112 protein-coding genes, 2 tRNA genes, 1 other RNA gene, 1 pseudogene and 1 other annotated feature (2 of these 117 cut by a window edge) are annotated in these 115343 nt (G+C 55.8%); of the genes and pseudogenes, 56 read left to right on the forward strand and 60 right to left on the reverse strand.

What is annotated here, in order from left to right:
- From FND52_RS17265 to pntA, 12 genes are all read right to left on the reverse strand, one after another.
- Positions 1-478, reverse strand: partial view of an ABC transporter ATP-binding protein gene (locus tag FND52_RS17265; protein WP_144132119.1) — the 5' portion only. Its footprint begins 605 nt before the window's first position; only the first 478 of its 1083 coding nucleotides appear in the window; the start codon lies at positions 476-478; its stop codon lies off the left edge, out of view.
- A 9-nt stretch (positions 479-487) separates the two neighbouring features.
- Positions 488-1168, reverse strand: a complete 681-nt coding sequence (gene pgmB / locus FND52_RS17270) for a beta-phosphoglucomutase (protein WP_425277914.1) — start codon at positions 1166-1168, stop codon at positions 488-490.
- 31 nt (positions 1169-1199) lie between these two features.
- Complete coding sequence (locus tag FND52_RS17275) at positions 1200-3419, reverse strand: glycoside hydrolase family 65 protein (RefSeq protein ID WP_144132121.1); 2220 nt, start codon at positions 3417-3419, stop codon at positions 1200-1202.
- The gene (gene ycjS / locus FND52_RS17280; RefSeq protein WP_144132123.1) at positions 3416-4462 is read right to left on the reverse strand and encodes a D-glucoside 3-dehydrogenase; all 1047 of its coding nucleotides are present in this window, start codon (positions 4460-4462) and stop codon (positions 3416-3418) included. Before ycjS ends, FND52_RS17275 begins: the two co-directional genes overlap by 4 nt.
- Before the next feature lie 13 nt (positions 4463-4475).
- A complete protein-coding gene (locus FND52_RS17285) occupies positions 4476-5264 on the reverse strand; it encodes a sugar phosphate isomerase/epimerase family protein (protein WP_144132125.1) in 789 nt (262 codons plus the stop codon).
- A gap of 18 nt (positions 5265-5282) precedes the next feature.
- Positions 5283-6335: a D-guloside 3-dehydrogenase gene (ycjQ, locus tag FND52_RS17290; RefSeq protein WP_144132127.1), complete on the reverse strand. Its 1053-nt coding sequence runs from the start codon at positions 6333-6335 to the stop codon at positions 5283-5285.
- 26 nt (positions 6336-6361) lie between these two features.
- Positions 6362-7204: a carbohydrate ABC transporter permease gene (locus tag FND52_RS17295; protein ID WP_125293393.1), complete on the reverse strand. Its 843-nt coding sequence runs from the start codon at positions 7202-7204 to the stop codon at positions 6362-6364.
- Positions 7191-8069 carry a carbohydrate ABC transporter permease gene (locus FND52_RS17300; RefSeq protein WP_125293394.1) on the reverse strand — a complete coding sequence of 293 codons (879 nt, stop codon included), beginning with the start codon at positions 8067-8069 and terminating at the stop codon, positions 7191-7193. The genes FND52_RS17295 and FND52_RS17300 overlap by 14 nt, the downstream gene beginning before the upstream one ends.
- A gap of 22 nt (positions 8070-8091) precedes the next feature.
- Positions 8092-9381 (reverse strand): ABC transporter substrate-binding protein, encoded by a 1290-nt coding sequence (locus tag FND52_RS17305; RefSeq protein WP_144132129.1) that lies wholly within the window; start codon positions 9379-9381, stop codon positions 8092-8094.
- Between the two features lie 18 nt (positions 9382-9399).
- A complete protein-coding gene (locus tag FND52_RS17310; protein ID WP_144132131.1) occupies positions 9400-11079 on the reverse strand; it encodes a sugar phosphorylase in 1680 nt (559 codons plus the stop codon).
- Positions 11080-11325: 246 nt separating this feature from the next.
- Positions 11326-12714 (reverse strand): Re/Si-specific NAD(P)(+) transhydrogenase subunit beta, encoded by a 1389-nt coding sequence (pntB, locus tag FND52_RS17315; protein ID WP_125293397.1) that lies wholly within the window; start codon positions 12712-12714, stop codon positions 11326-11328.
- A 10-nt stretch (positions 12715-12724) separates the two neighbouring features.
- A complete protein-coding gene (gene pntA, locus FND52_RS17320; RefSeq protein WP_144132133.1) occupies positions 12725-14254 on the reverse strand; it encodes a Re/Si-specific NAD(P)(+) transhydrogenase subunit alpha in 1530 nt (509 codons plus the stop codon).
- A gap of 522 nt (positions 14255-14776) precedes the next feature.
- Here pntA and ydgH point away from each other — a divergent pair.
- From ydgH to rstB, 5 genes are all read left to right on the forward strand, one after another.
- Positions 14777-15721, forward strand: coding sequence for a DUF1471 family protein YdgH (gene ydgH / locus FND52_RS17325; protein ID WP_125293399.1), 945 nt, complete (start codon positions 14777-14779; stop codon positions 15719-15721).
- Positions 15722-15911: 190 nt separating this feature from the next.
- Positions 15912-17294 carry an amino acid permease gene (locus FND52_RS17330; RefSeq protein WP_144132136.1) on the forward strand — a complete coding sequence of 461 codons (1383 nt, stop codon included), beginning with the start codon at positions 15912-15914 and terminating at the stop codon, positions 17292-17294.
- A gap of 41 nt (positions 17295-17335) precedes the next feature.
- Positions 17336-18058, forward strand: a complete 723-nt coding sequence (gene folM, locus FND52_RS17335; protein WP_144132139.1) for a dihydromonapterin reductase — start codon at positions 17336-17338, stop codon at positions 18056-18058.
- 75 nt (positions 18059-18133) lie between these two features.
- On the forward strand, positions 18134-18856 hold the full coding sequence (gene rstA, locus FND52_RS17340) for a two-component system response regulator RstA (protein WP_125293402.1): 723 nt from the start codon (positions 18134-18136) through the stop codon (positions 18854-18856).
- Positions 18857-18870: 14 nt separating this feature from the next.
- Positions 18871-20148 carry a two-component system sensor histidine kinase RstB gene (gene rstB, locus FND52_RS17345; protein WP_125293403.1) on the forward strand — a complete coding sequence of 426 codons (1278 nt, stop codon included), beginning with the start codon at positions 18871-18873 and terminating at the stop codon, positions 20146-20148.
- On the opposite strand, the gene pdxR is transcribed toward rstB, so the two are convergent.
- Positions 20142-21551: a MocR-like pyridoxine biosynthesis transcription factor PdxR gene (pdxR, locus tag FND52_RS17350; protein WP_144132143.1), complete on the reverse strand. Its 1410-nt coding sequence runs from the start codon at positions 21549-21551 to the stop codon at positions 20142-20144. The two genes, rstB and pdxR, sit on opposite strands and share 7 nt — an antisense overlap.
- Before the next feature lie 146 nt (positions 21552-21697).
- On the opposite strand from pdxR, the gene FND52_RS17355 reads away from it, so the two are divergent.
- Positions 21698-22153, forward strand: a complete 456-nt coding sequence (locus FND52_RS17355; protein WP_125293405.1) for a carboxymuconolactone decarboxylase family protein — start codon at positions 21698-21700, stop codon at positions 22151-22153.
- Between the two features lie 132 nt (positions 22154-22285).
- On the forward strand, positions 22286-23212 hold the full coding sequence (gene tus / locus FND52_RS17360) for a DNA replication terminus site-binding protein (protein ID WP_125293406.1): 927 nt from the start codon (positions 22286-22288) through the stop codon (positions 23210-23212).
- Here the strand turns inward: tus and fumC are convergent.
- Together fumC and fumA are read right to left on the reverse strand one after the other, a co-directional pair.
- Positions 23209-24606, reverse strand: a complete 1398-nt coding sequence (gene fumC / locus FND52_RS17365) for a class II fumarate hydratase (RefSeq protein ID WP_125293407.1) — start codon at positions 24604-24606, stop codon at positions 23209-23211. The two genes, tus and fumC, sit on opposite strands and share 4 nt — an antisense overlap.
- Positions 24607-24759: 153 nt before the next feature.
- Positions 24760-26406: a class I fumarate hydratase FumA gene (gene fumA / locus FND52_RS17370; protein WP_125293408.1), complete on the reverse strand. Its 1647-nt coding sequence runs from the start codon at positions 26404-26406 to the stop codon at positions 24760-24762.
- 203 nt (positions 26407-26609) lie between these two features.
- Between fumA and manA the strand changes: the two genes are divergently transcribed.
- Together manA and FND52_RS17380 are read left to right on the forward strand one after the other, a co-directional pair.
- Positions 26610-27788: a mannose-6-phosphate isomerase gene (gene manA, locus FND52_RS17375; RefSeq protein ID WP_125293409.1), complete on the forward strand. Its 1179-nt coding sequence runs from the start codon at positions 26610-26612 to the stop codon at positions 27786-27788.
- A 105-nt stretch (positions 27789-27893) separates the two neighbouring features.
- A complete protein-coding gene (locus FND52_RS17380) occupies positions 27894-29450 on the forward strand; it encodes a YdgA family protein (RefSeq protein WP_125293410.1) in 1557 nt (518 codons plus the stop codon).
- A 28-nt stretch (positions 29451-29478) separates the two neighbouring features.
- On the opposite strand, the gene FND52_RS17385 is transcribed toward FND52_RS17380, so the two are convergent.
- The gene (locus FND52_RS17385) at positions 29479-30507 is read right to left on the reverse strand and encodes a Mal regulon transcriptional regulator MalI (protein WP_144132146.1); all 1029 of its coding nucleotides are present in this window, start codon (positions 30505-30507) and stop codon (positions 29479-29481) included.
- A 159-nt stretch (positions 30508-30666) separates the two neighbouring features.
- On the opposite strand from FND52_RS17385, the gene malX reads away from it, so the two are divergent.
- The 4 genes from malX to add all read left to right on the forward strand — a co-directional run bounded on the left by malX (position 30667) and on the right by add (position 34783).
- The gene (gene malX / locus FND52_RS17390) at positions 30667-32259 is read left to right on the forward strand and encodes a maltose/glucose-specific PTS transporter subunit IIBC (RefSeq protein ID WP_144132150.1); all 1593 of its coding nucleotides are present in this window, start codon (positions 30667-30669) and stop codon (positions 32257-32259) included.
- Between the two features lie 48 nt (positions 32260-32307).
- Positions 32308-33483, forward strand: a complete 1176-nt coding sequence (locus FND52_RS17395; RefSeq protein WP_144132156.1) for a MalY/PatB family protein — start codon at positions 32308-32310, stop codon at positions 33481-33483.
- On the forward strand, positions 33458-33601 hold the full coding sequence (locus tag FND52_RS21835) for a hypothetical protein (RefSeq protein ID WP_167509375.1): 144 nt from the start codon (positions 33458-33460) through the stop codon (positions 33599-33601). The genes FND52_RS17395 and FND52_RS21835 overlap by 26 nt, the downstream gene beginning before the upstream one ends.
- A gap of 180 nt (positions 33602-33781) precedes the next feature.
- Positions 33782-34783: an adenosine deaminase gene (gene add / locus FND52_RS17400; protein WP_125293414.1), complete on the forward strand. Its 1002-nt coding sequence runs from the start codon at positions 33782-33784 to the stop codon at positions 34781-34783.
- A 42-nt stretch (positions 34784-34825) separates the two neighbouring features.
- Here add and FND52_RS17405 read toward each other — a convergent pair whose 3' ends face one another.
- Positions 34826-35866: an oxidoreductase gene (locus FND52_RS17405; RefSeq protein ID WP_144132162.1), complete on the reverse strand. Its 1041-nt coding sequence runs from the start codon at positions 35864-35866 to the stop codon at positions 34826-34828.
- 570 nt (positions 35867-36436) lie between these two features.
- Between FND52_RS17405 and ydgT the strand changes: the two genes are divergently transcribed.
- The 11 genes from ydgT to gstA all read left to right on the forward strand — a co-directional run bounded on the left by ydgT (position 36437) and on the right by gstA (position 46304).
- Positions 36437-36652 carry a transcription modulator YdgT gene (ydgT, locus tag FND52_RS17410; RefSeq protein WP_125293416.1) on the forward strand — a complete coding sequence of 72 codons (216 nt, stop codon included), beginning with the start codon at positions 36437-36439 and terminating at the stop codon, positions 36650-36652.
- 93 nt (positions 36653-36745) lie between these two features.
- Positions 36746-37186 carry a DUF2569 domain-containing protein gene (locus FND52_RS17415; protein ID WP_125293417.1) on the forward strand — a complete coding sequence of 147 codons (441 nt, stop codon included), beginning with the start codon at positions 36746-36748 and terminating at the stop codon, positions 37184-37186.
- A gap of 77 nt (positions 37187-37263) precedes the next feature.
- Complete coding sequence (gene rsxA, locus FND52_RS17420; protein WP_125293418.1) at positions 37264-37848, forward strand: electron transport complex subunit RsxA; 585 nt, start codon at positions 37264-37266, stop codon at positions 37846-37848.
- Positions 37845-38423: an electron transport complex subunit RsxB gene (rsxB, locus tag FND52_RS17425; RefSeq protein WP_125293419.1), complete on the forward strand. Its 579-nt coding sequence runs from the start codon at positions 37845-37847 to the stop codon at positions 38421-38423. The genes rsxA and rsxB overlap by 4 nt, the downstream gene beginning before the upstream one ends.
- On the forward strand, positions 38416-40458 hold the full coding sequence (rsxC, locus tag FND52_RS17430; protein ID WP_144132167.1) for an electron transport complex subunit RsxC: 2043 nt from the start codon (positions 38416-38418) through the stop codon (positions 40456-40458). The genes rsxB and rsxC overlap by 8 nt, the downstream gene beginning before the upstream one ends.
- Positions 40459-41511: an electron transport complex subunit RsxD gene (gene rsxD / locus FND52_RS17435; RefSeq protein ID WP_144132174.1), complete on the forward strand. Its 1053-nt coding sequence runs from the start codon at positions 40459-40461 to the stop codon at positions 41509-41511.
- A 9-nt stretch (positions 41512-41520) separates the two neighbouring features.
- A complete protein-coding gene (gene rsxG, locus FND52_RS17440; RefSeq protein ID WP_144132181.1) occupies positions 41521-42144 on the forward strand; it encodes an electron transport complex subunit RsxG in 624 nt (207 codons plus the stop codon).
- Positions 42144-42842, forward strand: coding sequence for an electron transport complex subunit E (locus FND52_RS17445; protein ID WP_144132185.1), 699 nt, complete (start codon positions 42144-42146; stop codon positions 42840-42842). The genes rsxG and FND52_RS17445 overlap by 1 nt, the downstream gene beginning before the upstream one ends.
- Positions 42839-43474, forward strand: a complete 636-nt coding sequence (gene nth, locus FND52_RS17450) for an endonuclease III (RefSeq protein ID WP_125293424.1) — start codon at positions 42839-42841, stop codon at positions 43472-43474. Before FND52_RS17445 ends, nth begins: the two co-directional genes overlap by 4 nt.
- 572 nt (positions 43475-44046) lie before the next feature.
- Positions 44047-45552, forward strand: a complete 1506-nt coding sequence (gene dtpA / locus FND52_RS17460; RefSeq protein ID WP_125293426.1) for a dipeptide/tripeptide permease DtpA — start codon at positions 44047-44049, stop codon at positions 45550-45552.
- A 146-nt stretch (positions 45553-45698) separates the two neighbouring features.
- Complete coding sequence (gstA, locus tag FND52_RS17465) at positions 45699-46304, forward strand: glutathione transferase GstA (protein ID WP_125293427.1); 606 nt, start codon at positions 45699-45701, stop codon at positions 46302-46304.
- Between the two features lie 42 nt (positions 46305-46346).
- Here the strand turns inward: gstA and pdxY are convergent, their stop codons facing one another.
- The 5 genes from pdxY to anmK all read right to left on the reverse strand — a co-directional run bounded on the left by pdxY (position 46347) and on the right by anmK (position 51081).
- Entirely contained in the window at positions 46347-47207 is an 861-nt protein-coding gene (pdxY, locus tag FND52_RS17470) for a pyridoxal kinase PdxY (protein ID WP_144132190.1), read from the reverse strand.
- 90 nt (positions 47208-47297) lie between these two features.
- Complete coding sequence (gene tyrS, locus FND52_RS17475) at positions 47298-48572, reverse strand: tyrosine--tRNA ligase (protein ID WP_144132196.1); 1275 nt, start codon at positions 48570-48572, stop codon at positions 47298-47300.
- Between the two features lie 256 nt (positions 48573-48828).
- Complete coding sequence (pdxH, locus tag FND52_RS17480) at positions 48829-49485, reverse strand: pyridoxamine 5'-phosphate oxidase (protein ID WP_125293430.1); 657 nt, start codon at positions 49483-49485, stop codon at positions 48829-48831.
- A 57-nt stretch (positions 49486-49542) separates the two neighbouring features.
- Entirely contained in the window at positions 49543-49866 is a 324-nt protein-coding gene (gene mliC / locus FND52_RS17485; RefSeq protein WP_125293431.1) for a C-type lysozyme inhibitor, read from the reverse strand.
- Between the two features lie 90 nt (positions 49867-49956).
- A complete protein-coding gene (gene anmK / locus FND52_RS17490; RefSeq protein WP_144132202.1) occupies positions 49957-51081 on the reverse strand; it encodes an anhydro-N-acetylmuramic acid kinase in 1125 nt (374 codons plus the stop codon).
- A gap of 277 nt (positions 51082-51358) precedes the next feature.
- On the opposite strand from anmK, the gene slyB reads away from it, so the two are divergent.
- Together slyB and FND52_RS17500 are read left to right on the forward strand one after the other, a co-directional pair.
- Entirely contained in the window at positions 51359-51826 is a 468-nt protein-coding gene (gene slyB, locus FND52_RS17495; protein WP_125293433.1) for an outer membrane lipoprotein SlyB, read from the forward strand.
- 304 nt (positions 51827-52130) lie between these two features.
- Positions 52131-53492, forward strand: coding sequence for a sensor domain-containing diguanylate cyclase (locus FND52_RS17500; protein WP_144132207.1), 1362 nt, complete (start codon positions 52131-52133; stop codon positions 53490-53492).
- A gap of 32 nt (positions 53493-53524) precedes the next feature.
- On the opposite strand, the gene slyA is transcribed toward FND52_RS17500, so the two are convergent.
- Entirely contained in the window at positions 53525-53965 is a 441-nt protein-coding gene (slyA, locus tag FND52_RS17505) for a transcriptional regulator SlyA (RefSeq protein ID WP_125293435.1), read from the reverse strand.
- 191 nt (positions 53966-54156) lie between these two features.
- Between slyA and FND52_RS17510 the strand changes: the two genes are divergently transcribed.
- From FND52_RS17510 to FND52_RS17520, 3 genes are read left to right on the forward strand one after another with little or no spacing between them, the layout of a single operon-like run.
- Positions 54157-54384, forward strand: a complete 228-nt coding sequence (locus tag FND52_RS17510) for a DUF1656 domain-containing protein (protein ID WP_125293574.1) — start codon at positions 54157-54159, stop codon at positions 54382-54384.
- A gap of 2 nt (positions 54385-54386) precedes the next feature.
- Entirely contained in the window at positions 54387-55238 is an 852-nt protein-coding gene (locus tag FND52_RS17515; protein WP_376753061.1) for an efflux RND transporter periplasmic adaptor subunit, read from the forward strand.
- Between the two features lie 3 nt (positions 55239-55241).
- On the forward strand, positions 55242-57278 hold the full coding sequence (locus tag FND52_RS17520) for an FUSC family protein (RefSeq protein WP_144132217.1): 2037 nt from the start codon (positions 55242-55244) through the stop codon (positions 57276-57278).
- On the opposite strand, the gene sodC is transcribed toward FND52_RS17520, so the two are convergent.
- From sodC to FND52_RS17535, 3 genes are all read right to left on the reverse strand, one after another.
- The gene (sodC, locus tag FND52_RS17525; RefSeq protein ID WP_125293438.1) at positions 57268-57789 is read right to left on the reverse strand and encodes a superoxide dismutase [Cu-Zn] SodC; all 522 of its coding nucleotides are present in this window, start codon (positions 57787-57789) and stop codon (positions 57268-57270) included. The two genes, FND52_RS17520 and sodC, sit on opposite strands and share 11 nt — an antisense overlap.
- An 80-nt stretch (positions 57790-57869) precedes the next feature.
- A complete protein-coding gene (locus FND52_RS17530) occupies positions 57870-58766 on the reverse strand; it encodes an aldo/keto reductase (protein WP_144132222.1) in 897 nt (298 codons plus the stop codon).
- A 51-nt stretch (positions 58767-58817) separates the two neighbouring features.
- Positions 58818-59057 (reverse strand): DUF1289 domain-containing protein, encoded by a 240-nt coding sequence (locus tag FND52_RS17535; protein WP_144132228.1) that lies wholly within the window; start codon positions 59055-59057, stop codon positions 58818-58820.
- A 143-nt stretch (positions 59058-59200) separates the two neighbouring features.
- Between FND52_RS17535 and FND52_RS17540 the strand changes: the two genes are divergently transcribed.
- From FND52_RS17540 to rnt, 4 genes are all read left to right on the forward strand, one after another.
- Complete coding sequence (locus FND52_RS17540) at positions 59201-59797, forward strand: TetR/AcrR family transcriptional regulator (RefSeq protein ID WP_144132235.1); 597 nt, start codon at positions 59201-59203, stop codon at positions 59795-59797.
- A 54-nt stretch (positions 59798-59851) separates the two neighbouring features.
- Positions 59852-60949 (forward strand): alkene reductase, encoded by a 1098-nt coding sequence (nemA, locus tag FND52_RS17545; RefSeq protein ID WP_144132239.1) that lies wholly within the window; start codon positions 59852-59854, stop codon positions 60947-60949.
- A gap of 80 nt (positions 60950-61029) precedes the next feature.
- Positions 61030-61437, forward strand: coding sequence for a lactoylglutathione lyase (gene gloA, locus FND52_RS17550; protein ID WP_125293443.1), 408 nt, complete (start codon positions 61030-61032; stop codon positions 61435-61437).
- Positions 61438-61534: 97 nt separating this feature from the next.
- On the forward strand, positions 61535-62185 hold the full coding sequence (gene rnt / locus FND52_RS17555; RefSeq protein WP_125293444.1) for a ribonuclease T: 651 nt from the start codon (positions 61535-61537) through the stop codon (positions 62183-62185).
- A gap of 45 nt (positions 62186-62230) precedes the next feature.
- Here rnt and FND52_RS17560 read toward each other — a convergent pair whose 3' ends face one another.
- The gene (locus FND52_RS17560) at positions 62231-62572 is read right to left on the reverse strand and encodes a Grx4 family monothiol glutaredoxin (RefSeq protein ID WP_125293445.1); all 342 of its coding nucleotides are present in this window, start codon (positions 62570-62572) and stop codon (positions 62231-62233) included.
- Positions 62573-62903: 331 nt separating this feature from the next.
- Here FND52_RS17560 and FND52_RS17565 point away from each other — a divergent pair, with 331 nt between their 5' ends.
- Together FND52_RS17565 and sodB are read left to right on the forward strand one after the other, a co-directional pair.
- Positions 62904-63734, forward strand: coding sequence for a C40 family peptidase (locus tag FND52_RS17565; RefSeq protein ID WP_144132244.1), 831 nt, complete (start codon positions 62904-62906; stop codon positions 63732-63734).
- 119 nt (positions 63735-63853) lie between these two features.
- A complete protein-coding gene (gene sodB, locus FND52_RS17570) occupies positions 63854-64435 on the forward strand; it encodes a superoxide dismutase [Fe] (protein ID WP_144132246.1) in 582 nt (193 codons plus the stop codon).
- A 36-nt stretch (positions 64436-64471) separates the two neighbouring features.
- Here sodB and FND52_RS17575 read toward each other — a convergent pair whose 3' ends face one another.
- Both FND52_RS17575 and cydH read right to left on the reverse strand, forming a co-directional pair.
- Complete coding sequence (locus FND52_RS17575; protein WP_144132249.1) at positions 64472-65638, reverse strand: MFS transporter; 1167 nt, start codon at positions 65636-65638, stop codon at positions 64472-64474.
- Positions 65639-65871: 233 nt separating this feature from the next.
- Positions 65872-65961, reverse strand: a complete 90-nt coding sequence (gene cydH, locus FND52_RS17580; RefSeq protein ID WP_125293449.1) for a cytochrome bd-I oxidase subunit CydH — start codon at positions 65959-65961, stop codon at positions 65872-65874.
- 287 nt (positions 65962-66248) lie between these two features.
- Here cydH and purR point away from each other — a divergent pair, with 287 nt between their 5' ends.
- On the forward strand, positions 66249-67274 hold the full coding sequence (gene purR / locus FND52_RS17585; RefSeq protein ID WP_125293450.1) for an HTH-type transcriptional repressor PurR: 1026 nt from the start codon (positions 66249-66251) through the stop codon (positions 67272-67274).
- 15 nt (positions 67275-67289) lie between these two features.
- On the opposite strand, the gene punR is transcribed toward purR, so the two are convergent.
- The gene (punR, locus tag FND52_RS17590; protein ID WP_144132251.1) at positions 67290-68201 is read right to left on the reverse strand and encodes a DNA-binding transcriptional activator PunR; all 912 of its coding nucleotides are present in this window, start codon (positions 68199-68201) and stop codon (positions 67290-67292) included.
- A gap of 123 nt (positions 68202-68324) precedes the next feature.
- On the opposite strand from punR, the gene punC reads away from it, so the two are divergent.
- Together punC and cfa are read left to right on the forward strand one after the other, a co-directional pair.
- Positions 68325-69527 (forward strand): purine nucleoside transporter PunC, encoded by a 1203-nt coding sequence (punC, locus tag FND52_RS17595; protein ID WP_125293452.1) that lies wholly within the window; start codon positions 68325-68327, stop codon positions 69525-69527.
- 253 nt (positions 69528-69780) lie between these two features.
- A complete protein-coding gene (gene cfa / locus FND52_RS17600; protein ID WP_144132255.1) occupies positions 69781-70929 on the forward strand; it encodes a cyclopropane fatty acyl phospholipid synthase in 1149 nt (382 codons plus the stop codon).
- A gap of 34 nt (positions 70930-70963) precedes the next feature.
- Here the strand turns inward: cfa and FND52_RS17605 are convergent, their stop codons facing one another.
- Positions 70964-71599, reverse strand: coding sequence for a riboflavin synthase subunit alpha (locus FND52_RS17605; RefSeq protein WP_125293454.1), 636 nt, complete (start codon positions 71597-71599; stop codon positions 70964-70966).
- A 219-nt stretch (positions 71600-71818) separates the two neighbouring features.
- Here FND52_RS17605 and mdtK point away from each other — a divergent pair, with 219 nt between their 5' ends.
- The 3 genes from mdtK to FND52_RS17620 all read left to right on the forward strand — a co-directional run bounded on the left by mdtK (position 71819) and on the right by FND52_RS17620 (position 73531).
- Positions 71819-73192, forward strand: coding sequence for an MdtK family multidrug efflux MATE transporter (gene mdtK, locus FND52_RS17610; protein ID WP_144132259.1), 1374 nt, complete (start codon positions 71819-71821; stop codon positions 73190-73192).
- Between the two features lie 174 nt (positions 73193-73366).
- Positions 73367-73443 (forward strand) — tRNA-Val (locus FND52_RS17615).
- Between the two features lie 11 nt (positions 73444-73454).
- Positions 73455-73531: transfer RNA gene (locus FND52_RS17620), tRNA-Val, on the forward strand.
- Positions 73532-73771: 240 nt separating this feature from the next.
- On the opposite strand, the gene fumD is transcribed toward FND52_RS17620, so the two are convergent.
- Positions 73772-73987 (reverse strand): fumarate hydratase FumD, encoded by a 216-nt coding sequence (gene fumD, locus FND52_RS17625; protein ID WP_144132263.1) that lies wholly within the window; start codon positions 73985-73987, stop codon positions 73772-73774.
- An 81-nt stretch (positions 73988-74068) separates the two neighbouring features.
- Positions 74069-74500 carry an OsmC family protein gene (locus FND52_RS17630; protein WP_125293457.1) on the reverse strand — a complete coding sequence of 144 codons (432 nt, stop codon included), beginning with the start codon at positions 74498-74500 and terminating at the stop codon, positions 74069-74071.
- A 174-nt stretch (positions 74501-74674) separates the two neighbouring features.
- On the opposite strand from FND52_RS17630, the gene FND52_RS21840 reads away from it, so the two are divergent.
- From FND52_RS21840 to lpp, 4 genes are all read left to right on the forward strand, one after another.
- Complete coding sequence (locus FND52_RS21840; RefSeq protein WP_167509376.1) at positions 74675-74821, forward strand: hypothetical protein; 147 nt, start codon at positions 74675-74677, stop codon at positions 74819-74821.
- A 249-nt stretch (positions 74822-75070) separates the two neighbouring features.
- Entirely contained in the window at positions 75071-75259 is a 189-nt protein-coding gene (gene ynhH / locus FND52_RS22135; protein WP_419901059.1) for a protein YnhH, read from the forward strand.
- Between the two features lie 13 nt (positions 75260-75272).
- Positions 75273-76685: a pyruvate kinase PykF gene (gene pykF, locus FND52_RS17635; RefSeq protein ID WP_125293458.1), complete on the forward strand. Its 1413-nt coding sequence runs from the start codon at positions 75273-75275 to the stop codon at positions 76683-76685.
- Between the two features lie 307 nt (positions 76686-76992).
- Positions 76993-77229, forward strand: coding sequence for a murein lipoprotein Lpp (gene lpp, locus FND52_RS17640; protein ID WP_001082307.1), 237 nt, complete (start codon positions 76993-76995; stop codon positions 77227-77229).
- Between the two features lie 64 nt (positions 77230-77293).
- Here the strand turns inward: lpp and ldtE are convergent, their stop codons facing one another.
- From ldtE to sufA, 7 genes are all read right to left on the reverse strand, one after another.
- On the reverse strand, positions 77294-78343 hold the full coding sequence (gene ldtE / locus FND52_RS17645; protein WP_144132266.1) for a L,D-transpeptidase LdtE: 1050 nt from the start codon (positions 78341-78343) through the stop codon (positions 77294-77296).
- Positions 78344-78443: 100 nt separating this feature from the next.
- Complete coding sequence (gene sufE / locus FND52_RS17650) at positions 78444-78860, reverse strand: cysteine desulfuration protein SufE (protein WP_144132268.1); 417 nt, start codon at positions 78858-78860, stop codon at positions 78444-78446.
- A gap of 13 nt (positions 78861-78873) precedes the next feature.
- Entirely contained in the window at positions 78874-80094 is a 1221-nt protein-coding gene (gene sufS / locus FND52_RS17655) for a cysteine desulfurase SufS (protein WP_144132273.1), read from the reverse strand.
- Positions 80091-81362: a Fe-S cluster assembly protein SufD gene (gene sufD, locus FND52_RS17660; protein ID WP_125293462.1), complete on the reverse strand. Its 1272-nt coding sequence runs from the start codon at positions 81360-81362 to the stop codon at positions 80091-80093. Before sufD ends, sufS begins: the two co-directional genes overlap by 4 nt.
- Positions 81337-82083, reverse strand: coding sequence for a Fe-S cluster assembly ATPase SufC (sufC, locus tag FND52_RS17665; RefSeq protein WP_125293463.1), 747 nt, complete (start codon positions 82081-82083; stop codon positions 81337-81339). Before sufC ends, sufD begins: the two co-directional genes overlap by 26 nt.
- A gap of 16 nt (positions 82084-82099) precedes the next feature.
- Positions 82100-83584, reverse strand: a complete 1485-nt coding sequence (sufB, locus tag FND52_RS17670; RefSeq protein ID WP_125293464.1) for a Fe-S cluster assembly protein SufB — start codon at positions 83582-83584, stop codon at positions 82100-82102.
- A 2-nt stretch (positions 83585-83586) separates the two neighbouring features.
- Positions 83587-83964, reverse strand: coding sequence for a Fe-S cluster assembly scaffold SufA (gene sufA, locus FND52_RS17675; protein ID WP_144132278.1), 378 nt, complete (start codon positions 83962-83964; stop codon positions 83587-83589).
- A 518-nt stretch (positions 83965-84482) separates the two neighbouring features.
- Here sufA and FND52_RS17680 point away from each other — a divergent pair.
- Positions 84483-84689: a glycogen synthesis protein GlgS gene (locus FND52_RS17680; protein ID WP_144132285.1), complete on the forward strand. Its 207-nt coding sequence runs from the start codon at positions 84483-84485 to the stop codon at positions 84687-84689.
- A 75-nt stretch (positions 84690-84764) separates the two neighbouring features.
- On the opposite strand, the gene FND52_RS17685 is transcribed toward FND52_RS17680, so the two are convergent.
- From FND52_RS17685 to ydiJ, 3 genes are all read right to left on the reverse strand, one after another.
- Entirely contained in the window at positions 84765-84965 is a 201-nt protein-coding gene (locus FND52_RS17685; RefSeq protein ID WP_125293467.1) for a hypothetical protein, read from the reverse strand.
- Between the two features lie 261 nt (positions 84966-85226).
- Positions 85227-85637, reverse strand: coding sequence for a 1,4-dihydroxy-2-naphthoyl-CoA hydrolase (gene menI, locus FND52_RS17690; protein ID WP_125293468.1), 411 nt, complete (start codon positions 85635-85637; stop codon positions 85227-85229).
- A complete protein-coding gene (ydiJ, locus tag FND52_RS17695; RefSeq protein WP_144132291.1) occupies positions 85634-88690 on the reverse strand; it encodes a D-2-hydroxyglutarate dehydrogenase YdiJ in 3057 nt (1018 codons plus the stop codon). The genes menI and ydiJ overlap by 4 nt, the downstream gene beginning before the upstream one ends.
- Before the next feature lie 250 nt (positions 88691-88940).
- Here ydiJ and ydiK point away from each other — a divergent pair, with 250 nt between their 5' ends.
- Together ydiK and rprA are read left to right on the forward strand one after the other, a co-directional pair.
- Complete coding sequence (gene ydiK, locus FND52_RS17700) at positions 88941-90056, forward strand: AI-2E family transporter YdiK (protein WP_144132295.1); 1116 nt, start codon at positions 88941-88943, stop codon at positions 90054-90056.
- A 185-nt stretch (positions 90057-90241) separates the two neighbouring features.
- An RNA gene (gene rprA, locus FND52_RS17705) (antisense sRNA RprA) lies at positions 90242-90349 on the forward strand.
- 121 nt (positions 90350-90470) lie between these two features.
- Here rprA and ppsA read toward each other — a convergent pair.
- Complete coding sequence (ppsA, locus tag FND52_RS17710; protein ID WP_125293471.1) at positions 90471-92849, reverse strand: phosphoenolpyruvate synthase; 2379 nt, start codon at positions 92847-92849, stop codon at positions 90471-90473.
- A gap of 336 nt (positions 92850-93185) precedes the next feature.
- Here ppsA and ppsR point away from each other — a divergent pair, with 336 nt between their 5' ends.
- The 8 genes from ppsR (at position 93186) to FND52_RS17750 (ending at position 101320) form a co-directional block, all read left to right on the forward strand.
- Complete coding sequence (gene ppsR, locus FND52_RS17715) at positions 93186-94019, forward strand: posphoenolpyruvate synthetase regulatory kinase/phosphorylase PpsR (RefSeq protein ID WP_125293472.1); 834 nt, start codon at positions 93186-93188, stop codon at positions 94017-94019.
- Between the two features lie 154 nt (positions 94020-94173).
- Positions 94174-95220: a 3-deoxy-7-phosphoheptulonate synthase gene (locus FND52_RS17720; RefSeq protein WP_125293473.1), complete on the forward strand. Its 1047-nt coding sequence runs from the start codon at positions 94174-94176 to the stop codon at positions 95218-95220.
- A 225-nt stretch (positions 95221-95445) separates the two neighbouring features.
- The gene (gene hemP, locus FND52_RS17725) at positions 95446-95634 is read left to right on the forward strand and encodes a hemin uptake protein HemP (RefSeq protein WP_144132299.1); all 189 of its coding nucleotides are present in this window, start codon (positions 95446-95448) and stop codon (positions 95632-95634) included.
- Between the two features lie 70 nt (positions 95635-95704).
- Positions 95705-97693, forward strand: coding sequence for a TonB-dependent hemoglobin/transferrin/lactoferrin family receptor (locus FND52_RS17730; RefSeq protein ID WP_144132303.1), 1989 nt, complete (start codon positions 95705-95707; stop codon positions 97691-97693).
- 22 nt (positions 97694-97715) lie between these two features.
- Positions 97716-98747, forward strand: coding sequence for a hemin-degrading factor (locus FND52_RS17735; protein ID WP_144132307.1), 1032 nt, complete (start codon positions 97716-97718; stop codon positions 98745-98747).
- Complete coding sequence (locus FND52_RS17740; protein ID WP_144132310.1) at positions 98744-99562, forward strand: heme/hemin ABC transporter substrate-binding protein; 819 nt, start codon at positions 98744-98746, stop codon at positions 99560-99562. The genes FND52_RS17735 and FND52_RS17740 overlap by 4 nt, the downstream gene beginning before the upstream one ends.
- A gap of 14 nt (positions 99563-99576) precedes the next feature.
- Positions 99577-100548 (forward strand): FecCD family ABC transporter permease, encoded by a 972-nt coding sequence (locus FND52_RS17745; protein ID WP_144132686.1) that lies wholly within the window; start codon positions 99577-99579, stop codon positions 100546-100548.
- Positions 100541-101320, forward strand: a complete 780-nt coding sequence (locus tag FND52_RS17750; protein ID WP_144132314.1) for a heme ABC transporter ATP-binding protein — start codon at positions 100541-100543, stop codon at positions 101318-101320. Before FND52_RS17745 ends, FND52_RS17750 begins: the two co-directional genes overlap by 8 nt.
- Here FND52_RS17750 and selO read toward each other — a convergent pair whose 3' ends face one another.
- From selO to FND52_RS17830, 16 genes and pseudogenes are all read right to left on the reverse strand, one after another.
- On the reverse strand, positions 101321-102766 hold the full coding sequence (selO, locus tag FND52_RS17755; RefSeq protein WP_144132319.1) for a protein adenylyltransferase SelO: 1446 nt from the start codon (positions 102764-102766) through the stop codon (positions 101321-101323).
- A 64-nt stretch (positions 102767-102830) separates the two neighbouring features.
- Positions 102831-103547 (reverse strand): EAL domain-containing protein, encoded by a 717-nt coding sequence (locus tag FND52_RS17760; RefSeq protein ID WP_144132325.1) that lies wholly within the window; start codon positions 103545-103547, stop codon positions 102831-102833.
- 347 nt (positions 103548-103894) lie between these two features.
- Entirely contained in the window at positions 103895-104359 is a 465-nt protein-coding gene (locus FND52_RS17765; protein WP_125293481.1) for an NlpC/P60 family protein, read from the reverse strand.
- Positions 104360-104442: 83 nt separating this feature from the next.
- Positions 104443-105189 (reverse strand): vitamin B12 ABC transporter ATP-binding protein BtuD, encoded by a 747-nt coding sequence (btuD, locus tag FND52_RS17770; protein WP_144132330.1) that lies wholly within the window; start codon positions 105187-105189, stop codon positions 104443-104445.
- Positions 105189-105740, reverse strand: a complete 552-nt coding sequence (locus FND52_RS17775; protein WP_144132333.1) for a glutathione peroxidase — start codon at positions 105738-105740, stop codon at positions 105189-105191. The genes btuD and FND52_RS17775 overlap by 1 nt, the downstream gene beginning before the upstream one ends.
- A 30-nt stretch (positions 105741-105770) precedes the next feature.
- Positions 105771-106748: a vitamin B12 ABC transporter permease BtuC gene (gene btuC, locus FND52_RS17780; RefSeq protein WP_125293484.1), complete on the reverse strand. Its 978-nt coding sequence runs from the start codon at positions 106746-106748 to the stop codon at positions 105771-105773.
- A 101-nt stretch (positions 106749-106849) separates the two neighbouring features.
- Positions 106850-107149, reverse strand: a complete 300-nt coding sequence (gene ihfA, locus FND52_RS17785) for an integration host factor subunit alpha (protein ID WP_001229266.1) — start codon at positions 107147-107149, stop codon at positions 106850-106852.
- 4 nt (positions 107150-107153) lie between these two features.
- Complete coding sequence (pheT, locus tag FND52_RS17790; RefSeq protein ID WP_144132336.1) at positions 107154-109541, reverse strand: phenylalanine--tRNA ligase subunit beta; 2388 nt, start codon at positions 109539-109541, stop codon at positions 107154-107156.
- A 15-nt stretch (positions 109542-109556) separates the two neighbouring features.
- Positions 109557-110540, reverse strand: a complete 984-nt coding sequence (gene pheS, locus FND52_RS17795) for a phenylalanine--tRNA ligase subunit alpha (RefSeq protein WP_125293486.1) — start codon at positions 110538-110540, stop codon at positions 109557-109559.
- A gap of 55 nt (positions 110541-110595) precedes the next feature.
- Positions 110596-110719: a sequence feature (Phe leader region), on the reverse strand.
- Positions 110670-110714 carry a pheST operon leader peptide PheM gene (pheM, locus tag FND52_RS17800; protein WP_001386830.1) on the reverse strand — a complete coding sequence of 15 codons (45 nt, stop codon included), beginning with the start codon at positions 110712-110714 and terminating at the stop codon, positions 110670-110672. Its footprint overlaps the feature before it by 45 nt.
- Before the next feature lie 114 nt (positions 110720-110833).
- Positions 110834-111190 carry a 50S ribosomal protein L20 gene (gene rplT, locus FND52_RS17805; RefSeq protein ID WP_000124849.1) on the reverse strand — a complete coding sequence of 119 codons (357 nt, stop codon included), beginning with the start codon at positions 111188-111190 and terminating at the stop codon, positions 110834-110836.
- Positions 111191-111237: 47 nt separating this feature from the next.
- On the reverse strand, positions 111238-111435 hold the full coding sequence (rpmI, locus tag FND52_RS17810) for a 50S ribosomal protein L35 (protein ID WP_001124225.1): 198 nt from the start codon (positions 111433-111435) through the stop codon (positions 111238-111240).
- Positions 111436-111533: 98 nt separating this feature from the next.
- Complete coding sequence (gene infC / locus FND52_RS17815; protein ID WP_125293487.1) at positions 111534-112076, reverse strand: translation initiation factor IF-3; 543 nt, start codon at positions 112074-112076, stop codon at positions 111534-111536.
- 3 nt (positions 112077-112079) lie between these two features.
- Positions 112080-114008 carry a threonine--tRNA ligase gene (thrS, locus tag FND52_RS17820; RefSeq protein ID WP_144132342.1) on the reverse strand — a complete coding sequence of 643 codons (1929 nt, stop codon included), beginning with the start codon at positions 114006-114008 and terminating at the stop codon, positions 112080-112082.
- Between the two features lie 273 nt (positions 114009-114281).
- Positions 114282-114412: pseudogene (locus FND52_RS17825) on the reverse strand (DUF4113 domain-containing protein); the annotation flags it as partial.
- A 192-nt stretch (positions 114413-114604) separates the two neighbouring features.
- Positions 114605-115343 carry the 3' portion of a phage tail fiber protein gene (locus tag FND52_RS17830; protein WP_208737517.1) on the reverse strand. It continues 578 nt past the right edge of the window, so only the last 739 of its 1317 coding nucleotides appear in the window; the start codon falls outside the window, past its right edge — the gene reads right to left on this strand; the stop codon is at positions 114605-114607.

The following is a 115343-nucleotide window of genomic DNA, read 5'->3' on the forward strand; positions in this document are numbered from 1 at the left end:
CGTCCATCAAAAATACCCCTGCTTCCCGGACAATCGCCCTGCCGAGCGCCACCCGCTGGCGCTGCCCGCCGGACAGCGCGCCCGGCTTGCGCTTGAGGTACTCTTTCAGGCCGAGGATCTGCGCCGCCCATTCCACCCTTTCACTAATCACCGCCGGGGCGATTTTCTGCATTTTCAGCCCAAACGCCATATTGTCGTACACGCTCATATGGGGATAGAGCGCGTAGTTCTGGAACACCATGGCGATATCGCGCGATTTAGCAGGAACGTCGTTCATTCTTACCCCGCCGATATAGAGTTCGCCGTGGGTGATCTCCTCCAGCCCGGCGATCATGCGCAGCGTGGTGGATTTACCGCAGCCTGACGGGCCGACGAAGACAATAAATTCCTTGTCGGCAATCTCGAGGGTGAAATCCTTGACGACGTGAACGTTATCGTCATAAACCTTCTGAAGGTGTTGTAAGGAGAGTTGTGCCATATCAATCCCTTAGCGGCGAACAGACGTCGCCGTATCTGTGAGGTCCATAAGCCCGGCAATCCGCCGCCAGGTGAGTTCTTCCGTGCTGTTAAGCCGTAAATTCGCATCGGTGAGCGTGGCCCCGATACCAATCGACACCATGCCGCTGGCGTTAATCGCCGCGATCCCGGCCTGAGCGTCCTCCACCCCGATGCAGCGTTGCGGCGTAGCGCCCAGTCCGGCGCAGGCTGCGAGAAAAATTTCCGGATCGGGTTTGGAGTGGGCAATGCAGCTGGCATCGGCGCAGTAGTCAAACAATGCCGCCAGCCCCAGTGCCTGAAGAATGCCCGGCGCGTTTAAGGATGCAGACGCCAGACCAATTCCAATGCCCCGCGATTTGAGTTCGTCAAGTAAGGGCGCAATGCCGGGCAGTATCGACTCGGGCCCCAGCGAACTGAGCAATTCGACATAGCGCTCGTTTTTGCGCGCCGCTATTGCCAGTTTCTCCGTTTCGCTGAATAACTCTGTTTTACCGCCCACCTGTAAAATACGCTCCAGCGACGCCATCCGGCTGATGCCTTTTAGCGACTGATTCACCTCTTCATCTATCTGGATGCCCAACTCCGCTGCTACCGACCGCCACGCGATAAAGTGCAAATGCGCGGTATCCGTGATAACGCCGTCTAAATCAAATATCAGTGCCTGTAACATGATCCCTTCCCGGGAGCGCTCCCATCCTGAGTTAAATAAAATCCTGATACGCCCAGCTTCCCTGGCCGCTAAAGGATACGCAACGTCCATACAGCCTGAAGGTTAACGGCGCGGAGGTGGTCATCGTCAGATGCGTCGGCGTGAGTTCCAGCGTCAGGCGGATGCCCTGATAGCACAGCGGGAAACGCAGCCGCCGCCAGCCCTCCGGCAGGCGCGGTGCCACGCACAGCCCTTGCTCGACGCTTACCCCGGCGAAGCCCTCAATCACACCGAGCCAGATTGCGCCCGTTGCGGCAGCATGCAAACCGTCATCACTGCTGTGCGGATCGTCACCCAGATCGATCTGGCTCCCTTCTCGCCAGAAGCGGTACGCGGTCTGCGGATCGTGACAGCGCGCCGCCACGATGCCGTGGATTGTCTTGCTGAGCGAAGAGTCATGAATAGTGCGCGGCAGATACCACGCCAGGCTGGCCTGCTGGGTTTCCGGCGTAAACAGCCCCGGCTGGAGATAGAACAGCATCACCACGTCGGCTTGCTTGAGGATCTGCATCTCGTTAACTTCAGCGCGCGAGTAATCCAGTAGAATCGTTTGCTTGCCTGCGTGCGCCTGATAGCGGCTTAAGTCGATAAAAGGCTTGCTAAAAAAGCTGTCATCCTGTGGCAGCACGTGGCGCATATCGGGCACTGGCAGCCGCAAGCGGGCGATAAAATCCTCCGCGTTAGCCTTAAAATCCGCCGCCAGCAGCGCTGTCGGGCAATGCTTTAGCGCACTTGCCACATTGTAGAGCGCCATATAATTAGTGAAGGCGTTGTTGTTGACGTGCTCGGTATATTCATCAGGACCGATGACATCGTGGATTTCCAGATGCCCCTCCACCTCGGTAGTCCGGCTAATCCAGAAGCAGGCCGTTTGATATAACAGTTCGCCGCCCTCCTCCTGCAAAAACGCATCGTCGCCGGTAATATCCACATAGCGCATAACGGCCCAGCCGATGTCTGCCACCAGATGATGCTCTGCCAGGGCTGACGCGACGCGCTGGCGCTGGCCGGTACGAATGTTGATGGCGGCGAACTCCGGCGTCTCTTCTTCACCCGTGCGGGCGCTTTCCCACGGAAACAGCGCGCCCTGATAGCCATTACGCCGGGCTTTTTGCTGCGCGCCGGGCAGATTATGCCAGCGATAGCGCAGCAGCTGACGCGCGGTTTCAGGATGGGTATAGAGATAAAAAGGCAGTAAAAATACCTCGGTATCCCAGAACACGTGCCCCTTGTACCCCTCGCCGGTGAGCCCCTTCGCCGCGATGCTGGCGCGGTCGTCATGCTCCGGCGTCATGGCATGCAGGTGATAAAGGGCAAAGTCCAGCGCCTGCTGGTCCTGCACATTATCGCAATCCAGCTCCACCCGGCTTTGCCGCCACCACTGCACCATGGCCTGGCGCGATGCAGTCAGCAGCGCCTCATAGCCCATGTCCGCCGCCGCTTTAAGCGCCGCCAGGCTCTGCGCCTCAAGGCCGTCCGGGGTGGCGTCGGGGTTGCCTGCAATCCAGCAGACTTTTTCACAACACAGCGTAGCGCCCTGGGCGACAAGCGCTGTGGAATGCTGCATCAACTTGCGGTTTACGGCGCTGAGGCGATTAACCGCATGGGTCACCGCGCAGTGGCAACCGATACTCACATCAATCTGGCTACCCTGCACGCGATAAATCCCCTGCAGGAAGCGCTCGTCATAGACCCGCAGTGAAATATCATCCAGATGCTGCCGCCCGCTGTTGGTCTGGGTCGCGTCAATGCCGGTGGTCAGTTTTACCTGCGCCGCGCCGTCCAGCGGGGTGATTGAAAGGCGCATCGCAAACAGCGATTTTTGAGCCGCGGAAAGAAAGCGGCGGCTTTCGATGCGGTAGCGCCGCCCGTTCGGGGCGCGCCACAGCACATCGCGCGCCACTTCGCCGCTGGAAAATGACAGTTCGCGCCGCCAGTCGAGGATTTCCCCGGAGAGCAGGCTAAAAATAGCCCCGTCGATTTCAATTTCCATGCCCACCACGTCGGGCAAATTAATCAGTTCGGTTACGTCCCGCTCCCCCGCGCGGTGGTACAAGCCCGCGAGGTACATACCGCGGTTTTGTTGGCTGTAACTCTCTTCATGGGTGGCGCGGATGCCCAGGTAGCCATTGCCCGCCGCCATCAGCGTGGCATATTTGTTCAGGCAATGCGGGTCGAAGCGCGGTTCATTCAGCGTGGTCATGGGTTTCATAAGGCGACGGTGACTCCCTGCTCGGCGGCGTCATAAATCGCCTGCACCAGCCGCTGGATCTGATAGCCCTGTTCGGCATCGGCCAGCGCTACCGGGCTGCCTTTCACCGCATCAACAAACGCGGTCATTGAACGAAAATGTCGCAGATCATCCGCCGCGTCTCGCTGCATCAGGGTAACCAGCTCTCCGGCTTCATCGTGGTAAATATGCGCCGGGAACAGCGTGCCGCCGGCTTTATCCCCGCAGAACTGGACGTTCATGATGCTCTGTTCAGGGATATTCAGCGCGAACGAGGTTTCGAGGCGCAGAATGCCGCCGTTGTGGAATTCGAGCGTGGCGAACAGCGCGTCCTCAACGGTATAACTCGCCGGATCCCACGCGCCGAACTGACCACTGTTTTTGGTGGTGCCCAGTTTCTGGAAACTGTGGGCGGTCACGCACTTCACCGCCGGGAATCCCAGCACAAACAGGGCGGCATCCAGCATATGAATACCGATGTCGATCAGCGGCCCGCCGCCCTGGAGCGCTTTATTGGTGAACACGCCCCAGCCAGGGACGCCGCAGCGGCGCAGCGCCCGGGCGTTGGTGACGTACACCTCGCCCAGCGTGCCCGCCGCGACCTGCTCGCGCAGCAACTGGACGTCGAGGGCGAAACGATGGTGGAAATCGTAAGCCAGCAGCCGACCGGCTTTGCGCGCCGCCTGCCGCATGTCGTCCGCCTCCTGCGGCGTCATCGCCGGTGGTTTCTCGCACATCACATGGCAGCCCGCCGCCAGCGCGGCCAGCACATGCTGATAATGAAACCGGTTGGGCGAACAGACGCTGACCACATCCGGACGCAGCGTCGACAGCATGGTGTCCACATCATCAAACGCCGCACAGCCGTACTTATTGGCAAACGTCTGCGCCTGTTCTGGCCGGTTATCGCACACGCCCACCAGCTCGGTATCCGGGCTGGCGTGATAAAACGATGCGTGAACCCTTTCGGCAATATTACCCGCGCCGATAATGGCAACGCGCAATGTCGTCTCGCTACCGCTCATAGTGCTACGCCCCTTAGCATGACCGTAAGAAAGCGAGTGACTGGCGGTAGGCGGCGGCAGGATCGTCGGCGCGGACGCGGCACTCGTATACGACCCACCCGTCATAATCGTTGGCGCGCAACGTATCAAAATGCTTCTTGAAATCGATGCAGCCGCTACCCGGCTGGTAGCGATGATTATCAGCAAGGTGTACGTGCCCGAGCAGGTCGCGGTGGGAAGTCAGCGCCGCGCTCAGGTCGTCCTCTTCAATATTCATATGGTAGAAGTCGCCGATAATCTGCACGTTGCGATACCCGCCTTCGTCGATATAGCGACGCGCCTCGGCGAGGGTATTGATCATGTGATCCTGATAGCGATTCAGCGGCTCAAGGAAAATTATAGTGCCTGTGCGGCGCGCCACCGCATCGAGCTGGCGCAGCGAGTCGCTGACCGCTTTGCGATCGCCCTCGACGCTGCGCGGCGAAGTCATCGGCGGGAGACGGTAAGTAAACATGCCCCAGGCGGCGGGAACGATAATCCCCTTGCCACCCACTTCCGCCAGCGCCTCGAGAATACGGGCGATCTGTGCGATGCCGTTCAGGCGGCGCTCTTCGATGAAGTCACCAATCCAGCCGTCATAGCCGCCGCAGGCGGTGACCACCGGTAGCCCGGTCTCATGGATAGCCGCTTTTACCTGTGCCAGGTTATCTACCAGCAGCTTGCCGTCGATTTCAAAGCCGTCAAAACCCATTGCCTTGATATAGCGGAATTTTTCCATGATATCCTGCGGGAAAAAAGCCTGATTCTGCGTTGCGATTTTCATTTCTTACCTCCGTGTAATTTAAAACGTGACGCCCATTTTGATGCTCAGTTCCGGCTGGCGGTCGACGTACTTCATATAGCCTTCGGCGCTGCTGGAGAACGTCACCACCGGGTCGATTAGGTCTTCACAGTTGAGATAACCGTTCATCAGTAATTCCCAGCAGGTCTCTTCGATGCGTTTACGATTCCAGCGCGGATAGTCCGGGTTAGGTTCACTGGACGCACGGGAGAAGACGATTTTGGCATTGTTGAAATGCGCCTCGCGGCCCAGGTTGAACCCTGCCGGGAAGGGTTTGGCGAATGCGATATAAGAGATAGTGCCGCCGTAAGCCAGGCCGCGCAGCGCGCTTTGCAAGGCATCCGCATAGCCGCTGGATTCAATAATGCTGTCCACGCCCTGCTTGCCCGTCAGCCGTTTTAGCTCCAGACCCACGTCGCATTCCAGCGGGTTGAGACAAAAATCCGCGCCGTGACGGCGGGCAATATCACAACGATGCGCGATAGGATCGATGCCAATGACAATCGCCGCGCCCGCTTTTTTAGCGAGTTGCAGCGCAATTTGCCCCACCGCCCCCAGGCCAACCACAACGACATAATCCCCAACCCGCACGTTGGCGTCGCGCACGCCGCTCATGGCGAACTGCGCCGGATCGTAGCAGACCGCGTTTTTCCAGCTTGCGCCTTTCGGCATTTTGCGCAGTTTATAGTTGTTCACCGCATTAACGATGACGGTTTCCTGGAGCGGCCCATAGGTGCAGACGCGATCGCCCAGCTTCACTGCGCTGACGTCGGAACCGATCTCAATAATGTCGCCCACCACCATATTGCCGAGCTGAAACTGACCGAACTGGATCCCGCGCGGGGCACCTTCCGGGCGCGGCATAAACATCTGCCATTCCGGATTGAAGTCTTCATCAATAAACGGGCTGGCGGCGCGGAAGTCCACCACTTCGGTGCCGTGCTTCGGCGCACCGAACAGCACCTTGATTTTGACTTCATTGGCCGCCACAGGACGATCCTGATACTCCACAAGCGCCGCCACGCGCGGCTCAGATGCGATAAGCTTTTTCATTAAAAATCCCTGTATATAAATTGCGGTTAGCCTTTAACGCCGCCCGCGGTTAACCCACTTTTAATAAAACGTTCGGAAAGCGCGTACATCACCACCACCGGCAGTGCGGTCACCAGCGATGCCGCCATCATGCGGCCCCAGATATAGTCAGGGGTGCTGAACAGCGCGTTCAGCCCAACGGGAAGCGTGAAGTTGCTGGCGCTGGAGAGAAAAATCGAGGCGAACAGAAAGTCGTTCCACGCCACCATAAAGCAGTAGACAAACACCGAGATCAGCCCGGAAATCGCCAGCGGAACGGTGATATAGAAGATGATTTGCAGCCGGTTCAGACCATCCATCATGGCCGCCTCTTCAATCTCGTCCGGCAGCGTGTCGAAGTAGCTTTTCAGCATAAACACCGCCGTCGGCAGGGTTTGCGTCACCATCGTGATAATCAGCGCCATCTCCGTGTCGTAAACCCCGAGAGCGGTGATGATTTTGAACAGCGGTACCACCAGTAAAATCCCGGAAAACATATACACGGTGTAAAAGCTGGCATTGACCGCCATCCGCCCTTTAAAGCGCAGTTTGGACAGGGCGTAGGCACCGAGGATGCCAATCACCACCGCCAGCCCGGACGACACCAGCGACACCACCAGGCTGTTCTGGAAATAGGTGACGAACGGAAAAATGGTCGGATTAAAAATGTCGAGGTAGTGCTGAAGCGTCCAGTGCTGCGGCAGCAGCGTCGGATGCAGCGAAATCGCCTCTTTTGAGCTTTTGAACGAGGTCATCAGCATCACAAAAAAGGGAAACAGCGTGATGCCAAGAAACAGCACCAGCCCGATATAAAACCCGATGCGCGGCGCAAGGCGTTTATTTGTTGCCATGGAGATTCACCCGTTTTCTGGAAATCAGGATCACGGCGAACACAATGGCGAACAGCACCACGGAAATCGCCGATGCTTTGCCTAAGTCGTTAAATGCAAACGCCGTTTTGTAGAGATAGACGCCGAGGATGTCGACTTTGGTGGTCAGCAGCCAGACGTCGGCGAACATGTAAAACATCCAGATCGTGCGCAGCGTGATCACCGTCGCCAGCACCGGCATAATCGCCGGCAGCGTGACGATGCGAAACCGCTGCCAGGCGTTCGCACCATCCATTTCCGCCGCTTCGTACAGCGATTTGTCGATAGTCTGCAAAATCGCCAGAAACGAAATAAACGCATAAGGGAAATAGCGCCAGATGGCGAACAGCACCACCAGCACAAAGCTGCTGCCGGGGTTGTCGAACCACAGCGGGGCTTTGTCATACAGATGCAGAACATCCACACCGAGGTAGTTCACCAACCCGTAGCCGTTGTTGAACATGTACTTCCAGGCGAATACCAGCGAGATCGACGGCGTGACGTAAGAGAGGATCACCAGCGAACGCGCGGTTTTGCGAAAGCGAAATTCGCGGTTGAAAAACAGCGCTACCGCCAGCCCTAAGCCAGAACTCCCAATCACCACCAGCGCGGTGTACCAGAAGGTGGTCCACAATGCGTGCCAGAAACCGGGATCGCCAAGGATGCCCGCATAGTTCGCCAGCCCGACAAAATGCGCGGCAATGCGCGGATTCAGCGGCAGGCGCAAAAAACTGATTTCGACGTTCGAGAGCATCGGCCACGCTACCAGGCCCCCCAGCAACACCAGGCTGGGGGCCAGCAGCATCAGGGCAAATGGCAAATCTGAACGACCAGAAAATACCTTCATAACACCCTTCCCTGCGTTGACATTACTGCGCAGCCAGCTCGGCGATGCGCGTTTGGCTCTGGGCCAGCGTGGCGTTAACGTCCTTGTTGCCGACCGTCACGTTATTCACCATGGCATTCAGCGCGCCGGAGCCAGTGATATCGCCCATGCGGGTAAAGTTTTTATCGCCGACCGAACCAAAAACCTGCACGTTGGGATACTGGGCGATAAGCTGGGCGGGCAACTCGCCAAAGGCTTTGATCACCGGATTGTCTTTATAGGAGGGGGTATCCGATACGGCGCGGATCACCGGCAGCGCCGCGCCTGGCGACATCAGCACCCAGTCCGCCGCGTTTTGTGCCTGCTCCATAAACACCACGAACTTTTTCGCTGCATCGGTTTCGGCTTCGGTCTGACCTGCCGTCAGGGTTAATGAGGTGATCATCCCGTACACCGCTGGCGACTTCTGATTTGGCACCACAAATCCCAGATCCTGCGGGTCGCCTTCGCTGTAAACGGCGGGCAGGATATACGTTGAGTAGATCGCCATCGGCGCTGCGCCGTTCATAAAGGCATCTTTGATTTCCATAACGTTGTTGGAACCCGGCATGGTGTCTTTAGCCAGCGCCTGATAGAACGTCAGCGCCTGGGCCATTTGTGGCGTATCGATGGTCACCGCGCCGCTGGCGTCAAACACATTGGCGTTATTCGACAGCGCAAACTGGGAAAACGCCTGTTCGGTCATGACGCTTTCCGCCGTCGGCAGTGCGATACCGTATTTTTTATGCGCCGGATCGTTTAACGCGCCCGCGGCAGCCAGCAGCGAATCCCAGTCGCGCGGCGGCTGGAGCCCAGCGTTGGCTAAGGCCGATTTTTTGTACCAGATACCCTGAATCCAGGCGCTGATCGGAACCCCGGTCCAGGCTTTGGCGTCCTCGGTACGCACAATACGCAGCACGCCATCGTAAAAAGCGCTATCGCCCAGGGTAGTAATCACCCCCTGAATCGCCTCCCGATCGAGCAGTTGCTCTTTATCCATGACTTTGGCGTAGTCGTGACTGATCTCGATGATTTCCGGCAAGGCCCCGGAGCGCGCCAGGGTGGTCACCTTGGTGTTGTAGGCGTCTTCTTCTACGGGGACTTGTTTAACCGTAATGCCCGGATTCTCCTGTTCGAAGCGTTCGATCAGTTTGCCAATCACGGCCTGGCGCTCCTGCTCAACGGAGGAGTGCATAAATTCGATGGTGACTGAATCCTTTTTTTCATCATTACAGCCTGCCAACAAGGCGCAGGCGACCAGTGCTGATAACAGCACGATTTTATTTTTCCGCATGGTCATTTCCTTTTTGTATTAGCTAAGCCACAGACATTGCCAGGGACCTAACGTTATTGCTTTACCATTAATAAACTCCCCGCGGATTAATTCATTATATTGCCCCTGCTCTAATGATAATGACTGAGGCCGATCGGTGAAATTAAATAGCGCGGTGATTTTTCCTTCTTGCGCGTTGCCTCGAATAATTTCCAGCACGCCGTGACATTTTTCATTAATACTGAATTCGCTGTCGGGATGAAAGGCGCGATGACGCTGGCGAACCGCAATAAGTTGCGTTAATGTTTCCAGCGTGCGCGCGCGTAAATTTTCAGGTTGCGCAATTAACCGTTCGATTTCCGCCTCGCGGTATTTTTGACGATTAATTGCCCGGTTATAGCCCAGGCGCTCCACGCCCTGATAATCATTACGTGAACCCAGCACGCTTTGAATGTAAATTGCCGGAACGCCAGGAAAGGTTAATAACAAAGCATGAGCCAGGACAAACCGCGCCAGTCGTTCATTGTCATCGCAGTCGGGCGGCGTCAGGGCATCCATATAGGTCACGTTTAATTCATAAGGGCTACGTGTGCCGTCGGGATTATTTTTCCAGTTAACCTTCGCGCCATCCGTTTCCAGCATCTCAACCAGGGCTAAGATGTCCTGTTCGCCAATGATTCCGCGTAGCGGATTCAAGCCAATGCCGTCATGGGAGGCGAGAAAATTAAACCAGGTGGTCCGTCCGTCGCCCTTCGATGGCAGCACGCTGGCCCATTTTTTCAGGACGCTCACTGACTGGGTGCGAATGGCATGCAGCACCAGCGGCGGCAGCGGGAACTGATACACCATATGCGCTTCATCGTCGCCGTTGCCCAGGTAAGAGACGTTGTCTTTATGGGGCACGTTGGTTTCAGTCACAATAATCGTACCCGGTGCGACCTTATCGGCAATGGCGCGGAATAACTTCACCAGCAGGTGGGTGTTTTCCAGATGGATACAGGAGGTGCCGGGGGTTTTCCACATAAAGCCTACGGCGTCCAGGCGAATATAATCGGCTCCCTGCTCAAGGTAGTGGATCAGCACGTCCACCATGGCCAGCATAACGTTAGGGTTGGCGAAATTGAGGTCAACCTGGTCTGCGCTAAAGGTAGTCCAGACAAGTTTTGTCTCGCCATTCGCAAAGGTGAATGGCGTTAATAGCGGCAGTGCCCGGGGACGCGTGACGGCGGATAAATCCACGTCGGGATCGACAGCAATAAAAAAGTCCTGATATTCAGGGTCGTGATTAAGATAGCCTTTAAACCATTCGCTTTCGGCTGACATATGATTGCAAACAAAATCAAACATCAGGCGCGTGGAATGTTTGAGAATATTGATATCGCACCAGTCGCCATAGTCAGGAGAAACCTGGTGATAATCTTTTACGGAAAATCCATCATCGGATGTCCAGGGATAAAACGGCAAGAAATGCACCAGGGGAAAAGCGCTGGCGAGATAATCATTATAAAACCGCCCGAATGTTTTTAGCGTTTTTTCATTTGATGCAGAAAATTGATCCGCATAGGTAATAAGGACCACATCTGATTCATCCCATCCCTGCTTACGAGGAGCTTTAATTCTCTGACATCCATTAACAACTCGCGCCGTTAATTTATCGCGCAACGCCTGATTAAAAGAATTAGCATAAATGCGATCGGCAATCTGAATTATTTTGTCCATTATTTGTTTTCCATGGTAGCGGTCCCACGGAAAAGAAATCTACTCCTGAGTATTATTTATGTCAATGCAACCTGCATCACAGAAATTGTTTCCACTGAATAGCTCGATGTATAAAAAAGGACATTATGGCGATTTATTTTCAGGAAAGTTCCCTGTTAGCCGCTCAAAAGAAATGTATTTATCAAAACCATTGAAAAAAGATATAAAAAAACCGCTCCGAAGAGCGGTTAGTGATTGCGCTGATAATTACAGTGCCTTAAGGATCGCATCCACGCTGGCTTTGGCATCGCCAAACAGCATATGGGTGTTTTCTTTAAAGAACAGCGGGTTCTGAACGCCAGCGTAGCCGGTATTCATCGAACGTTTAAACACGATAACGTTTTGCGCTTTCCACACTTCCAGCACCGGCATACCGGCGATAGGGCTACGCGGATCGTCCTGCGCCGCCGGGTTGACGGTGTCGTTAGCGCCGATAACCAGAACGGTATCGGTATCGGCGAAGTCGTCGTTGATTTCGTCCATTTCCAGCACGATGTCATACGGCACTTTAGCTTCCGCCAGCAGCACGTTCATATGGCCCGGCAAACGGCCCGCAACCGGGTGAATGCCAAAACGTACCTTGATGCCGCGCGCGCGCAGTCGTTCGGTTATTTCCGCAACCGGATACTGCGCCTGCGCCACCGCCATGCCATAGCCGGGGGTGATGATCACCGAGTGGGAGTTTTTCAGCATATCCGCAGTATCTTCCGCGCTGATTTCACGGTGCTCGCCCACTTCGTCGCTTTCGCCAGTGGAAGAACCGTCGGTGCCGAAGCCGCCCGCAATCACGCTGATAAACGAGCGGTTCATCGCCTTACACATAATGTAAGACAGGATCGCACCCGAAGAGCCCACCAGCGCGCCGGTGACGATCAGCAGGTCGTTGCTGAGCATAAAGCCCGCCGCCGCTGCCGCCCAACCGGAATAAGAGTTAAGCATCGACACCACCACCGGCATATCCGCCCCGCCGATAGACGCCACCAGGTGCCAGCCAAAAGCCAGCGCGATCAGGGTCATAATCAGCAGCGCCAGTACCTGCAGGCCCACGCTTTCGGTGCGCACAAACACGATCAGCAGCAGGAACGAGACCACCAGCGCCGCCAGATTCAGCTTGTGACGGTTCGGCAGCATCAGCGGTTTAGACGAAATCTTGCCGCGCAGTTTGCCAAACGCCACGATAGAACCGGTAAAGGTCACCGCGCCGATAAACACGCCCAGGAACACTTCGGTCAAATGGATGTTGACCAGAATCGGCTCCAGGCCCGCGTCGTGATACAGATAGCTGTTGAAACCTACCAGCACCGCCGCCAGACCGACGAAGCTGTGCAGGATGGCCACCAGCTCCGGCATTTCGGTCATTTCGACTTTCTTCGCCAGGTGAATACCGATCGCGCCGCCAATCACCATGGCGACGATGATCCACACCACGTTGCCGGTATCCGGTCCGAAAATGGTGGCAACCAGCGCAATCGCCATACCGGCGATACCAAACATGTTGCCCTGACGGGACGTCTCATGTTTGGACAGCCCGGCCAGGCTGAAAATAAACAGAATCGCGGCAACAATGTATGCAGCTGTGACTAATCCTCCAGACATGTGTTACCCCTTAGTTCTTCCGGAACATTTTCAGCATGCGCTGAGTGACGGTGAATCCACCAAAAATATTGATACTGGCGATCAGCACGGCGATGAAGCTTAAGAAACTCACCCAGCCGCCATGGCCAATTTGCAGTAGCGCGCCCACCACGATAATTCCCGAGATGGCGTTGGTCACCGACATCAATGGCGTATGCAGCGCATGGGAGACGTTCCACACCACGTAGTAACCCACCACACAGGCCAGGGCGAACACGGTGAAGTGGCCGAGGAAGGCTTTCGGGGCGACATCCGCCAGCCAGCCGAACAGAATAATCGCCAGCGCCATCAGGGCGTATTTACGCCACGGCGAGGCCGGTTTCGGCGGCTCAACGGGAGCCGCGTCGACTTTTTTAGCCGCCTGCGGCTGGGCGGAAACCTGAATCGGCGGCGCCGGCCAGGTGACTGCGCCGTCGCGGATCACGGTTACGCCGCGCACCACGACGTCGTCGAAATCGATGACCACATTGCCGTCTTTTTCTTTGCACAGCAGTTTCAGCAGGTTAACCAGGTTGGTGCCGTAGAGCTGGGATGACTGGGTCGGCAGACGGCCCGGCAGGTCGGTATAGCCGATCACTTTGACGCCGTTGGCGGTTTCGAATATCTGGTTTGGCACAGTGTATTCGCAGTTGCCACCGTTTTGCGCCGCCAGATCGACCACCACGCTGCCCGGCTTCATGGAATCAACCATTTCCCGGGTGATCAGTTTCGGCGCGGGTTTGCCGGGGATCAGCGCCGTGGTAACGATAATGTCGACGTCTTTCGCCTGAGCGGCAAACAGCGCCATTTCAGCCTTGATGAACGCTTCAGACATGACTTTGGCATAGCCATCGCCGCTGCCCGCTTCTTCCTTGAAATCCAGCTCAAGGAATTCCGCGCCCATACTCTGCACCTGCTCTTTGACTTCCGGGCGGGTGTCGAAGGCGCGCACGATAGCGCCGAGGCTGTTGGCCGCGCCAATCGCCGCCAGACCGGCAACGCCTGCGCCAATCACCATCACTTTTGCTGGCGGGACTTTGCCTGCCGCCGTGATCTGCCCGGTGAAGAAGCGGCCAAACTGATGCGCGGCTTCAACAATCGCGCGATAACCCGCGATATTTGCCATCGAGCTCAGGGCGTCGAGAGACTGGGCGCGCGATATACGCGGCACGGAGTCCATCGCCATCACGGTGACGTTGCGCGCCGCCAGCTGCTCCAGCAATGCGGGGTTTTGCGCGGGCCAGATAAAACTCACTAGCGTGGTCCCCGGATTCAGCAGCGGGATTTCCTGTTCGGTGGGGGCGTTAACTTTTAATATAACGTCCGATGCCCAGATCTCATCGGAACCCACCACTTCCGCGCCTGCCTGTACAAACGCGTCGTCATCAAAGCTTGCCAGTTTGCCCGCGTCGCGCTCAATGGCGACGGTGAAACCCAGTTTCAGCAGCTGTTCCACCGTTTTCGGCGTTGCTGCGACGCGGGTTTCATTGGCCAACCGCTCTTTTGGTACACCAATACGCATAGTATTCCCTTCCATCGGTTTTTTAATGATGGTTTGCCCATTTAACTTTGGCGCAAGCAGCCGTTTTTAGCGCCGCTTAAACCACAGAAAAATATCTTTGTAACAAACTTTCTATAACCTACTGAAAATAACGACTGTGATCCAGATTCGATCTACTGAATTTATGGGTTAATCGGTAAAACGGAAGTGAATACCGGTGCTGATAGCTTTTTTTATCTGGTTTTCCTTCCGGAAGGCCGATTTTACGCTTTATTGCAGCGACAAAACATGATTCTACGCCGCGCCAAATCGCTGTTTTAACATCAATTTAACGCTAAAAGTCATAAGCTTTATCATTTATTCCGGTCAGGCGGCTATTTTTGCATCCATAACGGCAGGTTATTACCCGAAATATTGCCTGGCGCACCAGATGACAAAAATGGCGCAGACAATAACGTCCTTTCAATGCAATAATCAGCGGCTGACGGTTTTTAGCATGCAATATCAGTTTTCATTTTTGCGCAAGGCAAAGGATTAATGTTTATGAAGCTCAAGAATTCCCTTCTGGTGTCTGCTGTGTTGTCGCTCTGCGCGTTGTCCGCACAGGCTGCCACCGAGTTAACGCCCGAGCAGGCAGCCGCGCTGAAACCCTTTGACCGTATCACCATCACGGGAAGGTTCAACGCAATCAACGAGGCGGCGACAGCCATCTCGCGTAAAGCCGATAGCGTTGGCGCCGCCTCCTTTTATATCGTTGATACGAATGACACTGGCAACAGCGGCAACTGGCGCGTCATTGCAGACGTTTACCATGAAAATGCACCAAAAGCAGAAGCACCTAAAAACCGTGTGATCGCGGGCGTAATGGAGCTGCCGAAGGATGAGGCGATTGCTCTGGAACCTTTCGATACCGTGACCGTTCAGGGCTTCTATCGTAGCCAGCCAGAAGTCAATGAAGCCATCGCCAAAGCCGCGAAAGCCAAAGACGCCGCGTCGTTCTATATCGTTCGCCAGGTCGATGCTAACCAGGGCGGCAACCAGCGCATTACGGCCTTTGTCTATAAAGCAGATGCCAAAAAACGCGTATTGCAAAGCCCGGATGCCATCCCTGCGGATTCCGATGCCGGTCGCGCAGCCATTGCCGCAGGCGGTGAAGCTGCTAAACAGGTTGAAATCCCGGGCGTGGCAACCAGCGCTTCGCCAAGCAGCGACGTGGGCCGCTTCTTTGAAACCCAGTCGTCCAAAGGTGGCCGTTACACTGTCACTCTGCCGGATGGCACAAAAATCGAAGAAGTGAACAAAATCACCGCAGCACAAATGGTGCCGTTTGATAGCGTGAAGTTCACGGGCAACTACGGCAACATGACCGAAATTTCCTACCAGGTGGCGAAACGCGCCGCGAAAAAAGGCGCGAAGTATTATCACATTACGCGTCAGTGGCAGGAGCGCGGCGGCAACATTACCATCAGCGCCGACCTCTTCAAATAAGCGTCTCGACTACGCTTTCAAAGGCAGCCCATGGCTGCCTTTTTTAATACGCGTAATTTTTTGTGTGATACATCATTGAAAGCTGACTTCGCACTCCGTAGAATCGCGCGCCTCAGAGCGATCCTCCATGGTTATGCGCCCAGGCGGTATAATTATTCTGGATCGGCCTTATTTTTCAAACAGGACTCCTATGGATAAAAAACTGGGCCTTACCGCATTAACCGCGCTGGTTTTAAGCTCGATGCTGGGCGCGGGCGTTTTCAGTTTGCCGCAGAATATGGCGCAGGTCGCCAGCCCCGCCGCGCTGTTGATTGGCTGGGCGATTACCGGCGTCGGGATCCTGATGCTGGCGATGGCGATGTTGCTTTTGACCCGTATCCGTCCCGACCTCGACGGCGGCATTTTTACCTACGCCCGTGAAGGCTTTGGCGAGTTAATCGGTTTTTGCTCGGCATGGGGATACTGGCTGTGTGCGGTGATCGCCAACGTCTCTTATCTGGTGATCGTATTTTCGGCACTCAGTTTCTTTACCGATACGCCGGAACTGCGGCTGTTCGGCGATGGTAATACCTGGCAATCTATCGTCGGCGCGTCGGTATTGCTGTGGTTTGTCCACTGGCTGGTACTGCGTGGCGTACAAACTGCCGCCAGCATTAACCTGGCCGCTACCCTGGCGAAGCTGCTGCCGCTGGGGCTGTTTATTTTCCTGGCGGTTATCGCCTTCCGGCTGCCGACCTTTAGCCTCGACTTTACCGGCGTGGCGTTAGGCGTCCCGGTATGGGAACAGGTGAAAAATACCATGCTGATCACCCTGTGGGTGTTTATCGGCGTGGAGGGTGCGGTAGTGGTATCAGCGCGCGCCCGCAACAAGCGTGACGTGGGCCGCGCTACGCTGCTGGCGGTTTTTGCCGCGCTGGCGGTGTATCTGCTGGTGACGCTGCTGTCGTTAGGGGTGATCGCCCGTCCTGAATTGGCGCAGATGCGTAACCCGTCGATGGCGGGCCTGATGGTAGAGATGATGGGGCCGTGGGGCGAAGTGATTATTGCCGCCGGGCTGATTGTTTCGGTGTGCGGGGCGTATCTGAGCTGGACGATCATGGCCGCCGAGGTGCCGCTGCTGGCTGCGACCCATAAAGCCTTCCCGCGTATTTTTGCGCGCCAGAATCAAAACGGCGCGCCGTCGGCGTCGCTGTGGCTGACCAATATCAGCATTCAGCTGTGCCTGGTGCTGATCTGGGCTACCGGTTCGGATTACAACACCCTGTTGACCATCGCCTCAGAGATGATTCTGGTGCCTTACTTCCTGGTCGGCGCTTATCTGCTCAAAGTCGCCACCCGTCCGCTTCATACCGCGGTAGGTGTCGGTGCCTGCATTTATGGGTTATGGTTGCTGTATGCGTCTGGCCCGATGCACCTACTTCTTTCCGTGGTGCTGTATGCACCAGGTTTGCTGGTGTTCCTGTATGCCCGCCGCACGCACGACAACAATATCGTGCTTAAGCAAACTGAAAAATTGCTGATAGGCTTATTACTGGTTGCCGCTTTGCCAGCCACATGGATGCTGATGGGGTAAACGCCCCATCTTCGTCATGACCTACTGACGAGGGTTACTTTATGGGGAAATCACCACACCGACCAATTCTCATTACCGGGGGCGGCCGCCGTATCGGGCTCGCCCTTGCCCACCATTTTCTGGCTGAAAAGCACCCGGTTATCGTCAGCTATCGCGCCCATTATCCCGCCATCGACGTGCTGGCGGAGATGGGGGCGGAATGCATCAAGGCTGATTTTTCCACCGATGAAGGCATCCTGGACTTCGCGGAACAGGTAAAGAAACTGACGCCATGCCTGCGTGCCATCATTCATAACGCCAGCGCCTGGCAAACCGAAAAGGCCGGGCCGATTTCCGGGGATGTGATCACCGAAATGATGCAGGTGCATGTGCATGCGCCCTATTTAATCAATCTTTCGCTTGAATCTCTGCTGCGCGGCCACGGCCATGCGGCCAGCGATATTATTCACTTTACCGATTACGTGGTGGAGCGCGGCAGCGAAAAACATATCGCCTATGCGGCCAGTAAGGCGGCGCTGGACAATATGACGCGCTCCTTCGCCCGTAAGCTGGCCCCGGAAGTCAAAGTTAACGCCATTGCGCCGTCCCTGATCTTATTTAACGAGCTGGATGACGCCGCCTACCGGCAACGCGCGCTGAATAAATCGCTGATGAAAACAGAACCGGGTGAGAAAGAAGTTATCGACCTGGTGGAATATCTGCTGACCAGCTGTTACGTCACAGGGCGCAGTTTCCCGGTGGACGGCGGACGCCATCTTCGCTAGTGGTTTACCCGGCGTTAATGGAACCCGGCGCGCTGAAGGTGTAACCTGTTTTTTTTGATCGATAAGCGCCGGTCTATGAGCAAAATTGTATTTGTCGAAGACGATCCCGAGGTAGGCTCGCTGATTGCGGCCTACCTCGGCAAGCATGATATTGAGGTACTGCTGGAGACGCGCGGCGATCGGGCCATCGACGTTATTCTGGCACAGCAGCCGGATCTGGTACTGCTGGATATTATGCTACCGGGAAAAGACGGCATGAGCCTGTGCCGCGACCTGCGCCCGCTATGGCAGGGGCCGATCGTGCTGCTCACCTCACTGGACAGCGATATGAACCACATCCTGGCGCTGGAAATGGGTGCCAACGATTATATTCTGAAAACCACCCCGCCTGCGGTACTGCTTGCCCGCCTGCGTTTGCATTTACGCCAGCGCCTGAGTACGGCGTCCCCTGAACCTGCCACCCCGCGTTCACCGCACAAAGCATTGCACTTCGGCACGCTGTGTATCGACCCGCTCAACCGCCAGGTGCGGCTGGGCGAGCAGAATGTGGTGCTCTCAACCGCCGATTTCGACCTGCTCTGGGAGCTGGCGACTCACGCCGGCAATATTATGGACCGCGACGCGCTGCTCAAAAATTTGCGCGGGGTGAGTTATGACGGGCTGGATCGCAGCGTGGACGTTGCTATCTCACGGCTGAGAAAGAAGCTCAATGACAGTGCCACTGAGCCTTACCGGATAAAAACCGTGCGCAATAAAGGTTATCTTTTTGCCCCTCACGCCTGGGAAACAGCGGATTAAGCGAAGATGGCCGTATGAAGAAGCTCTTTATCCAGTTTTATTTGCTGCTATTCGTCTGTTTTTTAGTCATGACGATGCTGGTTGGCCTGGTCTATAAATTCACCGCTGAACGTGCCGGACGGCAGTCACTGGATGATTTAATGAAAAGCTCGCTGTACTTAATGCGTAGCGAGCTGCGGGAAATACCGCCGCGCGACTGGAACAAAACCATTAAGCAACTCGACTTCAACCTCTCTTTCGATCTGCGCATTGAACCCCTGAACCATTATCATCTCGCCCCCCAGCCTGCACAGCGCCTGCGCAGCGGGGAAATCGTGGCGCTGGATGATGAATATACGTTTATCCAACGCATTCCCCGCAGCCACTATGTGCTGGCGGTCGGTCCTGTGCCGTATCTCTATTTTATGCATCAAATGCGCCTGCTGGACGTGGCACTGATTGTGTTTATCGCCTTTTCGCTGGCCGTGCCGGTGTTTATCTGGCTGCGTCCGCACTGGAAAGAGATGCTCAAACTGGAATCTGCCGCGCAGCGTTTTGGCGAGGGCCATCTGGATGAACGCATCCATTTTGACGATGCCTCAAGTTTCGAACGGCTCGGCGTGGCTTTTAATCAGATGGCGGACAACATCAATACCCTGATTGCCAGTAAAAAACAGCTCATTGACGGCATTGCTCACGAGCTGCGCACTCCACTGGTGCGGCTGCGCTACCGGCTGGAAATGAGCGATAATCTGTCGCAGGCCGAAAGCGCCGCCCTGAACCGCGATATCGGCCAGCTCGAAGCGCTGATTGACGAATTGCTGACTTACGCCCGACTTGACCGCCCGCAAAACGAATTGCATCTCAAACCGGTGGAATTAGCCGGCTGGCTGGAAAACCATGTTGATGACCTGCAGGCGCTGCGCCCGGATAAAACCCTGACGCTGCTGCCCTGCACACCCTGCGAAAGCCTGCTGGATCTGCGCCTGATGGCGCGGGTGCTGGACAATTTAGTGAATAATGCGCTGCGCTATTGCCAGCAGCGTATTGAAATCCGTTTCACCAGCGATGGCTTCAGGGGCGTGTTGACGGTGGATGACGATGGCCCCGGCATTCCAGAAAACGAACGCAACCGGGTATTTGAGCCGTTTGTGCGTCTCGACCCCAGCCGTGACCGCGCCACCGGGGGCTGCGGGCTGGGGCTGGCGATTGTCAGTTCCGTAGCGGTGGCGATGGGCGGTAGTGTGGCAGCCCGACAAAGCCCACTCGGCGGCGCGCGGTTTGAATTCAGCTGGCCGCTTCATCTTCAGTAAAGCTGTCGAATGATATGATCCAGCCCTTCGCAAGCCTGGCGAATCTGTTCTTCGCCACCCGTTGCCAGCCCAAGCAGTAGCCCCTCCCGCGCGGGATGCCCGTCGTTATACCATGCCGACAGCGGAGAGGGTGCAAACCCATGGCGACTGGCATGTCGGGCAATCGCGCGGTCATTAACGCCTTCTTTCAGGTGTAAAAGAACCGACAGCCCATTAATATCGGCGTCATAACCCCGTTGCTTAAGCACATCGACCATGATTGCGCTGCGGGCGCTATATGTGCGCTTCATCTTGCGCAGGTGCCGTAAAAAATGCCCTTCCTTGAGGAAAGTGCGTACCGCCATCTGCAGCGCCGGGTCGGGGGCCGGAGCCAGGCTGGCCACCACGTCAGCCACACCCTCAACCAGAACTGCCGGCACCACCATGAAGCCAAGCCGGAGAAACGGGCTGATGGTTTTACTGAATGATCCGACATAAATCACCCTCCCCTCGTTATCCATTGCAGCCAGAGCGGGCGCAGCACGGCGGGCAAGCTGCAACTCGCCAAGGTAATCATCTTCAATGATCCAACTGCGGTTATTTGCCGCCCATGCCAGAAGTTGTTCCCTGCGTTCAAGGGACATGGTCATACCCAGTGGCGCTTGCTGGCCCGGGGTGACCAGAGCCAGCGCCGCTTGCTGCGCATACTCCATGCCATAACTGACATCAATGCCTTCACGATCTACCGGCACCGGGACCAGAGATAATCCGGCTATTTCCAGCGCTCTCCGTGCCGGAGGAAAGCCGGGGTTCTCCACCCAGGCCCTTTGCCCCCGTAGACCCAGAGCATACAAGATGACGCCCAGCGCACCGGTAAAACCGGCAGTAATAAATATCTGCGATGGATGACATCTGATACCCCTGGAAAGCACCAGTTGCGCGGCAATTTCCCGTTTAAGTTCAGGCTCGCCTCGTGGATCGGAATAGCGTTGGGGCAGGTTCATAAAGGTTCGGGCTGAAGCCGACAACATTCTGGAAAAAAGACTCGAAGGGAATGCATCGCTCGCAGGAATCCCCATCTGAAAGTCACCGGTCGGGAAAAAGAACTCCTGGTATAAAGAGGAGCCGGGAAGCGGATCTGGATGAGTTAACGCCGGGCTACGGGCAGGCAGGAATTGCGCTACGCAAGTGCCCTGCGCGCGCGATGAGATAACAAGTTGCTCGTCGGCAAGCCGCTCATAGGCCGCTTTCACCGTTCCCCGGGAGACGCCTAACTGCACGGCAAGATCTATCCAGGAAGGGAGCCGTGAACCTGGGGTAAGTACACCATTGAGAATGGCTTCGGTAATGCCGATACGGATTTGCTCTGATAGCGAAACGCGCGCGGAGCGGTCAACGTGAAGATTCAGCTTTTTTGCGGGCATTGCCGATTCCTTGTTAGCTGGCCGCTCCCACACAAGAGTCGTGTTTATTTAGCGGCCTGGTACAGTATAAACCGTCATTTTTGGTTCTTTTTTTTGTATCTGCAACTGCTACTCTGCTGCTTCACTTAATCACCAGGAAAACAGCAATGACACAGCGTATTAATTATTCAAAAACATCCCCGGCGGGCGTGAAAGCCTTCGGTAGCGTGTATGGTTACATCGGTCAGTGCGGCCTGGAAAAAACGCTGGTTGAGTTGGTCAATCTGCGGGTCAGCCAGATTAACGGCTGCGCATTCTGCCTTGATATGCACACTCGCGACTTAATCGAGCTGGGATTCAGTCCGGTAAAACTGGCGCTGGTCCAGGTATGGGAAGAAGCCGGAAACGTGTTTACCGAACGTGAGAAAGCAGCGCTGGCATGGGCGGAGATTGTCACTCGGGTTGCAGAAACCCATGTGCCGGATGAGGCGTTCCGGGCAGCGTCTTTAGTTTTTGAAGATAAGGAACTGGCCGATCTGACCATGGCGATTGCGCTTATCAATGCTTATAACCGTCTGGCCATCAGCTTCCGGAACGTTCCGCAAGAAGCTGCCGGGATCTGAACCGTCAGCGCGCCACGTTCGTAATTGCCAACGCGTCAGGTCCGGCACTGCCAGACCTGACGTGTAACACAGTGGTCACGTACCGACAATCGTGCTATACCTGTTAGTATGTTGTAACTAAGGGTATCCGCTATGCGCTACGATCTTGCCCAACGTCTTACGTCCACCTTTCAGGAAATGGAACATCTGCTGCTCGGGTTTAAGGAGATGCTCGAACCCTGCCGCCGGCTCAGCGCCAGGGTGTTCGCCCTTCCCCCCGTCGATAAGGGCAAAGAGCACGATCCGCTGGAAAAAATCAGCGTGACTCAGCTACTGAGTAAAGCAGCTCACGACGCCACGATGCGCCACTTTACCCATCTGTTTATCCAGCAGCAGTCGGAAAATCGCAGCAGCAAAGCGGCCCTGCGCCTGCCCGGCGCCATCTGTTACGCGGTGAGCGCGGCCCAGCGCCAGCAGCTACTGGAAACCATCCAGAACATTAATCAGCTTAAAACGCAGTTCTCGGAGATTGTGGCGGTGGAGTCCGGCCTGACGCCCGCGCAGCGCTTTGAATGGGTGCATCACTACCTGCCCGGCCTGATCACGTTAAATGCCTACCGGCAAATTACGGTGCTGGAGAACCCGGCGACAATCCGTTTCGGCTGGGCCAATAAGCATTTTATTAAGAATTTCACCCGGGAAGAAGTGCTGGCGATGCTGGAGAAAAGCCTGAAGTCGCCGCGCGCGGTGGCTCCGTGGAGCAAAGAGCAGTGGCGCGAAAAGGTGGAGCAGGAGTATCACGCTATCGCCTCACTGCCGGAAGCCGCGCGCTTCAAAATCAAGCGTCCGGTTAAAGTGCAGCCGGTGGCGCGCGTGTGGTATGCGGCGCAGCAAAAGCAGGTACAAATCGCCTGCCCGTCGCCGCTGATCGTGCTGTGTTCGGATGAGCCAGGAACGCCGGTGCCGGAAATCGGCGAGCTGCTGAATTACGATGCCGAACACGTTCAGCACCGGCATAAGCCGCAGGCGGAGCCGCTGGAACTGCTGATCCCCCGCCTGCACCTTTATCTCGCCCGTTAAGGCTTCATGCTGCCAACCATATCCTGCGGGCGCACCCAGGCGTCAAATTCGGCGTCCGTCAGGTAACCCAGTTTCAGGGCGGACGCCTTCAGGGTCAGCCCCTCTTTATGGGCTTTTTTAGCGATTTCCGCCGCTTTGTCGTAGCCGATATGGGTATTGAGCGCCGTTACCAGCATCAGTGAATCGTTGAGCAACTGGTCGATGCGCTCGCGGTTCGGTTCAATCCCGGTGGCGCAATGGTGATCGAAGCTGTCCATCCCGTCTGCCAGCAGGCGTATCGACTGGAGGAAATTGTCGATAACCATTGGACGGAACACGTTCAACTCAAAGTTGCCCATCGCGCCGCCCATGTTGATAGCCACGTCGTTGCCCATCACCTGGCAGCACAGCATGGTCAGCGCTTCGCACTGGGTCGGGTTAACTTTGCCTGGCATGATCGAGCTGCCCGGTTCGTTTTCCGGAATGGTGATTTCACCGATGCCGCAGCGCGGGCCGGAGGCCAGCCAGCGCACATCGTTGGCGATTTTCATCAGCGAGGCCGCCAGCCCCTTCAGAGCGCCGTGGGCGTGAACCAGCGCGTCGCAGGTCGCCAGCGCTTCAAATTTATTCGGCGCGGTGACAAACGGCTGGTTGGTGATTGCCGCCAGCTCGTTAGCCACCCGTTCGGCGTACTCCGGATGGGTATTTAGCCCGGTACCCACCGCCGTACCACCCAGCGCCAGCTCCGCTACGTGCGGCAGGCTCTGTTCGATGTGCTTGAGGTTATGCTCCAGCATCGCCACCCAGCCGGAGATTTCCTGCCCGAGGGTCAGCGGCGTGGCGTCCTGCAGGTGGGTACGGCCAATCTTGACGATATCGCTAAAGGCGCTGGATTTGGCTTTCAGGGTGGCGGTGAGCTGGTTAAGTGACGGGATCAGCTGTTCGCGCAGGGCGATGACCGCCGCCACGTGCATCGCCGTGGGGAACACGTCGTTGGAGCTCTGGCTTTTATTCACGTCATCGTTCGGGTGAACTTTGCGCCCCATGCCGCGCTCGCCGCCCAGCAGCTCGCTCGCCCGGTTAGCCAGCACCTCGTTCATGTTCATGTTGGTCTGGGTGCCCGATCCGGTTTGCCAGATTGCCAGCGGAAACTCGCCTGCATGCTGGCCGTTAAGCACTTCATCCGCCGCCGAGATAATCGCCTCGCCCCGCTCCTGCGGCAACAGCTGCAAATCCATATTCACTTTTGCCGCTGCGCGTTTGGTGAGCGCCAGCGCGTGGATCAGCGCCGTCGGCATTTTTTCCGTTGAAATGCGAAAGTGTTCCAGCGAGCGCTGGGTTTGCGCGCCCCACAGTTTATCGGCAGGCACATCAATCGCGCCCATGGAATCACTTTCACTACGATAGGTTGCCATTCAATGTCTCCTTAACAAGAAAGTTATCAAGCCGACATGACTCACAGAAAATTGACGCTTTAAGTATTGATTAAGAAGGTAGTTCAGTTTGCTGGTTAGTGCGGTTAACGAAGGGAAAAACCGCCTCCCGTGAATGAGAGGCGGTAAAAACAGTTATTTCACGCAGCTGGCGCACTGCGATGACTGGATTTGGGCGAAGAAGTCGTTGCCTTTGTCATCCACGAGGATAAACGCCGGGAAATCTTCCACTTCGATTTTCCAGATCGCTTCCATACCCAGCTCCGGGTATTCGACGCATTCCAGGCTCTTGATGCTGCTTTGCGCCAGCACCGCCGCCGGGCCGCCGATGCTGCCCAGGTAGAAGCCGCCGTGCTTGTGGCAGGCGTCGGTAACCTGTTTGCTGCGGTTGCCCTTCGCCAGCATGATCATACTGCCGCCATTGGCCTGGAGCAGATCAACGTAGGAGTCCATGCGCCCTGCGGTGGTCGGGCCGAGCGAGCCGGAGGCGTAGCCTTCCGGGGTTTTGGCCGGGCCGGCGTAATAGATCGGGTGATCTTTCACGTACTGCGGCAGCCCTTCGCCATTGTCGATGCGTTCTTTAAGTTTGGCGTGGGCGATATCACGCGCCACGATGATGGTACCGGAGAGCGACAGGCGGGTAGATACCGGATATTGCGACAGCTGCGCCAGAATGTCGTTCATCGGGCGGTTAAGGTCCACGCGCACCGCTTCGCCTTCTCCGGCGCGTTGCAGTTCTTTCGGGATGTACTTGCCTGGGTTGTTTTCCAGTTTTTCAATCCAGATGCCCTGGCGGTTGATTTTGGCTTTGATGTTGCGGTCTGCCGAGCAGGAAACGCCCATGCCCACCGGGCAGGACGCGCCGTGACGCGGCAACCGCACCACGCGGATGTCGTGGGCAAAGTATTTGCCGCCGAACTGCGCCCCGAGACCGAGTTTTTGGGCTTCTTCCAGCAATTCTTTCTCAAGCTGGGTGTCGCGGAACGCCTGGCCGTGTTCGTTACCCTCGGTCGGCAGGCCGTCGTAGTACTTGGTGGACGCCAGCTTGACGGTTTTTAAGGTCGATTCTGCCGAGGTGCCGCCGATGACAAACGCAATATGGTATGGCGGGCAGGCTGCGGTGCCCAGGCTGCGCATTTTCTCCACCAGCCAGTTTTTCAACTTGCCTGGGGTGAGTAGCGCTTTGGTTTCCTGGTACAGATAGGTTTTATTTGCCGAACCGCCGCCTTTAGCGATGCACAGGAATTTGTACTCGTCGCCGTCCACGCTGTAGAGGTCAATCTGCGCCGGTAAGTTGGTGCCGGTATTCACCTCTTTGTACATATCCAGCGCGGCATTCTGGGAGTAGCGCAGGTTATCTTCGATATAGGTGTTATAAACGCCGTGCGCCAGCGCGGCTTCATCCCCGCCGCCGGTCCAGACACGCTGGCCTTTTTTCCCGACGATAATCGCGGTGCCGGTGTCCTGGCAGGTCGGCAAAATACCTTTGGCAGCAATTTCTGAGTTACGTAAAAATTGCAGCGCCACATACTTGTCGTTTTCGCTGGCTTCCGGGTCGGCCAGGATATCCGCCACCTGCTGCTGATGGGCCGGACGCAGCATAAACGACGCGTCATGGAAGGCGTGTTGCGCCAGCAGGGTCAGGGCCTGCGGATCGACTTTAACGATCTCCTGGCCTTCGAATTCGCTGACGCTAACGTGATCGGTGCTCAACAGATAGTATTCGGTATCATCCTTTTTGAGCGGAAAGGGGTCCTGATAATGGAAGGGTTTGTTTGACATTGTTCTCTCACTGACAGCCTAAGTTTAACTATTATTCATTCAGCACATTGTCCATGTGCCGTGTGCAAAAGCGAGTGCTGACATGCTACACAATTTTTTAACAAAAACTGAGACAAAGACGACTTTTTACCATCCGGGGTTACTTCACCGCGAATTGTTGGTTTAATACAGCAAGTTAATTCCACCTTGTTAAAGGCTTAATCATGCAAAAACTCATAAACTCAGTGCAAAACTATGCCTGGGGTAGCAAAACTGCGCTAACGGAGCTGTACGGCATCGCCAATTCTGAAAACCTGCCGATGGCAGAATTATGGATGGGGGCGCACCCGAAAAGCAGTTCGAAAATTGAGGGCCAGGACGGTAGCCTTCACGCTTTGCGTGACGTGATTGATGCAGATAAGTCAGCCCTGCTGGGCGACGCGGTGGCAACGCGCTTCGGCGAATTGCCGTTTCTGTTTAAAGTGCTGTGCGCCGACCAGCCGCTGTCTATCCAGGTTCACCCTAACAAGCAGGCCTCCGAAGAGGGCTTCGCCAAAGAAAATGCCGCGGGCATCCCGCTGGACGCGGCTGAACGCAATTACAAAGATCCCAACCACAAGCCGGAACTGGTGTTCGCGTTAACCCCTTTCCTGGCGATGAACGCCTTCCGCGAATTTTCTGACATTATCGCCCTGCTACAACCGGTGGCGGGCGCGCATACCGCTATCGCCCATTTTCTGGAAAACCCCAATGAAGAGCGGCTGAGCCAGCTGTTCGCCGGCTTGCTAAGTATGGAAGGCGAGAAAAAATCCCGGGCGCTGGCGGTGCTGAAAGCGGCGCTGAATAGCCAGCAGGGCGAGCCCTGGCAGACTATCCGTACAATTTCAGAGTTTTACCCGGACGACAGCGGCCTGTTTTCTCCGCTGCTGCTGAACGTGGTGAAACTCAACCCGGGCGAAGCAATGTTCCTGTTTGCCGAAACGCCGCATGCATACCTGAAAGGCGTGGCGCTGGAAGTGATGGCCAACTCTGACAACGTGCTGCGCGCCGGTTTAACGCCGAAGTACATCGACATCCCGGAACTGGTGGCGAACGTGAAATTCACCCCGCGCGCCGCCGACACCCTGCTGACCGCGCCGACGCGCGACGGCAATACGCTGGACTTCCCGATCCCGGTTGAGGACTTTGCTTTCTCTTTGCATGACCTGACTGCCGAACCTGCCACGCTAAGCCAGCAAAGCGCTGCTATCCTGTTTTGCGTGGAGGGCGAAGCGACCGTCAGTAAAGAAGCTCAGACGTTGACGCTTAAAGCGGGTGAATCTGCCTTTATCAGCGCCGCCGACTCCCCTGTTGGCATCAGTGGCAATGGCCGTTTAGCTCGGGTTTATAATAAGCTCAACTAAGTTACTGATCTTTTAGAAATGCGTTGCTAAGCTTTATCCAGCACGTCATTCATCATGCCAGACGATGAGAAGTCGTCTGGCTTTATTTTTTAGGGATAAACAATTATGAAAAAATCTCTGGTTGCCGTCGGTGTGATTGTTGCTCTGGGCGTAGTGTGGACCGGCGCGTCCTGGTACACCGGCAAACAACTCGAATCGCGGATTGCTGGCATGATCGCTAACGCCAACAGCGAACTGAAACGCAGCGCGCCACAGGCGGGCGTTGAGTTAGGCTATCAGAATTATCAGCGCGGCGTATTCTCCAGCCACCTGCAACTGGTAGTGAAACCCATCGAGGGCGTTGCCAGTCCGTTGATTAAGCCTGGTCAAAGCGTGGTGTTTAATGAGGACGTCAGCCATGGCCCCTTCCCGCTCGCCCAATTGAAAAAGCTTAATGTGATCCCATCGATGGCTTCGGTGCGCACGACGCTGGTCAATAACGAGGCGTCAAAACCGCTGTTTGACATGACCAAAGGCCAGTCGGTATTCGATTCCCAAACCCGCGTAGGCTATAACGGCAGCACGGCTTCCGAGATTACACTTGCGGCGCTGAATTACGAAAAGGCCGAAGAGAAAGTGGCGTTTAGCGGCGGCACATTTAATCTTGACGCCGACGGTGAAGGCAACGAAATCAGTCTGAAAGGCGATGCGCAGAGCGGTCTGGTCAGCGCGGTCAACGAATACGGCCAGCGGGTACAGATGACTTTTAACGGTCTGAAGTCCGACGGCTCCAGCAAACTGACCGAATTTGACGAGCGTGTCGGCGCACAGAAACTGTCGATTGAAAAATTTGCCGTGGCGGTCGAAGGCAAAGAGATGGCGGTGATTGACGGGCTGCATCTGGATGCGAAATCTGACGTCGGCCAGGACAAGAAGAAAATCGACAGCGAAATCAACTACGTGATGGATGCGCTGAAGGTCCAGAATCAGAACCTGGGCAGCGGCAAACTCACCGTGAAAATCGGCGGGATTGACGGCCAGGCGTGGCATCAGTTTAGCCAGCAGTATAATGGTCAGATTCAGGGGCTGTTAACCGATCCTGCAGTTCAGGATAATCCGGCACTGTATCAGCAGAAAGCGTTAGAAATCCTGGTGGCTAACTTCCCACTGTTGCTGAAAGGCGACCCGGTAGTGACCGTCGCCCCGCTGAGCTGGAAAAACGACAAAGGTGAAAGTTCTTTCAATTTGTCGCTGTTCCTGAAGGATCCTTCCGCTAACACTACCCCTGCCACAACACCGGAACAGCAGCTCGACCGGGTTGTGAAATCGCTGGAAAGCAAACTGGTGATCCCGGTGGATATGGCCACCGAGTTTATGACCCAGATCGCCCGCCTGGAAGGTTATCAGGAGGACCAGGCCGAGAAACTGGCGTCCCAGCAGGTGAAAGGCCTGGCGGCCATGGGGCAGATGTTCCGCATCACCTCAATGGAAGACAACAACATTGTCTCCAGCCTGCAATACGGTAATGGTCAGGTAACCCTCAACGGCCAGAAAATGCCGCTCGGCGAGTTCGTTGGTATGTTTGGCTTACCGGGCGATGCCGTGCCGGTACCCGTCCCGGTTCCGGTGCCTGTCCCGGTTCCTGCTCCGGCGACCCCGCCTGCTGCCGTACCGCAGCAATAACTGTAGATGGCCTCGCGAGAGGCCATTTTTATTTACGCTTTATTAACCTGCCTGCCAGTACGTGATGCCGGTGTGCTTCATCGCCGTGCTCAATCCGGTGAGCCATGCGCTCTGCGACTTCACGCCCCATCTCCTGCGCCGGTAGCGCCATCCAGGTGACGGGAATATCTTCCAGCTTATCGTCTGATAATTCGGTAAACGCGCCTAACGCTACGCTGCGGTCAAAGTAGCTTTCCAGCCCTGATTCGCCGCTTTGCAGCCCGGCGCGCATCAACCCGAACCAGGCACCCAGGGCGATGGTACTGTTATGACAAATTACCGCGCTGATGGTGGGGTTGTGGCGCAGCAATGCGCTGATTGCCTCCGCGGCCTGCTTCTGGCTGTTTTCGCACTCCACCACCCATTCGCTGTGAAAAGGCAAACCGTATTGCAAAAGAGTGGCGCAATAACCGCCGAGCCGTTCGGCGCGGGTTAGCGAACCGCTGTTGCCGCCCAGCCAGGCGATACGCTGGTGCCCCTGCTTGATCAGATGTTCGGTGAGCATCTGCGCTGCCTGGAGGTTATCAGGACGCAGCGTGTCGGCTTCATCGAGGTAACTGGCGCGCGAAGCAAACACCAGCGGAATCTCTCTCTGCTGCGCCTTTTCACGCAGTTCCGCGCCCATGCCGGCTGCGCCCGCGATAATCACTCCATCGACCCCCTGATTCAATAAAGTATCAAAGCAGTGCAGCATCTGCTGACCGTCTTGTCCGCTCTGGCTGAGCAGTAACATCCTGCCCTGCCTTTCCAGCGCATCGGTGAGCCCGGCGATCAGCTGCGCATAGAAAGGATGGCAGACGTCCCGGGCAATCAGGCCGATTACCCCACTTTGCCCGCCGCGCAACGCCGAGGCCTGGCGGTTGCGTACAAATCCCAGTTTTTCGACGGCTTCATTAACGCGCAGCCCGGTCGCCGCCGAGATGCGGCCTTTGCCGCTGAGTACCAGCGAAACGGTGCTAACCGATACGCCCGCCTCCAGCGCCACATCGTTTATGGTAATTTTCTTTTCCTGCATCATCCGGCAGGCGCTCCTGACTGTCGATAAAACGTTTTATCAATATCGGATTATTATAAATGTTTCTCAGTGATAAATTGTGACTGGCTGCTCATTAAAATTTGATAAAACGTTTTATCTTGCGCTGCATCATCAAACACTGGCGTTTAACAAGGAGCCGCTATGGCGACATCAGCCACCCCAAAAATCACTTTATGGGAATTCTTTCAGCAGTTGGGCAAGACCTTTATGTTGCCCGTCGCTCTGCTTTCGTTTTGCGGCATTATGCTGGGGATCGGCAGTTCTCTGAGCAGCCACGACGTCACCACCCTGATGCCTTTTTTGGCAAATCCGGTGCTGCAATCCATCTTCGTCTGGATGAGCAAAATCGGTTCTTTCGCGTTCAGCTTCCTGCCGGTCATGTTTTGTATTGCCATTCCGCTAGGGCTGGCGCGCGAAAATAAAGGCGTTGCTGCATTTGCCGGTTTTGTTGGCTTTGCGGTGATGAATCTGGCAGTGAATTTCTGGCTGACCGCGAAAGGCATTTTACCCACCAGCGATCCGGCAATTCTGAAAGCTAACAATATTCAGAGCATCCTTGGTATTCAGTCTATCGATACCGGGATCCTCGGCGCTGTCATCGCCGGGGTGATCGTGTGGCTGCTGCACGAACGTTTTCACAGCGTGCGTCTGCCGGATGCGCTGGCCTTCTTTGGCGGTACCCGCTTTGTCCCCATCGTGACGACCTTTGTGATGGGCCTGGTAGGCCTGGTGGTCCCGCTCATTTGGCCGTTCTTCGCCATGGGCATTAACGGGCTCGGCCATATTATCAATAGCGCCGGTGATTTTGGCCCGATGCTGTTCGGTACCGGAGAGCGCCTGCTGTTGCCATTCGGCCTGCAGCACATTCTGGTGGCATTGATTCGCTTCACCGATGCAGGCGGCACCATGGACGTCTGCGGCCACACGGTGAGCGGCGCGCTGACCATTTTCCAGGCCCAGCTAAGCTGCCCGGAAACCCACGGTTTCTCAGAGAGTGCGACCCGCTTCCTCTCCCAGGGGAAAATGCCGGCCTTTTTAGGCGGCTTGCCGGGCGCGGCGCTGGCGATGTATCACTGCGCGCGCCCAGAAAACCGTCACAAGATTAAAGGTCTGCTGATTTCCGGCGTGATCGCCTGCGTGGTCGGCGGCACCACTGAACCGCTGGAGTTCCTGTTCCTGTTTGTCGCCCCGCTGCTGTATTTAATCCACGCGCTGCTGACCGGCCTGGGCTTTACCATGATGGCGGTGTTGGGCGTGACCATCGGCAACACCGACGGCAACGTGATCGATTTTGTGGTGTTCGGCATTCTGCACGGCCTGTCTACCAAATGGTATATGGTGCCGGTCGTGGCTGCGGTGTGGTTCGTGGCTTACTATGCGATTTTCCGCTTTGCCATCACCCGCTGGAATATCAAAACGCCGGGCCGCGATATTGAAACTGCGAACGTGCAGGAAAAACTGCAGGCTGGCGCGCCGGGTAAATCAGGCTATAACGTGCCGGCGATACTGGCGGCGCTGGGCGGCGCGGAGAACATTGTTTCGCTCGACAACTGCATCACCCGTCTGCGCCTGTCGGTAAAAGATATGTCGCTGGTGGATGTCGACGCGCTGAAAGCCAATCGCGCCATTGGCGTGGTAAAGCTGAACCAGCACAATCTCCAGGTTGTCATTGGCACCCAGGTTCAATCTGTAAAAGATGAAATGGCTAACCTGATGAATATGGTCGAAGCATAAAATGAATGCCCCTTCGCGTCACGAAGGGGCATCGCTTAAGGAAGGTCTATGTTTGATTTTTCTACCCCGGTCGATCGCCACGGCACCTGGTGTACCCAGTGGGATTATGTTGCTGACCGCTTCGGCACCGCCGATCTGCTGCCGTTTACCATCTCTGATATGGATTTCCCCACCGCTCCCTGCATTATTGACGCGCTAAGCCAACGTATCAATCACGGCGTTTTCGGTTACAGTCGCTGGAAGCATGACGACTTTCTCTCAGCTATCAGCCACTGGTTTGCGACACGCTTTAATGCACAGGTTGATCAGGACGCCGTGGTTTATGGGCCGTCGGTCATTTATATGGTGTCTGAAATGATTCGTCAGTGGTCGAATCCCGGCGATGCGGTGCTGATACATACTCCGGCTTACGATGCCTTTTATAAAGCCATCGAAGGCAATCAGCGTCATGTGTTGGCCGCGCCGCTGCAAAAAAAGGCTAACGAGTGGGTTTGCGATATGACGCAACTGGAGGCGCTGCTGGCGCGCCCGGAATGCAAAGTCATGCTGTTGTGCAGCCCCCATAACCCTACCGGTAAGGTATGGAGCCGGGATGAGCTCATCACTATGGCGCAGCTATGCGTCCGCTATAACGTGCGCGTAATTAGCGATGAAATTCATATGGATATGGTATGGGGCGGCAAGCGTCATATCCCCTGGAGCGAAGTGGGCGGCGAGCGCTATGCGCTGTTCACCTCCGGCTCAAAAAGCTTCAATATCCCCGCGCTGACCGGTGCCTGGGGGATGATTGCCGACGCGGCGGATCGCGCGGCCTATCTCTCGGCGCTGAAAGGCCGCGACGGGCTCTCCTCCCCGGCGGTACTGGCGGTTGCCGCGCATATCGCCGCGTACCGGGACGGCGCGCCCTGGCTGGATGCGCTGCGCGACTACCTTGAACACAATATGCAGTACATTGCCCAGCGGCTGAACCTGGCTTTTCCGCAGCTTAACTGGCAGCCGCCTGAAGCAACCTATCTGGCATGGATTGATTTACGCGCGTTACACATTGACGACGCCCTGCTGCAAAAAAACCTTATTGAACAGCAGAAAGTCGCCATTATGCGCGGCGATACCTACGGTGATGAAGGGCGCGGCTTTGTAAGGCTCAACGCCGGTTGCCCGCGCGTGAAGCTGGAAAAAGGCGTCGACGGGCTCATTAATGCGATACGCGCCTGCATGGCGTAACGCCATTGTGGTATTGTGTCGCCGCAAAAACTGCGGAGCCATTATGCGTAAAACAACCTGGATACTTATTGCCGTCGCCATTGTGGTATGGGCAGCCAGTCAGGCTGGCTGGATCTAAACAAACCCGGGAAACCGGGTTTTTTATTGGCGGGAGATTGATTGTTGCGCAACAACGAACCACTTGATGCGCAAACGACAGATTGTCGCGTGCATGGGGGGTGACAAACCCTTTATAATAAAATGCACTTTATTCAAAAAACGCGTGAACTCACCACGCAAATTCAAAAAGAGTGCAACTATGATTGATACTACCCTGCCGTTAACCGACCTGCATCGCCACCTCGACGGCAATATTCGCCCGGAAACTATTCTCGATCTGGGCCAGCAGTTTAACCTACCCCTGCCGTCCCACACGCTTGAAGGATTACGCCCGCACGTTCAGGTAATCGAAACTGCACCCGATCTGGTGAGCTTTTTAAGCAAGCTGGACTGGGGGGTAAAAGTGCTCGGATCTCTCGACGCCTGCCGCCGCGTGGCGCGGGAAAACGTCGAAGACGCCGCGCGTCAGGGGCTGCATTACGTCGAGCTGCGTTTTTCGCCCTGGTATATGGCGATGAACCACAACCTTCCGGTGGCGGGCGTGGTGGAAGCGGTGATTGACGGCGTGCGCCAGGGTGCCCGGGAATACGGGGTCGAGGTACGCTTGATCGGCATTCTGAGCCGCACCTTCGGTGAGACCGCCTGCCTGAATGAACTGGATGCGCTGCTGGCGCACCGCGACCAGATCACCGCGCTCGACCTGGCGGGGGATGAACTGGGCTTCCCGGGTAGCCTGTTTTTAAATCACTTTAATCGCGGCCGCGACGCAGGCTGGCGTATTACGGTCCACGCCGGTGAAGCCGCTGGCCCAGAAAGCATCTGGCAGGCGATTCGCGAACTGGGTGCCGAGCGCATTGGTCACGGCGTCAAGGCCATTGAAGATCCGGCACTGATGGATTTTCTCGCGGAGCAGAAAATCGGTATTGAGTCCTGTCTGACTTCCAATATCCAGACCAGCACCGTACCGTCGCTGGAAGCCCATCCGCTTAAGCGCTTCCTGGAACATGGCATTCTGGCGACCATTAACACCGACGATCCGGGCGTTCAGGGCGTGGATATTATTCATGAATATCAGATTGCCGCCGTACAGGCTGGCCTCACCCTCGATCAGATGCGTACCGCCCAGCGCAATGGGCTGGAAATCGCGTTCCTGTCGGAGAGTGAAAAGCAGGCGATACGGAATAAGGTGGCTAAAGCTTAAAGAAAACGCGCCATTCGGCGCGTTTTTTATGGCTGACGCGAATTACGTCAGGCATAGCGTCGAGCGGTGTTTGGCGGATTCAATCCCCAGCTCAATCAGTTCCATTACGCGGATCGCCTGGCTGGCGGGCACCGGGTTTTCACCCTGGCCGTTAAGCGCATCGCGGATCGCCGCGTAGTAAGCCGGATAGTTGCCCGGTACGGTCAGCAGGGTTTGCGCGTCCAGCTCATCGCCAGAAGCCAGGGTCAACACGCCATCGCGCATATCGTAGCCCCAGTCTTCCTGCGGCAGACGTTCGCCCGCTTTCAAACGATCTTCCTGCGGGTCGAGACCGAATTTCACATAGCTGCCCCGGGTACCGTGCACGATATAACGCGCCGATTCTGCCGCCGCCAGCATGGTGCTATGCAGCACTACGCGGCGCTGCGGATAGGTCAGTACCGCGTGGAAATAATCAGTGGTTTGCGCATCCGGACGCAGCTGCGCCATATCAACCGTGATACTTACCGGCACGCCGAACAGTACCAGCGCCTGGTCAATCAGGTGCGGCGCTAAGTCGTACCAGATGCCGCTGCCGGGGCCGGCCTGCTCGCGCCAGCGGTTGCGCACCTGCGGACGATAACGGTCAAAGTGGGATTCAAAATAGCTCACTTCGCCCAACTTACCTTCCGCAATCAGTGCCTTCAGGGTCAGGAAATCACTGTCCCAGCGACGATTATGGAATACTGACAGTACCAGTCCGCGGCTTTTTGCCAGCGCTTCCAGCTCGCGGGCCTGTGACAACGTCACGGTGAAGGGTTTATCCACCACGACGTGTTTGCCCGCTTCCATCGCGGCGCGAGCCAGGGGAAAGTGGGTATCGTTAGGGGTGGGGATCACGATGAGATCGATATCAGGATCGTTGAACAGTTGTTTGGGGTCGGAGACTACGGAAACGCCGGGCCAGTCGGCGTGCACTTTGGTTGCATCGCTACTTGAGACCGCCGCCAGGGTCATTCCCGGCGTGCCGACAATCAGCGGGGCATGGAAGGTTTTACTGGCATAGCCATACCCAATTAATCCAACACGGACGTTATCGCTCATTTACATTCCTCTCGTCTATGGACGAAGGTATTTCACACTATTCGCTCGCCGGTAACAACTGCTAATCCGGTTTGCTCTGTAAGTGTAGCCGCTATCTGCGGCGCATAAAACGCAGCGGCGTGGAATGTAATATCTGTAAGAATAACCTCGCGCCGGGTGATAATTAATGCTTTACCAATGACAACGATTTGTGAAATATAAAAAGAAGTGATTTATTGTTATCCAGCGCGCTGCCGATAATAGCCTTTACGTACTGAGCCGTTTAACGCCACTTATTTGTCGTTACCTGACGGCACAAACCAGCGCGGTGAAATTTCATCCGACAGAGCGCCCACCCCCGTTACGCAGCTCAAAAATTTTTCATCATTATCATAAGCTTATTGCCACTTATGCTTAACAGCGCTACTCTTGAGGAGTACGCGTTACGTCGGGCCCGGTACTGTTTCCCGAAGTTAAGCTCAGAACACATGATATATTTCAACCCAACACTGAATACAACTCGCTTCGTTTAATTATTAACGTGTGCCAGCGTGGGAATATTGCTCATTATATTAAGGACAGGAAAGACCCATGACCGTTCAGGATTATTTATTTAAATTTCGTAAAATCAATTCGCTCGAAAGCCTTGAGAAATTGTTCGATCACCTCAACTATTCCCTTGACGAGAGCGAAGAGATTATCAACATGTACCGGGCTGCCGACCACCGCCGTGCCGAGCTTGTCTCTGGAGGACGATTATTTGACCTGGGGCAGGTGCCCAAGACCGTCTGGCGCTTCGTTCAATAAGCCTGAGTAGCTTTTAGCGCAAAAATCCTTATAATTCTTGCGCTGAAATTCACATAGCGAATAGCGTTAACGAACTACCCCGCCGGAGGTAAAATGACCACCACGCCAGCACTGCGTATCGGGGGATGGCTGCTTGCCCCTCTCGCCTGGCTTCTGCTGACCTTACTGAGCACATCATTAGTGGTGGTCATGTATTTTACCGCCCTGCTCTCGCCAGAAACGCGCCAGGCGCTCGGCCAGCAAGCCGGGCAGGATGCTATTTGGGTATATGTATCCCTGCTCTCGGCGGTATTAATGTGGAGTTATACCCTGTGGCTCACCATCGGTTTCTTTAAACGCCAGGCAAAGGTGCCGAAGCACTATATTATCTGGCTGTTGGTTTCGGTGTTGCTGGTGCTGAAATCCTTTGCGTTTTCGCCCGTGTCCGATGACGCCATTGTGCGCCAGTTGGTGTTTCAACTGATCGCCGCCGCGCTGTTTGTCCCTTATTTCAAGCGTGCGCAACGCGTTAAGCTGACTTTCGTCAATCCTTAATAACCTTACAGATTCTCTGTTGTCGCCATGTGATCCATGTCCGATAATAGGCGGCTATTTTTGTTCCAGGTCGGATAATGACTGATTACTTACTGTTATTTGTTGGTACTGTGCTGGTCAATAACTTCGTGCTGGTGAAGTTCCTTGGCTTATGCCCGTTTATGGGGGTTTCCAAAAAACTGGAGACGGCCATTGGCATGGGGCTGGCGACCACATTTGTGATGACCATGGCGTCGGTTTGCGCCTGGCTTATCGACAATTTTATTTTGATCCCTCTCGACCTTATTTATCTGCGTACCCTCGCTTTTATTCTGGTGATTGCCGTTGTGGTGCAGTTCACCGAAATGGTGGTGCGCAAAACCAGCCCGGCGCTGTATCGCCTGCTGGGTATTTTCCTGCCGTTGATCACCACCAACTGCGCGGTATTAGGCGTGGCGTTGCTGAACATCAACCTCGGCCACAATTTTCTCCAGTCGGCGCTGTATGGCTTTTCGGCAGCGGTTGGCTTCTCCTTTGTTATGGTCCTGTTCGCGGCGATTCGCGAGCGGCTGGCGGTTGCCGATGTGCCCGCGCCGTTTCGCGGTAATGCTATTGCGCTGATCACCGCCGGGCTGATGTCGCTGGCCTTTATGGGCTTTAGCGGGCTGGTGAAAGTGTCATGAGTACCGTCTGGATTGCGATTTTATCCCTGGGCGCACTGGGGCTGGTGTTTGGCCTGCTGCTGGGGTTCGCCTCGCGGCGCTTCGCCGTGGAAGAAGACCCAATTGTCGACAAAATCGATGCGATTCTTCCCCAGAGCCAGTGCGGCCAGTGCGGATATCCCGGCTGTCGGCCTTATGCCGAAGCGGTAGGCAATCAGGGTGAACATATCAACCGCTGCGCGCCGGGCGGCGAAGCGGTAATGCAAAAAATCGCCACGTTATTGAACGTCGACCCGCAGCCTATCGGCGGTGATGATGCCGCGCCGGAGCCGGTGCGGATGCTGGCTGTGATCGACGAAAACAACTGTATCGGCTGCACCAAATGTATTCAGGCATGCCCGGTAGACGCCATAGTGGGCGCTACCCGTGCGATGCATACCGTCATGAGCGACCTGTGTACCGGCTGCAATCTGTGCGTTGACCCATGCCCGACACGCTGTATTGAATTGCAGCCTGTCGCCACCACAACGGAAAACTGGAAATGGAATCTGGACAGTATTCCGGTTCGAATTATTCCTGTGGAACAACATGCTTAAGTTATTTTCTGCCTTCAGAAAAGAGAAAATCTGGGATTTTGACGGCGGTATTCACCCGCCGGAAATGAAGACCCAGTCCAGCGGCACCCCGCTGCGCCACGTGCCGTTGCCTGGCCGTTTTGTTATTCCGTTGAAACAGCACATCGGCGCTGAGGGTGAACTGTGCGTTCAGCCTGGCGATCGGGTATTACGCGGCCAGCCGCTGACGCGCGGCTGGGGCCGGATGCTGCCGGTGCATGCGCCGACCTCCGGCACCGTGGTTGCCATTGCTCCACACAGCACCGCGCACCCTTCCGCGCTGGCGGAGCCCAGCGTAATTATTGAGCCAGACGGCGACGACCGCTGGATCGATCGCGACGGCTGGCAGGACTATCAACAGCGCAGCCGGGAAGCGTTAATCGAGCGTATTCACCAGTTCGGCGTGGCCGGGCTGGGCGGTGCGGGCTTCCCTACCGGGGTTAAACTCCAGGGCGGCGGCGATAAAATTGAAACGCTGATTATTAACGCGGCGGAATGCGAGCCGTACATCACGGCGGATGACCGCCTGATGCAGGAGTGTGCGGCGCAGATCGTCGAAGGCATTCGCATTCTGGCGTGGATCTTAAAGCCGCGCGAAGTGCTGATCGGCATCGAAGATAACAAACCCCAGGCCATCTCTATGCTGCGTGCGGTGCTGAGCCACGAGCACGGCATGGCGCTGCGCGTGATCCCGACCAAATATCCGTCCGGCGGCGCCAAGCAGCTGACGCAGATCCTGACCGGCAAGCAGGTGCCTCACGGCGGTCGCTCTTCAGACATCGGCGTGCTGATGCACAACGTCGGCACGGCTTATGCGGTTAAGCGCGCGGTGATTGACGGCGAACCGCTGACCGAGCGCGTGGTGACGCTGACCGGTGAATCCATCGCCCGCCCTGGCAACGTCTGGGCGCGTTTGGGTACGCCGGTGCGTCATTTACTGGAATTCGGCGGTTTTTGCCCGTCCGGCGAGCAGCTGGTGATTATGGGCGGCCCGCTGATGGGCTTTACTCTGCCCTGGCTTGATGTGCCGGTGGTTAAAATCACTAACTGCCTGCTGGCACCTTCCCCTGATGAAATGGGCGAGCAGCAGGAAGAGCAGCATTGCATTCGCTGCAGCGCCTGTGCCGATGCCTGTCCAGCGGATCTGCTTCCTCAGCAGCTTTACTGGTTTAGTAAAGGGCAACAGCACGACAAAGCCACCGCGCACAATCTTGCCGACTGTATTGAGTGCGGTGCGTGCGCCTGGGTTTGCCCGAGCAATATCCCGCTGGTGCAGTATTTCCGCCAGGAGAAGGCAGAGATCCGCGCCGTGCAGCTGGAAGAGCAGCGCGCCGCTGAGGCAAAAGCTCGCTTTGAAGCCCGCCAGCAGCGGCTGGAGCGCGAAAAAGCCGCGCGTCTGGAACGGCACAAGAAAGCGGCTGTCCAGCCGGATGCGCAGGATCGGGACGCGATTCAGGCCGCGCTGTCCCGCGTAAAAGATAAGAAATTGGCTGATGCGATTGTGGTACCGGCGAATAGCGAACCGGACAACCAGGCCGTCATTGCCGCCCGTGAAGCACGCAAAGCCCAGGCGCGTGCGCGTCAGGCTGAGAAAGCGGCAATGGTCCTGCCAGAATCGACGAATAACGATGTTGCTGACCCGCGCAAAGCCGCGGTGGAAGCCGCTATTGCCCGCGCCAAAGCCCGCAAGCAGGCCGCCGCCGAGCCGGCTGAACCAGCCGCCAGCGATGCCCCGGTCGATCCGCGTAAGGCAGCGGTGGAAGCCGCTATTGCCCGTGCCAAAGCCCGCAAACAGGCCGCCGCCGGGCCGGCTGAACCAGCCGCCAGCGATGCCCCGGTCGATCCGCGTAAGGCAGCGGTGGAAGCCGCTATTGCCCGTGCCAAAGCCCGCAAACAGGCGGTGCCAATGGAATCTGCTAATGACGAACCTGTCGACCCGCGTAAAGCTGCGGTCGCTGCGGCGATTGCCCGCGCCCAGGCTAAAAAAGCCGCTCAGCAGGCTGTGAACGAGGAATAAATGGTTTTCAGAATCGCAAGCTCCCCTTATACCCATAATAAGCGCCAGACCTCGCGCATCATGATGCTGGTCTCGCTGGCGCTGCTGCCCGGTATTGCGGTGCAGTGGTACTACTTCGGTTGGGGATCGTTAATCCAGTTACTTCTCGCAATCGTCAGCGCGCTGGCGGCAGAAGGCCTGGTATGCAAACTGCGTAAACAACCGCTGTCGGGCATGCTGGGCGATAACTCCGCGCTGCTCACCGGGCTGCTGCTGGGCATCAGTATTCCTCCCCTTGCTCCGTGGTGGATGGTGATCCTCGGCACGGTGTTCGCCATTATTATTGCCAAGCAGCTCTACGGCGGATTAGGCCATAACCCGTTTAACCCGGCGATGATCGGCTATGTGGTGTTGCTGATTTCATTCCCGGTGCAAATGACCAGCTGGCTACCGCCACTGAACGTTGCTGCCTTGCAGCCAGATTTGCTGGATACGCTGCGGATGATTTTTACTGGCCATACCGCCAGCGGCGACACCCTTGTTCAGCTGAAGCTGGGCATTGACGGCATAAGCCAGGCGACACCGCTGGATAGCTTTAAAACCGGCCTGCGTGCCGGCGGCGACGCGGCACAGCTGATGAATACTCCAATGCTGAGCGGCGTGCTGGGCGGGCCTGGCTGGCAGTGGGTCAACGTGGCGTTTCTGGCGGGCGGCCTGTTCCTGCTCGCCAAAAATCTGATCCGCTGGCATATCCCGGTGAGCTTCCTGATTTCACTGCTGGTGTGTTCGCTGCTCGGCTGGCTGATTGCGCCGGAGCAGTTCGCCTCTCCGCTGGTGCATCTGTTCTCCGGGGCGACCATGCTTGGCGCGTTCTTTATCCTTACCGATCCGGTCACCGCCTCCACCACCAATCGGGGTCGCTTAATCTTTGGGGCGCTGGCTGGTGTGCTGGTTTGGCTGATCCGCAGCTACGGCGGCTACCCTGACGGCGTGGCTTTTGCCACGCTGCTGGCGAACATTACCGTGCCGCTGATTGACTATTACACCCGCCCGCGGGTTTACGGACATCGCTAAGGAGCGCTTATGCTGAAAACCATGCGAAAACATGGCGTGACGCTGGCGCTGTTTGCCGCGTTCTCCACCGGTCTGACCGCCGCCATTAATGAATTAACTAAAAATACCATCGCCCACCAGGCGTCTCTGGTGCAGCAGGCACTGTTCGACCAGGTATTCCCGACGGATAAATACGATAACGACCTGCAACGAAGTTGCTTCTGGGTTAACGATCCGGCGCTGGGTAAGGGCGAACATCGCGTTTATGTGGCGCGTAAAGGTGATAATCCGGTTGGCGTTGTGATGGAGGCCACTGCGCCCGACGGCTATTCCGGGGCAATCCAACTGCTGGTGGGCAGTGATTTCCAGGGAACCATCTGGGGCAGCCGCGTCACGGAACATCACGAAACGCCGGGTCTTGGCGATAAAATCGAATTGCGCATCAGCGACTGGATCACCACGCTGAGCAATAAACATATTCAGGGCGCTGACGACACCAGCTTTGCCGTGAAAAAAGACGGCGGCCAGTTTGACCAGTTTACCGGGGCGACGATCACGCCGCGCGCGGTGGTCAATGCCGTGAAGCGCGCCGGACTGTATGCTGAAACGCTGCCTGATAAGCTGTCCGGCTTACCGGCCTGTGGAGAACCCTAATGAGCCAGATTAAAGAAGTCGTGGTACAGGGGCTGTGGAAAAACAACTCCGCGCTGGTGCAATTACTCGGGCTGTGTCCGCTGCTGGCGGTGACTTCTACCGCGACTAACGCGCTGGGACTCGGTCTCGCCACCACGCTGGTATTGACGCTAACCAACACCGCTATTTCCGCCCTGCGCCGCTGGATGCCCGCTGAGGTGCGCATCCCGATTTATGTCATGATCATTGCGTCAGTGGTCAGCGTGGTGCAGATGCTGATCAACGCCTATGCGTTTGGGCTGTATCAGTCGCTGGGGATTTTTATTCCGCTAATCGTAACCAACTGCATTGTGATTGGCCGCGCCGAAGCGTTTGCCGCACGCAATAGCATAGCGATATCGGCGCTCGACGGCTTTGCTATCGGCCTGGGTGCCACCAGCGCGATGTTTGTTCTGGGTTCACTCCGGGAAATTATCGGCAACGGTACTTTGTTTGATGGCGCGGACCAGCTGTTGGGTGGCTGGGCGAAAGTCCTGCGAATTGAAATTTTCCATACCGATACGCCCTTTTTGCTGGCGATGCTGCCACCAGGGGCATTTATTGGCCTTGGCCTGATGCTGGCGGTGAAGTACCTGATCGACGAGAAGATGAAAACCCGCCGCGCGGCGACGCCTGTTGTGACCGATGCGGTCGACGCCGATGCTGAGAAAGCGTTATGAACAAAGCGAAACGTCTGGAAATACTCTCGCGCTTGCGCGAGCACAATCCCCATCCGACAACCGAGCTGAATTTCAATTCGCCGTTTGAGTTGTTGATCGCGGTGCTGCTTTCGGCCCAGGCGACGGACGTCAGCGTCAATAAAGCCACCGCCCGGCTTTACCCGGTAGCGAATACCCCTCAGGCGATGCTGGAGCTTGGCGTGGACGGGGTAAAGGAGTACATCAAAACCATCGGCCTGTTTAACAGCAAAGCCGAGAATGTGATTAAAACCTGCCGCCTGTTGATTGAAAAGCACCAGGGTGAAGTGCCGGAAGATCGTGACGCGCTGGAAGCGCTGCCCGGCGTCGGACGCAAAACCGCTAATGTGGTGCTCAACACTGCCTTCGGATGGCCGACTATCGCGGTGGACACCCACATTTTCCGGGTCTGCAACCGCACTGAATTTGCCCCCGGCAAAAACGTCGAACAGGTTGAGGAGAAGCTGTTAAAAGTGGTTCCCGCTGAGTTTAAAGTGGACTGCCACCACTGGCTGATCCTGCACGGTCGCTATACCTGCATTGCGCGCAAACCGCGCTGCGGCTCGTGTATTATCGAAGATCTGTGTGAATACAAAGAGAAAGTCTACGCATGATGCCTTCGCCTGCCGCAACCGGCAGGCGACTCCCCGCACAATGCACCGCTAATTCAGCGTATCAATGTGATAATTCACTGCGGCTAATCGCCCTCCCCGGTCAATCGTTCTTTTTCGTCCAGAAATTTCTATAAAAATGTGACAAAGATCGCATCGATAACATGGTGTTAAAGATGTGTGTTTTTTTGCTAAATTTATCAACCGCAATGTTATTTTTTATCCTGCCCAACCAACACATTCGACCAGCTCACGCATATCAACCGGACTTTATCACTGGGTTTTAAACTGGAAAGCAGAATATATCACCATTAGCGTCTGACGAGCGGTGTTTGAAAGATAATTGAACTGTTAATTTTGTTGTACTGAAATTTAACTCTGGATGCGGTTTAAACGATGCGGCTTTTATTCTGTGAATAAGATATGTAACAGATTATTGCAAAGCCCTTGTCTGTGAGGCCAGGATAGTGAACATTACCCGCCGTTTCCCCTCCTTATAACAACAAGCGACTGCCCGCAATGGCATCACGCTGAGTTTTTTCCCATTAATATGGGACGTAAAAAAAGAGGTATATGTGTCGACTGCAAACAACAAACCAACCGAAAGCGTGAGCATTAACGCTTTCAAACAACCGAAATCGTTCTATCTGATCTTTTCCATAGAATTATGGGAGCGTTTTGGTTACTACGGCCTGCAAGGGATCATGGCCGTCTACCTGGTAAAACAGCTGGGCATGTCCGAAGCGGACTCCATTACCTTGTTCTCCTCCTTCAGCGCGCTGGTTTATGGCCTTGTGGCTATCGGCGGATGGCTGGGCGATAAAGTACTGGGTACCAAACGCGTTATTCTGCTGGGGGCGATTGTACTGGCGATTGGTTATGCGCTGATTGCCTGGTCAGGCCATGACGCCGCAATCGTCTACCTGGGTATGGCGACGATTGCCGTCGGTAACGGCCTGTTTAAAGCTAACCCGTCCTCCCTGCTGTCTACCTGTTATTCGAAGGATGACCCACGTCTGGACGGTGCATTTACCATGTACTACATGTCCATCAACATCGGCTCTTTCTTCTCTATGCTGGCAACCCCATGGTTAGCCGCGCAGTATGGCTGGAGCGTCGCGTTCGCACTGAGCGTTGTGGGTATGTTGATCACCGTGGTGAACTTCCTTTTCTGCCGCAGTTGGGTAAAAGATTACGGTTCTCAACCGGACTTTAAACCTGTGCATTTCGGCAAGCTGGCTGCAACCATTGTTGGCGTGTTTGTATTAGTGGCGATCGCCACCTGGCTGCTGCATAACCAGAGCATTGCGCGTATGGCGCTGGGCTTTATCGCACTGGGCATTGTGTGCATTTTCGCTAAAGAAGCTTTCGCTATGCAGGGTGCGGCACGCCGTAAAATGATCGTGGCGTTTATCCTGATGTTAGAAGCCGTGGTGTTCTTCGTGCTGTACAGCCAGATGCCGACGTCACTGAACTTCTTCGCCATCCGTAACGTTGAGCATTCCATTCTGGGTATCGCCTTTGAACCTGAGCAGTATCAGGCGCTGAACCCGTTCTGGATCATGATTGGCAGCCCGATTCTGGCCGCTATCTACAACAAAATGGGCGACCGTCTGCCGATGCCGCACAAATTCGCTATCGGTATGGTGCTGTGCTCTGGCGCGTTCCTGGTGCTGCCAGTGGGTGCCAGGTTCGCCAGCGATGCCGGTATCGTTTCCGTTAACTGGCTGATCCTGAGCTATGCGCTGCAAAGTATCGGCGAGCTGATGATCTCTGGTCTGGGCCTGGCGATGGTTGCGCAGCTGGTTCCGCAGCGTCTGATGGGCTTCATCATGGGTAGCTGGTTCCTGACTACCGCTGGCGCGGCGATTATCGCCGGTAAAGTGGCTAACCTGATGGCGGTTCCGGAAAACGTGACCGATCCGCTGATGTCTCTGGAAGTGTATGGACGCGTGTTCATGCAGATCGGTATCGCGACTGCCGTTATCGCCGTCATCATGATGCTGACCGCGCCGAAACTGAACCGCATGACGCAGGACGACGAAAAATCTGCCAAAGCGACCGATACCGCTACGGCGTAATCTTCCTCGCCTGATAAAAGCTCGCTTCGGCGAGCTTTTTTTTTGACATTACCGGTCACACAATTTTCGTCAAAACGCCTGAATCCCAACGCGTTACTGTGTAGTATCAGTAAATCTCGATCCCCCAATGCGTTAAGGAAATGTCCATGAAACTGTTTTATAAACCCGGCGCGTGCTCCCTCTCTCCGCATATCGCACTGCGTGAGGCTGGCCTTGATTTCACGATGGAGAAAGTCGATTTAGCGGCAAAAACCACCGAGCACGGTGCCGACTATCTGGCGATTAACCCGAAAGGCCAGGTGCCCGCGATACAGCTTGAAGATGGTTCGCTATTGACCGAAGGCGTCGCCATTGTGCAGTTTATCGCGGATAAAGTGCCGGACCGCCAGCTGCTCGCGCCTGCTGGCAGCATGACGCGCTACCATACCCTGGAATGGTTGAATTATATCGCCACTGAGCTACACAAGGGCTTTACGCCGCTGTTCCGCCCGGATACGCCGGAAGAGTTTAAACCCATCGCCCGCAAAGCGCTGGAGAAGAAGTTGCAGTACATCGACGACGAGCTGGCAGATAAGCAGTGGCTGCTGGGGCTGCGCTTCACCGTCGCGGATGCCTACCTGTTTACCGTGCTGCGCTGGGCCTATGCCATTAAGCTGGATATGAGCGCGTTTTCAAATATCGCCAGCTATATGGAGCGCGTAAAAGCGCGTCCGGGCGTGGCGGCGGCGCTGGCGGCTGAAGGTATTGCATAAATTACCTGCGATGCCTCCGCCCGGAGGCATCGTTTTAAATCCCTACACCACGCTGGCGGTAAAACGCACCTCAGGTTTAGCAATCTGATCCTGCGCGGCAACCACCTGCAACTCATACTCTTTCATCTCTTTGGTCACCGCCATTACGCTATAAACGGCTGCCGTGACGTGCTCCAGCGCCTCGCGCAGGGTCGCACCCTGTAACAGCTTGACCAACAGCAACCCACTGGTGACGTCACCGACGCCCACCGGCTGGCGCGCGCCGAAATCCACCAGCGGACGGCTGATATGCAGCGCCTCGTCGGCCGTGACCAACAGCATTTCGAATTTATCCAGCCGGTAACCGGCGCGCGCCAGGTGCTTTATCAGCACGATTTGCGGACCCTGGGCGATCAGCTCACGGGCTGCGCTAACGGCTTGATCAACGCTATTGACCGCATGGCCCGTCAGGATCTCCAGTTCGATTAAATTAGGCGCGATGATATCGCTGGCGGGCATGGCGTAGCGGGTATGAAATTCCGCCACGCCCGGGGCGACGATGCAGCCCTTTTCCGGATGGCCCATCACCGGGTCGCAGAAATACTTCGCCGCCGGATTGGCGGCTTTAACCTGGCGAACAATACCGAGGATCTGCTCGCCCTGCTCCGCCGACCCTAAATAACCGCTGAGCACCGCGTCGCAGCGCTGAAGCTGACCGATATCGGCGATGCCCTGGACAATTTCACTCAGGTGGTTGGCTGGCATCACGCAACCGGTCCACTGCCCGTACTGGGTATGATTTGAAAACTGAACGGTATTCAGCGGCCAGACATTTGCGCCAAGGCGACGCATCGGGAATTCTGCGGCGCTGTTACCGGCATGGCCGAACACTACGTGGGATTGAATTGCGAGGATGTTTTTCATCTCTGTTTCCAACAACTTTTCTGACGACAACAGGCTTTATTCAGACAAAATAAAAGGGCGTGGTTTCCCACGCCCTTCAACATCAAATCATTACTTCCAGCAAACCAGACAGTAATTCTTTTTGCCGCGACGTAATAAGGTGTAGCGTCCAAACAGTTTATCGGCCTCGCTAAAGGTATATTCCGGGTCGGACTGTTTTTCACCATTAACGGTAACGGCATTAGAGGCGATGGTTTTACGCGCCTGGCCGCGGGATGGCTGAAGCTCAGAGTCGACCAGCGCCTGCTGTAAATCCGCGCCAGTCGCCAGTTCAACCATCGGTACGCCGTCCTGCGCCAGCTGTTCGAAATCCGCTTCGCTCAGGGAGCTCAGATTGCCGTTGAACAGGCTTTCGGTGATGCGTTTCGCCGCCACCAGTCCTTCTTCACCATGCACCAGACGGGTGACTTCATCCGCCAGCACGTACTGCGCGCGCGGCGCTTTGCCGCTGGTTTTGTCTTCCTCTTCCAGCGCGTTGATGGCGTCGAGGTCCATAAAGGTGAAGAATTTCAGGAAACGGTAAACATCGGCGTCAGCGGTGTTGATCCAGAACTGGTAGAACTTGTACGGGCTGGTTTTCTTCGGATCTAACCACACCGCGCCACCTTCGGTTTTACCGAATTTGGTGCCGTCGGCTTTGGTGATTAGCGGAACCGTCAGACCGAATACCTGGTTCTGATGCAAGCGGCGAGTCAGGTCGATACCGGAGGTGATGTTGCCCCACTGATCGGAGCCGCCAATTTGCAGCGCCACGCCATGCAGTTCGTTCAGGCAGGCGAAGTCATAACCCTGCAGCAGGTTATAGGAGAATTCAGTAAAAGAGATACCGACGTCGTCGCGGTTAAGACGCTGCTTAACGGCTTCTTTGTTAATCATCTGGTTAACAGAGAAGTGCTTGCCGATGTCGCGCAGAAAGGTCAGCACGTTCATATTGCCGAACCAGTCATAGTTATTGGCGGCAATCGCAGAGTTGCTGCCGCAGTCGAAGTCGAGGAACGGGGCAACCTGTTTACGGATTTTATCCACCCACTCCTGTACGGTTTCTTCGGTGTTCAGCTTACGTTCCGCAGCTTTAAAGCTCGGATCGCCGATCAGACCGGTTGCGCCGCCCACCAGCGCTACCGGCTTATGCCCTGCCTGCTGGAAACGCTTCAGGCACAGCAGAGGAACCAGATGGCCCAAATGCAAGCTATCGGCGGTCGGATCGAAGCCGCAATAGAGTGCAATTGGCCCTTGCGCCAGTCGCTCTGCTAACGCTACTTCGTCCGTCACCTGGGCCACAAGGCCCCGCTCTTGCAATTGTTTAATCAAATTGCTGGTTGCCATCAATTTCTCCATGTATTTACGACTGCACCTGTGCCGGTACACGGCTTCTCGCCCACTGGCGAAAAATAAAAGGATTCATATACCCTAAATAATTCGCGTTGCAGGAAGGCGGCAAGTGAAGGATCCCCAAGGGCTTACAAAAGTAAGTGACTGGGATGAGTGAATGCAGCCAACGCATCTGCAACGCGAAGTATGACGGGTATAGAATAAAGCGCTCGCAACGGGAGTACCAGCGCTTAAAGAATAAAACCGATACTCAGGGTGCCAGCCTGTCTATTTTCCAGGCATCAGCATCGCGCTGGTATAAAAAACGGTCGTGCAGACGGTGTTCGCCGCCCTGCCAGAACTCCATTTGTTCGACAGAGACGCGGAAACCGCCCCAGAAGCTGGGCAACGGGATCTCACCTTGCTGGAACTTTTGCTTCAGCTCGAGGAATTTGCTTTCCAGAATGCCACGCGCGGAGATGCGGCTGGACTGCTTCGACACCCAGGCGCCGATTTGGCTGTCACGCGGGCGGCTGTGGAAGTATTTCATTACTTCCAGGGTAGACAGGCGTTCGGCCTTGCCAATCACCATCACCTGGCGCTCCAGCATGTGCCACGGGAACAGCAGGCTGATGCGGGGGTTGTGCTCGATCTGGTGCGCTTTACGGCTACCGAGGTTGGTGTAAAACACTAACCCGCGCTCGTCATAATGTTTGAGCAGAACAATACGCTGATAAGGCTGATTGTTTTCATCAACCGTGGCGACCACCATGGCGGTGGGGTCGGCCAGTTTGGCTTCGCAGGCCTGGCCCAGCCACTTCTCAAACAGCGCTAACGGTTGGTCGGGCAAATCGTGACGACGTAAACCGCCTTTCGTGTATTCGCGGCGTAAATGCGCGATCTGTTGCAGGGCATCGTTGTCAGACATAGTGATTCTTAGAGGAGTTTTCGGGTGGCGTTATTGTGCGCCCCACCCGATAAAATCTCAACGCTTAGGGTTTTGCAACTGGCAGTTATTCAACACGATGCGATCTTTGTCGTAAACCGTTGCGCTATCACCCTTAGACCAGAAAACATAAATGCCATCGGTATAACGCGCGCCGGAGGCAGAAAGCCCCTGCTTCAGGGTGAGCGGTTTGTCATCGTAAACGAAGCTGACTTCCTGACGAGTATTATTGAGGTTGACGCTCAGCGGCTTTTCATCGCACTGATACTCCAGCGTATCGGTGTGCATGCGCTCGACGAAGTTGTTGTAGGTTGAGCAACCCGCCAGCAAAGTGGGGAGTAAAACGATAAGTATTTTTTTCATGGGCGTATCCTGACTAAATCCTGTTCCCTGGAGAGCTGCGCCCTCCACGTAATAAACAGTCTACCGGTTACGCCCAGTAGCGAACTTCAGTTAACTCTGATAGTTCAGGGTATTGGCCGGGAAAATCGCCCCTAATACCGTGGCATTTGCGGCCCCGGTCACAGAAGGCAAATTGCCGGGCAAACCATTGAGGGTACGCCAGGCGAGCCAGGCAAAGGCCAGCGCTTCCATATCGTCGCCGCTGATCCCAGCTTCATCCGTGGTGGTGACTTCCGTGCCCGGTAGCAGGCTGGAAAGACGCGCCATCACCAGCGGATTTCTCCCCCCGCCGCCACAGACCAGCACACGCTCGCAGCCGCCGCACAGTAAAATTTGCTCTGCGATGGTGATGGCCGTCAGTTCGGCCAGCGTCGCCTGCACATCCTGCGCTTTCACGCCGGGGAAGTTCGCCAGATGGCGCTCCAGCCAGCCGTAGTTGAAATACTCACGACCGGTGCTCTTGGGTGCTGGCGCGGCGAAATACGGGTCGCTGAGCATTTGCTGCAATAAAGGAGGGATAACGCTGCCGCTGCTCGCCCATTGGGCATCCCGGTCATAAGGTTTGCCGCGCTGACGCCAAATCCAGGCATCCATCAGCATGTTGCCCGGCCCGGTGTCGTAGCCTCTGACCGGTGCGCCGGGAAACAGCATGGAAAGGTTAGCGATACCACCGATATTCAGCACCATCCGCCTTTCGCTGGGGTGAGCCAGCAGCGCATGGTGGAAAGCCGGCACCAGCGGCGCGCCCTGCCCGCCAAGCGCCACATCGCGCCGCCGAAAATCGCCGACCACGGTCACGCCGGTGCGGGCGACAATCTGGTTGTTGTCGCCGATTTGCAGCGTGTGTGGTGCATCGCCCTGCGGCTCATGCCACACGGTTTGCCCGTGACAGCCAATCGCCACAATATCTTCAGGACGCAGTTTCTCCTGCTGCATCATCGCCTGTACCGCATCGGCAAACAGGCGGCCCAGCCGGGTATCCAGTTGACCGAACTGAGAGAGGGTCAACTGCTGGCCCTGACACACCGCCAACACGGCCTCTTTCAGCGGATGCGGAATCGGCCACGACAGGCTCGCCTGCTGGGCAACCATATTTTCATCAATAGTCGCCAGAACCACGTCCACCCCATCAAGGCTGGTGCCCGACATCACTCCGATATAACGACCCGATCTCATACTCAATCCTTTTTTATGCCGCCTGAGGCAATAACTGAATCATAACCACTCTGATTTCGCCATGTTTAATTGGCAACCTGACCGGGTTTGCCTGTAAAGAAACGTGTAAATCGTGTCTGTCGCGCCAGTAATGGCCATGTTTAGCTAAGGTTAATGGAGATTCCTATATTATTTTTATATCGAGGCTCCACAATAGTGTGAAACCACCGGGTGGAGTATCTTATAATTTGCCATAAGGATGCTCGTTTTGAGCGTAAGTGGTGAACAGGAGATTTACATGATTTCACGAGTTCTGATGGTTTCGCTGGTGGGCTTAACACTGGCTGGTTGTGTGAATAACGATAGCCTTTCAGGCGATGTCTACAGCGCGTCGGAGGCCAAACAGGTCCAGCGTGTGACCTACGGTACCGTTGTGAACGTTCGTCCGGTGCAGATTCAGGGCGGCGACGATAATAACGCAATCGGCGCTATTGGCGGCGCGGTACTGGGCGGCTTCCTGGGTAACACCATCGGCGGCGGCACCGGTCGTTCGCTGGCCACTGCCGCAGGCGCAGTGGCAGGCGGCGTAGCTGGCCAGGGCGTACAGGGTTCAATGAACAAAACCCAGGGCGTTGAGCTGGAAATCCGTAAAGATGATGGCGACACCATCATGGTTGTCCAGAAACAAGGGGCGACCAAGTTCTCTGCTGGTCAGCGCGTTGTGATGGCCAATAAAGGCAGCCAGGTTACCGTTTCCCCACGTTAATCTTTTCCCCTGAGCGGCCTTTCTGGCCGCTCTCTTTATTTACTTTGTTTGACATTAATTTGTTTATTTTAGTGGAAACTTTTAGGTAAACTTAGCAAAGCTGACGCACATTAAGGGATGAATATGCGATTAACTTTCTTTAAAGCCGGTGCAAACAAAACTTTCTCTTTAAGGTATTTTTTTATACTTCTATTAACATATCAATCCTCATCGTTGTAACAGTCGCTGTAATAGATAATTATCCTGTAAGTTTATCTTTGCAATTTAATGAGCATAGTTTTTGCTCGTACTAAAGGCATCGACAATGTTAAAAATAATGATGACGCCGCTCACAAAAAAAATGCTTTTTATTAGTTTCAGTCTGCTTTTTTTTCTGACTCTGCATCTTTTATTTACGCATCACTTTACGTACCCTACTCAATTGTCGCCCATGCTTTATCCGGGCTTAACAATTTTATTAACGTCAATGTATGGCATCCTTGCTTGTTTATTGTTCATGCGCGTTTATTGCGACAGCAAGCGATTTTATCTTATCGCAGTGGCATTTGGTTTTTCAGGCTCAGCGCTTTTTACGACTGGCACGTTAATCAGCTTTCCAGGCTGGTTTACCAGTGATAGCAACGTGACGGACAACTACAATAATGCGGCGATATTTTTCTTGTTTCGTCAAATTCTGTTATCCGGATTGTGCTGCTTTACCGCCCTGCTTTACGCCGCTAAAGCGAAACTGGATTGTGTTAAACTCCGCCGCACGTGCCTGATGCTAATAGCTGGGTTTACGCTGGTCATCCTCAGCGTGGGCTATCTTTATTCCAGTTTTGACCCTTCACTCTCGTTAAGTTTGATTGATAACGAGACCCTTGACTGGGAAATTCTCTGGCATGAGAAAATCGGCTATTTAATGCTGGCAATCTGGTTTATTACTTTAGGCCTAATAATACATGTCAGCCAAATTAAAACGCTCTTATGGTTGGGTATCGCCATTTTGTGCGTCGCGGAGAGTGGGACGCTGATTATTATCCTGACCAATACACATGCAACCAGCACCGCATGGTTTTATTCTCGATTGTTTGATGTGTTCTCAACCGGCATTATTTTACTGGTACTACTTACCGATGTTTTTCGGCTTTATCAACGTTCCTATCAAAACTATCAACTGTCTTATCACAAAGCGATGCATGACCCATTAAGCGGCCTTTACAATCGCAGTTATTTGTTTGAACACATCCAGCAGTATCTTCTCGCCGCCAGTGAGGCACAGCCTGTGTCCATTGTTTTATGCGACCTGGATCATTTCAAAAAAATTAACGATCGCTATGGTCATGTTCAGGGCGATAAAGTAATACGCTTTATCGGTCAACAACTGATGAATTCGATTCGCAACCATGATATTGCCGCCCGGTTGGGCGGTGAAGAATTTATTTTAGTGTTAAATACCACCAATAATGTCAATGCCATGAATATCGCCTGCCGGATTCAGTCTGCCATCGCTGAACGAAGCCGTCAGGAGGTGGTTAACGGGTTAGCGGAGCCTGTCACCATGAGCATGGGCGTATATACCGTAACGGAAGCAAACTGCACTATTGAGGAGTGCCTTGAACGCGCCGACCAGGCGATGTATCGCGCTAAGAAAGAGGGACGCAATCGGGTAGTGAATTATCACTAAAAGAAAAGGCCTCGTGAAAGCGAGGCCTTTGATTAATCCTGGCCGTGTAGCCGGATGATGTTCTTTTCAATCCGCTCGATAAGGTTGATTAACAGTTCGAGCTCCTGCTGGCTGATGCCACCGAGGATTTCGCCCCGGGTCTTGCGGATCACATCTTCCATTTCGCTGATGATCGGTGCCGCTTTTTCCGTCAGCTTGATGCGTTTTGCGCGCCTGTCGTTTGCGCAGGTGTGACGGGCGATCAGCCCCTTCTCTTCCAGCTGATCCAGCGTACGCACCAGCGACGGCTGTTCAATACCGATCGCTTTAGCCAGTTGTATTTGCGATTGATCGGGCGGCAACTCGTGAATGTTATGCAATGTAACCCAGTGGGTTTGCGTCAACTCCAGAGGTTTCAGGCGATGGTCAATCAGAGCACGCCATATGCGTACCAGCCGCGCCAGATCAGAACCTAATGGCGATTCCAATTTCATCTCCTTATAATTAGCTTGCTAACTTATTATACTGATTTTAAACTTAGTGTGCAGCATTTATATGTCTAAAACAAATTACTGATTTTCCTGCCGCTTCGCGCAAAGTCTATAATTTGATTCTACAACCTGTCAGGGAAACAGCGTGTTATGGCCGTTATGATTAGGGTTAATCCGAAGTGAAACTGTTATCTATGCCACCCGGCATGCCGCTACAGGATGTGGTGGTCGGTGCTTCTGTCTATTTCCCCCCCATTTTCAAAGCGGTGTTTATCGGCCTGTTTATCTGGCTCATCGTGCATCGACTGGTGCGTAACTGGCTCTACTCAGGCGCTGTCTGGCACCCCACGCTGATGGATTTATCGCTGTTTGTCCTGTCGGTATGCGGCGGGATGTTTCTTCTCACTACAGGGCTGTTTTGATGATGAAGTCGGTGAAGTACTTTTCCACACTGATTGTGCTGGCAGCAGCGATTCTGGCTGGCTGGTGGCTGTGGAACTATTACATGCAGTCCCCCTGGACACGCGACGGGAAAGTGCGCGCCGAGCTGGTGGATATTTCGCCCCAGGTCGGCGGCACCATCACCCAAATTAACGTGCGCGATAATCAGTTCGTGAAAGCCGGTGCGCCGCTGTTCAGCATAGATGCCACGCCGTTCCACATTGCGGTACTCAACGCCGAAGCGCAGCTGGCCCACGCCCAGTCCGACCTGGCGAAAGCGCAGAATGAAGCCAGCCGCCGCCAGCATCTGCCGCACAACTATATTTCCGCGGAAGAGTTAGACAGCGCCACCCTCAACGTGAAAGCCATGCAGGCCGCCGTGAATGTGGCAAAGGCCGCGCTGGAGCAGGCACAATGGCAGCTCTCCCAGACCAACGTCACCGCGCCAGTCGACGGCTGGGTGACCAATCTGTCGGTACGCGTCGGGAACTACGCCGCCACCGGCGCGCCGGTTTTCGCGTTAATCGACAGCCACTCCTTCTATGTGGTTGGTTATTTTGAAGAGACCAAACTGCGCCATATTGCGCCGGGTGCAACTGCCAGGATCACCCTGCTCAGCAACGATGCGCCGCTTACCGGCCGGGTTGAGAGCATTGGCCGGGCAATTTACGATCAAAGTGTGGAAACCGACAGCGGGCTGGTGCCCGACGTGAAACCCAATGTGCCCTGGGTCAGGCTGGCCCAGCGGGTGCCGGTGCGTTTCGAGCTGCAAAACGTACCGGATAACGCGCTGTTAGTCTCCGGCACCACCTGCACCATCGCTATCGAGCAATAATCCATGAATCTCGGCTGGCTTGACTGGCAACGCGCGCCCTGGGGCAAAGCAACGGGAAACCAGTGGCGTTACGCCCTGCGCAACGCGATTGCCATGTGCCTGGCGCTGAGTATCGCCTACGCGCTCGATTTAGATGAGCCTTACTGGGCCATGACCTCTGCCGCCGTGGTGAGTTTCCCGACGCCAGGCGGCGTGATCAGTAAAAGCCTTGGCCGGGTGGTGGGTAGCCTGATCGGGGCCAGCGCATCGCTGATGATTGCCGGGAGCACGCTCAACGATCCGTGGTTTTTTTCGCTTTCCATGGCCGGCTGGCTGGCGCTGTGCACCTGGACCTCCAGCCATTTTCACAATAACGCCGCCTATGCCGCCCAGCTTGCGGGATATACCGCCGCGATCATCGCCTTTACCATGGTGAATACTGTGGAAACGACCCAGCTCTGGGATATCGCCCAGGCCAGGGTGTGTGAAGTGCTGATCGGCATCGCCTGCGGCGGTTTGATGATGATGGTGCTGCCCAGCACCTCTGATGGCACCACGCTGCTGGTGTCGCTGAAAACCCTGCACGCGCGGCTGCTGGAACATGCCAGTTTACTCTGGCAACCAGAGACCACCGACGCGATGCGCACCGCCCACCAGGGAATGATCGGCCAAATCCTGACGCTGAATATTCTGCGTATCCAGGCATTCTGGAGCCATTACCGGTTTCGTCAGAACAACAATCTGCTCAATGCCATCCTGCATCAACAGCTACGTCTGACCAGCACCATATCCGGCCTGCGCCGGTTATTAATAAACTGGCAAAACATGCCGCCGCACATCGCTGCGCTGCAGAGCGAGATACTGACCGAGCTGGCGCGCGAGCAGCCGGATCGCTACCGCATTGCCCGCCTGCTGGCGCTGTGCCTGCCGCAGAAAGCGAATGATTACCGGCACCTCGCGTACTGGCAGCGCCTGCGCTATTTTTGTCATAGCTACCTGCGGGTGAATCATCAACTGGTCGCGCTGGAAAACGATCGCGCGGGTATTGACGTCCCCACGCCGAAAACCGCCTCGCTGACCCGTCATGCCGATATCGCTGAAGCCCTGTGGAATGCGTTACGCACGTTTTGCGTCATTATTCTGGGCTGCGCCTGGACCATAACGGCGCAGTGGGATGCCGGCAGTTCCGCCCTGACCATGATCGCCATTTGCTGCGTACTCTATTCCTCGTCGCCCTCCCCGCATCAGTCATTGTCCCTGCTGATGCGCACCCTGATATTGCTGTCACTGTTTAGCTTTGCGGTCAAATTCGGCCTGATGATTCGGGTTACCGAACTGTGGGAGTTCCTGCTGTTTCTATTCCCGCTGCTGACCACCATGCAACTGATGAAGCTCCAGCAGCCAAAATTCGCGGGTTTATGGGGGCAACTCATCGTTTTTATGGGTTCCTTTATCGCGGTGACCAACCCGCCGGTTTATGACTTTGGCGATTTTCTTAACGATAACCTGGCGAAAATCATCGGCGTGGGCCTGGCCTGGATGGCGTTCTCGATTTTGAAACCCGGTTCGGACACCCGTAAAGGCCGCCGTCATATTCGGGCGCTGCGCCGGGGCTTTATCGATCAGCTGAGTCGAAAACCCGAGTACAGCGAAAGCGAATTCGAATCGCTGGTTTACCATCACGTCCACCAGCTCAGCCAGGCCAAAGAAGAGAGCGCCCGCCGCTGGCTGCTGCGCTGGGGCGTGGTGTTGCTCAACTGTTCACACGTGGTATGGGCGCTACGCGCCTGGGAAGCGCGTTCCGATCCGCTGTCGCAGGTGCGGGATATCTGCATCAGCACGCTACGCAACGTGATGAGCGAGCGCGGTATTCAGAAAAAACCGCTTGGGGTGGCGTTGATTGAATTGCAGCGCTATGCCGAGGTGTTAGCCCGACGCAACGATCCGGCTGCGGTGGAGCTGGCGGCGTTGATTTGGCGTTTGTACTGTTCGCTTAAACAGTTGGAGCAAGCGCCGACAGCGGATAACCCCGCTGACGGCGCACCGGCGACTATTTTATAACGCCACAGGCGAAACGTGCCCCGCCACCGCCAAGCGGTTCCGGTTTATCGGACATGTTATCGCCACCGACGTGGATCATCAGCGCCTTGCCCTTCACTTCATCCAGTTTTTTCAGACGTGGCGCGGTGACCGCCTCTTTGGCGTTGCCGTCTTTATCCACTAACAGCACCGGCAGATCCCCAATATGGCCTGCGCCTTCCGGGCCCTGGTGCTTACCGGTCGTTTGCGGATCGAGGTGACCACCCGCCGCTTCTGCCGCGGACGGTTTACCGTCTTTCATCGCCGGTTCGCAGCTGCCGTTAGCGTGGATGTGGAAACCGCGCTCGCCGGGCGGCAGGGCTTTCAGATCGGGGGTAAATTTCAGGCCGTTATCGGTTTCTTCAATTTCGACTTCACCGATGGATTGACCGATGCCCTGAGGGGTAACCAGATGCATCTCAACGTCTTCACTGGCTGCCTGGGCTGCGCCGCAGGCAAACAGGACAACCATTGCCAGACTGATCTTTTTCATCGTGCCTCCTGATTCATGTATTTGCCTGTTAAGTCTAGAACACAGGCAAGATTCGAATCGGGAGGCGACGATTTTAGGAATTACGGTACATCGTAACCCAGCGCGGCTTTACGGATGCGGAACCACTGCTGACGAGTCATCGCCAGCGACAGCGCATGGATCGCAGACCGCACGCGTTCGATTTTTCCTGAACCGATAATCGGTAGCGGCTGCGACGGCAGACGCATCACCCACGCGTAGACCACCTGTTCGATGGTTTGCGCGCCGATCTCCTGCGCCACCTGGTGCAGTTCATCACGCAGCGGCTGAAAGGTCTCATCGTTAAACAGGCGGCCACCGCCGAGGCAGGACCACGCCATTGGGCGAATGCGCAGCTGTTGCAGCTGATCAAGCGTACCGTCCAGCAGCAGCGGCTGATGAACCGGAGAAATTTCTACCTGGTTAGTCGCCAGCGTAAACGGCAGACGCGACTGGAGCAGCGAGAACTGCGCCGGAGTGAAGTTCGATACGCCGAAGTGGCGCACTTTGCCTGCCTGGTGCAGTTGCAGGAAGGCTTCGGCCACCTCATCCGCATCCATTAACGGGTCCGGGCGGTGGATCAGCAGCAGATCGAGATGCTCAACGGCAAGATTTTTCAGCGAGGTCTCGGCGCTTTCGACAATATGCGCGCGATCGGTGATGTAGTGGCCAATTTTATTTTCCGCTTTGGCCGTGGTGGCGATGCCGCACTTGGTGACGATTTCCATTCTGTCGCGCAGCTGCGGTGCCAGCTTCAGCGCTTCGCCAAACGCCGCTTCGCACTGGTAACCGCCGTAAATATCGGCGTGATCGACGGTGGTGATCCCTAAATCGAGATGTTGTTCGATAAAGCTGACCAGCTCCCGCGCCGACATATTCCAGTCCATCAGCCGCCAGTAGCCCATCACCAGACGCGAAAATTCCGGGCCTTGCGGCGCAAGGGTAATACGCTGAACCATCTTAATTTCCTCGACGAATAAAAGAGTGCTGAGTATACGTGACTGCGCTGGCTAGAAAAGTGAAGGTTGTTGCGGTTCGTCATCCTGCGAAGTTTTACCGGCGCGCAGCTTGCGCAGCCAGCGCTGGCTGCACAGGCGTAGCACTTCCTGCTTCTGGGCGTCGCTCATGGCCTGCCAGTTGAAACGCTCGTCTCTGCTGCGCATACAGCCGCGGCAAAAGCCCTTTTCATCGGACTGGCAAATCCCGCGACACGGGCTTTGGATCGGGAAAAACTCGAGTTGTTCGGCCACTGCCCCTCCGGATTGAATGCCTTGTTACTATTCAAGCCTGTGAAAGCCGTTGTTGCAAGTGCTCGGCTTTATTTGTGACAACGTCACTTGAAGCGATAAAGAAAAAATTGCATTAGACCGATTGGTCTACTACAGTAAGCGCCATGAACAAGATAGCTGAACACAATACCCGCGAACACATCCTTGCAACCGGCGAGCAGCTTTGCCTGCACCGGGGCTTTGTGGGTATGGGATTAAGCGAGCTGCTAAAAACCGCTGAAGTGCCGAAAGGGTCGTTTTACCACTACTTCCGTTCAAAAGAAGCCTTTGGTGTGGCGATGCTCGAGCGCTACTACACGGCCTATCATCAGCGCTTAGCCCAGCATTTTTCTGCGCCAGGCAGCAACGCCCGTGAAAAGCTGCTGGCGCACTATCAGCAAACGCTGCAACAGTTTTGCCAGCACGACCAGATCAACGGTTGCCTGACGGTGAAGCTGTCTGCCGAGGTGTGCGATCTGTCGGAAGATATGCGCGTCGCGCTCGATCGCGGCGCGGCGAAAATCATCGCCCTGCTGGCGGAAAGCCTGGCGCAGGGCGTGCAGGAAGGCAGCCTGAGGTTAACCCATGATGCCGTCTCCACCGCAAACGTGCTTTACGCCCTGTGGCTGGGTGCCAGCCTGCAGGCCAAAATTTCGCGCAGCGCCCTGCCGTTAGAAAGCGCGTTGGGCCATGTGAAAGCCTTACTCTCAGCACCTGAGTAACAGGTGCTTTTTATTTCGAACAATACTAGACGACCGGTCTACTCAGGAGTTTTTATGTCATCAGAGAAACTGTTTACCCCGCTAAAAGTGGGCGCTGTTAGCGTGCCGAACCGCGTATTTATGGCGCCGTTAACCCGGCTGCGCAGCATCGAGCCGGGCGATATCCCAACCGCCATGATGGTGGAGTATTACCGCCAGCGCGCCAGCTCCGGTCTGATCATCAGCGAAGCGACCCAGATTTCTGCCCAGGCGAAAGGCTATGCGGGCGCGCCGGGTCTGCACAGCGAAGAACAAATCGCCGCATGGAAAAAAATCACCGCAGCGGTTCACGAACGCGATGGCCGTATTGCGGTCCAGCTGTGGCACACTGGCCGTATTTCCCACGCCAGTCTGCAACCGGGCGGTGAAGCGCCGGTCGCGCCGTCGGCGATCCGTGCGGAAACTCGCACCTCGCTGCGTGATGAACAGGGCCACGCGACTCGCGTCGATACCTCTACGCCACGCGCGCTGGAAACCGAAGAAATCCCCGGGATTGTTAATGACTTCCGCCAGGCGGTGATTAACGCCCGCGAAGCCGGATTCGATCTGGTGGAACTGCATGCCGCCCATGGCTATCTGCTGCACCAGTTCCTCTCCCCGGCCTCTAACCAGCGTACCGACGCTTACGGCGGCAGCATCGAAAACCGCACCCGCTTAGTGCTTGACGTGGTGGATTCGGTCAGCGATGCCTGGGCATCCGATCGCATCGGCATTCGCATTTCGCCGCTCGGCCCGTTCAACGGCCTCGACAACGGCGAAGACCAGGAAGAAGCCGCGCTGTATCTGATTGGCGAGCTGGCAAAACGCAACCTGGCCTACCTGCATATTTCCGAACCGGACTGGGCGGGCGGCAAGCCATACTCTGACGAATTCCGCACCAAAGTGCGCCAGCAGTACCCGGGCGTTATCATCGGGGCCGGTGCCTACACGGCAGAAAAAGCGGAACAGTTGATTTCCAAAGGCTATATCGACGCCGTTGCGTTTGGCCGCGTCTACATCGCCAACCCGGACCTGGTAGAACGTCTACAGCACAAAGCGGAGCTGAATGCCCAGAAACCGGAGCTGTTCTACGGCGGCGGCGCGGAAGGCTATATCGACTACCCCACGCTGTGATGGGAATTGATAGCGGCGACGTATCGCCGCTATACTCAAATTCCCTTGATGGTTAAAAACTTACAGATAAAGAGGATGTTATGCGTTTACTTCACACCATGTTACGCGTTGGCGACTTGCAACGTTCCATCGATTTCTACACCAAAGTACTGGGCATGACCCTGTTGCGCACCAGCGAAAACGAAGAGTACAAATACTCTCTGGCGTTCGTTGGCTACGGTCCGGAAAGTGAAGAAGCCGTTATCGAGCTGACTTACAACTGGGGTGTGGACAGTTATGAGCTCGGCACCGCCTACGGCCACATCGCGCTAAGCGTGGATAACGCGGCGCAAGCCTGCGAACGCATTCGCGCCAACGGCGGCAACGTCACCCGCGAAGCTGGCCCGGTCAAAGGCGGCACCACGGTTATTGCCTTCGTTGAAGATCCGGACGGCTATAAAATCGAACTGATTGAAGCCAAAGACGCCGGCAAAGGCCTCGGCAACTGATCTCCTCGCGGGCGCTAACTGCGCCCGCCCTGCTGCAACTCCCGCCTTTTTTTGCCATAATACGCGCTGCTTTTCATTCCCCAACATAGAGACGCTGATGTCCGACAACGCTCAACTTACCGGTCTGTGCGACCGTTTTCGTGGTTTTTATCCCGTCGTGATTGATGTGGAAACTGCCGGATTCAACGCTAAAACTGACGCCCTGCTGGAAATCGCCGCCGTCACGCTAAAGATGGATGAACAGGGTTGGCTCGGTATCGACGAAACGCTGCACTTCCATGTCGAACCCTTCGAAGGCGCGAATTTACAACCCGAAGCCCTGGCCTTTAACGGCATCGATCCCAGCAACCCGCTGCGCGGCGCGGTCAGCGAATATGATGCCCTGCACGCTATCTTTAAAATGGTGCGTAAAGGCATTAAAGATCGCGGCTGTAACCGGGCGATTATGGTGGCGCACAACGCCACGTTTGATCACGGCTTTCTGATGGCGGCGGCGGAACGCGCCTCGCTGAAGCGCAACCCGTTCCACCCGTTTGTGACCTTTGATACCGCGGCGTTAAGCGGTCTGGCATTGGGGCAAACCGTGCTGGCGAAAGCCTGCCTGGCGGCGGGCATCCCGTTTGACAGCACCCAGGCGCACTCCGCCCTGTATGACACCGAACAAACGGCGCTGCTGTTTTGCGAAATCGTTAACCGCTGGAAGCGTCTGGGCGGCTGGCCAGTTCCGCCGTTGCAGGCTGATGAATAAACAAAAAAAAGCGACCCAGGGTCGCTTTTTTTATGCCTGTGCGAATTACTCCGCGTCAGATTCTTTGTGTTTTTCAGCCGTTTCTTTGATCAGCTGCTGCAGTTCGCCGCGCTGGTACATCTCGATAATGATATCGCAGCCGCCGACCAGTTCACCGTCTACCCACAGCTGCGGGAAGGTTGGCCAGTTAGCGTATTTCGGCAGCTCGGCGCGGATGTCCGGGTTCTGCAGAATGTCGACGTAAGCAAAACGTTCGCCGCAGGCAGACAGCGCCTGTACGGCCTGAGCGGAGAAACCACAGCTCGGCAGCTTCGGGGAGCCTTTCATGTACAGCAGGATCGGGTTTTCAGCGATTTGGCGTTCAATTTTTTCGATAGTGGTGCTCATTGTCTTGCTTCCTCAAGCTTCTCAGGCAAACAGCCTGTATTTTACTGGTTATCAAGGAACCGTGTAAATCTGGCAGATAAACGCAACAGTCCCGGTAAACATGTGGCAAGAATAACATTTTCGCCACGTAAAACCTTACTCTTTCACTCAACTATTGTGCAAAAAGCCATCATGCGATTCGCCGGTTGGCTATTTTATTTGCGCCCGGTATCAAAACAGCGTTTTGGGATAATAACTCTCTTACCTTCAGGCAATTTTATAGATTAGAATCGACGGGTTTTTGGAAATCACACGTTGGCATGATTGTCAGCTTAGTTCAGGGGAACGCTCAGTGGCGCGGATGAATAAAGTTTCGCTTACGCTTTGTGCTCTGTTTTTTACGTCTTTAACCTTTACGCCATTAGCTCAGGCGTCGGAGCACGCACGTCCATCGGCCGTGTATAAGCAAATCACCAAAACGAAAACCACTACTAAACAAACCACCGCCAGCAAGACCGCAGCAAAAAAGAAAACCACTAAACCATCAGCAGTAAAAACCGCGAAAACAACTACCGCTAAAAAAAGTACCTCCGGCAAGAAAACCGCCGCCTCTTCTAAAACCGTAGCCAAAAATCGTCGGGTTTCTCAGCCCGTCACTGCCGCTGCGGATGTCGTCAAGCAGACCTGCACCAAATCCCGTAAAACCGGCAAGAAACAGTGCGTGACGGCAAAAGCCGCCAAGCCCACCACAATTGCCGAAGCGCATAAAATTCGGGTGCAAAAAGCGCAACAAACCGCCATGACCAAACTGATGGGCCAAATCGGCAAACCTTACCGCTGGGGGGGATCGTCGCCGCGTACCGGTTTTGATTGTAGCGGGCTGATTTATTACGCCTATAAAGATCTGGTGAAGTTCCGTATTCCGCGCACCGCTAACGAGATGTACCACCTGCGCGATGCCGCACCGGTCAACGTGGCGGAGCTGGAAAGCGGTGACCTGGTGTTCTTCCGCACCCGGGGCCGCGGCACTGCCGATCACGTGGGCGTTTACGTCGGCAACGGGAAATTTATTCAGTCCCCGCGTTCCGGTCGCGACATTCAAATCACTTCTCTTAGCGAAGACTACTGGCAACGCCATTACGTGGGCGCACGCCGCGTGATGACCTCAAAGAACATTCGTTAATCCTTTACCTGCCTGACTAACAGGCAGGTAACTTCATCTTTTGCTTGCCCTTTTGATTTGCTACCCTAAACCCACACTAAATGCGTGGAATTTAGTGAATCATAATAAGGAGTGAAGCAATGTCGTTCGAATTACCTGCATTACCGTATGCCAAAGATGCGCTTGCGCCGCACATTTCCGCCGAAACGCTGGAATATCACTACGGAAAGCACCATCAGGCCTACGTTACCAACCTGAATAACCTGATCAAAGGCACCGCGTTTGAAGGCAAATCGCTGGAAGAGATCGTGCGCAGCTCGGAAGGCGGTGTGTTCAATAACGCCGCCCAGGTGTGGAACCACACTTTCTACTGGCACTGCCTGGCACCCAACGCGGGCGGCGAGCCGACCGGCGCGCTGGCGGAGGCCATCGACAAGGCGTTTGGCAGCTTTGCGGAGTTTAAAGCGCAGTTTACCGATGCGGCTATCAAGAACTTTGGTTCCGGCTGGACCTGGCTGGTGAAAAAACCTGACGGCGCGCTGGCGATTGTTTCAACGTCTAACGCCGGCACCCCGTTAACCAGCGACGCTAAACCGCTACTGACGGTGGACGTGTGGGAACATGCTTATTACATCGACTACCGCAACGCCCGTCCGCAGTACCTGGAGCACTTCTGGGCGCTGGTAAACTGGGAGTTTGCGGCGAAAAACTTCGCCGCATAAGCCCGTATCACGGAGAAGGTCGCCCTTCTCCGTTTTTTATTCTGCCGCGCACAGCGTCTGGCGCTCGCGTCGGGAAGAGAGCACCACCAGCCCCAGACCGATAGCCGCAATCATCGCCCCCATCACCGGCACCATGCTGAACCCTAAGCCCGCCTGTATCACCGCGCCGCCCGCCGCCGCGCCCAGGGCATTGCCGAGGTTAAACGCGCCGATATTAACCGATGACGACAGCCCCGGCGCTTCGCTGGCTACGCGCATCACGCGCATCTGCAACGGCGGGACCACCGCAAAGGTCGCCGCGCCCCATACCACCATGCTCAGCGCCGCGCCGAATTCACTGCGCGCCAGCCACGGAATGGCGGCCATAATCACAATCAACAGCAGCAAAAAGCCTTTCAGGGTGCCGGTGACCGATTTATCCGCCAGGCGTCCGCCCAGCCAGTTGCCGAGGGAGAAACCGACGCCAATCAGCACCAGCATCGCGGTAACAAACAGCGGCGTGGCGTGAGTGACGTGCTGCAACACCGGAGAAATATAGGTATACAGCGTAAACATCGCCCCCGCGCCCAGCACGGTGGTCATCAGAGCGCTCACCACCTGCGGGCGCATCAGCACTGACAACTCTTTCTTCACGTCAGGGCGCTCGCCCGCACCGCCTTTCGGCAGCGACAACCCCAGGCTGACCATAGAAATCACGCCGAGGCCCGCCGTCGCCAGGAACGACATCCGCCAGCCGATGGTTTCGCCAAGCCAGGTCGCCGCCGGTACGCCGCCGATATTGGCGATGGTCAGCCCCATAAACATGGTAGCGACCGCGCTGGCCTGTTTATGCTTCGGCACCACGCTTGCCGCTACCACCGATCCCAGGCCGAAAAACGCGCCGTGATTCAGGCTGGTGATAATGCGCGATACCATCAGGGTGGCGTAATCCGGCGCGATGGCGGAAAGCACGTTGCCGAGCGTGAAAATCGCCATCAGGAAAATCAGCGCGCTGCGCCGGGCGCGATGCGACAGCAGCAGCGTCATCAGCGGCGCGCCGACCATCACGCCTACCGCATAGGCGCTGATCAGCATCCCGGCGGCGGGGATCGACACGTCTACCCCTTTTGCGATAACCGGCAGCAGCCCCATCGGTGAAAATTCTGTTGTACCGATCCCAAACGCGCCGATAGCCAGCGCCAGCAGCGGAGTGTTTATTTTCATGGGTAAATTCCAGAAGTCATGTCGCTTCACAGCGCTCTACGCAGGGCGACCTGTCAGAAAAAAGAAGCAAAGAGTGACATTTGTCACATCAGAAGGGAAGTAACCATTTTGGCAAAAGATTTTTGCACAATTGTGAATAATAGAGGCGGCTATTGAGAAGAGGAACCAAACACCAAAAAACCGCGATTTTCTGGTGTTTGTTAATGCCAAACGCGATCGAAATACAATTTTGTTTAGTTCAGAACGGCAACTAAACCGGTTGCCACAATCAGTCCCAGCACGATAACGGTTGTCACCAGAGAAAATTTCAGGTCTGTGCTCATTTTTGCTCTCCTTGTTACCCACATTAAAAGTGTGTGCAGATCATTTTTGCATAAATTCAGACAAAAATACCACGGGATTTAAACTGATATGCGTTTTCCCTCTTCCCCTTTTGCGCAAGATCAGACAAAATCCGTCGCTACCTTATTTTTCACCAGCCATTGACCCCCTCCTTTTGATGTCGCACTCCCCGACATGATGCAACCGAAATGTTGCGGACCGAGGTTGGCATAGGCAAACGTTTAACCTGTGATGAACAGGGGCTCGGAGAGGGTCTGGAGTAACAAGAATGGCAACAATAAAAGATGTCGCTAAACGCGCAAACGTTTCCACTACAACTGTGTCGCACGTTATTAACAAAACCCGCTTTGTTGCGGAAGAAACGCGCAATGCAGTCTGGGCAGCTATTAAGGAATTACACTATTCCCCCAGCGCCGTGGCACGCAGCTTAAAAGTTAACCACACCAAATCCATCGGTTTGCTGGCTACCAGCAGCGAAGCGCCCTATTTTGCTGAAATCATTGAAGCCGTAGAAAACAGCTGTTTCAGCAAAGGCTATACCCTGATCCTCGGCAACGCCCACAACAACCAGGAAAAACAGCGCGCTTATCTGTCAATGATGGCGCAAAAGCGCGTCGACGGTTTACTGGTGATGTGCTCCGAATACCCGGAATCGCTGCTGTCGACACTGGAAGAGTACCGACATATCCCGATGGTGGTGATGGACTGGGGCGAAGCCAAAGCCGACTTCACCGACTCGGTGATCGATAACGCCTTCCAGGGCGGCTACATGGCTGGCCGCTATCTGATTGAACGCGGCCACCGCGAAATCGGCGTGATCCCCGGCCCGCTGGAGCGCAACACCGGCGCGGGCCGTCTGGCAGGTTTCCTGAAAGCGTTGGAAGAAGTGCAAATCGCCGTGCCGGAAAACTGGATTGTGCAGGGTGATTTCGAACCGGAATCCGGCTATCGCGCGATGCAGCAAATCCTTTCCCAGCAGCCGCGTCCTACCGCCGTGTTCTGCGGCGGCGACGTGATGGCGATGGGCGCGATTTGCGCCGCCGATGAGATGGGCCTGCGGGTGCCGCAGGATATTTCGGTGATCGGTTATGACAATGTGCGCAACGCGCGCTACTTTAGCCCGGCGTTGACCACCATCCACCAGCCGAAAGATTCGCTGGGCGAAACCGCGTTTAATATGCTGCTCGACCGCATCGTCAATAAGCGCGAAGAGTCGCAAACCATCGAGGTACACCCGCGCCTGATCGAACGCCGTTCCGTGGCGGACGGCCCGTTCCGCGATTACCGCCGTTAATCCTGCCGGAGCCGGTTATTCCGGCTCCATCAACCACTCCCGGTTCAGCGTTTCGCTGTCTCCCAGATAATCCAGCAGCCACAATAGCGCAGGCGACGTATCGGTCTGTTTCCACGTCAGGCAGCACGGGGAATCCGGGAACGGATCGTCGAGCGTTAGCTTTTTCCAGCGCCCGGCGACGACCGGATCGTGGGCCACGTGCGCAGGCACCATCCCCACGCATAAGCCGTTATTGAGGCACTCCACCGCCGTCGCCCAGTCCGGCACCACCACGCGGCGCTGATTATCCAGCAGCCAGGTGGTGCGCTTGGGCAGCGAGCGCGAGGTATCTTCCAGCACCAGCGACGGCCACTGGCGCAGCTGGTCATCGCTGAGCGGCGCGTTTTCCTTCGCCAGCGGATGGTCGGCGCTGACCACGCACTGCCAGCTTAGCGGCCCCATATCGCGAAACGCGAAACGCCCGCCCACCGGGATTGCCTGGGTCGCACCAATTGCCAGCTCAACGCGCCCGTCCGACAGCGCATCCCACACGCCGTTGAACACCTCCTGGGCGACAATCAGCTCCACGTCGTCGAAATGGCGATAGAAATCGAGGATCAGCTGCCGGGTGCGCGCCGGTTTGACGATGTTGTCCACGGCGATAGAGAGCTGGCCGCGCCAGCCGTTAGCGATCTGCTGGCACTGCTGGCGGGTGACCATCATTTTTCTGATAACAGAACGGCCTTCCTTCAAAAACCACGCCCCGGCGGGTGTCAGCTCGACCTCCCGGTGACGGCGGATAAACAGCGGAACCGCCAGCCATTCTTCCAGTTGCTTAACGGTATAGCTCACCGCAGACGGCACCCGGTGCAGTTCCTGCGCTGCCGCGCTGAAACTGCCGTTACGTGCAACCGCATCAACCACTTCCAGAGAATATTCAGACCACATTTTCTGCCTGCAAAAATTTTGAAAGGAACGTGCAAATATTACCGTTTCACAACGGCGATTGCACTTTTGTACACTCCTGCGTCCGTAATAAGCGTTATCAGATCAAAAAAGAAGAGAATTACCATGCGTCCTTCACGAGGTTTTTTAGTCTGGCTGGCGGGGTTAAGCGTTCTGGGCTTCCTGGCCACCGATATGTATCTACCGGCGTTTGCCGCTATTCAACAGGATTTGGGCACCGAGGCTTCCGCCGTCAGCGCCAGCCTGAGCCTGTTTCTGGCCGGATTTGCCGTTGCGCAACTGGCGTGGGGACCGTTGTCCGACCGCTATGGCCGTAAGCCGATCCTGCTGGCTGGGCTGAGTATTTTTGCCGTGGGCTGCCTCGGGATGCTGTGGGTGGAAAACGCCGCCATGCTGCTGGCGCTGCGCTTTGTCCAGGCGGTGGGCGTCTGTGCCGCCGCGGTAACCTGGCAGGCCCTGGTCACGGATTACTATCCGGCGACCCGCACCAACCGTATTTTCGCCACCATCATGCCGCTGGTGGCCCTGTCGCCCGCCCTCGCCCCGCTGCTGGGCAGCTGGCTGCTGCACCATTTCGACTGGAAAGTGATCTTCCTGGTGCTGTTCGCCGTGACCCTGGCGCTGATGATCCCGGCGCTGCGCCTGAAGCCGCGCAGCCAGGCGCACCATGCCGACGCGCCGTCGCTCAGCTTTATCACCCTGCTGCGCTCGAAAACCTACCGTGGCAACGTGCTGATCTATGCAGGCTGCTCCGCCAGCTTCTTCGCCTGGCTGACCGGCTCGCCGTTTATCCTTAATGATATGGGCTATGGCCCGACGGCTATCGGCCTGAGCTATGTGCCGCAGACGATCGCCTTTCTGATTGGTGGTTACGGCTGCCGCAGCGCGCTGAAAAAATGGCATGGCCCGCAGATGCTGCCGTGGCTGCTGATCCTGTTTGCTCTGAGCGTGGTGGGCACCTGGGGCGCGGGACTGATGCCGAATCCCAGCCTGACGCTGATCCTAATCCCGTTCTGCCTGATGGCGGCGGTCAACGGCGCGATTTACCCTATCGTGGTGGCCTCTGCGCTCCAGCCTTTCCCGCAGGCCACTGGCCGCGCCGCCGCGTTGCAAAACACTTTGCAGCTCGGGCTGTGCTTCCTGTCCAGCCTGGCCGTTTCCTGGCTGGTATCCTCCGCGCCGCTGCTCTCGACCACCAGCGTGATGTTGTCCACCGTGCTCATCGTCGCACTGGGCTACCGGATGCAGGTTACTGACAGCGCAACGGCGCAGCTGCGCCAGCCTGCCACGTCATCGCAAAGCTCCTGATCCGCTTCATCATTTTAATTAGACTGCTAATTATTTTTTATTGAACCCCCGTTGGGTGAGTTCTATACTGATTGGCAGTCTTCTTAAAATAAATTTTTAACGGATTTTTTATTTAGCACCACGGATGGCCTTTACGGTAAGGGCCTTCTCCCTTCCTCTGTTCTCGTCGGATTTCAGGCTCGCGGCATATTCCGCGAAATTTCTCGCCGCCCTGGCGTCAGGGTGATGTTCACAGCACAGTGATGGAGAAGCTATGAGTTCATCGTGTATAGAAGAAGTCGGATTACGGGACAACCAGTGGTTCCGCATCGTCAATGACCTGCTGAGCAAAGCGGGTGTCGCCATCAACGGCCCTTCCCCCGCCGACCTTCAGGTCAAAAACCCCGATTTTTATAAACGCGTTTTACAACAGGGATCGCTCGGTCTGGGCGAAAGCTATATGGACGGCTGGTGGGAGTGCGAACGGCTGGACCAGTTTTTTACTAACGTGCTCAAAGCGGGCCTGGAGAATCAGTTGCCGACCCACTTTAAGGATACTTTACGGGTACTGGGCGCGCGTATTTTCAACCTCCAGACCCAAAAGCGCGCCTGGATGGTGGGCAAAGAGCACTACGATTTAGGCAACGACCTGTTCAGCCATATGTTGGACGGGCAGATGCAATACTCCTGCGGCTACTGGAAAACGGCTGACAATCTCGCCGACGCGCAGCGCGATAAGCTGCGGCTGATATGTGAAAAACTCCAGCTGGCACCGGGGATGCGTATTCTGGATATCGGCTGCGGCTGGGGCGGGCTGGCGGAATTCGCCGCGCGTGAATACGGCGTATCCGTCACCGGGGTGACCATCTCCGCCGAACAGCAGAAAATGGCGCAGACGCGCTGTCAGGGGCTGGATGTCACCATTCTGTTGCAGGATTACCGCGACCTCAACGACCGTTTTGACCGCATCGTCTCGGTCGGCATGTTTGAGCACGTCGGCCCGAAAAACTATGCCACCTATTTCGAGGTGGTGAACCGCAATCTGGCTCCGGATGGGATTTTCTTATTACATACCATCGGCTCGCGCAAAACCGATAACAATGTCGATCCGTGGATCGATAAGTATATTTTCCCCAACGGCTGCCTGCCCTCAATGCGCCATATCGTCGATGCCAGCGCAGATCATTTTGTGATGGAGGACTGGCATAACTTCGGCGCGGATTACGATAAGACGCTGATGGCCTGGCACGCGCGGTTTATGGATGCCTGGCCTGGGCTGGCGGGCCATTATTCCGAGCGTTTCAAACGTATGTTCAGCTATTACCTGAACGCCTGCGCCGGGGCGTTTCGCGCCCGGGATCTTCAGCTCTGGCAGGTCGTGTTTAGCCGGGGGATTGAGAACGGATTGCGCGTGGCGCGCTAAACATAACCCCGGCTAGCCGGGGTTTTTTTAAGGATTATGCGTCGGGGATTTTCGCCGCCGCTTCACGCGCGGCCAGCACGCGTTCAACCGTATCCACCACCGCCTGGGTTTGCGGATCGATTTCAATATTGATCCGCTGGCCGAGTTTTTTATTTCCCAGGGTCGTGCGCTGAAGCGTCTCGGGAATTAAATAAACGCAGAAACGGGAAGCGGTCACTTCCCCTACCGTCAGGCTAATACCGTCAATGCCAATAAACCCTTTGTGTAAAATATACTTCATCAGGGTGGCATCCTGCGGTTTAAACCAGATTTGGCGGTTATTTTCCGAGGTTAATATTTTTGAAACTTCCGCGGTGGTCATAATATGGCCGGACATCAAATGCCCGCCAATTTCATCGCTGAATTTCGCGGCGCGTTCAATATTCACCAGGTCACCCACCGCCAGCTCACCAAGATTAGTGATGCGCAGGGTTTCTTTCATTAGATCAAAGCTTACCCGGTTGCCGTCAATCTCGGTTACCGTCAGGCAACAGCCGTTGTGCGCCACCGACGCCCCGGTTTCGAGGCCTGGCAGCAGCGACGGCGGCAATTCCACCACGTGGGTGCGGAAATTCGGTTTCTCATCGATGGCGATAATTTTCGCCACGCCCTGGACAATACCGGTAAACATAAGGCTAACTCCTGAATTACAGCAAACTGGCAAAGCGCCATTCACACCATGCATGCACAATAACAGCTGGAAATTCAGCTTGCCAGTAGGTTACACAATTCACTGGCTTAATAATGAACTCCCGCTACAATAGTCTGACTATTCCCCTGCAACCTCTTCTTGCTGCCACCGTTGGCGGCTTTTTGTTTTTCATATAACAACAATATAAAAGGTGTTCTCGTGCAGAAGTATTTTGTCGAAGCGCGTCAGTTATTAGCTCTGGCGATCCCGGTGATCCTCGCGCAAATCGCCCAAACCTCAATGGGATTCGTCGATACGGTGATGGCCGGTGGTTACAGCGCCACCGATATGGCCGCCGTCGCCATTGGCACCTCGGTGTGGCTGCCTGCCATTCTGTTCGGTCACGGCCTGCTGCTGGCGCTCACGCCGGTGATCGCCCAGCTTAACGGCTCAGGGCGGCGCGACCGCGTGGCCCATCAGGTCCAGCAAGGCTTCTGGCTGGCTGGCATGGTGTCGCTGTTAGTGATGTTGGTGCTGTGGAATGCCGGTTACATCATCCACGCCATGCACGATATTGACCCGCTGATGGCCGATAAAGCCGTCGGTTACCTGCGGGCGCTGCTGTGGGGCGCGCCGGGCTATCTGTTTTTTCAGGTGATGCGTAACCAGTGCGAAGGGCTGGCAAAAACCAAACCCGGCATGGTGATGGGCTTTATCGGCCTGTTGGTTAACATTCCGGTGAACTATATCTTTATTTACGGTCATTTCGGGATGCCGGAACTGGGCGGCGTCGGCTGCGGCGTGGCGACGGCGGCGGTGTACTGGGTGATGTTTATCGCCATGCGTTCTTACGTCACCCGCGCCCGTTCAATGCGCGATATTCGCAGCACCACAGGGTTCCAGAAACCAGACTGGTCAGTGTTGAAACGTCTGACCCAACTGGGTTTGCCCATCGCGCTGGCGCTGTTTTTCGAAGTCACGCTGTTTGCGGTCGTGGCATTGCTGGTATCCCCGCTGGGGATTGTCAACGTGGCCGGTCACCAGATCGCCCTTAACTTCAGCTCGCTGATGTTTGTATTGCCGCTGTCGCTGGGTGCGGCAGTGACCATCCGCGTGGGCTATCGACTGGGTCAGGGTTCAACCCTGGAAGCGCAAACTGCCGCCCGGACCGGGCTGGGCGTCGGCGTGTGCATGGCGGTGTTTACCGCGCTGTTCACGGTGATTTTCCGCGAGCCTATCGCCCTGCTGTATAACGACAATCCGGCGGTTATCGCTCTTGCTACCCAGTTAATGCTGCTGGCGGCGATTTATCAGATCTCCGATTCCATCCAGGTGATCGGCAGCGGCATTCTGCGTGGTTATAAAGATACGCGTTCCATTTTCTTTATCACTTTTACCGCCTACTGGGTGCTGGGTTTGCCGAGCGGCTATATTCTGGCGCTGACCGACTGGGTCGTCGCGCCGATGGGTCCGGCGGGATTCTGGATGGGCTTTATTATCGGGCTGACCTCAGCGGCAATTTTGATGATGCTGCGAATGCGTTTCCTGCAGCGCCAGCCGTCTTCGGTGATTTTGCAGCGCGCGGCGCGCTAATGTTCAAGGGCATCTGCGGATGCCCTTTTAATTTCGGGCTAAGGCACTGATTACTTTCTCCCCGTTTTGCGCAGTTGCGCAGCAATCGCGTGAAATCCGGAAGAAAATTGCCATTTTCCCCTTGCAAGCCTCCAGGGCTGCCGCTAATATTCGTCCCCGCTGTCACACAGTAATGCGTTCATAGCTCAGTTGGTTAGAGCACCACCTTGACATGGTGGGGGTCGTTGGTTCGAGTCCAATTGAACGCACCATTCTCTACAATGCGTTCGTAGCTCAGTTGGTTAGAGCACCACCTTGACATGGTGGGGGTCGTTGGTTCGAGTCCAATCGAACGCACCATATTTTCTCGCGGTTTTCTTCTACTTATTCCCTGTTAGCCACATTGCGCATAGATCTGCGCTCAACCCTGTCTGAAACAGTTTCACAGAGTCGCGCAAACGCTATGGCACAGCCCGACTGGATGTTTTTTGTGATTGACGTGCAAACGGGACGCCGTTAAATACTGAGCCCTTGAAGATTGAGATTTACGGTCTGCATCGGCCCCTGAAAAAGGGGCGAAGATTTTGAGCAGCAGAGGTATTACTGTTGGGGCGCCAGCGCCTTAACCACCTTTTCCATGGCCTCGGTCGTGAGTTCGCTGCGTTTCATTTTTTGATTAGCGAGAGAAGTTCTGACCACGCCGGCAATGACAACGTGTTTAGGCTCCTGGCCCAGATCGCGCATTTCCAACACCACTTTGCCCACGACGCGGCACATTTCCTGGTATAACTCTTCATCTTTAACTATTTTGCTCATGCGTATCCACTTTCAACAATCCAGTTTTCAAAACGACTCTGGAAAATAGGGGCCACCTGACAACAGGCGGCCTTTATGCGATTAATTTTTAAGGGTGTAATCCAGCGTAATCTCAGCATTGAGCACTTTAGAAACCGGGCAGCCTTCTTTGGCTTTCTGGATGATTTCGTCGAATTCATTTTTATCGACGCCCGGCACAGAAACCTCACTGGTCAACGCGACTTTAGTGATTTCGAAACCACCGCCCGCTTTATCCAGCGAGACCACGGCTTTGGTATCAATAGACTGCGCTTTATGCCCCGCCTCGCCCAACATAAGCGAAAGCGCCATAGAGAAACAAGCCGCGTGCGCCGCGCCAATCAGCTCTTCCGGGTTGGTGCCTTTTGCGCCTTCGAAACGGGTATTAAAGCCGTAAGGCTGTTGGCTCAGCACTCCGCTCTCGGTGGTGACGGTGCCTTTACCGCTTTTGATATCGCCTTCCCAGTGTGCCTGACCGCTTTTTTGAATCGTCATCGTTACTCTCCTGTTTCGGGAACAAAGCCTAAGTATAGGAAAGATTAGCTAACCTGCCGGAGATGACGGGATGATGATGGGTCAATTAAATACGGAACAGATAAATCAATATCGTCAGTTTTTCTTCCGCTTTTAAGCGGCTAGATTGAAAGCATTCCCGAATGAGGAGAAACCATGATGATTGAACACTATCTGCAAAACCTGAAACAGGTCTGGGCTAGCGAGCCCCGTCGCCACTCCCCCTCGCCTTTTTATTTGTCCCCCGAGCAGCGGATCCGTATTTTGAGAGAATTGCTGTGCCCGGTCTCTAAGGCCAAATAATGCGCAAATCAGACGCATCTCTCCGGGTGCGTCTATAAATCGCCGGCTTAAAGATTTATTTCCTGTCCCCACAGAGCCGCAATGAGCGATCGATCACACTCTTATTAACAAAGTTTATTCAAACGCAACGTGTCGATAACAGTTGATTGTGAAACTGCCTGAAAAATTTATGAAACAGCGTTTTTATTTTCCTTCCTGCTGCGTTTGCCTTATACTAGCGCCGTTTCTAACTTGAATGGTTTCAGCATATTGGACGGCCTCAAATCTTATAATGAATTTGCCTACCTTTTCCTGGCTGAAACTTCAGCATACATTCCTCTGCACGCTTTTTTGATGTCACCTATTCTTATACGGTGCCACCAGCGCTTTAAAACACCTGATTCCGCCCATGGCATACGATGCTGTGGGGTAAAAATCCCTTATCCTTCTCAACGTTAAGATTAAAACTGTCATGAAAAAGACCAAAATTGTTTGCACCATCGGCCCGAAAACCGAATCTGAAGAGATGCTGTCCAAAATGCTCGACGCGGGCATGAACGTGATGCGTCTTAACTTCTCCCACGGTGACTATGACGAGCATGGCCAGCGCATCAAAAACCTGCGCAACGTGATGGCTAAAACCGGCAAGAAAGCAGCCATTCTGCTGGATACCAAAGGTCCGGAAATTCGTACCATCAAACTGGAAGGCGGCAACGACGTTTCGCTGAAAGCGGGCCAGACCTTCACCTTCACCACTGACAAAACTGTTGTCGGCAACAGTGAGACCGTTGCGGTTACCTATGAAGGCTTCACCAACGACCTGAGCGTCGGTAACACCGTACTGGTGGACGATGGCCTGATTGGTATGGAAGTGACGGCTATCGAAGGCAACAAGGTTATCTGTAAGGTTCTGAACAACGGCGACCTGGGCGAAAACAAAGGCGTTAACCTGCCTGGCGTTTCTATCGCTCTGCCGGCGCTGGCTGAGAAAGACAAAAAAGACCTGATCTTCGGTTGCGAGCAAGGCGTTGATTTCGTTGCGGCATCCTTTATCCGTAAGCGTTCCGACGTAGAAGAAATTCGCGCCCACCTGAAAGCCAACGGCGGCGAAGCTATCCAGATCATTTCCAAAATCGAAAACCAGGAAGGCCTGAACAACTTCGACGAAATCCTCGAAGCGTCTGACGGCATCATGGTTGCGCGTGGCGACCTGGGCGTTGAAATCCCGGTTGAAGAAGTGATCTTCGCCCAGAAGATGATGATCGAGAAATGCGTACGCGCCCGTAAAGTGGTGATCACCGCGACCCAGATGCTGGACTCGATGATCAAAAACCCGCGTCCGACCCGCGCAGAAGCCGGTGACGTGGCGAACGCCATCATCGACGGCACCGATGCCGTGATGCTGTCTGGCGAATCCGCCAAAGGTAAATACCCACTGGAAGCGGTCACCATCATGGCGACCATCTGCGAGCGTACCGATCGCGTAATGCAGAGCCGTCTGGACAACCATAACGGCAACCGCAAACTGCGCATCACCGAGGCCGTGTGCCGTGGCGCGGTTGAAACCGCTGAAAATCTGGAAGCCAACCTGATTGTTGTTGCAACCCAGGGCGGTAAATCCGCTAAAGCGGTCCGCAAATACTTCCCGAACGCCACCATCCTGGCACTCACCACCAACGAAATCACCGCCCGTCAGCTGGTGCTGAGCAAAGGCGTGGTTACGCAGCTGGTGAAAGAGATCGCGTCTACCGATGATTTCTATCGTCTGGGTAAAGAAGCGGCGCTGGAAAGCGGCCTGGCGAATAAAGGCGATGTGGTGGTAATGGTATCCGGCGCGCTGGTTCCGAGCGGCACAACCAATACTGCATCGGTACACGTTCTTTAATTAAAAACGTTAATTAATGCGTTAAAAAAGCACCTTCGGGTGCTTTTTTTATTTTCGCCATTAGCCAAATTAAATAAAAAATCAAATCGGATTGAGCTATTCAACAGAACAAAAATCTAAGATGAATCCGATGAAAAAAGACTGTTTTAACACACTTTTTTTAACAGAACAGAGAAATTCGCTGGTTCTTTGAGCGAACGATCAAAATTAAGTGGATTCTCATCAAAAAAATATTCTCAACCTAAAAAAGTTTGTGTAATACTTGTAACGCTACATGGAGATTAACTCAATCTAGAGGGTATTAATAATGAATCGTACTAAACTGGTACTGGGCGCGGTAATCCTGGGTTCTACTCTGCTGGCTGGTTGCTCCAGCAACGCTAAAATCGATCAGCTGTCTTCTGACGTTCAGACTCTGAACGCTAAAGTTGACCAGCTGAGCAACGACGTGAACGCAATGCGTTCCGACGTTCAGGCTGCTAAAGACGACGCAGCTCGCGCTAACCAGCGTCTGGACAACCAGGCTACTAAATACCGTAAGTAATAGTACCTGTGTTAAGAATGGCGCACATTGTGCGCCATTTTTTTTGCCCTTCTTTTACGCCCCGTTACTGCATCACCACGCCGTTTTGCCCACTTACTAACGTAATGTCCTGCTGAGGCTTCACCGCGTCCTGTGGCTGCGCTTTGACGCTCTGAATCGGTGCTACCGGCGTCAAGCCTGACGGCTGGCTCTGCATGCCGCTGACGTCCACGGGGTAACCCGCTCGCCGGGTGATGGCATTATCCACCGCCATGCTGTCGGTACGCCCGTCATCGATGAACTGCCCAAAGGCGGCGTTGATAGCGATGGGCAGGGTTTGCGGATTATCCCAGTCGTTTTTCGACAGCGGCTGGTGCACTTCAACATAGCGTTTGCCATCCGGCTCGACGCTGTACTTCACTGGCTCATCGATAATCTGCACGCGAGTCCCCCAGGCCGCCTGGCTAAACAGCGCTTTGATATCCGGCGCGCGCATGCGGATACAGCCGGAGCTAACCCGCATCCCGATGCTGCTGCGCACGTTGGTGCCGTGGATCAGATACTCACCGCCGCCCTGTTCCAGACGCAGCGCGAAGCGCCCTAACGGGTTATTTGGCCCGGCAGGCACCACGGCAGGCAGTTTGATGCCCTGCGCCAGCGAGCGCGCCCGAATATTGGCGGTCGGCGTCCAGGTCGGATTAGGGATTTTCTGGCTGATGCGGGTAACCATCACCGGGGTTTCACGCCCCAGTTGACCAATTCCCAGCGGGTAGACCTCGACCCGGTTCTGCCCTGGCGGATAGTAGTACAGCCGCAGCTCTGCCAGATTAATCACAATCCCCTCGCGCGGGGTATCCGGCAGGATCATTTGCGAAGGAATAATCAGCGGCGTGCCCGGTTTAGGCAGCCAGGGGTCAACGGTATTGTTGGCCTCAATCAGCGACAGCACGCCGGTTTCAAACTTCTCGGCGATGTATTCGAGGCTTTTACCGTCATTGGGCACAACATAGGTTTGGTTATGGCCAATGATGCGGCTGCCTGGCGGCGGCAGCGGATAATCCACGGCAAACGCCGCCTGTGAGGCACCCAGTAGTATTGATAGCGTTATTGGAGTTAAAGAGACCGCGCGTTTCATATAATTATTTCCTGTGTTCACCGACAGAACGCCGGAATGCTGAAAGAACACGAGGCGACTCATCGCCTCGCATAACAGGATGAAAGCAATCTCTTTGAGTTTAGCTAAGTTCTGCGGCCCTGGCGCGAATTGCGCGGATCATCGCTTCAAGACCCTGCGAGCGCGACGGGGTGAGATGTTGCGTCAGCGCCATTTGTTCAAACCACGGGCGCACGTCAAAGGCGACGATGTCCTGGGCGGTCATCTGCTGATACAGCGCGAAGACCACCGCAATCAGCCCTTTAACGATGGCGGCATCGCTGTCGCCCTGCAATTCGATGACGCCGTCGTCGCGCTGATTCAGCACAATCCACACCTGGCTCTGGCAGCCCTGAATTTTATTTTCCGCGCGGTGCGCTTCATCGCTGAGCGCCGGCAAACGTTGGCCCAGTTCAATGATGTAAAGATACTTCTCTTCCCAGTTGGCGCAGCGATTGAAGTTGCGCAGCAGTTTTTCACGTTCCGGCAATGTTGCCATCAGAATCTCCCTGTTAGCCCAACAGACGATGGATGCGGATTAGCCCCGCCACCAGCCTGTCGACCTCTTCTTCAGTGTTGTACATCGCCAGCGACGCGCGGCACATCGCCGGTACGCCGTAAAAATCCATCAGCGGCATGGCGCAGTGGTGGCCGGTGCGCACCGCAATGCCATAGTTATCTAAAAAGCTCCCGACGTCATAGGCGTGATGCTTACCAAGATTAAAGGCAATCACTCCAAGCCGCGACGCAGGGCCATACAGCGTGAGGTCCGGCACCTTTGCAAGTTCATCAAGGGCGTAACGCATCAGCGTCTGTTCGTATTCGGAAATGTTCTCCAGGCCGATCTCCCCGACGTACTGGATCGCCGCGCCCAGGCCGATAATCCCGGCGGTATTCGGCGTCCCGGCTTCAAAGCGCCACGGGGCCGCCGTCCAGGTAGTGCCTTCGGTCAGGCTGACGGTAGCGATCATCGCCCCGCCCCCTTCCCACGGCGGCATGGCCTGCAAAATCTCTTCTTTCACGTACAGCACGCCGATGCCCGTCGGGCCGTAGAGCTTGTGGCCCGAGAACACGTAGAAATCGCAGCCCAGCGCCTTGACGTCAATGGGGTGATGCATCACCGCCTGAGCGCCGTCAATCAGCACTTTGACCCCCGACTGATGCGCCAGCTTAATCATTTCAGCGATCGGGTTTTCGGTGCCCAGCACGTTGGAAACCTGGGTAATGGCCAGCAGTTTGGTATTGGCGTCAATCAGCCCCGGCAGCCGCTCAAGCTGGAGCGTACCGTCCTGATTGAGCGGGATCACCCGCAGCTCTGCCCCGGTACGTTTGCACAGCATCTGCCACGGCACGATATTAGCGTGATGCTCCATGGTGGAGATGATGATGTTATCCCCGGCGGAGACCGCGCTCATGCCCCAGCTGTTGGCCACCAGGTTAATCCCCTCGGTGGTGCCGCGCACAAACACGATCTCTTCCGGCGATGCTGCGCCAATAAAGCGCGCCACCTGGCTGCGCACGTTTTCCATCCGCTCGGTGGCTTCGGCGCTCAGGGTATGGATGCCCCGATGCACCGCCGCGTAGCCGTGGCGATATAGTTCCGACTGCGCGTCGATCACCGCGTTGGGTTTCTGGGCGCTGGCGGCGCTGTCGAGATAGGCCAGCGGTTGCCCGTTGACTTCCCGGGTCAGCACCGGGAAATCGGCGCGGACCTGTTCAACGTTATAACTCATGCCTCACCTCCCAGGCGCTCCTCAATCCGGGCCAGCACCTGCTGTTTCACTACGTCATCGGTTACCGACTCGGTCAGTTCGGCGGCGAAGGCGTAAATAATCATCTTCTGGGCCGAGATCTGGTCGATCCCGCGCGAGCGCAGATAGAACATCTGTTCGTCGTCGATGCGCCCGACGGTCGCGCCGTGGCTGCACTTAACGTCGTCTGCGTAAATCTCAAGTTGCGGCTTGGTATCCACTTCCGAAAGTCGCCCCAACAGCAGGTTGTTGTTGGTCATCTGTCCGTCGGTTTTCAGCGCATGCTTCGCCACCTTAATCAGGCCGTTGAACACCGCTTTACCGCGATCCCTGGCGATGACTTTATGCAGCTGACGGCTGTTGCAGTAGCCCTTGTTATGCTCCAGCCAGGTACGGCTGTCGCACACTTCGTTATTCACCGGCAGCGCCAGGCTATTGACCCGCAGGGTGATGTTTTCGCCGTTGAGCTGGGTACTGGTATTGTGGCGCAGCACCGCGCCGCCCAGCAGGAAGCTGCTACTCAGCACCGACGCATCCTGCTCCAAAAGCAGATCGTTATGGGCGAAGTGGTGGCACACCGGGTTTTCAAACGCCAGCTTATAGTGATGCAGCTGGCTGTTGGCACCGCCTTCAATGGTCAGGCGCGAACCGGTAAAGTGGCGCAGCGCATCAAGACTGACGTAGTGCTCATACACCGTTGCCTGCGCCCCGCTCTCCAGCACCAGATGGTGGCGGTAATGGGCGGTGCTGATCTCATCGCCATCGCGCCCGCTGCTGAGGTGCATTAACAGCAGCGGCTTCTCCGGCTGCTGGTTGCGCTTGACGCGAATATGGGTCACCGAGCGCGCCAGGCTTTCCGTGAGATGCAAAAACACTTCCGGCTGAACGGCGGGCGGCAGGCTGTCGCGCTGGTCGTTGATGGCGATTTCGAATCCGCTGTTGCTGGCGTCGTCGCTCAGCGAGGGGTCATATTCGCCGTCAACGAACACCAGTTTGATTGCCTCTACTGGCAGGGCCAGACGCTGAACCTGCGCTATATCCACCGGCTGACGCGCCGGGGCGACGAAGTTGCGCTCCAGCAGGCCGTTCAACGGCGTATATTTCCAGTTTTCATGTTTACGGCCCGGCAGCCCTTCGCGCAGCAGCTGTTGCAGGTGCTCCTGCGCCTGTGGAGAGCGCGTTTCGCGTTCGGCCTCAAACAGGCGGTGCCATTGTTGCAGTGCGTTAGCGCTGTTCGGTAAGCCAGCCATAGCCTTGCTCCTCCAGTTGTTTCACCAGGGTGAAATCGCCGGACTTCACGATGCGCCCCTGATAAAGCACGTGTACATAGTCGGGCTTGATGTAATCAAGAATGCGCTGGTAGTGGGTCACGATGATGAACGAGCGCTTGCCGTCGCGCAGGGCGTTAACGCCGTCGGCCACGATCTTCAGGGCGTCAATGTCCAGCCCGGAGTCAGACTCATCCAGAATGCACAGATCCGGCTCCAGCACCGCCATTTGCAGGATGTCGTTACGCTTTTTCTCGCCGCCGGAAAACCCGACGTTAACCGAACGGGTCAACAAATCTTCCGGCATCTTCAGCAGCTTGATTTTTTCTTCCATCAAATCCTGGAAATCGAAGCGATCGAGCTCTTCCTGTCCACGGTATTTACGCACCGCGTTCAGCGCGGTTTGCAGGAAGAACTGGTTGCTGACACCCGGGATCTCAACCGGATACTGAAACGCCATAAAAATGCCTTCCCCGGCGCGATCTTCCGGGTCCAGTTCCAGCAGGTCTTTGCCTTTGAAATGCACGTCGCCGCCAGTTACTTCATAGTCTTCCCGTCCCGCCAGGGTCGCCGACAGGGTGCTCTTCCCGGAACCGTTGGGCCCCATGATGGCGTGCACTTCGCCTGGCCGCACCTCAAGGGATAAACCACGCAGGATCTGCTTATCTTCAACGCTAACTTCTAGATCTTTAATACTTAACATTTCGTATCCTTATGGCTTAACCGACGCTGTGCTCAAGGCTGATGGCTAATAATTTTTGGGCTTCCACCGCGAACTCCAGCGGCAGCTCGGAGAACACATCCTTACAGAAGCCGTTGACGATCATTGAGATGGCGTCGTCTTCGCTGATACCGCGTTGCAGGCAGTAGAACAGCTGGTCTTCGCCAATGCGCGAGGTGGTGGCCTCGTGCTCCAGCTGCGCCGAGTTGTTGCGGCACTCCACGTACGGGAAGGTATGCGCCCCGCAGTCCGGGCCAATCAGCATTGAGTCGCACTGGGTAAAGTTACGCGCGTTGGTGGCGGTCGGCATGATTTTCACCAGCCCGCGATAGCTGTTCTGGCTGTGCCCCGCCGAAATCCCTTTCGAGATAATCGTCGATTTGGTGTTTTTGCCGATATGGATCATCTTGGTGCCGGTATCGGCCTGCTGGTGCCCGCTGGTCAGCGCCACCGAGAAGAATTCGCCGATAGAGTTATCCCCACGCAGAATGCAGCTTGGGTATTTCCAGGTGATGGCGGAGCCGGTCTCGGACTGGGTCCAGGACATCTTGCTGTTCTCGCCTTCGCACAGCGCGCGCTTGGTAACGAAGTTTAAAATCCCGCCGGTGTTGTTATCACCGGGGAACCAGTTCTGCACCGTGGAGTATTTCACCTCCGCGTCTTTATGGATGATCACTTCCACCACCGCCGCGTGCAGCTGGTAGCTGTCGCGCACCGGAGCGGAGCAACCTTCGATATAGCTAACGTAGCTGCCTTCGTCGGCGATCAAAATGGTGCGCTCGAACTGACCGGTTTTTTCCGCGTTAATGCGGAAATAGGTCGACAGCTCCATCGGGCAGCGCACCCCTTTCGGGATGTAGATAAAGGTGCCGTCAGAGGCCACCGCCGCGTTCAGCGCCGCGAAGAAGTTGTCGTTAGACGGCACCACGGTACCCAGATACTGACGCACCAGCTCCGGGAACTCGTGGATAGCCTCGCCGAAGGAGCAGAAGATAATCCCCTGGTCGGCCAGCTTTTCGCGATAGGTGGTGGCGACCGACACCGAGTCAAAAATGGCGTCCACCGCCACTTCTTTGCCCTCGCGCACCGGCACGCCGAGCTGCTCGAAGGCTTTTTCCACTTCGTCGGTTAAATAGCTGTTGCTGCCGGTCTGCTGGACCGCGCCCGGCTGGGATTCGCAGTTATCATCGCAGTTGCCGCAGGACGGCGCAGAGTAATAGCTGTAATCCTGATAGTTCAGCTTATCGTAATGGGCCTTGAGCCAGTGCGGCTCCTCCATCTCCAGCCACGCGTGATACGCGTCGAGACGGAATTGCAGCATCCAGTCGGGTTCGTTACGGCGCGCAGAGATCGCCCGCACTACCTCTTCGTTAATGCCTTTTGCCAGCTCATCGGTCTGTAACCGGGTAAAAAAGCCCTCTTTATAATTGAGGTGCCCGGTCCAGGTTTTGACATCGTCAGTTGCTTCAATATTACGAGACATAATTAATCCGCCTGGACCCCAAAACTTTCGCCGCAGCCGCATTCGTTCTGGGCTTTGGGGTTATGGAATTTGAACAGTTGATTTAATCCTTCGCGCACATAATCGACTTCCGTGCCATCGATAAACGGCATGGCCGACAGCGGCACGTACAGCCGCGCCCCATCCTGCTCGAACAGCAGATCGTCTTTATGGGGTTCTTTCACGGTATCCAGCACATAGCCGAAGCCCGCGCAGCCGGTTTGTTTGATGCCAAGGCGTATACCCAGCATGCCTTCCTGCCCCGCCGTCAGCTTGCGGACGTGCTCCGCCGCCTCGGGCGTCAGAGTCAGTCCCTGCCAGGCGAATTCTTTCGGATCGAAGTTATCAGTTTGCACATCCATCGTTCACCTCATTGATTCAAAGCCCACAGGCCGATAGCCCTATGTTAGTGATAACTATTCTCAATACAACATTCTGGTAACAGGGGTATTCGCGGAATGCTGCATTTTTGGGCGTCTTTACTAAGGATAGACCCTCACAGCAGTCTTGCAGATGGCGATGCGTGCGGTTTAGTCAATTGAAATAAAAGGCATTTTGATATGCGAAATGGGCATGTCGCGGGACAAGAAAAAGATGTATAGATAATACCTATTTATGTGATTAGGTAACAAAATTACCGATGCACAGATCCAGCTTTTTGTTGGATCGTCACTCAGGCAAAAGCATTAGACCTGTATAATTTTGTACATTTTCACCCATAAGCGAATAATTATTACCGCTACGCTTCACTCTGAGGGATAAAAATTACAGCTCGTTGATTTTACTGATGAAAATATTTTCCACATTTTTCTGGAATATCGCTAATACTTATCTCCGGTCAACGTTAAACCCTTTAAACATTGTCGTAGAGGTGCAATAGATGCAGTTTGTGAGTGAAAGTAGCGTGATGTCTGAACAAAACTTTGATTTTCTTGCATTTAGTTTCGCCGGGATGCAATTACGCGGCAGGGATGTGAATCTGGATAATATTACCGGCCTGATGGAGCATGAAAGCAAAATCTGGTTCCGGAATCGGTATGATTACTACCTGAATCAGTTCAGAAATGGGTTGGCAACTCACAATTAATTGCGCATCAACCGGGTAGCGTTCGCTACCCGGCCTGTCTGGCGGAAACACTCGCCACCAACGTAACGTTAAAAATTACAACGGCCTGACGGGCCTGTCCGGATCTTCAATGTCCGGGACATCGGGGTCGATGTCGTCTTCCGGAAGCCGATCGGGGTCTTCAATATCGGGAACATCCGGGTCCAGGGGATCGTAATCATCAGGCGGCAAACGTTCAGGGTCATCGGTGATCGGTCTGTCCGATGGGATCGGATCGTAATCAGGGCGCTGAGACATATTACCTCCGGCTACTCGATAAAAAGCTACTGTTCGCTATTTCCTGTTTTCCCGGGTTCGTCTTCCTTCCAAATCAAACCATTTATCGGGATCTTTCGGTGGTTCTTTGTTCATGCTTAAAACGAGGCATTTCATGGCCGGCTCCGCAGGATAAGCAGTACATGCTGCGACTGAAGTATAGGCACGGCGCGGCATTCCGGCGAGCGGAGCGGGATCGGATTCGTCTCTATTCGGGCCAGTTTATTGACCCGAACAGGGGTTTTACACCACCGAGGTGGTCAGGCGGGAAGTACAGCAGAGTTTGTTTTGTTCATCGAAAATATCGATTTGCCACACCTGGTGTCGACGGCCAACGTGCACCGCGCGGCACACGCCACGCACGATGCCCGCCCGGGCGGAGCGCAGGTGGTTGGCGTTGACTTCCAGCCCCACCACCCGCTGTTCCCCCTCGGTGCACAGATAGCCCGCCACCGAGCCAAGGGTTTCCGCCAGCACCACCGACGCACCGCCGTGCAGCAGCCCAAACGGCTGGCGGGTGCGGCTGTCCACCGGCATGGTGGCTTCCAGCGAATCGTCGCCGATATGGCTGAAGGTAATATCCAACAGCCCCACCATATTGTCGTGCCCCATCGCGTTGAGGGCTTCCAGCGTCGCGCTGCGTTTCCAGATCATCCCAGTATCTCCAGCATTGCCTGTAAGGGGTGACGCACGCCGTTGCCTTCGATGCGCTTCACCTGGCTGCGGCAGGAGTAGCCGGTCGCCAGGCAGCGGTTGCGCGGCAGGCGCTGCATCGCCTGATGCCACGACAGCTCGTAAATTCCCAGCGAGTTGGCGTGATTGTTAATTTCGTGGCCGTAGGTGCCCGCCATGCCACAACAGCCGACGCTGACATTTTCCAGCTTCGCACCAAGATGGGCGAACAGCGCCGCCCACTGCCCCGTCGCGCCGGGCAGCGCGGTCACTTCGGTACAGTGGCCAAACAGATACCAGGATTCGCCCACCACCGGTGCCGCCACTTTATTTTCAAATACCCGCAGCAGCCATTCGTGAACCAGCAGCACGTTGAAATCACCGCGCGCCTCACCGATAGCCTGGCGGTACTCGTCGCGATAGCACAGCACCAGCGCCGGATCGACGCCCACCATCGGCATCCCGAGTTGGGCCACACGGTTAAGAAATTCAGAGGTTTTGCGCGCGGTACGGGCAAAGCGATCGAGGAAGCCTTTAATATGCTGCGCTTTACCGTTTGGCGAGAACGGCAGTACCACCGGATTAAAGCCCAGCTTCTCGATCAGCCGGACAAAATCCGCCACCACTTGCGCGTCGTAATAGCTGGTGAACGGGTCCTGCACCACCAGTACGGTGCGGTCGCGCTCGGCAAAGCTCAGCCCTTCAAGATCTTCCAGCGTCATATTGGCGCTGCGGTGGCCCACCAGCTGCTGTTGCAGCGTCGGGGTGGACAGCAGCGGTAAATCCACCATGCCGATATGCTTCGCCGACAGATCTTTCACCCACGGCTGACTCATAAAGAAGTTGAATACTTTTGGCGCGCGGGCCATCAGCGGCGCGTAGCTCTCGACGGTCGCCACAAAGTGATCGCGTACCGGGCGCAGATAGCGGGTGTGATACAGCTGTAAGAAGCGCGAGCGGAACTCCGGCACGTCGATTTTAATCGGGCACTGGGTCGAGCAGGCTTTGCAGGCCAGGCAACCGGACATCGCCTCTTTGACCTCGTGGGAAAAGTCATACTCGCCTCTTTGCGCATGCCATGTGTTGCGGGTGCGCTCAATCAGGGTGCGCAGGCTGGCGCGTTTCTCCGGCAGGCTTTTTTCCAGCTTGATCGGGTCGACGCCGCGATCTTCCAGCAACCGCAGCCATTCACGCACCAGCGTGGCGCGCCCTTTCGGGGAGTGAATGCGATTGCTGGTGATTTTCATCGACGGGCACATCGGGCTCTTCACGTCGAAGTTAAAGCACAGGCCGTTGCCGTTGCACTCCATCGCCCCGCGCCAGGCGCTGCGAACCGCGATAGGGATTTGCCGGTCGAAAGTGCCGCGCTTGACGTCATCGACCTTTTTCATCGGCGCGTCAATACCCGCTGGCGGGCAGATTTTGCCCGGGTTTAAGCGATTATTCGGGTCGAACACCGCTTTAATCACCCGCAGTTCGTGGTACAGCTCATCGCCGAAAAACGCCGGGCTGTACTCGGCGCGAAAGCCTTTACCGTGTTCGCCCCACAGCAGGCCGCCGTATTTCGCGGTCAGTGCCACCACTTCGTCGGAGATGCGCTTCATCAGCACTTCCTGATGCGGGTCGCACATGTCCAGCGCCGGGCGCACGTGCAGTACGCCCGCATCCACGTGGCCGAACATGCCGTAGCTCAGGCCGTGGCCGTCCAGCAGCGCGCGAAATTCAACGATATAATCCGCCAGATTTTCCGGCGGCACGCAGGTGTCTTCGGCAAACGGGATCGGCTTTGCCAACCCCTTAGCGTTGCCCAGCAGCCCGACCGCTTTTTTACGCATCGCGTAGATGCGCTCGACGCCCGCTAAATCGGCGCACACCTGCCAGCCGATCACCCCGCCTTCACCGCGCGCCATCAACTCATCCAGACGGGCGCACAGCGCCATCACCTGGCTGTCAATCAGCGCTTCATCGTCCCCGGCGAATTCAACGATATTCAGCCCAAGCAGATCTTTATCCGGCACATCGGTAATCAACTCTTTTACCGAATGCCAGACGATATCTTCCCGCGCCAGGTTAAGCACTTTGGAATCGACGGTTTCAACCGACAGCGCCTGGGCCTGCACCATAAACGGCGCGTTGCGCAGCGCGGAGTCGAACGAATCATACTTCACGTTTACCAGCTGGCGCACTTTGGGCAGCGGCGTGATATCCAGCCGCGCTTCGGTGATAAACGCCAGAGTGCCTTCCGAACCGGTAAGAATGCGTGTCAGGTTAAAGCGGCTCATATCGTCGCTGTAGACGTTTTTCAGGTCATAGCCGGTCAGGAAGCGGTTGAGTTTTGGGAATTTCGCCAGGATCAGCGGACGCTGTTCGCGGCAGCGCTCCACCACGGTTTTATAGATGCGGCCAATCGGTCCCGGCTCGCGGCCCATCTCTTCCGCCAGCGTGGCAGACATCTCATGGGTATCAAGAATATCGCCGCCCAGCAGCACCGCGCGCACGCCTAAGACGTGATCGGAGGTTTTCCCGTACACCAGCGAGCCCTGCCCGGAGGCGTCGGTGTTGATCATGCCGCCAAGAGTGGCGCGGTTACTGGTAGAAAGTTCCGGCGCGAAGAAATAGCCGTAGGGTTTGAGGTACTGATTAAGCTGGTCTTTGATCACGCCCGCTTCAACCCGCACCCAGCCCTCTTCCGGGTTAATCTCCATGATGCGGTTCATATAGCGCGACATATCAACAATGATGCCGCTGTTCAGCGCCTGGCCGTTGGTGCCGGTGCCGCCGCCGCGCGGGGTAAACACCAGCGAGGCAAAGCGCGCTTCATCCGCCAGCCGGGCGATCAGCGCCACGTCAGCCGTGGAGCGCGGGAACAGCACCGCATCGGGTAAAAGCTGATAAATACTGTTGTCGGTCGCCATGGTAAGGCGATCGGCATAGCTGGTGGCGGTATCGCCGGTAAACCCGTGTTGCTCCAGTGCCTGCAAAAAGTTGACGACCAGCTGAACTAACCCTGGCGCCTGAGAAATTTGTGGGATCATTAGCCTTAAACCTGCCACATCGAGAAGTTGTGAGTTGCGAGCCTGCTACAACAAGCCTCGTTGTCATCATTGGAAGTTATCGTTTGCGTGACGACACCACGTTTGTATCACACTTTTTCGGACTCGCCCACGAGATTTAACGGCGGTTTTAGACTCGTAAAAACGCCTGAAATCACTCATCATTTATCAGCATCAACTCAATGCAACTTTTCGCGCCGTCGGTTTGGCGCATCACCTTGTGAAGGTCAATATGATTAATTCTCGTCAACCCATGGACGTGCCGCAAACGCTACTGTCCGTGCTGTTTTTATCGATCATGATTATTGCCTGCCTGTGGATTGTGCAGCCGTTTATTCTGGGCTTCGCCTGGGCGGGAACGGTGGTGATCGCCACCTGGCCGGTACTGATCCGCCTGCAGCGGATTTTGTGGGGCCGCCGCTCGCTGGCGGTGCTGGTGATGACGCTGCTGCTGATCCTGCTGTTCGTGATCCCTATCGCCCTGCTGGTCAACAGCCTGGTGGACAACAGCGGCCCGCTGATTGACTGGGTATCCAAAGGCCAGACCGGCATGCCGGATCTGGACTGGCTGAACAGCATCCCACTGATTGGCTCCAAACTTTATTCCGGCTGGCACAACCTGTTGGAAAGCGGCGGCAGCGCCATCATGGCCAAAGTACGCCCCTATATCGGCAGCACCACCACCTGGTTTATCGGCCAGGCGGCGCACGTCGGGCGGCTGGTGATGCACTGCGCGCTGATGCTGCTGTTTAGCGCCCTGCTGTACTGGCGCGGCGAGCAGGTCGCTTACGGCATTCGCCACTTCGCGATTCGTCTCGCGGCCAAACGCGGCGACGCGGCAGTGCTGCTGGCGGGCCAGGCAATCCGCGCGGTAGCGCTGGGCGTGGTGGTCACCGCGCTGGTGCAGGCGGTGCTGGGCGGCATTGGCCTGGCAATCACCGGCGTTCCGTACGCCGCCGTATTAACGGTGGTCATGGTGCTCAGTTGCCTGGTGCAGTTAGGGCCGCTGCTGGTGTTGATCCCGTCAATTATCTGGTTGTACTGGACCGGCGACACCACCTGGGGCACGGTGCTGCTGGTGTGGAGCTGCGTGGTGGGGCTGATGGATAACGTCATCCGCCCGATGCTGATCCGCATGGGCGCTGACCTGCCGATGATTCTGATTCTCTCCGGCGTGATCGGCGGGCTGATCGCTTTTGGTATGATTGGCCTGTTTATCGGCCCGGTGCTGCTGGCGGTTTCCTGGCGGCTATTCTCAGTCTGGGTTCAGGAAGCACCCGCCCCGCAGCAGTCCACCAGCGAAGCGATTAACTCACTGGAACAGCAAAACCTTCCTCTTGATAAATAACCCGATCGGGCGAAGCCATTCGCCCGATACTTTAGCAAATCTAATCATTAGCCGCTGCGTTTTTACCCATCACCATCTCGAAGCCTTGTGCCGCTTAACATTCCGTGTCGCAAATCATTTACCTTTAGTTAACGATTGGGACGAATCTGATCGACGCTGGAAGTGGGTCTACCTACAATCAAATCACGGTTATGAATCAACGCGTTGATTTATAAGCATGGAAATCCCCTGAGTGAAACAACGAATTGCTGTGTGTAGTCTTTGCCCATCTCCCACGATGGGCTTTTTTTTACTTAAAATTTGAGTATTCAGGCGCGTAATTGATTAAGGAATTCAACAAATAAGCCAGACGGGAGAACAGCGCGGAAACAAAAAAAGGCGGCTAAATCAGCCGCCTGAGGGAAGGATTAAAGATTATTTACGCAGTTCAGCCAGGCTCAGCCAGGTCTGCACCACCGTATCCGGGTTCAGGGAGAGGCTGTCGATACCCTCTTCCATCAGCCAGGCAGCGAAATCTTCATGGTCGGACGGACCCTGACCGCAAATGCCCACGTATTTCCCCTGTTTTTTCGCGGCGCGGATCGCCATGGAAAGCAGCGCTTTCACCGCGTCGTTACGCTCGTCGAACAGTTCAGATACCACGCCGGAATCGCGATCCAGGCCGAGCGCCAACTGGGTCATATCGTTGGAGCCGATAGAGAAGCCGTCGAAGTATTCGAGGAACTGCTCCGCCAGCAGGGCATTGGACGGGATTTCGCACATCATGATGACTTTCAGCCCGTTCTCGCCGCGCTTCAGCCCCTGACGCTCCAGCTCTTCCACCACCGCTTTGGCCTGGTCAACGGTACGCACAAACGGCACCATCACTTCTACGTTAGTGAGGCCCATCTCGTTACGCACCCGCTTAACGGCTTCACACTCCAGCGCGAAGCAGTCGCGGAAGCTGTCGGAGACATAGCGTCCCGCACCACGGAAGCCCAGCATCGGGTTCTCTTCATGCGGCTCGTAGCGCTCACCGCCTACCAGGTTGGCATATTCGTTGGATTTAAAGTCAGACATCCGCACAATCACGCGTTTCGGGTAGAACGCCGCGCCCAGGGTAGCGATGCCTTCGGTCAGACGGCCAATGTAAAACTCCACCGGCGAGTCATAACCTTTCATCATCTCCTTGATCTCTTTTTGCAGCCCAGGCTCCTGCTGGTCAAACTCCAGCAGCGCGCGCGGATGCACGCCGATCATCCGGTTGATGATGAATTCAAGACGCGCCAGGCCAACGCCTTCGTTCGGCAGGCAGGCGAAGTCAAACGCGCGGTCCGGGTTGCCGACGTTCATCATCACCTTCAGCGGTAGGTCCGGCATGGTGTCGACGCTGGAGCTTTTCACGCTGAAGTCGAGCAGCTCGGCGTAGACGTAGCCGGTATCCCCTTCGGCGCAGGAGACGGTAACGTTCTGGTCATCTTTCATGCGCTCGGTGGCGTCGCCGCAGCCGACCACCGCCGGGATGCCCAGCTCACGGGCGATAATCGCCGCGTGGCAGGTGCGCCCGCCGCGGTTGGTCACGATGGCCGCCGCCTTTTTCATGATCGGCTCCCAGTCCGGGTCGGTCATGTCGGTGACCAGCACGTCGCCCGGCTGGATGCGGTTCATTTCGCTGATGTCGTGGATCACTTTCACCGCGCCGGAGCCGATGCGGTGGCCGATGGCGCGGCCTTCGGCGATGATATTGCCGTGGGCGTTCAGAGTATAACGCTCCATCACCTGGCCCCGGGAACGTACGGTTTCCGGACGCGCCTGGACAATAAACAGCTTGCCGGTGTGGCCGTCTTTGGCCCATTCGATATCCATCGGGCGGCCATAGTGTTTCTCAATCAGTACCGCCTGCTTCGCCAGCTCCTGCACCTCGTCATTGGTGATGCAGAAGCGGTCGCGTTGTTCCTGCGGCACGTCTTCAATTTGTACCTGCTTGCCATGCTCCTGAGTCGCAGCATAGGTCATGCGGATTTTTTTCGAGCCCATGGTACGGCGCACAATCGCCGGACGGCCCGCTTCAAGGGTCGGCTTGTGAACGTAGAATTCATCCGGGTTCACCGCACCCTGCACCACCATTTCGCCAAGGCCCCACGCGCCGGTGATAAACACCACCTGGTCGAAGCCGGATTCGGTATCGATGGAGAACAGCACGCCTGACGCGGCCAGGTCGGAACGCACCATACGCTGCACGCCCGCCGACAGCGCCACGCCGCGGTGGTCGTAACCCTGATGCACGCGATAGGAGATGGCGCGGTCGTTAAACAGCGAGGCAAACACGTGCTTCACCGCCACCATCACCGCATCAATGCCCTGCACGTTCAGGAAGGTTTCCTGCTGACCGGCGAACGACGCGTCCGGCATGTCTTCCGCGGTGGCGGAGGAACGTACCGCGAAGGAGGCGTCGGCATCATCGGCGGACAGCTGGTTATAGGCATCACAAATCGCCTGTTCAAGTTCAGGCTGGAACGGGGTATCAATCACCCACTGACGGATCTGCGCACCGGCTTTGGCCAGTTCGGATACATCATCGATGTCGGTTTTATCCAGCAACTCATAAATGCGCTGGTTAACGCCGCTTTGGTCGAGGAACTGATTAAACGCATCAGCGGTAGTAGCAAACCCGTTTGGCACGGAAACACCCACGCCGGACAGGTTTGTAATCATTTCACCCAGGGAGGCATTTTTGCCCCCAACTCTGTCTACATCATTCATGCCGAGTTGGTTATACCAAAGCACTAGCGGTGACGAGCCATTGTTGGACATCGAAACAATCCTTTTGTGATATTTGATAGGGGTAAATAAATATCTGACGACGCATTAAGCCTGGCATATTTAGCCGGTCGGGAAAAACGGTGAATCGTTCAAGCAAATTAAAAAATGTTCATCGCAATGTGCAAACGCTCAAAAATCTAACTTATTGATTAGAAACAGGTCATTAATATACCCATGGTTTAAAAGGAAATATCGAAAAATGAAATCCGCTTTTCATAATAAATAAAAACACCATTTCATTTTTAAAAAATGAGAGGATCGCTATGTCTGAATAGCAAGATTTAAATTATCCTTTAAGGATATTCCCAATTTCATCAGGACGTTATTATGGACAGCAGTGTCGATCGCCACGTGTTTTATATTTCCGACGGAACGGCAATTACCGCCGAAGTGCTGGGCCATGCGGTGATGTCGCAGTTCCCGGTGTCCATTAACAGTATCACCCTGCCGTTTGTAGAAAATGAAAGCCGCGCCAAAGCGGTAAAAGAGCAGATCGACGCGATTTATCAGCAGACCGGCGTGCGTCCGCTGGTGTTTTATTCGATTGTGATGCCGGATATTCGCGCCATCATTCTGCAAAGCGAAGGCTTCTGTCAGGACATCGTCCAGGCGCTGGTGGCCCCGCTGCAACAGGAGATGAAACTCGATCCGACGCCCATCGCCCACCGCACCCACGGCCTGAATGCCGCCAACCTGAATAAATACGACGCGCGTATCGCCGCCATTGATTACACCCTGGCGCATGATGACGGCATTTCGATGCGCAACCTCGATCAGGCACAGGTGATTTTGCTGGGCGTATCGCGCTGCGGTAAAACCCCCACCAGTTTGTATCTGGCGATGCAGTTTGGCATCCGCGCCGCCAACTACCCCTTTATTGCCGACGATATGGATAACCTTAACCTTCCTGCGGCGTTAAAACCGCTCCAGCACAAGCTGTTCGGCCTGACGATTAACCCGGAACGCCTGGCAGCCATTCGTGAAGAGCGCCGCGAAAACAGCCGCTACGCCTCAATGCGTCAGTGCCGGATGGAAGTGGCGGAAGTAGAAGCCCTGTACCGTAAGCACCAAATCCCGTATCTCAACAGTACTAACTATTCGGTGGAAGAGCTGGCGACAAAACTGTTGGATATCATGGGGCTCAATCGCCGCATGTACTAATTTACTAGTACAAAAGCGCATTTTTCTGTGTTAGGGTGTCGCGCATTGTGGCCCATCGCAGCCGCTTATCTTGAAATCAATCAGGATTGGTTTATTGTGATGCCCATCACTTCCCGGTACTGAAGCCGTTGAAGCACAAAATTTTGAGACACCCATGAATAAAACTGACGAACTCCGCACGGCGCGGATCGATTCGCTGGTGACGCCAGCCGAACTCGCCCAGCGCTACCCCGTTTCTGCCAGCGTCGCTGAACACGTCATCGCCTCACGCCGTCGCATCGAGAAAATTTTAAACGGCGACGATAAGCGCCTGCTGGTGATTATTGGCCCCTGCTCAATCCACGATGTCGACGCCGCCATGGATTACGCGGCGCGTTTACAGACTTTGCGCGAGAAATACCAGTCGCGGCTGGAAATCGTAATGCGCACCTATTTCGAGAAACCGCGCACCGTGGTGGGCTGGAAAGGCCTGATTTCTGACCCCGATCTCAACGGCAGCTACCGCGTCAATCACGGTATTGAGCAGGCGCGGCGTCTGCTGCTGCGCGTTAACGAGCTGGGCGTGCCCACCGCTACCGAGTTTCTCGATATGGTGATCGGCCAGTTTATTGCCGACGTGATCAGCTGGGGGGCGATTGGCGCGCGTACCACCGAAAGCCAGATCCACCGCGAAATGGCCTCGGCGCTCTCCTGCCCGGTCGGCTTTAAAAACGGCACCGACGGCAACACCCGCATTGCGGTGGACGCCATCCGCGCCGCCCGCGCCAGCCATATGTTCCTGTCGCCAGATAAGCACGGCCAGATGACCATCTACCAGACCAGCGGCAACCCTTACGGGCATATCATCATGCGCGGCGGGAAGCAGCCTAACTATCACGCCGGGGATCTCAACGCCGCCTGCGACGCGCTGCGCCAGTTCGATCTCCCGGAGCATCTGGTGGTGGATTTCAGCCACGGCAACTGCCAGAAGCAGCACCGCCGCCAGCTGGATGTGTGTGAAGAAATTTGCGCGCAAATCCGCAGCGGCTCCCGCGCCATTGCTGGGGTGATGGTGGAAAGCTTTATCGAAGAAGGCAACCAGCCCATCACGACCGGCAAGCCGCTGGTGTATGGTCAGTCGATTACCGACCCGTGCCTCGGCTGGGACGACAGTGAAACGCTGCTCGCAATGCTTAACGACGCGGTAGCAAGCCGCTTCTGAATTCCTGCACTGCCCTCGTCCGAGGGCATTTTTTTGTCTTTCGCTTGCCGCTGCAAAATATATCCACCGCCTAACCGGATGATCCGTATAAATTTTGCGGGATTAACGCGCGTTTTCGGTAAAAATTGATTTCTTCACAATTTTCTCACAAATAACGCTTGCCGCTCCGATGCTGATTATTGATAATGATTCTTATTGTTACCTTTATTGTCATTTTTAAATAATATGATGCAGATTGAGAAAGCCCCCGGCTCCGGCACTACGCCGAAAAACGCCGCAGACAACGCGACCGCGCCACGCCAGATCGACAGCAAAACCCTGCTCGGCCCGGACGGGCGCATCACTATCGTGCATGACGGCCAACACTATCTGCTACGACAAACTCAGGCCGGAAAACTCATTCTGACCAAATAACACCCCACGCCCGCCACCCAGGTTATCCCAGGCAGCCAGCGCTTTCATTTTTTCTCTATGGAGAGTTGCTATGCCTTACCTGCACACCGCTGGCCCGCGCCTGTCCGCGCTGGCCCTGTTGGTCCTCGGCGCAATGCCTGCCGCTTCACTGGCGGCGGCACAGGAACAGATGACCGTCACCGCTACCGGCAATGAACGCAGCACCTTTGAAGCGCCGATGATGGTCAGCGTAATCGACGCCGATACCCCCACCGGCCAGACCGCCTCTTCCGCCGCCGATCTGCTGCGTAAAGTGCCGGGCATTACGCTGGACGGCTCAGGCCGCACCAACGGCCAGGATATTAATCTGCGCGGCTACGACCGCCGCGGCGTACTGGTGCTGGTGGACGGCGTTCGTCAGGGCACCGACACCGGTCACCTGAACAGCACCTTTATCGACCCGGCGCTGGTGAAGCGTATTGAAGTGGTACGCGGCCCGGCGGCACAGCTGTACGGCAGCGGCGCGTTGGGCGGCGTGGTCTCCTTTGAAACCAAAGACGCCAGCGACCTGCTGTTTGACGGCCAGAACAGCGGCTACCGGGTATTCGGCACCGGCGCAACCGGCGATCGCAGCATCGGCATGGGTGCCAGCGCCTTTGGCCGCACCGACGATCTAGACGGCGTGGTGGCCTGGTCCAGCCGCGATCGCGGCGATATCCGCCAGAGCGACGGGAAAAGCGCGCCGAATGACGAAAGCATCAACAATATGCTGGCAAAAGGCACCTGGAAAATCGACGCCGATCAGGCGCTTTCCGGCTCGCTGCGTTATTACAACAACAGCGCTCAGGAGCCGGTAAACCCACAAACTGCGGGCGAAATCACCACCAGCAATCCGCTCACCGACCGCTCGACCATTCAGCGCGATGCCCAACTGGGCTATCACCTTAATCCGCAGGGCAACGACTGGCTGGATGCTGACGCCACGGTTTACTGGTCGGAAGCGCGGATCAACGCCGAGAATCAGGACAATACCAACCCGTTCCGCAAACAGACCACCAAAGGCGGCAAGCTGGAGAACCGCTCGCGCCTGTTCACCGGCAGCGTCGCCAGCCATTTGCTGACATACGGCGGCGAGTATTACCGTCAGGAGCAGCGTCCGGGCGGCGCAACCACCGGCTTCCCGCAAGCCAATATCGATTTCAGCTCCGGCTGGCTGCAAGATGAAATGACCCTGCGCGATCTGCCGGTCTCCCTGCTGGCAGGCACCCGCTACGATAATTACCAGGGCAGCAGCGAAGGCTACGAGGATGTGAATGCCGATAAATGGTCATCCCGCGCCGGGCTGTCCATCACGCCGACCGACTGGCTGATGTTGTTCGGCTCCTATGCCCAGGCGTTCCGCGCGCCCACGATGGGCGAGATGTACAACGACGATCTGCACTTCGCCATCGGACGGTTCTACAGCAACTACTGGGTGCCGAACCCGAATCTGCGACCAGAAACCAACGAAACCCAGGAGTACGGCTTCGGCTTGCGCTTTAACGATCTGATGCTCGGTAACGATCAACTGGAATTTAAAGCCAGCTATTTTGATACCCACGCCAAAGACTATATCTCCACTACCGTGGATTTCGCCCGGGCGACCACCATGTCGTATAACGTGCCGAACGCCAAAATTTGGGGTTGGGACGTGATGGCGAAATACAGCGCCGATCTGTTCAGCCTGGACGTGGCCTATAACCGCACCCGGGGTAAAGACAGCGATACCGGTGAGTGGATCTCCAGCCTCAACCCGGATACCGTCACCACGCAGCTGGACATTCCGGTGGCGCAGAGCGGCTTCTCCGTGGGCTGGGTCGGCACCTTCGCCGATCGTTCTGACCATATCAGCAGCAGCTACAGCGAGCAGGCGGGCTATGGCGTGAATGACTTTTACATCAGCTATCACGGCCAGCAGCAGCTACGCGGTTTAACCACCACGCTGGTGCTGGGCAACACCTTTGATAAAGAGTACTGGTCGCCGCAGGGCATCCCTCAGGATGGCCGTAACGGCAAAGTGTTTGTTAGCTATCAGTGGTAACACCCATTATAAGGAAAACAAGATGAGCCACCTGTACCAAACCTGGCTGACGTTAAAAGCCGAAAACCCGCAAAAATATGCCCGCGATATCGCCGCGATGATGAATATCAGCGAAGCGGAGCTGACCCATGCCCGCGTCGGCCATGACGCCTGGCGCTTACAGGGCGAAATCCGCAGCATCCTGCACGCGCTGGAAAACGTCGGTGAAACCAAATGCATTTGTCGCAATGAGTATGCGGTCCATGAACAGGTGGGCCGCTTTGAAAACCAGCATCTGCAAGGCCATGCCGGGCTGGTGCTGAACCCGCGCGCCCTTGACTTGCGTCTGTTCCTCAACCAGTGGGCGTTTGCCTTTCATATCCGCGAGGCCACTAAACACGGCGAGCGTCAGAGCATTCAGTTCTTCGATTATCAGGGCGACGCCCTGCTGAAGGTGTACACCACCGATAACACCGACTTTGACGCCTGGGCCGAAGTGCTGGCGCGGTTTATCCACGTCGATAACCCGATGCTTGATCTTCAACCCGCCGCCGACCAGCCGGAAACCGTTGAGGCAGATGCCGCTGCGGTGGAGCAGGAATGGCGCGCCATGACCGACGTGCATCAGTTCTTTATGCTGCTGAAGCGTCATAACCTCAGCCGTCAGCAGGCGTTCCGCCTGGTGAGCGACGATCTGGCCTGCCAGGTCGATACTCAGGCGCTGAGCCAGTTGTTGAATATGGCTCATGACGACGGCAACGAAATTATGATTTTCGTCGGCAACCGCGGCTGCGTGCAGATCTTTACCGGCGCGATTGAAAAAGTGCTGCCGATGCATAACTGGATCAACATCTTCAACAAGAGCTTTACCCTGCATCTTCAGGGCGACCAGATTGCCGAAGCCTGGGTAACCCGGAAACCGGGTTCCGACGGCTACGTCACCAGCCTGGAGCTGTTCGCCGCCGACGGCACGCAAATCGCCCAGCTGTACGGCCAGCGCACCGAAGGTAACCCGGAACAGACCCAGTGGCGCAGCCAAATTGAAGCCCTGTGCCAGAAAGGGCTCGCCGCATGAAAGCCTGGCTGTTGGGTTTACTCGCCCTCCCCTGGCTGGCAATGGGCGCAGAGCAGCGGCTGATTACCATTGGCGGCGACGTGACCGAGATCGTCTATGCCCTCGACGGGCAACAGCATCTGGTGGCGCGCGACAGCACCAGCCTGTTGCCGGAAGCGGCGACCACACTGCCGGATATCGGCTATATGCGCCAGCTCAATGCCGAAGGGATCCTGGCGCTGCGTCCGACGTTAATCCTCGCCAGCAGCCAGGCGAAGCCGTCGCTGGCGCTGGAGCAGGTGGCAAACAGCGGCGCTAAGGTTGTAACCATTCCGGCGGACAACAGCCTGCAGGGCATCGACGCGAAAATCAGCGCCGTGGCCGCCGCGCTCCATAAAGAGCCGCAAGGCCGCGCTCTGCAACAGCGGTTAACCACCGCGCTGAGCGCTATTCCCCGCCAGCCGCTGGATAAAAAAGTGCTGTTTATCATGAGCCACGGTGGGATGAGCACCATGGCGGCGGGCCAGCAAACCGCCGCCGATGCCGCCATTAATGCCGCCGGGCTGCGCAACGCCATGCAGGGCTTTACCCGCTATCAGCCGCTCTCCCAGGAAGGGGTGATTGCCAGCGCGCCGGATCTGGTGCTGGTGACCCGCGACGGTATCCGCACGCTGGGCGGCGAGGAGCAACTCTGGGCGTTGCCCGGGCTTGCCCATACCCCAGCCGGGAAACAGCGCCAGCTGATGGTGGTGGATGATATGGCGCTGCTCGGCTTCGGCATTCGCACTCCGCAGGCGATTGCCGAGCTGCGCCAGCGCGCGGAAACTCTGCCGTGACGGCACGCCGCGCCATGCTGGCCATGATGCTGGGGCTGATCGCGCTTTCGCTGCTGGCCGCCAGCCTGGGTGCCATGCGCCTGCCGCTCAGCATCCTGTGGTGCAATGGCGACGGCTGGCTGCGGGAAATCTGGTGGACTATCCGCCTGCCGCGCGTGCTGCTGGCGTCGCTGATTGGCGCGGCGCTGGCGCTTTCCGGCTGTGTGATGCAGGGGCTGTTTCGCAATCCGCTGGCCGACCCGGGGTTGCTGGGGATCAGCAGCGGCGCGGCGCTGGCGGTCGGGTTTTACGTGGTGCTGCCATTTAGCCTGACGGGATTTTTAGTACTCTACGCGCCGATGATCGCCGCGTTTATCGGCAGCCTGGCGGTTACGGCGGCGATTTTTGTGCTCAGCCAGCGCCACGATAACACCCTGTCGCGCCTGCTGCTGGTGGGGATTGCCATCAACGCCCTGTGCGGCGCGGCGGTGGGCGTGCTTTCCTGGTTAAGCAACGACGCCCAGTTGCGCCAGCTGTCGCTGTGGGGCATGGGCAGCCTCGGGCAGGCGCAGTGGTCAACCCTGCTGGCGGCGGCCTCATTAACGCTCCCCGCGTCGCTGCTGATCTGGCGGCTGGCGCGGCGGCTTAACCTGCTACAGCTCGGCGATGAAGAGGCCCACTATCTGGGCGTCGATGTCCAGCACACCCAGCGCCAGTTGCTGATCCTTAGCGCGCTGCTGGTGGCGGGCGCAGTGGCGATCAGCGGCGTGATTGGGTTTATCGGCCTGGTGGTGCCGCACCTGGTGCGGCTGTGGCTGGGGTCCGATCACCGGGCGCTGGTGCCTGGCTCAATGCTGGCGGGGGCCATGCTGCTGCTGTGCGCTGATACCCTGGCGCGCACGCTGGTGGCGCCGGCGGAAATGCCGGTGGGCCTGCTGACCAGTTTGCTGGGCGGCCCGTGGTTTTTATGGATGATTTTCCGTCGCCGGGGAGGCGTGGATGGATAACTGCCTGCAGGCGCAACGCCTTACGCTGACGCGCAATGGACGCCATCTGGTGAATGACGTCTCGCTGAGTCTGGAACCGGGCGAATTAGTGACGCTAATCGGCCCCAACGGCGCGGGTAAATCAACCCTGCTGCGGATGTTGACCGGCTTTCTTGCGCCCAGCCAGGGTGAGTGCGTTCTCGATGGTCAATCCCTTAATGACTGGCATAAAGACGCCCTGTCGCGCCAGCGGGCGGTCATGCGCCAGAACAGCCAGCTGGCGTTTTCCTGGCCGGTTGAGGAGATTATCGCCATGGGCCGCGCGCCCTGGGGCGAATCGGCGAAACAGGAAACGATTAATCAGGTGATGGCGCTGACCGGCTGCGACAGTCTGCGCGGTCGCGATTATTGTCAGCTTTCCGGCGGCGAGCAGCAGCGGGTACAGTTGGCGCGGGCGCTGGCCCAGCTCTGGCATCACGATGGTCCACGCGGCTGGCTGTTTCTTGATGAGCCGACGTCGGCGCTGGATTTGTACCATCAGCAGCATCTGCTGCGCCTGCTGCATCAGCTGACGCGAGCGGGCAAGCTGCACGTATGCGTGGTGTTGCACGATCTGAATCTGGCGGCGCTGTGGGCCGACCGCATTTTGTTAATGCATCAGGGGAAACTGGTCGCCAGCGGATCGCCCTGGCAGGTGCTGGAAGAAAACACCCTGCGCCGCTGGTATCAGGCGGATGTCCGGGTGCGACCGCACCCGGAACAAAACACGCCGCAGGTTTTTTTGCGCCCGTGATCAGCTGGAGCAGCTTACCTCCAGCCGTTTTCCCCAGTCCGGTGGACGACGGCTGTACTCATCGTCACGGTCGGCAAACGGCTGGCGCAACGCCTCGCTCAGGCGCAGCATCTCACTGGCGTCGCCCTGCTCTGCGGCTTCTATCGCGCGCTGCGCTAAGTAGTTGCGCAACACAACCGCCGGGTTGACCGCTTTCATCGCCGCCTGACGCACCTCGTCGGCAACCTCTTCCTGCTGAAGCCGTGCGCGGTAGCGGCCAAACCAGCCGTCAAATCCGGCGCGATCGATAAACTCATCGCGCAGCGGCGAGGCGGCAGAGTGCTGTTCGGTTTCGCTGAGCATCCTGAAGGTGCGGGTAAAATCGCTGCCTTCGCGCTGCATAATCGCTAACAGTTCATTCAGCAGTTCGTTATCGCCGCGCTGCTGGGTCATCAGCCCCAGTTTGGCGCGCATCAGTGCGCCGTAATCCCGCAGCAAGACCTCCTGATAGCTGTCCAGCAGCGCGTTAAGCCGATCGGCGCTGACGAACGGCGCGAAGGTTTGCGCCAGCCGCTGCAGGTTCCACAAGCCTACCGCCGGCTGGTTATCGAAAGCATAGCGCCCCTGGTAATCAGAATGATTGCAGATAAAACGCGGCTGCCAGTCGTCCATAAAGCCATACGGACCGTAATCGATGGTCAGGCCGAGGATCGACATGTTGTCGGTGTTCATCACGCCATGGCTGAATCCGACTGCCTGCCAGCGCGCGATCAGCGCCGCAGTGCGGACAACCACCTGCTCAAGAAACAGCGCCAGCCGATCCGGTTCATCTACTAACGCCGGGAAATGGTGGCGAATTACGTATTCCGCCAGCTGCTGCACCCTTTCCGGTTCACGCCGGTAATAAAAATGTTCAAAGTGGCCGAAGCGCACATGGCTTTCGGCGATACGCATCAGCATCGCGCCGCGTTCGGCGGTTTCGCGGTAGACCGGCGTATCGCTGGTAACAATGCTTAACGCGCGGGTGGTGGGGATCCCCAGATAATGCATCGCTTCACTGGCAAGGCACTCGCGCAGCGTGGAGCGGATCACCGCCCGGCCATCGCCCATGCGGGAATACGGCGTCAGACCCGCACCTTTAAGATGCCAGTCGAACCGCCGCCCGTCGGAAAGCTGCTGCTCGCCAAGCAGGATGCCGCGCCCGTCGCCGAGCTGCCCTGCCCAGACGCCAAACTGATGGCCGCTGTAAACCTGCGCCAGCGGCGACATGCCCGGTAGCAGCGCTTCTCCGCCCCAGACGCCCGCGCTACCCTGATAATCAAACAGAGAATCGGGCAGTTCCAGCGATTGCGCCAGTTGGGGGTTATGCCAGAACAAACGCGCATTGCTCAGCGGCGTCGGCGAGAGCTCGCTGTAAAAGCCGGGTAGCTCGTCACGCCAGGTAGTAATAAATTTTGGATTTTTCATCAGGCCTCCTGCTTCCAGTGTAGTGCCTGACGAAAAGTTTAAACACGGGTTAACCTGAGGGTTATTACCGATTGCGCAACAAGAACAGTAGCGCTTCGGGTTCCATCACTGGCCACAGGTTACCCTGCATGGCGTGGAAACGCAGATTAATCGCTTTCTGCCTTGCGCTTTCAGAGTCGATACCAGTGATGATCATGGTATGACAAAAGGGTGCGACCTGATCGACGATAGCCTTCATAAACGGCTCGAATGAGTGCTCAGCGATGCGTTTATGAATAAAAAATTTATCCATAATAATGCGCTTAAACAGACGGTCGAATATTGAACGTGTGGTCGCCACGCCGGCACCAAAATTTGCCAGTACCAGCGGATAGCGGCGAGAAAACGTCAGTAGCGAAAGATTATCTTTGCCATCATTTAATGCAGGGTAATTCTCACTGATAGTGAATTCCAGAAAAGGAAGTTGTGCCAGACGCGCGGCCAGTTTTTCATTGCTTAAAATAACCGCGACGTGGACGGCATTTATATTTATCCAGGCACAAAGACCATGATTTATAAAATGGATGCGGAATTGTTCCAGCAGTGCGAGTTTCTCATAAAATAGTATTAACTGTTCATCATCACTAATGCGTGGAATAACCAGATCCGTAGGAATACGGATATCGCCCTCGCGCGACGCGAAGTTGGCTATCACCTCTACTCCAAGCAGTGCGCTGTTTGCTTTCCTGATCGGCTGGAATAGTAGCGTTGACTGATAATCTTTATCGAGTGAAATAATCATATTACCTGTCCCATTAACTGGGTAATAAACGGCATCCCTCCGCTCGCAGGGCTATGCTGAACACGGTTACACGTATCCGGGTAAAACACACATCTTGACTGGAATCGTTGATGCATTGCGTGCACTTTCAGGTGCCAGTGTAACTAAGATAGCCTGGGAATCATAATAGAGTTAACGTTGCGTAAATATATTTAATTTATCGTTACTGAGTACACGTAACTATAACTACCAATATTTGTACCTTGATATTAAATGGAGGCAAACTCACCCATTTGCGATATGGATTAATCTGATTTGCCTGCTAAGGATCGTAAATTAAACGTAAGAATATATCGCGGGTTCGCTGGCTAGATGCGTCTGGCTTGCCAGAATTTCTTATTCCAGTACACATTATCCAGCGATGATTTAATCACGCCCTGGCTGGTGGAAGCATGGATAAATTGATTGTCGGTGTCATAGATACCGACGTGCAAGCCATTCTCCCCGGACCCGGTTTTAAAGAAAACCAGATCCCCTGGCAGCAGTTCGTCTTTATCAATGCGGGTGCCGATTTCGGCTTGTTCGCTGGTTTGCCGGGGCAAGCGTAACGCAAAACGGTCGCGGAAGGTGACTAACACAAAGGCGGAACAATCGACGCCGTGGCGGCTCATGCCGCCGTAGCGGTACGGCGTGCCGTGCCAGGTGCGAAGCTGGTCATTAAGCTCGGCGATGACGGTAATTGAATCCGACAGCCGCGCGTTTGGCGGCGGCGCATGATGGTGCCCACAGCCCGCCAGTAATAATGTTGCGATTACAATGATCCACATCCGCATTTTTCAGGCACATCCTCTAGCCTTTATTCCCGGAAGGTAATTTAGCGTGAGCCGCCAGCCGTGGCAAGACGCGTTCCGTTAACTCATGGGCAGATCAACAGCGTGTGCCCATCCACCGCCACGCGTTGGAAATCAATGCCATAAACCGGATTCAGGTGCTTTGGGGTCATCACGTCGCTGCTTAAGCCCTGAGCAATCATTTTCCCATTTTGCAGCAGCCAGACGCGATGAGCGCGTCGCAGGGTATGGTTGAGGTCGTGGCTGCTCATCACCACGCTGACACCCTGTTGGCACAGCTGGTGCAATAATGCATCCAGCGCCGCCTGTTGCGCCACATCCAGGCTATTCATCGGTTCATCCAGCAGCAGTAATGCGCCATGGGGATTATCACGTGGATGAATTTGCAGGATCACAGCGGCAAGGCGCACCCGCTGCCATTCGCCACCGGAGAGTTGATTGACGGGCCGGGTGAGTTTACTGGTCAGCCACAGGGCGTCGGTGATCTCGTTAAGCAGCGCGTCGTCGGTGACGCCGTGGCGGTGCAGCGCCAGATAATGCCAGACCGGCATGGCGAACGGCGGCGTTTGCTGCTGAGTGAGCCAGGCGCGGTGTCGCGCCAGCGCCTCGCCCTGCCACTGATGCAGCGGCGATCCCAAAAAGGCGATTGTCCCGGCGGGCTGGCGCATGCCCGCCAGCCCGGCGAGCAGCGTGCTTTTCCCGGCACCGTTAGGGCCTACCAGGTGCAGCCACTCGCCTTTGCGGATTTCAGCGGTGACGGGGCCGATTCTCCCCGGCTCCTGCACCGCCTCCAGCGACATCAGTACGGTCATTACTTCGCCAGCGCCAGTTTGATTGCTTCCATGACAATCGGATCTTCCGGCGTCATATCCGGCGAGAAGCGCTGGACCACCTGGCCGTCACGCCCTACCAGGAATTTTTCAAAGTTCCACAGGATGTCGTCCAGGTACAGCGGCGCGCGGCCTTTGCTCGCCATACGCTCGTAAAAGCCGCTGGCTTCCGGCGCAACGGCAGTCGGCGCGGCGTCGATCAGTTTCTGATACAGCGGATGACGGTTTTCGCCGTTGACGTCGATTTTGCTGAACATCGGGAAAGTCACGCCGTAAGTGGTGCTACAAAACGTTTTGATCTCTTCTTCGCTGCCAGGCTCCTGGCCGAGGAACTGATTACAGGGGAAACCGAGCACCGAGAAGCCCTGGTCTCGCCAGGCCTTGTGGATATTCTCCAGTTGTTCATACTGCGGCGTCAGGCCGCATTTGGAGGCGACGTTGACGATCAGCAGCACGTTGCCGCGCCATGGCTCGAGTGTGGTGGACACGCCGTCAATGGTAATCACGTCAGTGTTCAAAATGTCGTTATGCATAGCAACCTCATTATAATGGTGTGATGTTTTTTACCGGGCTTTTAATAATAGCCAGATAAATACTGGCGCGCCGAGAGAAGCGGTAACAACGCCGATGGGCAGTTCCGCCGACGACAGCGCCAGCCGCGCGATCACGTCGGCCAGTAGCAGTACTGCCGCCCCGGCGGCCATGCAGGCGGGAAGCAGCACCCGGTAATCCGTCAGTCCGCAAAGCCGCAGCACGTGTGGGATCACCAGGCCGATAAAGCCAATCGACCCCGCCAGCGCGACGCTGATCCCCACCAGCCAGCCGGTGGCGATAACCAGCAGGTTGCGCCACAGCCAGACCGGCAACCCTAATTGTCGGGCGGACATTTCCCCCAGCGCCAGCACGTTAAGCGGATGCGACTGGCGGCAGACCCAGACCATCACCGGGATCAGCGCCAGCATCAGCCAGCCCTGACGCCAGTCGACGCCGCCGAAACCGCCCATCATCCAGTACATCAGCTGGCGTAAATCAAGGCTGGTGCTGAAATAGACCGCCCAGGTCATCAGAGCGCTGCATATGATGCCCAGCGCCACGCCAGCCAGCAGCAGTCGGCTATTGGAGAGATGGCGTCTGGCGAAGCGCAGCAGAATAAGCGTGATCAGCAGCGCGCCCGCGATAGCGCACAGGCTGAGGGCCCAGCCTGGCAGCACGCCCTGACCCAGTAAAATTGCCGCGATTAGCCCGACGCCCGCGCCGTTCGAGACGCCGAGCAGGCCCGGCTCCGCCAGCGGGTTTTCGAACAGCGCTTGAAGAATAGCGCCGCATAGCGCCAGCGACCCGCCCACCGCCATGACCGCCAGGGTGCGCGGCAGGCGAATTTGCCAGACGAACAGCTGGCCGGTGGGCGAAAACCAGTCGCCGGGGCCGATCCACATATCCCCTGCGCACAGACTGATCAGCGCCCCTGCCAGTAGCAGCAGCGTCAGCGTGGTGAGCCAGCTTCGTTCCCGTCGGCGTTGTGCCTGTATCAATGAATGCATAAATAAAATGAATGGCTTACAGAGAGGATTGATTCTACGGTGCCCTGACGGGCAGGCAAAGAAAAAAGGCCGCGCAATGCGGCCTTTTTAATTACGTCAGATTACTCTTCTTTCGGCGAGGCGTTTTCAACCCGGCTTTTCAGCTTTTGACCGGGTCTGAAGGTCACCACACGACGAGCCGTAATGGGAATATCCTCACCAGTTTTTGGGTTGCGCCCGGGACGTTGGTTTTTATCGCGCAGATCGAAATTCCCGAAACCGGAAAGTTTAACCTGTTCGCCATTTTCCAGAGCACGACGGATCTCTTCGAAAAACAGTTCAACCAGTTCTTTGGCATCCCGTTTGCTAAGTCCAAGCTTATCAAACAGATATTCTGACATTTCAGCTTTAGTAAGCGCCATAGGTTCAATCCCTCAATGATGCCTGGAATCGCTCTTTTAGTGCCTCTACGCATCTGGCAACGGTAGCGGCAATCTCCTCTTCTTCGAGTGTACGGCTGGTATCCTGAAGGATCAGGCTGATGGCAAGGCTCTTAAAGCCCTGTTCAACACCCTTGCCACGGTACACGTCAAATAAGTTTACGCCAACTATCTGATTTGCGCCAACTTTCTTACACTCGGATAAAATTTCCGCTGCGGGAACGTTTTCTGCCACCACAACCGCGATGTCACGGCGGTTCGCCGGGAAGCGTGAGATTTCCTGAGCTTGCGGTACAACACGGTCAGAAACCTTGTCCCACAGCAGTTCGAACACCAGCGTACGGCCATTCAGATCGAAGCTACGCTCCAGTTCAGGATGAATAACGCCAATGAAACCAATGCGTTCGCCTTTTAAATATATAGCAGCACTTTGGCCCGGATGCAGCGCCGGGTTGGCTTCCGCTTTAAATTCAATTTCAGAAAGTTTACCGGTAAGTTCCAGAACGGATTCCAGATCGCCTTTGATGTCGTAGAAATCAACGCCGGTTTTCGCCTGGTCCCAGTGCTCTTCCACGCGGTTACCGCAGATAGCGCCCGCCAGCATCACGTCCTGGCGAATGCCCAACGGAGCCTGGGTATCCGGCACAAAGCGCAGACCGGTTTCGAAAATACGTACCCGGCTCTGTTGACGGTTCTGGTTGTAGACCACGGTGCCCAGCAGGCCGGTCCACAGCGACAGGCGCATCGCCGACATATCGCTGGCGATCGGGTTCGGCAGGATCAGCGCTTCTTCGCCCGGATGCACCAGCTGCTGCAGTTTCGGATCGACGAAGCTGTAGGTAATCACTTCCTGGTAACCTTTGTCGTTAAGCAGGGTTTTCACGCGCTTCAGCGACAGGTTGGCTTCACGGTGGTTGCCCATCACCAGACCCGCCTGTACCGGCTCGTCAGGGATGTTGTCGTAGCCGTAAATACGGGCCACTTCTTCTACCAGGTCTTCTTCGATTTCCATATCGAAACGCCAGCTCGGCGCAACCGCCTGCCACTGGCCCTCACCTTCAGTCACGTCGCAGCCCAGACGGCGCAGAATATCGCTGACCTGGTCATCCGGGATGTGATGGCCAATCAGGCGGTCCAGCTTGCTGCGGCGCAGCGTAATGGTGGCGCGTGCTGGCAGGTGCGACGCGTTGGTAACGTCAATCACCGGGCCCGCTTCGCCGCCACAGATGTCGATCAGCAGGCGGGTGGCGCGCTCCATGGCTTTGTGCTGCAACGCCGGATCGACACCGCGCTCATAGCGGTGAGAGGCATCGGTGTGCAGACCGTGACGGCGCGCGCGGCCAGTAATCGACAGCGGGCTGAAAAATGCGCATTCCAGCAGCACGTTCTGGGTTTGGTCGTTAACGCCGGAGTGCTCGCCGCCGAAGATGCCGCCCATCGCCAGCGCTTTGTGGTGATCGGCAATCACAACGGTGTCTTCATCCAGCTTCGCTTCGCTACCGTCCAGCAGTACCAGGGGTTCGCCCGGCTTCGCCATCCGCACCACGATGCCGCCGTCAATGCGGTCTTTATCGAACGCATGCATCGGCTGGCCCAGTTCGAGTAGCACGTAGTTGGTGACGTCTACAACCGCGTCAATGGAGCGGATGCCGCAGCGGCGCAGCTTCTCTTTCATCCACAGCGGAGTCGGCGCTTTCACATTGATGCCTTTAACCACGCGGCCCAGATAGCGCGGGCATGCCTGCGGGGCGTCAACGGTGATGGGCAGCGTATCGTTGATGGTGGCAGCGACCGGTGCAATTTCCGGCTCGTTGAGCGGCGCTTTATTAAGCACAGCCACGTCGCGCGCGACGCCGATAATCCCCAGGCAGTCGGCGCGGTTAGGCGTGACGCTGATTTCAATGGTGTTATCGTCGAGCTTCAGGTATTCGCAAATATCGGTGCCAATCGGCGCATCCGCTGGCAGCTCGATAATGCCGCTGTGATCGTCGGAAATGCCCAGCTCGGAGAACGAGCACAGCATACCTTCGGACGGCTCACCGCGCAGTTTAGCCGCTTTAATTTTGAAATCGCCCGGCAGTACCGCGCCTACGGTCGCCACGGCGACTTTCAGGCCCTGACGGCAGTTTGGCGCGCCGCAGACGATATCGAGCAGGCGATCGCCGCCCACGTTGACTTTTGTCACGCGCAGTTTGTCAGCGTTAGGATGCTGGCCGCATTCCACCACTTCACCCACTACCACGCCGTGAAACGCGCCGGCAACCGCGTCCACGCCATCCACTTCGAGGCCAGCCATGGTGATTTGCCCGGACAGCGCGTCGCTATCAATGGCGGGATTTACCCATTCACGTAACCAGAGTTCACTGAATTTCATTGGATAGTCCTGCCCTTATTTAAACTGTTTGAGGAAACGTAAATCGTTTTCGAAGAAAGCGCGCAGATCGGTGACGCCGTAACGCAGCATGGTCAGACGCTCCATGCCCATGCCGAACGCGAAGCCGGAATAGACTTCAGGGTCGATGCCCACGTTACGCAGCACGTTCGGATGCACCATGCCGCAGCCCAGCACTTCCAGCCATTTGCCGTTTTTACCCATTACGTCAACTTCTGCGGACGGTTCGGTGAACGGGAAGTAGGACGGACGGAAACGAACCTGCAGGTCTTCCTCAAAGAAGTTGTTCAGGAAATCGTGCAGCGTGCCCTTCAGGTTGGTGAAGCTGATGTTTTTATCAACGATCAGGCCTTCCATCTGATGGAACATCGGGGTGTGGGTCTGATCGTAATCGTTACGGTAGACGCGGCCCGGCGCAATGATGCGGATCGGCGGCTGCTGATTTTCCATGGTGCGGATCTGCACGCCGGAAGTCTGGGTACGCAGCAGACGGGTCGCGTCGAACCAGAAGGTATCGTGGTCGGCGCGTGCCGGGTGGTGGCCCGGAATGTTCAGTGCGTCGAAGTTGTGATAATCATCTTCGATTTCCGGGCCCGTCGCCACGGTAAAGCCCAGTTCGCCGAAGAAACTTTCAATACGATCGATGGTGCGGGTTACCGGATGCAGACCGCCGTTTTCGATGCGACGACCCGGCAGGGAAACATCGATGGTTTCAGCGGCGAGGCGCGCATTCAGCGCGGCGCTTTCGAGGCCAGATTTACGGGCGTTCAGCGCCTGCTGCACCTGCTCTTTAGCTTCGTTAATCACCGCGCCTGCTGCCGGACGCTCTTCTGGCGGCAGTTCACGCAGGGTGGTCATTTGAAGGGTCAGATGCCCTTTCTTGCCCAGATATTCGACGCGTACATTATCTAACGCGGCAACATCGGAGGCCTGGTCTATAGCTGCCTTTGCACTGGCAACCAGCTCTGCGAGATGTGGCATGGTTTTCCTCATAATAGTGGCGCATGCGCCTGAGTAGTGATTGTTCTGTCGACCAAAAAAAAAAGCCTCCACGATGGAGGCTTTTGGCGTTTATTTTCCGTTTCTTTCTTACGCGCAAGCCCCCTGAGATCAGGTGCTAAAGTAAAAAAAGAAGCGGAAAATAGCAGCGTTCATGCTTGCAGTTACCTTAATGCTGGAAACGATTCGTCTATTGAAAGGCTATCAGGTTGAAATGTCAATAAAACGAAGGCCAGAAAGCAAAAGAGGGAGCAAGCTCCCTCCTTCAAACTGGCTTATGCCAGAGCTGCTTTCGCTTTTTCAACCAGGGCAGAGAATGCCACTTTGTCGAATACGGCGATGTCAGCCAGAATCTTACGGTCGATTTCAACAGAGGCTTTTTTCAGGCCGTTGATGAATTTGCTGTAAGAGATACCGTTCTGACGTGCTGCTGCGTTGATACGCGCAATCCACAGTTGACGGAACTGACGCTTACGTTGACGACGGTCACGGTAAGCATACTGACCAGCTTTGATAACAGCCTGGAAGGCAACGCGGTATACGCGTGAACGCGCACCGTAGTAGCCTTTAGCTTGTTTCAAAATTTTCTTGTGACGTGCACGTGCAATTACACCACGTTTTACGCGAGCCATAGTGCTCTCCTGTTTCTATTCTGTAAAAAAGTTAAAAGTTAAACGGCTTATGCGTACGGCAGGCACGCGATGACCAGACCCAGATCGCCTTTGGAAACCATGGCTTTCGGGCGCAGGTGACGTTTACGCTTGGTAGCTTTTTTGGTCAGAATATGACGCAGGTTAGCGTGCTTGTGCTTAAAACCACCTTTACCGGTTTTTTTGAAGCGCTTAGCAGCACCGCGTACGGTCTTAATTTTTGGCATCTTAATAACTTCCACTTCGCATTGTTGATTAAACGAAACGTAGGGCGAACAAAATCTGTGAAGCCCAAAGGCTTCACAGACGTTGTTACTTGAAGGCCTTACTGTTTCTTCTTAGGAGCGAGCACCATAATCATCTGGCGGCCTTCGATCTTCGTTGGGAAGGATTCGACTACTGCCAGTTCATTCAGATCTTCTTTCACGCGATTAAGCACTTCCATACCGATCTGTTGGTGGGCCATCTCACGACCGCGGAAACGCAGCGTGATTTTGGCCTTATCGCCTTCTTCGAGAAAGCGAATCAGGCTGCGGAGTTTTACCTGATAGTCGCCTTCGTCAGTACCAGGACGGAATTTAATTTCCTTAACCTGGATAACTTTCTGCTTTTTCTTCTGTTCCTTAGAAGACTTACTCTTTTCATAAAGGAACTTGCCGTAGTCCATGATACGACAAACTGGCGGTTCGGCGTTAGGGCTGATTTCAACTAAATCTACTCCAGCTTCTTCAGCCTTTTCGATCGCTTCTCTCAGACTCACAATACCCAGTTGCTCACCTTCCAGACCGGTTAAGCGAACTTCCTGGGCGCGAATCTCGCCATTGATACGATTCGGACGTGCCGTTTGAACTCGTTTTCCGCCTTTAATACCTTATTCCTCCAGTTGTTGAAGACTGCGGCTGCGAATCTCGTGTTGCAGCTTCTCAATCACTTCACTTACGTCCAGGCTTCCCAGGTCTTTACCGCGGCGAGTGCGAACGGCAACTTTGCCTGCTTCCACTTCTTTATCACCACAGACCAACATATACGGGACACGACGTAAAGTGTGCTCGCGGATTTTAAAGCCAATCTTCTCGTTTCTCAAGTCCGCTTTTACTCGAATGCCCGCATTTTGTAGTTTACGGGTCAATTCGTTAACGTATTCGGACTGCGAATCGGTGATATTCATCACCACCACCTGCACCGGAGCCAGCCATGTTGGGAAGAAACCGGCGAACTCTTCAGTCAGAATTCCGATGAAGCGCTCCATGGAGCCCAGAATCGCGCGGTGGATCATCACCGGCACCTGACGGTCGTTGTTTTCAGCAACATACGACGCGCCAAGACGCTGTGGCAGCGAGAAGTCTAGCTGAACTGTACCACATTGCCAGGCGCGATCGAGGCAATCATACAGGGTAAACTCGATTTTCGGGCCGTAGAACGCGCCTTCGCCGAGCTGGTATTCAAACGGAATGCCGTTCTCTTCCAGCGCCACCGCCAGGTCCGCCTCGGCGCGATCCCACATCTCATCGCTACCAATACGTTTTTCCGGGCGAGTCGACAGTTTCACCACGATTTTTTCGAAGCCGAAGGTGCTGTACATGTCGTAAACCAGGCGAATACAGCCGTTTACTTCGTCACGTACCTGCTCTTCAGTACAGAAAATGTGGGCGTCATCCTGGGTAAAGCCGCGCACGCGCATCAGGCCATGCAGCGCGCCTGACGGCTCGTTACGGTGGCAGCTGCCGAACTCTGCCATACGCAGCGGCAGATCGCGGTAGGATTTCAGACCCTGGTTGAAGATCTGAATGTGGCCCGGGCAGTTCATTGGTTTGATGCAGTATTCACGGTTCTCAGAAGAGGTGGTGAACATCGCATCCTTGTAGTTTTCCCAGTGGCCTGTTTTTTCCCACAGCACGCGGTCCATCATGAACGGACCTTTCACTTCCTGGTACTGGTACTCTTTCAGCTTGGAGCGAACAAACACTTCTAGTTCACGGAAGATAGTCCAGCCGTCGTTGTGCCAGAACACCATACCCGGCGCTTCTTCCTGCATGTGATACAGGTCGAGCTGCTTGCCGATTTTACGGTGATCGCGCTTGGCGGCTTCTTCTAAACGCTGCAAATAGGCGTTCAGGGCTTTTTTATCTGCCCACGCGGTGCCGTAGATACGCTGCAGCATCTTGTTGTTGCTGTCGCCGCGCCAGTAGGCCCCTGCCGTTTTCATTAATTTGAAGTGGTGGCAAAAACGCATGTTCGGCACGTGCGGGCCACGGCACATATCCACATATTCTTCATGATGATATAAGCCAGGCTTGTCATCATGAGAGATATTTTCATCAAGAATGGAAACCTTGTAGCTTTCGCCACGGTTCACGAAGGTTTCGCGGGCCTCATGCCAGCTGACCTTTTTCTTGATCACGTCGTAATTTTTCTCAGCCAGCTCGTGCATGCGCTTTTCGAGGGCGTCGAGGTCTTCCTGGGTCAGGGTATTTTCCAGATCAACGTCATAGTAAAAACCATTATCCACTACCGGACCGATCGCCATTTTGGTATTCGGCCAGAGTTGTTTAATGGCATGACCCAGTAAGTGCGCGCAGGAGTGGCGGATAATCTCCAGTCCTTCGTCATCCTTTGCGGTGATGATAGCCAGTTGGGCGTCCTGTTCGATCAGGTCGCTGGCATCGACTAATTCACCATTAACGCGGCCTGCGATACAGGCTTTTGCGAGACCCGGACCAATGTCCAGGGCAACATCCATGGGGCTTACAGCGTGGTCATAATGGCGTTGGCTGCCATCAGGAAGAGTAATAACGGGCATTTTTTGTCCTTATTCGCAGTGGTGACCCACACGAAAGATCACATACGAAAGAATTTAATGAATTTATTCAGTACTTTGCGTAACCATCTAACCAACTAATGTTAAATTGGTACACAAATTGGTACACAAATGATTTTTCAGCTTACTATATGCATCAGATGTGTCTTGGCATGTTAACACCATTAATTTTGCGAATGTACCCGTTTAGGTCAATTCGTTTGCGGGTGCTTAATCTTGATCGTGCGGGGTCCACGACAGTAGATGATACGTTTATCATCTAACGGTTAAGAGGTCTGAAAACCGCGTAGTGTATCGCGGAGAAAGCATGTCCCGTTTCATCTGCCACTGCTACTGTATACCCTACATCGGAAAAATAGCGTCCCTCTCCCCCCTTTCGCATCAATTACGTTTGGCGGACTTTGCCAGGGCCTTCGTTACGAAGGAAAGTCAAATTCCGCTAAAGTAATGCTCCTTGTTGCCGTTATGTTATACACCTGCGTCCTGAGCGCGGGATATCTAATAAAAAACTAAGGGATTGACGCCCGCGCCCGTGCGGGCTTTTTTTCAAATTATTCGCTTCCCTCCGCTTCAGCACTTTAACTTGCTGAATCCCCGGGCTGATTTCGTTGCTCCGCCTCGCGTTGCTGGCGCTCATATTCTGCGCGCATCTCCTCCGCCCGCCGCGCCTGCTCAAAGTTCCACAGGCTGTTTACCGGCATTTCGACACGTAGATCGACACAGCGGTCGGCAGGAATATCAATCGCGTCGCCGTCGCTGACTCCATCGATTTCGTTACGTGCGAACGGCGGCGCCATGGGGTGCGTACGATGAAAGGTTTTCAGCAGAATGCTGCCTTCAGCTTCGATTTCATAATCAACCCAGAGCAGCGGTTGTTTGTTGCGATCGAGCGGAATTTCAATACCGCCATCAATACCACCCCAGGCCGGATCTGAGTTAAATCCCAGCACACCAGAAATTCGATAAACGCCGGTGTCAATGCGTTCAACATCAACGCCTGCGGATTCCGCATTCAGTTCTGCGCTGCCGTCGCCTGCGACTTTAACGACCGGAGATGCTTTTTTCAGGTACCCGTTGCCATCCACTACTACATTGCCCTGGTGATAGAACTCATAGGCAACATTACCCATTGACCAGCCGCCAATTTTGAATTTGCTGTCGGTATCGAGGCCAACAAAACATCCGAAAACTCCGCCCCGTTCAAACTCCATCACCGACGACGCGGCGCTGTTCGCGTTATTACCGATGTTAAATGCCGCCGCTGATGCTGATGTGCGGCTTCCCGCGTAAGCGATCCCCGGCGTGTTACTTGACGAC

This window comes from Atlantibacter subterraneus (assembly GCF_007570865.1).
GTDB lineage: Bacteria > Pseudomonadota > Gammaproteobacteria > Enterobacterales > Enterobacteriaceae > Atlantibacter > Atlantibacter subterraneus.

Coding starts and splice junctions, on each gene's coding strand:
- FND52_RS17575 (WP_144132249.1), bottom strand. CDS start 65,638: ATGAAAATAAACACTCCGCTGCTGGCGCTGGCTATCGGCGCGTTTGGG.
- FND52_RS17355 (WP_125293405.1), top strand. CDS start 21,698: ATGACACAGCGTATTAATTATTCAAAAACATCCCCGGCGGGCGTGAAA.
- ydgT (WP_125293416.1), top strand. CDS start 36,437: ATGACCGTTCAGGATTATTTATTTAAATTTCGTAAAATCAATTCGCTC.
- nth (WP_125293424.1), top strand. CDS start 42,839: ATGAACAAAGCGAAACGTCTGGAAATACTCTCGCGCTTGCGCGAGCAC.
- slyA (WP_125293435.1), bottom strand. CDS start 53,965: ATGAAATTGGAATCGCCATTAGGTTCTGATCTGGCGCGGCTGGTACGC.
- punR (WP_144132251.1), bottom strand. CDS start 68,201: ATGTGGTCTGAATATTCTCTGGAAGTGGTTGATGCGGTTGCACGTAAC.
- lpp (WP_001082307.1), top strand. CDS start 76,993: ATGAATCGTACTAAACTGGTACTGGGCGCGGTAATCCTGGGTTCTACT.
- FND52_RS17310 (WP_144132131.1), bottom strand. CDS start 11,079: ATGGACAAAATAATTCAGATTGCCGATCGCATTTATGCTAATTCTTTT.
- FND52_RS17285 (WP_144132125.1), bottom strand. CDS start 5,264: ATGAAAATCGCAACGCAGAATCAGGCTTTTTTCCCGCAGGATATCATG.
- rstA (WP_125293402.1), top strand. CDS start 18,134: ATGAGCAAAATTGTATTTGTCGAAGACGATCCCGAGGTAGGCTCGCTG.
- FND52_RS17560 (WP_125293445.1), bottom strand. CDS start 62,572: ATGAGCACCACTATCGAAAAAATTGAACGCCAAATCGCTGAAAACCCG.
- btuD (WP_144132330.1), bottom strand. CDS start 105,189: ATGACCGTACTGATGTCGCTGGAGGCGGTGCAGGAGCCGGGGAGAATC.
- pntB (WP_125293397.1), bottom strand. CDS start 12,714: ATGTCTGGAGGATTAGTCACAGCTGCATACATTGTTGCCGCGATTCTG.
- FND52_RS21835 (WP_167509375.1), top strand. CDS start 33,458: ATGCGATACGCGCCTGCATGGCGTAACGCCATTGTGGTATTGTGTCGC.
- add (WP_125293414.1), top strand. CDS start 33,782: ATGATTGATACTACCCTGCCGTTAACCGACCTGCATCGCCACCTCGAC.
- FND52_RS17405 (WP_144132162.1), bottom strand. CDS start 35,866: ATGAGCGATAACGTCCGTGTTGGATTAATTGGGTATGGCTATGCCAGT.
- thrS (WP_144132342.1), bottom strand. CDS start 114,008: ATGCCCGTTATTACTCTTCCTGATGGCAGCCAACGCCATTATGACCAC.
- FND52_RS17605 (WP_125293454.1), bottom strand. CDS start 71,599: ATGTTTACCGGTATTGTCCAGGGCGTGGCGAAAATTATCGCCATCGAT.
- pheS (WP_125293486.1), bottom strand. CDS start 110,540: ATGCCACATCTCGCAGAGCTGGTTGCCAGTGCAAAGGCAGCTATAGAC.
- FND52_RS17305 (WP_144132129.1), bottom strand. CDS start 9,381: ATGCGGAAAAATAAAATCGTGCTGTTATCAGCACTGGTCGCCTGCGCC.
- pykF (WP_125293458.1), top strand. CDS start 75,273: ATGAAAAAGACCAAAATTGTTTGCACCATCGGCCCGAAAACCGAATCT.
- rsxD (WP_144132174.1), top strand. CDS start 40,459: ATGGTTTTCAGAATCGCAAGCTCCCCTTATACCCATAATAAGCGCCAG.
- FND52_RS17720 (WP_125293473.1), top strand. CDS start 94,174: ATGAATAAAACTGACGAACTCCGCACGGCGCGGATCGATTCGCTGGTG.
- FND52_RS17500 (WP_144132207.1), top strand. CDS start 52,131: ATGTTAAAAATAATGATGACGCCGCTCACAAAAAAAATGCTTTTTATT.
- malX (WP_144132150.1), top strand. CDS start 30,667: ATGGCGACATCAGCCACCCCAAAAATCACTTTATGGGAATTCTTTCAG.
- FND52_RS17775 (WP_144132333.1), bottom strand. CDS start 105,740: ATGCATAACGACATTTTGAACACTGACGTGATTACCATTGACGGCGTG.
- rpmI (WP_001124225.1), bottom strand. CDS start 111,435: ATGCCAAAAATTAAGACCGTACGCGGTGCTGCTAAGCGCTTCAAAAAA.
- ppsR (WP_125293472.1), top strand. CDS start 93,186: ATGGACAGCAGTGTCGATCGCCACGTGTTTTATATTTCCGACGGAACG.
- FND52_RS17760 (WP_144132325.1), bottom strand. CDS start 103,547: ATGATTATTTCACTCGATAAAGATTATCAGTCAACGCTACTATTCCAG.
- selO (WP_144132319.1), bottom strand. CDS start 102,766: ATGAAAAATCCAAAATTTATTACTACCTGGCGTGACGAGCTACCCGGC.
- FND52_RS17510 (WP_125293574.1), top strand. CDS start 54,157: ATGCCACCCGGCATGCCGCTACAGGATGTGGTGGTCGGTGCTTCTGTC.
- manA (WP_125293409.1), top strand. CDS start 26,610: ATGCAAAAACTCATAAACTCAGTGCAAAACTATGCCTGGGGTAGCAAA.
- rnt (WP_125293444.1), top strand. CDS start 61,535: ATGTCCGACAACGCTCAACTTACCGGTCTGTGCGACCGTTTTCGTGGT.
- cydH (WP_125293449.1), bottom strand. CDS start 65,961: ATGAGCACAGACCTGAAATTTTCTCTGGTGACAACCGTTATCGTGCTG.
- ldtE (WP_144132266.1), bottom strand. CDS start 78,343: ATGAAACGCGCGGTCTCTTTAACTCCAATAACGCTATCAATACTACTG.
- pdxH (WP_125293430.1), bottom strand. CDS start 49,485: ATGTCTGACAACGATGCCCTGCAACAGATCGCGCATTTACGCCGCGAA.
- FND52_RS21840 (WP_167509376.1), top strand. CDS start 74,675: ATGATGATTGAACACTATCTGCAAAACCTGAAACAGGTCTGGGCTAGC.
- FND52_RS17685 (WP_125293467.1), bottom strand. CDS start 84,965: ATGTCTCAGCGCCCTGATTACGATCCGATCCCATCGGACAGACCGATC.
- punC (WP_125293452.1), top strand. CDS start 68,325: ATGCGTCCTTCACGAGGTTTTTTAGTCTGGCTGGCGGGGTTAAGCGTT.
- sufE (WP_144132268.1), bottom strand. CDS start 78,860: ATGGCAACATTGCCGGAACGTGAAAAACTGCTGCGCAACTTCAATCGC.
- ydgH (WP_125293399.1), top strand. CDS start 14,777: ATGAAGCTCAAGAATTCCCTTCTGGTGTCTGCTGTGTTGTCGCTCTGC.
- FND52_RS17395 (WP_144132156.1), top strand. CDS start 32,308: ATGTTTGATTTTTCTACCCCGGTCGATCGCCACGGCACCTGGTGTACC.
- pntA (WP_144132133.1), bottom strand. CDS start 14,254: ATGCGTATTGGTGTACCAAAAGAGCGGTTGGCCAATGAAACCCGCGTC.
- ydiJ (WP_144132291.1), bottom strand. CDS start 88,690: ATGATCCCACAAATTTCTCAGGCGCCAGGGTTAGTTCAGCTGGTCGTC.
- rplT (WP_000124849.1), bottom strand. CDS start 111,190: ATGGCTCGCGTAAAACGTGGTGTAATTGCACGTGCACGTCACAAGAAA.
- menI (WP_125293468.1), bottom strand. CDS start 85,637: ATGATCTGGAAACGCAGCGCGACGCTGGAAGCCCTCAACGCGATGGGG.
- tyrS (WP_144132196.1), bottom strand. CDS start 48,572: ATGGCAACCAGCAATTTGATTAAACAATTGCAAGAGCGGGGCCTTGTG.
- ihfA (WP_001229266.1), bottom strand. CDS start 107,149: ATGGCGCTTACTAAAGCTGAAATGTCAGAATATCTGTTTGATAAGCTT.
- anmK (WP_144132202.1), bottom strand. CDS start 51,081: ATGAGATCGGGTCGTTATATCGGAGTGATGTCGGGCACCAGCCTTGAT.
- FND52_RS17750 (WP_144132314.1), top strand. CDS start 100,541: ATGGATAACTGCCTGCAGGCGCAACGCCTTACGCTGACGCGCAATGGA.
- ycjS (WP_144132123.1), bottom strand. CDS start 4,462: ATGAGCGGTAGCGAGACGACATTGCGCGTTGCCATTATCGGCGCGGGT.
- rstB (WP_125293403.1), top strand. CDS start 18,871: ATGAAGAAGCTCTTTATCCAGTTTTATTTGCTGCTATTCGTCTGTTTT.
- sufB (WP_125293464.1), bottom strand. CDS start 83,584: ATGTCTCGTAATATTGAAGCAACTGACGATGTCAAAACCTGGACCGGG.
- pdxR (WP_144132143.1), bottom strand. CDS start 21,551: ATGCCCGCAAAAAAGCTGAATCTTCACGTTGACCGCTCCGCGCGCGTT.
- FND52_RS17680 (WP_144132285.1), top strand. CDS start 84,483: ATGCAGTTTGTGAGTGAAAGTAGCGTGATGTCTGAACAAAACTTTGAT.
- mliC (WP_125293431.1), bottom strand. CDS start 49,866: ATGAAAAAAATACTTATCGTTTTACTCCCCACTTTGCTGGCGGGTTGC.
- ydiK (WP_144132295.1), top strand. CDS start 88,941: ATGATTAATTCTCGTCAACCCATGGACGTGCCGCAAACGCTACTGTCC.
- FND52_RS17445 (WP_144132185.1), top strand. CDS start 42,144: ATGAGCCAGATTAAAGAAGTCGTGGTACAGGGGCTGTGGAAAAACAAC.
- nemA (WP_144132239.1), top strand. CDS start 59,852: ATGTCATCAGAGAAACTGTTTACCCCGCTAAAAGTGGGCGCTGTTAGC.
- rsxC (WP_144132167.1), top strand. CDS start 38,416: ATGCTTAAGTTATTTTCTGCCTTCAGAAAAGAGAAAATCTGGGATTTT.
- FND52_RS17745 (WP_144132686.1), top strand. CDS start 99,577: ATGCTGGCCATGATGCTGGGGCTGATCGCGCTTTCGCTGCTGGCCGCC.
- FND52_RS17540 (WP_144132235.1), top strand. CDS start 59,201: ATGAACAAGATAGCTGAACACAATACCCGCGAACACATCCTTGCAACC.
- FND52_RS17275 (WP_144132121.1), bottom strand. CDS start 3,419: ATGAAACCCATGACCACGCTGAATGAACCGCGCTTCGACCCGCATTGC.
- sufC (WP_125293463.1), bottom strand. CDS start 82,083: ATGTTAAGTATTAAAGATCTAGAAGTTAGCGTTGAAGATAAGCAGATC.
- FND52_RS17380 (WP_125293410.1), top strand. CDS start 27,894: ATGAAAAAATCTCTGGTTGCCGTCGGTGTGATTGTTGCTCTGGGCGTA.
- hemP (WP_144132299.1), top strand. CDS start 95,446: ATGATGCAGATTGAGAAAGCCCCCGGCTCCGGCACTACGCCGAAAAAC.
- FND52_RS17765 (WP_125293481.1), bottom strand. CDS start 104,359: ATGCGGATGTGGATCATTGTAATCGCAACATTATTACTGGCGGGCTGT.
- pdxY (WP_144132190.1), bottom strand. CDS start 47,207: ATGAAAAACATCCTCGCAATTCAATCCCACGTAGTGTTCGGCCATGCC.
- sufA (WP_144132278.1), bottom strand. CDS start 83,964: ATGGATGTGCAAACTGATAACTTCGATCCGAAAGAATTCGCCTGGCAG.
- rsxB (WP_125293419.1), top strand. CDS start 37,845: ATGAGTACCGTCTGGATTGCGATTTTATCCCTGGGCGCACTGGGGCTG.
- FND52_RS17530 (WP_144132222.1), bottom strand. CDS start 58,766: ATGGTTCAGCGTATTACCCTTGCGCCGCAAGGCCCGGAATTTTCGCGT.
- FND52_RS17295 (WP_125293393.1), bottom strand. CDS start 7,204: ATGGCAACAAATAAACGCCTTGCGCCGCGCATCGGGTTTTATATCGGG.
- rsxG (WP_144132181.1), top strand. CDS start 41,521: ATGCTGAAAACCATGCGAAAACATGGCGTGACGCTGGCGCTGTTTGCC.
- FND52_RS17630 (WP_125293457.1), bottom strand. CDS start 74,500: ATGACGATTCAAAAAAGCGGTCAGGCACACTGGGAAGGCGATATCAAA.
- sufS (WP_144132273.1), bottom strand. CDS start 80,094: ATGAGTTATAACGTTGAACAGGTCCGCGCCGATTTCCCGGTGCTGACC.
- pgmB (WP_425277914.1), bottom strand. CDS start 1,168: ATGTTACAGGCACTGATATTTGATTTAGACGGCGTTATCACGGATACC.
- sodB (WP_144132246.1), top strand. CDS start 63,854: ATGTCGTTCGAATTACCTGCATTACCGTATGCCAAAGATGCGCTTGCG.
- ppsA (WP_125293471.1), bottom strand. CDS start 92,849: ATGTCCAACAATGGCTCGTCACCGCTAGTGCTTTGGTATAACCAACTC.
- FND52_RS17300 (WP_125293394.1), bottom strand. CDS start 8,069: ATGAAGGTATTTTCTGGTCGTTCAGATTTGCCATTTGCCCTGATGCTG.
- fumA (WP_125293408.1), bottom strand. CDS start 26,406: ATGTCAAACAAACCCTTCCATTATCAGGACCCCTTTCCGCTCAAAAAG.
- folM (WP_144132139.1), top strand. CDS start 17,336: ATGGGGAAATCACCACACCGACCAATTCTCATTACCGGGGGCGGCCGC.
- gstA (WP_125293427.1), top strand. CDS start 45,699: ATGAAACTGTTTTATAAACCCGGCGCGTGCTCCCTCTCTCCGCATATC.
- FND52_RS17735 (WP_144132307.1), top strand. CDS start 97,716: ATGAGCCACCTGTACCAAACCTGGCTGACGTTAAAAGCCGAAAACCCG.
- FND52_RS17515 (WP_376753061.1), top strand. CDS start 54,387: ATGAAGTCGGTGAAGTACTTTTCCACACTGATTGTGCTGGCAGCAGCG.
- sufD (WP_125293462.1), bottom strand. CDS start 81,362: ATGGCTGGCTTACCGAACAGCGCTAACGCACTGCAACAATGGCACCGC.
- slyB (WP_125293433.1), top strand. CDS start 51,359: ATGATTTCACGAGTTCTGATGGTTTCGCTGGTGGGCTTAACACTGGCT.
- FND52_RS17740 (WP_144132310.1), top strand. CDS start 98,744: ATGAAAGCCTGGCTGTTGGGTTTACTCGCCCTCCCCTGGCTGGCAATG.
- tus (WP_125293406.1), top strand. CDS start 22,286: ATGCGCTACGATCTTGCCCAACGTCTTACGTCCACCTTTCAGGAAATG.
- fumD (WP_144132263.1), bottom strand. CDS start 73,987: ATGAGCAAAATAGTTAAAGATGAAGAGTTATACCAGGAAATGTGCCGC.
- FND52_RS17415 (WP_125293417.1), top strand. CDS start 36,746: ATGACCACCACGCCAGCACTGCGTATCGGGGGATGGCTGCTTGCCCCT.
- btuC (WP_125293484.1), bottom strand. CDS start 106,748: ATGCATTCATTGATACAGGCACAACGCCGACGGGAACGAAGCTGGCTC.
- FND52_RS17730 (WP_144132303.1), top strand. CDS start 95,705: ATGCCTTACCTGCACACCGCTGGCCCGCGCCTGTCCGCGCTGGCCCTG.
- ycjQ (WP_144132127.1), bottom strand. CDS start 6,335: ATGAAAAAGCTTATCGCATCTGAGCCGCGCGTGGCGGCGCTTGTGGAG.
- sodC (WP_125293438.1), bottom strand. CDS start 57,789: ATGAAAAAGATCAGTCTGGCAATGGTTGTCCTGTTTGCCTGCGGCGCA.
- pheT (WP_144132336.1), bottom strand. CDS start 109,541: ATGAAATTCAGTGAACTCTGGTTACGTGAATGGGTAAATCCCGCCATT.
- cfa (WP_144132255.1), top strand. CDS start 69,781: ATGAGTTCATCGTGTATAGAAGAAGTCGGATTACGGGACAACCAGTGG.
- gloA (WP_125293443.1), top strand. CDS start 61,030: ATGCGTTTACTTCACACCATGTTACGCGTTGGCGACTTGCAACGTTCC.
- rsxA (WP_125293418.1), top strand. CDS start 37,264: ATGACTGATTACTTACTGTTATTTGTTGGTACTGTGCTGGTCAATAAC.
- FND52_RS17330 (WP_144132136.1), top strand. CDS start 15,912: ATGGATAAAAAACTGGGCCTTACCGCATTAACCGCGCTGGTTTTAAGC.
- FND52_RS17520 (WP_144132217.1), top strand. CDS start 55,242: ATGAATCTCGGCTGGCTTGACTGGCAACGCGCGCCCTGGGGCAAAGCA.
- FND52_RS17385 (WP_144132146.1), bottom strand. CDS start 30,507: ATGATGCAGGAAAAGAAAATTACCATAAACGATGTGGCGCTGGAGGCG.
- purR (WP_125293450.1), top strand. CDS start 66,249: ATGGCAACAATAAAAGATGTCGCTAAACGCGCAAACGTTTCCACTACA.
- fumC (WP_125293407.1), bottom strand. CDS start 24,606: ATGGCAACCTATCGTAGTGAAAGTGATTCCATGGGCGCGATTGATGTG.